Raw genomic sequence first — 80,880 nt, 5'->3', positions numbered from 1 at the left:
GGAAGGATGACGACTATCTCCGGTGCCATCACGCACTGGATTGATTGCCTTGCCCGTGCGTGATGCACGTGTCGCAGCATTTGGAGTGCAGCAGCCATGCTGCCGCGCCAGCCGTGCTCACGATGCGGCGCGTGTCTGACGTTGACCCTGCTGGTAACGGAGATGCTGAGTGTGATCGTCTCGATTATGGGGTCTGACAGTAGTTTATGAGATAACTTCGACATACACCCGACATCGAGCACGGTGAGTGCGGGAATGTGGCTTGCGCACGCCAAACCACGAAACGTACACGATGTGTCATCCAGCGCGTGATTACGCTGCGAATGAGCGACAGCGTTTATCTCTTCCTTTCCTGCAAGCAGGTAGGTTGTAAACGTTCATCAGCTTGTGCCACCGTCACAGTAGCACAGCTTTACGTTCAGCCCCTGGCGAGGAGTGCGCGACGCCTGTGTTATAATCAGCCGGCGGCATTTCAAACGGCGCATGGAGTTCAACTATATGGACAAACGACCCAGTATCAGCGTCTTTTTTCCCGCCTGCAATGATGCCGGCACAATTGGCAGTATGGTGGTTGCGGCTATCGAGACGCTGGAAGACATTACCGATGATTACGAGGTGATTGTTGTCGAGAATGGAAGCACTGACTACACGGTTGACGTTCTCGAATCACTGGCAAAGCGCTATGATCGGCTGCGCGTGTACACACATCGCCAGGCGTTAGGGTACGGTGGAGCGTTACGGGTTGGCTTTGCCAAAGCAACGAAAGACCTGATCTTCTATACCGACGGCGATGCGCAGTACGATCCACGCGAACTCAAGCTCCTCTTACCGGCACTGCGTGACGATATCGATATTGTGAATGGCTGGAAGATAGATCGCGGTGACCCGTTGCATCGCATTATCATCGGTCGTATCTACCACCACACAGTGAAATTTCTCTTCGGCTTTAAATTGCGCGATGTTGACTGCGATTTTCGGCTTATTCGCCGGCATGTATTCGACGATATTGAGCTGGAATCAGACAGCGGGACGATCTGTCTGGAGCTGGTGAAGAAGCTACAAGATGCCGGCTATCGCTTCGCCGAAGTACCGGTTCATCACTACCACCGCACCTACGGCAAGAGTCAGTTCTTCAACTTCCCACGGCTCTGGCGCACCTTTGTTCAGCTTATTGGCCTGTGGTGGAAGCTGGTGGTACGTCGTGAGCACATGCGCAAGCGCAAAAAGCACCTGGCACCTGAAGAGATCACTCGCTAACTCTGGGCCAGCTCGCGTAGCCGGGATGGGTTCAACAGGGTAATGCCGGAACTATCCACGTCGAGCAGACGGGCATCGCGGAACTGATTAATGACCTTAGTCACGGTTTCGCGATACGCATTGATCATATCAGCAAGCTGTTGATGGGTGCGCCGGGGCAAGCGATTCGGTTGCGGGGCAGCCACCTGTTGCGTCTCCGACATTTCGAGGAGGACTGAAGCTAACCGGGCCGGAACTGACTTAAAGGCCACCTCCTCAATTCGTCGGCTCACGATCATGCGTTGTTGACCGAGAAGTTCGAGCATTGCCATGGCCAGCGTTCCGTCTTTCGCCATTGCTTGCAGTATCTCACTCCGGGGAACAGCCATCACCCGTACCGGTGTCAATGCCTCGGCAAACGTATCATAGGTTGCGTCACTCTCAAAGACGCTCAAACCAAACACCTGCCGCTCTTCAACGACACGCACCGTGAGTAGCCGTCCTTCGCGTGACGCAAGATGTAACCCAACCTGACCACTCATTAGCAGGTAAAGGGTTTGTGCCGGTTGGGTCGGAGTGTAGATTGTGTTGTGCCGGCGAAAGGATTGCGCCTGTCCAAAAGGGCTTAAACGATCCCAGACGATCACTTCCGCTTCTTGCAGCCGTGAGGTCATTGTGATTCCCTTTCCGTGCCCCGGTGTTCGGTCGGAATTGTGTTTCTGCATTGCTTTTGTATTGTACCATAAGGTTTCGGTAGGTGCTGCCCAATAAAATAAGCGTTGGTATAATATTTCTATGCATAATGATTACAGGCTTTGCCACAACCGATTGCCATTCATCTTGATTATGTTGAGCGTCCTTCTGGCTGCATGTGCCACGCTCTCCCCACCGACGCCAACGGCGACGATGCTGCCTACAGCCACGCTCCCACCAACGGCAACCCCACTTCCCCGTGGTGGTACACTGAGCATACGAATTGCTGCTCCTGTTACCGATCTGCGTCCCTGGCAGCCACGTTCTCGTGGTGAAGAACATCTGATCAGTCTGCTCTACAGTGGTTTGATGCGTCTTGATGCCGATCTGTGGCCAACCCCCGATCTGGCCGAGCGGCTTGACATTGATGTCGATGGACGACGATTGACGTTTACGCTCCGCCAGAACGTGTACTGGCACGACGGTGAACCACTGACGGCTGCCGATGTGCTCTTCACGCTGGCAGCGCTGCGCAGTCTGCCCGAAACCAGTACTGCCCTCCTGGTCGACCTGCGCTACATTGCTGCGGCGTCTGCCCCTGATGAACGCACGGTCGTGATTGAGTTGCGCAGCCGCTATGCGCCGATGCTGAGCCTGCTGGCCGTTCCTATCTTACCCCGTCACCTGTTTGCCGGGCGTGATGTGAGTCAGATCAATTTTCTTGATCAGCCAATTGGAAGCGGCCCTTTTCGTCTGCGGGAACGGCAGGCCGATGGTAGTTTGGTGCTGGAACGACACGATCAGTATCACCACGGTTCGCCGCTCCTCGATCAGGTGGAGCTGACAGTCACGCCGGAAACAGCGATAGCTCAGCAAGCCCTTCGTGATGGGCAATTGCTGGTGGCCGAACTGCCCTGGGGTGCGCAGGATGCGCTCGGAGAGGTCACAACCTTGCGTAGTGGCAGTATTCCTGAAAATGGAGTCTACTTTCTGGCCTTCAATTTGCGTCCCGGTCGTCCGTTTGCCGATGTGCGCCTGCGGCAGGCGCTGGCAACGGCTATCGATTTGCCTCGCCTGGTGGAGACGGCAACCAAGGGTGTGGGTGTGCCGGTCGGCAATGGCGCCTTGCCGGGTAGCTGGGCCGATCTGACGCCGCCACTGCCGGCCGGCGACCTTCCGGCTGCACGCGAGATACTTGATGCCGCCGGTTGGGTATTGCCTCCCGGTGCGACAATCCGCCAACGGGAGGGAGTACCGCTGATCGCCCGCCTCTACGTTCGGAACGATGATGAACGGCGATTGGTGGCTGCCCGTCGCATCGCCGAGATTGCTGCCAGCATCGGTATCCAGATTGTCGTGGAACCGGCTGATTTCGCAACCGTCATTCTGGCGCGCTATGTGGCGCCATACGATTTCGACCTCTTGTTGGGAAGCTGGTTGAACGGCGCCGGTGATCCGAACTTTGCCGATACGATGTTCTACGACCCCGATGATTTTGCACTCTTCCATTCCAGTCAGCTTGAACAGGGGCCGGATGATACCCGATCCACCCGCAATTTTGTTGGCTTTAACGATCCGGTGTACGACGAGCAGGCACTGATTGCCCGTCAGCTCTACGGTCGTGAGGAACGGCGCAGTGCAATTGCCCAGGCCCAGGCTCGTCTGGCCGAGGAATTGCCTTATCTCTACCTATGGGTTGATCGCACCGCAGTCGTGATCAACACACGGGTACAAACGCTTGACGGGCCGGTTGATCTGACGACACCGCGCTACTTGTGGAATATTGAACGCTGGTACCTTCAGTAACCCGGTAAACAGGTTAGCGGTGGAGGTCGCATGAAAAATCCCTTCGCTGAGCGCGGACGGATTACCGATCCGAGCAAATTTGTTGGTCGCTGGCGCGAGCTGGGAGCGGCATGTGAACAACTCGAACGCCGTCGCCCACTCTTGCTGTACGGGCCGAGCGGGAGTGGTCGATCATCGCTGTTGACGCACCTGGCACAGGCCGCTGGAGCAGTGCTGGAAATCCCCAATCTGAACGCCTTCTACCTTGATCTTTCCCTGTTGCCTGATGCGGCGACAACGTATGGTCTGATTGTTCGTGCTCTGGGAGGGAGTGAACCAACGATTGCGGCTCTGGAACAGCGTCTGGCGGCTGGTGGCAGGCCCGTCTTGATCTGTCTCGATGGCATCGAGGCTGCGATTACCGCCGGCTGGGGGGAAGACCTGCTCGAACGATTGGGCCGCCTGGCCCGGCGAAGTGCGCCCGGCTACCACGGAGTAGCCGGGCCGACCGGGCAAACGCTGGCTTACGATCTGATGGTTGTCGGAGCCATCCGTGGCACACCACCCCTGCTGAGTGAACCGTTCGCCACGGTGCGGCTGGGGCCATTGAGCTTCGCCGAAGCGCGCCTTTTGCTCGATAGCTACCTCGAAGAAGGTGAGCGTCTGTTTAGTGCTGATGAAGTACGCGAGTTGATGACGCTGAGTGCCGGTCAGCCGGCCTTCTTGCAGCGTGCGGCTTACCATCTCTACGAGACGCGCCGGCGGCCAACATACCGCTGGCGGAAAGCGTACCGGGCCGAGCTACGCGAACATCCACCGCTCGATAACCCCTTACCACCTGCTATTTTCGAGACGGACGAAGACGATGACGACGAAACTGATGATACGCTACCCGAACAGCAAGAGAGTGCAACGCCGGTGCGCCGTCGTTTGCGGGCCAGTCATCCGCCCGGTGACGATTTGCGTCCGCTGCTGGCAGCCGTTGGGCCGTTGCTGGCCGGTCTGATCAGTTTTCAGGCCAGTAGTTCCTGGCCGGTAGGTATCGCAATTGGTGCCGCAGGTTATCTGGCCGTGATCGCCTGGAACTGGCGCCGGAGCGGGTAGACGCATCTATTCGTTGACAGGCCGTGTACCGGCACACATTCTAATCACTGGCAAGCTTGTGTGGAGTGAACACGCCAGCCGGAAAACTACAGGCAATCAGCTCTTCAACCAGCCCGCGACGTGAGCCGTTGCAATTAATTTTACGACTGGCCAGCACAACATCGACCCGGCAGGCGTTGGCGTACAACTGATGTGCCAGGGTTGTTGATGAATTCGAGAGCATCACGAAACAATTCCGCGCTGCCAGTTGATGAAAGACCAGGGCAAGCCGACGCTGTTCGCTTTCGTCGAAGCCGCGTCGTGTGTAACTGGTGAAGGATGCGGTGCTACTCACCGGCACATACGGCGGATCAAAGTAGACAAAATCACCTGCCTGTGCCTCATTAAGGACAGTGACGAAATCGGCTACCCGAAGATCAACATTACGTAAGGCCCGACTCACTTCACGGAGATTATCGCTGTCAACGATCTGCGGGTTCTTGTAATAGCCGAAGGGGGCGTTGAACTGCCCCTTATTGTTCAGGCGATAGAGGCCATTGTAGCAGGTACGATTGAGAAAAATTGTGCGGGCTGCGCGTTCCACCCGTGAGCGACGGGCGAAATCTGGTTGGCGATCCCAACTGCGAATATCGTAGAAGAAATCACGGTCGGTCGCATACGGGCGCAGACGATGCAGCAGTTCAATCAGATCCTCAACCTCATCACGAACAGCAATGTAACAGTCGATCAGTTCCGCGTTGAGGTCGCTCAGCATGGCCCCGTGTCGCAACAGACCATTGTTCCAGAGGTAAAAGAAGAGTGCGCCACCACCGACAAACGGCTCGTGATAGCGGCCAAAACGCTCTGGAATGCGCCGCGAAAGCTCTGGCAAGAGCTGACTTTTCCCACCAGCCCACTTGAGGAATGGACGCGCAGGCACACAAGGCTCCTCGCCAAACCTGCCTGGTCTGGCAGGTTCGACTCCCATATGCGGTTATTGAGAATTGGATTATAACATATCGCATAGAAGAGCTATGTGCAAAACGGCCACGGCCTGATCTGGCGTCGGGTTGGTGTGTGGCGACACCACCGGCACCAGCACCACATGATTTTCGGCACGGGCTGAAGCCTGGGCCACAGGGAAGCACACGTTTTGAGCTGTTGGATAACAGACTTCAGGACGCAACCTCGTATAATAGGAGCTACACAGTAGAAACACCAGATGAAGAGCTGCGATTGATTGACGGGCACGCCAGTGTATTACTTTTATAACCTGTCTATATGAGAGGATGCCATGCAGATTGATATCCGACCGGTGACAACGTATGCCGAATATCGGGCGTGCGAACAGCTTCAGCAACTGGTATGGGGTGACGAGTTTGTGGTGCCGCTCAACTTACTGACCACCGTGCAGCGCAACGGTGGGTTGGTGTTAGGGGCATTCAAAGGTGACGAACTGGTCGGCTTTGTCTTTGGTTTTCTGGCGCGCACTGCCGACGGACGGTTAAAACATGCTTCACATATGGCAGCAGTCCACCCCGATCTGCGCGATGCCCGGATTGGCGAACAACTCAAACGGGCGCAACGCGAGTTGGTGTTGGCCCAAGACCTGGAACTGATGACATGGACGTTTGATCCGCTGCTAGCCCGAAATGCCCATCTCAATCTGCACAAACTCGGCACCATCAGCCGTACCTACCTGCGGAATGTGTATGGGCCTGAGCCAGAACTCGTTGATGGCATCCTGCCCAGCGACCGTTTTCAGGTCGAGTGGTGGCTGGTACACTCGCCATTTGCCCGCCCATCAGCCGATCAGGTTGCCAGATCACCATTGCTCAACCCAACACTAGATACGCCGGTGCAGATCACCCATGAACCGGTCGTGCGGCTGGCTATTCCTGCCGATTTTGCTGCTCTTCAGCAGCACGATCCAGCAATTGCCCAGGCCTGGCGTTATCATTTTCGGGCCTGGGCTGAAGCTGCCTTTGCCGCCGGGTATGTCGTTGTCGATTTTGTGCGTGCAGAGAACTACTATGTGCTGGTTTCGGCAGATGCTTAGACGACCAACACAAGTTACCAATCAGTACCGCATGCAACTAGTTTGACACATCCCGCCGGGGAACGTACAATCAAAAGGGCAGGCATACTGAACATTGTCATAGATCACGGACATGCCCGGCATGCGGCTTGCCGGCCCATACGGTTTGTCGTATATCATTTGCTGGCGCTTCATCACAGATTATCAATACCCCAGCATACGACGTACCGACCTATACGGTTTGTCGTCTATCGCAAGTGCACAAAACGCACATTGCTTGCTGTCAGATTGAGGAGGTCTAATGACCGTCAAGGAGTCACGCACTCGTACTCGCCGCACGGCGGCAAAAGCGAAACTCGATCTATCAGTGATCGGTGAAGGACGGCGACGGGTCATTATTGAAGCGGTTGAGCCAATCATTGATGGTGGTCGTTATCCGGTGAAGCGAATCATCGGTGATACGCTGGTGGTCAGTTGCGATCTGTTTGCCGATGGTCATGATGAACTGGCAGCGGTAGTACGCCATCGACCGGTAGGCGCCAAGACATGGCATGAAGCACCAATGCGCTTACTGGTCAATGATCGTTGGGAAGGTCAGTTTACCCTGAATAGCATCGGTCGGCATGAGTTTCAGGTTGTGGCCTGGATCGACCGTTTCGCGACCTGGGTGCATCAACTTGAGAAGCGGTTGGCTGCCGGGCAAGATGTGCGGGTCGATTTGCAGATCGGTGCCGCGCTGGTTGGTGAGGCTGCGCACAATGCCAGTGGCGCTGATGCTGCGGTGCTACATATCGCCGAAGCGGCCCTGATTGCCGGTGACGTTGATACAGCCTTTGCTGCTGAAATCCACTCCTTGATGGCTGTCCATTTGCCACGCCGATTTGCTACCGAGTCTGAGATTTACCCGATAACAGTCGAACGCGAACGGGCACGCTTTTCCGCCTGGTACGAGCTGTTTCCCCGCTCGGCGGCTGACGAGCCGGGTCGCCACGGCACGTTCCGCGATGTGATCAAGCGGCTGCCGTACATTGCCGAACTCGGTTTTGATGTGCTGTACCTGCCACCGATCCATCCGATTGGGTACACCTTCCGCAAAGGTAAAAATAACAGCCTGAATGCCGGCCCCAACGATCCGGGCAGCCCATGGGCGATTGGGAATGCCGATGGTGGGCATATGAGCATTCATCCCGAATTGGGCACCCTGGATGATTTTCGGGCGATAGTGCGCGAAGCGCAGAAATACGGTATCGAAGTAGCACTTGACATCGCGTTCCAATGCTCACCCGATCATCCGTATGTGCGTGAGCATCCAGAGTGGTTCCGCGCTCGCCCAGACGGAACCATCCAGTATGCTGAGAATCCACCGAAAAAATATCAGGATATCTACCCGTTCGATTTTGAATCGGAAGACTGGCAGGGATTGTGGCAAGAACTGCGCCGGGTCTTCGAGTTCTGGATCGAGCAGGGTGTGCGTATCTTTCGGGTGGATAACCCGCATACCAAGAGCTTTCGCTTCTGGGATTGGTGTCTGAACTCGCTGAAGAGTGCGCATCCCGACCTGATCTTTCTCTCGGAAGCGTTCACCCGGCCAAAAGTGATGTACCATCTGGCCAAGATTGGCTTTACGCAGAGCTATACCTATTACACCTGGCGCACTACCAAACACGAGTTGACCAGCTATCTGCAGGAATTGAATACCCGTCCGGTTAGTGATTTCTTCATTCCCAATTTCTGGCCGAATACGCCTGACATTCTGACCCCACAATTTTACGCTGGTCAGCGCTCGGTGTTTATGACCCGCGCTGCGATGGCGGCGACGTTGACGGCCAGTTGGGGTATGTATGGCCCGGTGTATGAATTGATGGAGCACACGCCGGTAGCCGGACGCGAAGAGTACATTAACAATGAGAAGTACGAAATCCGGCACTGGAATCTCGATGCACCGCACAGCCTGCGCGGCTATATCGGCCAGCTCAATCGGATTCGGCGTGAACATCCGGCCCTTCACCGGAATGACACCCTGCGATTCCACCGCGTAGACATCGATTTTCACGAGCACGAGTGGTTGCTCGCGTATAGCAAGACCTCACCGGACGGTAGCGACATCATTCTAGTGGTGGTCAATCTTGACCCTGAACGTACCCATAGTGGTTGGGTGCAGGTGCCGCTGAACGACTGGAACGTGAACGGCGTGTTCCAGGCCCACGATCTGTTGACGGACGCACGTTACACCTGGTCGGGAGAGTTTAACTACGTGCAGCTCAGCCCGATGGCTCCCGTCCATATCTTTTGTATTCGCCGGCTCCGCCGTGACGAGCGCGGCTTTGAGTATTTCGCCTGATAGTTGTACGATGAGGGAGTGGCATGAACCGTGTACGCCCGGCCAAGACGCCGACTCTGTTAGCCGATGATCCGCTCTGGTACAAAGATGCGGTCATCTACGAATTGCACGTGCGCGCTTTTTGCGATAGCAATGGCGATGGCATTGGAGATTTTCCCGGCCTGACCAGTAAGCTCGATTATCTCCAAGATTTGGGCGTAACGGCAATCTGGCTGCTCCCCTTCTATCCCTCACCGCTGCGCGATGATGGCTACGATATAGCCGATTACACGAACATTCATCCCAATTACGGCACACTGGCTGATTTCAAGGTGTTTATTCGCGAAGCCCATCGGCGTGGGTTGCGCGTTATTACCGAGCTTGTCTGTAACCACACCTCTGACCAGCACCCCTGGTTTCAACGTGCCCGGCGGGCCAAGCCCGGTACTTCAGCCCGCAATTTTTATGTCTGGTCGGACACACCCGACCGCTACAAGGATGCCCGGATCATCTTCAAAGATTTTGAGACCAGTAACTGGACGTGGGATCCGGTAGCGCAAGCGTACTACTGGCACCGCTTCTACAGTCATCAACCCGATCTCAACTTTGAAAATCCGGCTGTCCAGCGGGCTGTCTTCAAGGCGATGGAGTTCTGGCTTGATCTGGGCGTCGATGGCATGCGTCTCGATGCCATCCCCTACCTCTACGAAGCAGAGGGAACCAATTGCGAGAACCTGCCGGAAACCCACGCCTTTCTCAAACGCTTACGTAAGCATATGGACGAAAAGTACCAGGGGCGTATGTTTCTCGCCGAGGCCAATCAATGGCCGGAAGACGCGGTTACCTATTTCGGGGATGGCGATGAGTGCCATATGGCCTTTCACTTCCCGGTAATGCCCCGGCTCTTTATGTCGGTTCACCTTGAGAATCGCTATCCGATCATTGATATTATGCGGCAAACGCCGCCAATACCCGACAATTGCCAGTGGGCAATCTTTTTGCGCAATCACGATGAGCTGACCCTCGAAATGGTCACCGACGAAGAGCGTGACTATATGTACCGGGTCTATGCTCGTGATCCCCAGGCCCGAATTAATCTCGGTATTCGCCGGCGACTGGCACCATTGCTCGGCAACCATCGCCGCAAGATCGAGTTAATGAACGGATTGCTCTTCTCGCTGCCCGGCACACCGGTGATCTATTACGGTGATGAGATCGGGATGGGCGATAACATCTACCTCGGCGACCGCAACGGTGTGCGCACGCCGATGCAGTGGAGCGGTGATCGGAATGCCGGTTTTTCGCGGGCCAATCCTCAGCAACTCTATCTGCCGATAATTACCGATCCGGAGTATCACTACGAGACGGTCAACGTCGAGACGCAAAGCGCCAATCAGCATTCATTGTTGTGGTGGACGAAACGCCTGATTGCACTACGGAAGCGTTACGCTGCATTTGGCCGGGGCACGCTCGAATTTCTCTACCCCGAAAATCGTAAGGTGCTCTGTTTCCTGCGCAAAACCGAGGATCAGATTCTCCTGGCCGTTTTCAATCTGTCGCGGTTTGTTCAGGGTGTCGAACTCGATCTCTCGCCGTACCGTGGCCTGATGCCGGTTGAGCTGTTCGGTCAGGTGGAATTTCCACCGATTGGCGATCAGCCCTATTTCCTGACCCTTGGCCCACACAGCTTCTACTGGTTTACGCTGACACCGCAACGGATTGAAGGAGTACGTTTGCCCATACCCCAACCTGAAACCGAACTGGTTGAGATTCCGGTTGATGCGATTGAGTGGGATGCGATCTTCTACGATGGCCGGCAGGCGCGGCTTGAGCGAGTCTTACCCGATTACCTGCGTTATCGGCGCTGGTTTGGGGCCAAAACACGCAAGATCAAACAGGTGCAGGTGAGCGAGTTTGCCCGTCTCGATTATGCCGGTGGCCCGGCCTACCTGACCCTGTTGCAGGTCAACTATGTTGAAGGCGCCCCAGAAACCTACTTGTTGCCGATGGCATATGCCGAAGGCGAGCGCACCGACCAGATACTGGCCGATCAACGCCACATGGTGATCGCCCGCCTACGGGTTGGCCGCCGACCTGAAGCCGGTATCCTGTACGACCCACTCGGTGAGCGTCGCTTTGCGTCGGCGCTCCTGGAACTGATAATCGGACGACGCCGTCTACGGGGTGAAGCCGGTGGCGAGCTGGTGGGTGGCACGACCCGTGCGCTCCGCAAGCTCCTCAGCGGTAGTGATGGCCTGGAACCGAGTTTGATGCGTGGCGAGCAGAGCAATTCATCGATCAATTTTGGTGGCCGGCTCATTATGAAGCTCTTCCGTAAGATCGAATTGGGCCGCAATCCCGATCTGGAACTGGGACGTTTCCTGACCGAAGAGGTTGGGTTCCCCCATACACCACCGGTAGCCGGCTACATTGAATATCTGCGCGGCAAAGATGAACCGTTGACGCTGGCAATCGTTCAGGGCTATGTGCAGAACGAAGGTGATGCCTTCGATTACGCGCTCGATGTCGTGCGCCGCTACTATGATACGGTGCTCACCTGTACCGATGTCGTGCCACCAGTTGTGAGGGCAAGCGTTGCCGGCATGCTCGCGGCTGCGCATCAGCCACCGCCTGCTCTGGTCGAGGAATTGATCGGTGGTTACCTCGAGTCGGCACGCCTGCTCGGCCAGCGAACTGCGGAGATGCACCAGGCGTTGGCCAAAGGGAGTGGGCCGACGATGGCACCTGAACCCTTCTCGACCCTCTACCAGCGCTCGATCTACCAGAGCATTCGGAGTTTGATCGGACGCACCCTGCAGGATTTGCGGAAACTGCTGCCTTCGTTGCCAGCAACCGTTCGTCCGGCGGCAGAGCGTGTTACCCAGAGTGAAGAGGCGCTCCTGGCGCGATTGCAACGGATTACCGGTGACAAGATCGAGACGGTGCGTATTCGCATTCACGGTGACTACCATCTCGAACAGGTGCTCTTCACCGGCAAAGATTACATGATTATCGACTTCGAGGGTGAACCACTGCGCCCAATCAGCGAGCGGCGGATCAAACGCTCACCGTTGCGTGATGTGGCCGGCATGTTGCGCTCATACCAGTATGTCGCCTATGCCGCTCTGTATGCCCACGATGGCTCAACCAGAAGCGCTGAAGAGATCGAGCGACTTCAGCGCTGGGCTGATATGTGGAGTTTCTGGGTCTGTGTAGCCTTTCTTAATGGCTATCTGACTACAGCCGGCCATGAAGCATTCGTCCCCCAGGATCAGGCCGATCTCGAAGCCCTGCTCGAAACGTTTGTCGTCGAAAAAGCCGTTTACGAATTGGGTTACGAGATGAACAATCGCCCTGACTGGCTGCCGATCCCGATCAACGGCATCTTACGCCAGATTGAAGAATGATCACTGCCGCCGATGTTCCTGCACTACCATCGGCTTGAGGCACTATAAAGGAGGCTGCAATGAGTGATACCGAAAAACCTCGCCGCACCCGCCGTAAACAGGTGGCGAATACTAATGATCCTTCCACGACACTGACGGCCTCGACCACGGATGCACCCACCGCAACCCATAAGGAACCTTCGGCAGCTGCTCGTGCCATGATGACTAGTATCCTCAGTGAGGATGATATTTATCTGTTCAACCAGGGCACCCATTACCGCTTGTACGACAAATTTGGGGCTCAGCCGGTTACCCTGGAAGACGTGCCGGGCACCTATTTTGCGGTTTGGGCACCCAATGCCGAGTATGTGGCCGTGATCGGCGACTGGAATAACTGGGATGCCGGTGCCAACCCGCTCCGGCAGCGCGGCTTTTCGGGTGTGTGGGAGGGATTTATCCCCCACGTCGGCAAAGGCATGCGCTACAAGTTCCACATCGCTTCGCGCTACTACGGCTATCGTGAAGACAAGACGGATCCCTTCGGCACCTACTTCGAGGTCGCACCGCAAACGGCTGCCATTATCTGGGATCGCGATTACACCTGGTCGGATCAGCAGTGGATGAGCGAACGGGGGCAGCGGCAGCGCCTCGATGCGCCGATCTCCATCTACGAAGTGCATCTGGGATCGTGGCGGCGCAAACCGGAAGAGGATAACCGTCCGCTCAATTACCGTGAACTGGCCCACGAGCTGGTCGAGCACGTGAAAGATTGTGGCTTTACCCACGTTGAGCTGTTACCGGTCACTGAGCATCCCTTCTACGGCTCCTGGGGGTATCAATCGACGGGTATGTTCGCGCCGACCAGCCGGTACGGGACGCCGCAAGACTTCATGTATTTCGTGGATTATCTGCATCAACACGGGATTGGGGTGATTCTCGATTGGGTGCCCAGCCATTTCCCAACCGATGGCCATGGGCTGGCCTACTTCGATGGTACCCATCTCTACGAACACGCCGATCCGCGTAAAGGCTACCACCCAGACTGGGGAAGCTATATTTACAACTACGGTCGGAACGAGGTACGGAGCTTCCTGATCAGCTCGGCGCTCTGCTGGCTGGATAAGTTTCATATCGACGGGATACGGGTTGATGCAGTAGCAAGCATGCTCTACCTCGACTATTCGCGCCGAGCCGGCGAGTGGATTCCCAACGAATACGGTGGGAATGAAAATCTGGAGGCGATTAGCTTCCTGCGCGAATTGAACACCCAGATTTACAAGTACTACCCCGATGTGCAGACCATTGCCGAGGAGAGCACGGCCTGGCCGATGGTATCGCGACCGGTCTACGTTGGTGGATTGGGCTTCGGCTTCAAGTGGGACATGGGCTGGATGCACGATACCCTGCAGTATTTCCGGCGCGATCCGATCTACCGGCGCTTCCATCACAACGAGTTGACCTTCCGTGGCCTCTACATGTTCAGCGAGAACTACGTGCTACCGCTCTCGCACGATGAGGTCGTTCACGGCAAAGGGTCACTGCTCGACAAGATGGCCGGCGATGTCTGGCAAAAGTTTGCCAACCTGCGCCTGCTCTACAGCTATATGTTTGCTCAACCCGGTAAAAAACTGCTCTTCATGGGTGGTGAATTCGGACAGTGGCGCGAATGGTCACACGACACCAGCCTGGACTGGCACTTACTGATGTTTCCCTCCCATCAGAGCATACAACGATTGATCGGCGATCTTAACTGTCTCTACCGTACCGAGCCGGCCTTGCACGAACTTGACTGCGATCCGCGCGGGTTTGAGTGGATCGATGCCAACGATGCCGATGCCAGCGTCTACAGCTTTCTGCGCAAGAGCCGCAACGGCGAGCAAATCCTGATCGTGATCAATGCCACGCCGGTCGTGCGTGAGGATTACCGAATTGGGGTACCGGTGGGTGGCTGGTGGCGTGAATTGTTCAATAGCGACTCGGAGTACTATTGGGGAAGTGGGCAAGGCAACGCCGGCGGTGTGATGGCCGAAGCCATTCCAACCCATGGCCGGGAGTTTTCATTGCGACTGCGCCTGCCGCCCCTGGGTGCGCTCTTCCTGAAATCTGCCGGCTAAGTGCTACCACTGCAAGACGCACGTTTAGCGTGCTTCCATTTCGTACCTGCTGATTGTTCGTGCTACACTTGACCGGGAGTGACTTGCCGACGTGAGTTACTCCCGGCTAACGCAGCGACCCCGTTGCTGCGTTCGTCGCAACAGCATTGCTTCCTGCCATCCCTGGTTGACCGTACATCCCGTTCTCAACGAAACTGCACTTCGTACCAGGACAGCATGGTATACGACACAAACAGGTTTTCTGCCTATATATCAAGAGGTCTAGCGATGTTTGATCTTCCTCTCCCTGGCGCAATCTATCGCGCCGATGGTACAACTGCCTTCACCTTATGGGCACCGACTGCAAACCGGGTCGAACTGATGTTACTCGACCCCACACCGCAGACGATAGCGATGCAACCGATTGGCTATGGCTGCTGGCATGTGGTTACCACGGCAGCACCGGGCAGTCGCTACCGCTATCGCTTTGACGGCAACCGCGAGCGACCCGATCCGGCTTCACGTTGCCAGCCTGAAGGAGTGCATGGCCCGTCCGCTGTTGTCGATCACGCTTTTGCCTGGACTGACACGGCATGGCGGGGTGTACCGCTCTCCGACCTGGTCATTTACGAACTCCACGTTGGCACATTTACCCCGGAGGGAACGTTTGAGGCGATTATTCCTCACTTACCGCTTTTGCATGATTTGGGGATCACGGCCATTGAGCTAATGCCAGTGGCACATTTTCCCGGTGTCCGCAACTGGGGGTACGACGGCGTGTACCTCTACGCACCCCACACCGCCTACGGTGGAGTGACCGGTTTGAAACGGCTGGTCGACGCCGCTCACGCGCATGGCATGGCCGTCCTGCTCGATGTGGTCTACAACCACTTTGGCCCGGAAGGTAATTATTTGTGGGATATTGCCCCTCCGGCCTTCACCAATCGCTATCAGACGCCGTGGGGTGCTGCAATCAACTACGATGGCCCGGAGAGTGATCTGGTGCGCTGGCTGATCATCGAAAATGCGCTAGAGTGGCTCCGCGAATATCATATCGACGGCCTGCGCCTTGATGCGACGCACGCGATCTTTGATGTATCGCCCTACCACGTCCTCGAAGAGCTGGCGGATCGGGTGCAGGCTCAGGCCATCCGTCTGGGACGACCGGCGTATCTCTTCGCCGAACATCCACTCAACGATCCGCGTTTTGCCCGCCCCAAGGTATTGGGAGGTTATGGGTTAAGCGGTGTCTGGTCGGATGATTTTCACCATGCGTTGCATACATTGTTAACGGGAGAGCGGCGCGGGTATTACGAAGGCTTCGGCAGCATCGAACAGATGGCGACTGCGCTCGAACGGAGTTTTGTCTTCGCCGGGGAATACTCACCACATGCCCGCCGCCGTTTTGGGCGTGATCCGTCTGATCTGGCAGTCGAGCAGTTCGTGGTCTTTGCCCAAAACCACGATCAGGTCGGCAATCGCGCATTGGGTGACCGGCTGGGAGCAACGCTGAGTGAAGCGCAGATGCGACTGGTCGCAGCAACTGTGCTACTCAGCCCGTATACACCATTGATCTTCATGGGTGAAGAGTACAACGAACCGGCACCGTTCCAGTATTTTACCGACCACAGCGATCCGGCACTCATCGAGGGGGTACGCGAGGGGCGCAAGCGCGAATTTGCATATTTTCTCAGTCCAGGGCAGGAGGTACCCGATCCCCAAGACCCGACCACCTTCACCCGCTCGAAACTCAACCATGCGCTGCGCACCGTTGGTCGCCACGCCGCGCATCAGGCATTCTACCGGGAACTATTGTCACTCCGCCGCGTCCTACCCGGCCTGCGCCAACGACCGCGAACCCGCATCGTTGATCGGGTAATTGTTGTAGAATGGCCTACAATCAGGTTACTGCTCAATTTTGGGGCCGAACCGGCCCGGATTAAATTGACTCCTGACACCTGGCGCATCCGCATGGACAGTGCTGATCCGCCATCGGCAACCTTCAACAATGGTTGGGTAACATGTGTCGGCCATAGTGCTGTCTTACTGACAGCAGAAGCGTCATAACCGTTTACGAGTATTCTGGGAGCGTGCATCATGGCCGAGCGGCTGATTTGTATTCATGGCCACTTTTATCAACCACCACGCGAAAACCCGTGGCTTGAAACAATTGAACAGCAAGACTCGGCGTATCCATACCACGACTGGAATGAGCGGATTACTGCCGAGTGCTATGAACAAAACGCCGCTTCACGTATTCTGGATAGTCAAAACCAAATTGTTCAGATTGTCAATAACTACAGCCGGATCAGCTTCAACTTTGGGCCAACGCTGTTGACCTGGCTGGCCGATCATGCACCGCAGGTGTATCAGGCTATCCTGGATGCCGATCAAGAGAGCCAGCGCTATTTCGGGGCCGGTTCAGCAATGGCCCAGTGCTACAACCACCTGATTATGCCACTGGCGGCCCGCCGTGATAAGGTGACGCAGGTCATCTGGGGGATTCAGGATTTCAAGTACCGGTTTGGTCGCGACCCAGAAGGGATGTGGCTACCGGAAACCGCCGTTGATCTTGAAACCCTCGATGTTATGGCTATGCACGGAATTCGCTTTACCATTCTGGCCCCAACGCAGGCCAGTCATGTGCGCCACATCGGCGAACTGATTTGGCACGATGTCAGCGGTGGCCGGATCGACCCCACCCAGCCGTATTTGGTCAAATTACCGGAAGGACGGTCGATCACGGTCTTCTTCTACGATGGCCCGGTGGCCCGTGCCGTTGCCTTCGAGCGCCTGCTGAGTAGCGGTGTGGGTTTCGCCAACCGTCTGGCCAGTATCTTCAACGACCAGCGTCCGTGGCCGCAATTAGCCCATATCGCTACCGACGGCGAAACGTATGGGCATCATCACCGCCATGGTGACATGGCGCTTGCCTATGCGTTGCACTACATCGAACAAACCGGGCTGGCGCAGTTGACGAATTACGCCGCCTACTTGCAGCGCTATCGGCCAACCCACGAAGTGCAGATCATCGAGCGAACGTCGTGGAGCTGTGCGCATGGGGTCGGGCGCTGGATGAGTGATTGTGGTTGTAATACCGGTGGCAATCCGGGCTGGAATCAGGCCTGGCGTGCTCCCTTACGCGCTGCCCTCGATTGGCTCCGCGACACGATTGCCCCCCGCTTCGAGGGATACGCCCGTCGCTTACTCGTCGAGCCATGGGCTGCCCGCGATGACTACATCAGCGTCATTTTGAATCGTTCACCGGAGAACATCGCCGCCTTCATTGGCCGTCACGGTCGTGGCCGGCTCGATGAGGGTCAGCGGATCGCGGTGCTGAAGCTGATGGAATTGCAGCGCCACTTGATGCTCATGTATACCTCGTGTGGCTGGTTCTTCGACGATCTGAGCGGGATTGAGACCATTCAGGTCATGATGTACGCCGGACGGGCACTGCAACTGGCGCACGATCTGTTTGGCGAGGATTTCGAGGCAGAATTTCTTGATCGTCTGGCACAGGCGCGGAGCAATCTACCGGCCCGTGGCAATGGTCGCGATCTCTACGAACGCCATGTACGCCCGGCAATGGTCGACCTGCGTAAAGTGGGTGCTCACTACGCCATGAAGACCCTCTTCAACGGTGTAGGTGAGCGTGAACAAATCTACGCCTACACGGTTGACCGTGAAGATTACCATCTGTTGCTGGCCGGTAAATCGCGTCTGGCCATGGGACGGATTCACATTCAGTCGACGATCACCGGTGAATCGACCCGCCTGAGCTTTGGCGTGCTGCATCTCGGCGATCACAACATTTCGGGTGGCGTCCGGGCGTACCAGGGCGAACAGTCATACCGGCAACTGATTGAAGAGTTAAGCGAACTCTTCCTGCGGGCGGATATTCCGGGTGTGATCCGCATGGTTGATCGGAATTTTGGTCAGGAACAGTATTCGCTCAAGCTACTCTTCGGCGATGAGCAGCGCCAGATTCTGCATCGCATCCTCACCTCAAGTCTGGCCGAGGCGGAAGCCGCGTATCGTCAAATCTACGAAAACCATGCCCCACTCATGCGGTTTCTCGCCAGTATAGGTATGCCGGTGCCGCGTGAATTTCAGATCGCCGCCGAATTTGCCATCAATACCGAACTACGCCGCCTGTTCGAGGCTGAACCACTGGATTTTGATCGGATCAATAGCCTGTTACGAGAAGCCCAACGGTCGGGCGTTACCCTCGATAGCGACGGACTGAGTTACGCGCTATCGCGGACAATCCGCTCAATCAGCGAGCAATTCCAGTTAACGCCAGAAGACCGTGGATTGTTGACGCAGCTCGATGCCGCCGTTGGCCTGGCCCGCAACCTGCCTTTCGAGGTTGATGTCTGGTATACGCAAAATGTCTACTACGAGTTGTTGCAAACTGTGTATCCGCAAATGAACATTGAAGCAGGTGAAGGCTATGCTGATGCCCATGCGTGGTTACGTCTCTTTCGATCATTGGGTGTCAAGTTACGCTTTCGCCTACCACCAGGAGAGCCATGATTGATGTAGAACTGCATGTTCCGCGTGCAACCTATCGCCTACAGTTGAATGCCGACCTGACCTTTGCCGACGTTGCTCGCTACGTCCCCTACTTCGTTGAGCTTGGGATTAGTGATCTCTACTTCTCCCCCATTCTAACCCCTCGCGCCGGTAGTCGTCATGGCTACGATATTACCGATCACACCCATCTCAACCCCGAACTAGGAGGTGAAGAGGGGTTTGCCCATCTCGCAACCGTATTACGCGAACACCACCTGGGGCTGATTCTCGATGTCGTCCCCAACCATATGGGAATTGGCGATCCGCGCAACACCTGGTGGCGCGATGTGCTCGAAAACGGGCCAAGTTCGATCTACGCACCGTACTTCGATATCGACTGGGACCCGGTACCACCCGAATTGCAGGGGAAAGTGTTATTGCCGGTGCTGGGTGACCAGTACGGCGTCATCCTGGAGCGGGGCGAGCTACGGTTGTCCTACGACAATGACGGCGGTTTCAGCCTCAACTACTGGGAGCATCGCTTCCCCCTCAATCCGCGGAGCTATGCCGACATTCTCACCCACCGCCTCGATGAGCTGCTGAATGAATTGGGCGCAGATCATCCCGACGCCATCGAATTGCAGAGCATTATCACTGCTATCGGTTATTTACCGTCTCGCCACGAAACCACGCCTGATCGGGTGATCGAGCGCAACCGCGAGAAAGAAGTAATTAAGCGTCGAATCGCAACGTTGATCGAAGCCAGTGAACCCGTTCGTCAGATGGTTGAACGGGCATTAGCTGACTACAATGGCATACCCGGTGATCCACACAGTTTTAACTTACTTGATGCCTTGATCGCCCGCCAATCGTACCGCCTTGCATTCTGGCGGGTCGCCACCGAGGAGATCAACTATCGTCGCTTCTTCGACATCAATGACCTGGCAGCGATTCGGGTTGAACTACCTGAAGTATTGCAGGCCACGCATGATCTGGTGTTGCGCTTGTTGGCTGAAGGAATTGCTACCGGCGTTCGGATTGATCACCCCGATGGACTGTGGCAGCCAGCAGCCTACTTTCGCCAATTGCAAGAGAGTTATCTGCGCTACCGGGCCGCATTCCACTTCGGTGGGAGTGCTCCCCCTGATCTCGACGACCAAATCCGTCAGCGCCTGACCCAGGCCGAACGTGGCGAGCGCTCCTGGCCCCTCTACATTGTTGCCGAGAAGATTCTTAGCCACGGCGAACCATTACCTGCCGATTGGGCCGTGGCCGGTACAACCGGCTACGACTTTCTCAACCAGATCGGTGGCGTATTGATTGACCGCAGCAGTCAACGGGTGTTCAACCGTCTGTACACCCAGTTCACCGGCCCCCAACCCACCTTCGCCAACCTGGTCAACAGCAAAAAGAAGGAGATCATGCTGGTCTCACTGGCCAGTGAGGTCAATACCCTGAGCCATCTCCTCGACCGGTTGAGCGAGCATACCCGCCGCTATCGCGATTTTACCCTCAACAGCCTGACCTTTGCGATTCGCGAGGTGATTGCGGCGATGCCCGTCTACCGCACGTATATCAGCCTGGATGGCGTTGTCAGCGAGCGTGACGAACAGGCGATTCGCTACGCAGTGCGTGAAGCCAAACGACGCAATCCGCGCACGGCTGCCCAGATTTTCGACTTTCTGGAAGAGACGTTGCTCTTGCGCAATCTCCACCATTTTGCCCCCGAAGCGCATGCCGAGGTCCTGCGTTTCGTGATGAAGTTTCAGCAGTTAAGCGGGCCGGTGATGGCGAAAGGGGTTGAAGACACCGCATTCTACGTCTACAACCGGCTGGTAGCCCTGAATGAAGTTGGTGGGCATCCTGAACTCTTTGGATGTGAAGTTACCGACCTGCATCAGGCAGCTCAGGAACGGCAACAACAGTGGCCGCACAGTATGGTGACGACATCAACCCACGACACCAAACGCAGCGAAGATGTGCGCACCCGCCTCAGTGTCCTCAGCGAGGTACCTGATGAGTGGCGACGGCACGTGGCACGCTGGAGTCGCTTTAATGCCGCGAAGCGCAGCACCATTGAGGGTAGTACGGCACCAACCCGGAACGACGAATACTTGCTCTACCAGACCCTGGTTGGCACCTGGGAGGGGATGGAACATCTGGACAGTTTCACCGCACGGATGGTTGCCTATATGGAAAAGGCAACCCGTGAAGCGAAGGTCAACACGAGCTGGATTAATCCGAACCCAGAGTATGATGCAGCCGTACAACGGTTTGTGACCGGTATCCTCGATCCGCGTCGCTCGCGGCGGTTTCTGGAGAGTCTCGACAGCTTTGCCCGGCGCATCGCCTTTTTCGGTCGTTTCAACAGTCTGACCCAAACCCTCGTGCGCCTGACAACCGCCGGTATTCCTGATCTGTATCAGGGTTGCGAACTGTGGGATTTCAGCCTGGTTGATCCCGACAATCGACGACCGGTCGACTTTGCCCGGCGGGCTGCGCTGCTGGCCGCCATCCGTCGGCAACGCGCACAGAACGGTACAGCGGCGCTGGCTGCCGATTTGCTGGCCACAGCCGCTGATGGACGGATCAAGCTCTACACAATTGCCACTGTGTTAGAGCTACGCCGCGACCGCCCCGAACTCTTTGCCTATGGCGAGTATGTACCCCTGTACGCCGAAGGGCCGGCAGCCGGACATGTCATCGCCTTTGCCCGTCGCCATTCAACTGCCGGCGAAGCGGTGACTGTCGCACCTCGTCTCACCGCTCGCCTGAGTGGTGGACAGGAAGTGCCACCGCTTGGCGACCTCTGGGGAGAGACATGGCTCCCGTTACCCGACACCCTACCGGGTATACGTTACCGCAACCTGTTCACCGACGAATGCCTGACCGTCGTCGAACACCATGCTGGTGCCGGCCTGGCAATGGCCGAGGTACTTGGTCACTGGCCGATAGCGCTACTGGTGCGCGAGTAAGGGTGGTTCGCCAGACGTTCAGACTGCCAGGAAAGTGCCGGGATGGCGGATAACACCCCTATCCACCATCCCGTTTCCCGCCAGCACCATGTCTGCTCCAGAAGGCACCGCTACGGGAGCAGCCATATCCCATCCGGTATCAACAAAAGCACGGTACGCTACCAGATATCACCCTGACAATGCACCAGAGCGCGGATGCGTTAAACCGATGCGTTTATACCGGCAACGATCCATCAGCGGCTTGCCGGTGTATCTGCCACGAGCATGCCCTGAGCGATAGATGTCTTTGTGCGAGAGGTGGTATAGAATGCTCTCCGCCACAAACCCTATTCCGGAGACCTCGTTACCGCGTGCAATCGCGATTCTACGATTTCGCTCAATTGTTGTGGAGTAACGCGGGGAAAATAGTCGTATTCCAGCATCACCGCCGGCACATCATCGCATGCGGCCATGCAATCAAGTTCAACAATGCATAGCGCACCGGGATACGCTGTACGCAATCGTGACAGTGTCTGCCAGATGTCGGGGCGGCTACGGGAGCAAAGCCGGCAAATCGTCAGTTCAATGACGGCCATTCCCTGCCTGCCTTTCTGCTATGACTGTTCATTTCGAGGATACAGATGTAATGGCATCTCATCGTGCTATTGTCGCTGTGTCATCTGAGCGTCTCTACACCGGCATTGACTCTTAAACAGATCTATTCGGCACCTTTCTACAGTGTACACTCTTTGTCAATAGATTGCAAATACAAAATCGTGCATGTACCTACAACAAACTCTTCCACTGCCACGCCATCGATCATCGTGACAGTGGAATTATATTGCACTATCGCTACGTCCAGTTACCAACTGTCGCCTCATCACGTAGTTGGGCAAGCTTGACTGCCAGACCGATATACGCCGCAGGTGCGAGCGCCTGCAACTCGGCCCGCACCGCATCACTGACCGGTAAACTGTCGATGAAGCGGGCAATATCTTCGGCAGTCAGCGCACGACCACGCGAAAAAGACTTCAACAACTCGTAGGGTTCAGCAAAACCCTCACGGCGGAGGATTGTCTGAATAGCCTCGGCCAGGACTTCGGGATGCGCTTCGAGATCGCGACGCAAGCGGGCGCGATCAACAGCCACTTTTTGCAGTCCGCGCAGCAGGCGCTGGTAAGCGAGGAGACAATAGCCGAAGGCCAGGCCCAGATTACGCAAGACCGTGCTGTCGGAGAGATCGCGTTGGAGGCGCGAAACCGGTAGCTTACGACTGAACAATTCAAGTAACGCACCGGCCAGCGCCAGATTGCCTTCGGCGTTTTCAAAGTCGATAGGATTCACCTTATGCGGCATAGTTGAAGAGCCAACCTCACCGGCCCGGGCCGCCTGTACCAGATAACCATCGCTAATGTAGCGCCAGCAATCCTGGCTAAGGTCGGTCAGAATTGCGCCAATCCGTTTGAGCGTATCGCAGAGCGCTGCCAGTGTGTCGTGCGGTTCAATCTGGGTCGTGAGCAAGATCGGTTCCAGATCGAGCGAACGCACAAAGGCACGCGAGAATTTTAGCCAGTCGATCTGGGGCAGGGCAACGTGGTGGGCGGCAAAAACACCACTTGCGCCGTTGAGCTTACCGGTGATCTTGATCGCCATCATGTCGTTGATCGCCCGTCGTAACCGCATAAAGAAGACATTCATCTCTTTGCCGAACGTCGTTGGCGTCGCGGGTTGCCCGTGCGTGCGGGCCAGCATCGGTGTCGCTGCTTCCTCGTCGGCCAACTGCCGAATGCGTTCGAGCAAGGACTCAAGTGCCGGCAGCAAGACCATTTCACGTGCCTCTTTGACCATCAGCGCATACGCCAGATTGTTCACATCTTCAGAGGTTAGCGCGAAATGCACCGCTTCCAGATGACCGGTTAAACCGAGTGTTGTTAACCGTTCGCGTAACCAGTACTCAACCGCTTTCACATCGTGATTGACACGCCGATCCCATGCCGCAATCGCCAGCGCATTATCATCACCAAACTGGCGGTAGAGGGCACGGAGCGCAGCCTGTTGCGGCGGGGTCAGCGGCGGGACAAAATGGATGCCACGGGCACGTGAGAGAAAGATAAGATATTCCACCTCTACCCGCACACGATAGCGAAAGAGAGCAGCTTCACTGAAAAAGCTAGCCAGACTTGCCACATCAGCACGGTAACGGCCATCGAGTGGTCCCAATGCCGCCAGCCGCGTCATATCGTCTGTTGTCATACTTGCCTCCTGTTCCACGAATTGTTGCCGTTACGAAGGGTACCATAGAAATCGCAAGTGGTGAGTAACGAGCGATTACTGACGCCGTTGGCGTTGAATGTCTGAAGCAAAGACATGATATTAGCTGTGCAAGACATTGACATTCGTAAAACAATAGGGTACGATGGTTATCAGAGGTTCAAATATTTGTCTTCAGAATTATTCTCTCCTCAGCATATTTGCCTGCGAGGAAATGCATGAACGAACAAGAGGCTCGTGCTCATCACACGCATGTCATTGATGACATCGTCCGCCAGATCACCTGGCAGAGCCAGAAGCAGTTATTGCAAACGTTGAGTCGACCCGAGATTGGGTTGACATTACCGCAAATGGTGACGCTCTTTGCCATCCGTGAGGCGGGCCTGTGTCGGATGAGTGATCTGGCCGACATTACGCAGCAATCCGCGGGCACGTTGACCGGTATTGTTGACCGTTTGATTGAAGAGAATCTGGTTGGACGGGTACGCGACGCCGAAGATCGCCGGGTCGTGCAAGTGATGCTTACCCGTCAGGGAGAGCAGCGGCTGGCGTTAGTCGAGGAAGCCCGGCGCGCCGATATGGATCGTATCTTGTCTCGCTTCAGCCTGGAACAATTGCAAGAACTCACACAGTTGCTCCAATTGTTGCTCGATGGGATCAATGAGTTGATTGGCTGTCGCGATCTTGAACGTAACGCGAATATGGTCGAGTAAACCACCCTTGGTGTCACAATTGACGACGGGTGATGTTGCCCTTGCCCTTCTCCGGTCTTTTCGAGATATTACCATCTTTGAACGCTGCGTTGGATCATACTCGTTTCGTACCCACCGATGCCTGTATCGGGTCGTCTGGAGTGCAAACGTCTGGCTTCCACACCTGCCGCGATCCGGATCGGGTGAGGGTGGTGCAAGCCAGCCCGAACGTGTGTCCGTCAGGTGGGTTATATCAAAGTCGCCCACACCGCCAACATGTCAGTATGCAAACGCTGTTCTGATACCGGTATGGCAGACTGCTGACGTGCTGTGTTACCAAAACGCTCCCAATTCTTTGACTGTGCCATCGATTATGCAAGTCACTTCCCGTAGCGCAACATCCTAACCTTGCATACCGTCAAATGTACCGTTTACCGGTAGTAACTCGTAGTATGATGATACTGATGTGTATAATTGTGCGTACGCAGTATTGAGGCTTTCGTATGAGTCAATCATCACGCCCTCACCGTCGTCAAAATCGTCTTGGATGGGGAATCGGCATTCTCATTATTACTGGTGTTCTTGTAGCTGGTTTCTTTATTTTTAACCGTGACCAACCTTCCGGTGTCAGGCTCAACTATGCCCTCGCTCGCCCACAACGCAGCCCAATCAGTGCAACAGTGAATGCCAGTGGTTCTATTCAACCTCAGCAGGTGATCGATCTCACTTTCGCCAGCAGTGGTCTGATCAGTGAGGTCCTGGTACAGGTTGGCGATCAGGTAGCAGCCGGTCAGGTGCTGGCCCGACTTGACACTCGCGATCTGGAATTGCGGGTCGATCAGGCTGCGGCCCAACTGGCGCAGGCGCAGGCCAGCCTTGATCGGTTGCGGGCCGGACCGAGTGCTGCCGAGGTCGCTGCGGCAGAGGCCCAACTGGCGCAGGCGCAGGCGCAGTTACGCCAGACAACCGGTAATGTTACCGAGCAGGATTTGGCGGCAGCGCGGGCCCAGGTTGAACAGGCACGGGCGAGTCTTGAACGGCTATTGGGTGGACCAAAGGCCAGTGAGGTAGCGCAGGCGCAGGCGCAGGTGGATCAGGCAGCCGCAGCATTACAGGCACAACGTGATTCACTTTCGGCGGCAAAGACGCGGGCTGAATCGCAATTGTTGCAAGCCGCCAATACATTACGCGACCGCCAAGCCGAGTATAGCCGTATTTACAACGAAAATCGAGAGCGCGAGCAGCAACTGGCGCGCTTCGGGCAGTCGTTACCACAATCAGCGCTCGATGCTGAAGCAGCAGCACTGCGAGCGGTAGAGAATGCCGAAGAGCAGATGCGGCAGGCTCAGGTAGCCTATGAGCAGGCCAGGCAGGCCGAGATTACCGGCATTACCCAGGCCGAAGCTCAACTACGCAATGCCCAGGCCAACCTCGATCGCATATTAGCCGGCGCCGATTCAGATCAGGTAGCCGCAGCCCGTGCTCAGTTAGCCCAGGCTGAAGCCAATCTGAATAAGCTGCTCGGCGATCAGCGAGCCGGCAGTCTGGCTGCGGCCAATGCGGCGGTTGCCAGTGCGCAGGCAAATCTGCAACGGATCACCGCTCCTCCGAGCGAGGCTGATCTGGCCAGCGCTGAAGCGCAGGTCGCCAGTGCCCGGGCCAGCCTGTCGCAGGCGCAGCTTGCCCTGGAACGGGCAACTCTGACCGCACCTATTGCCGGAGTGGTAGCCGAGGTGAATCTGGAAGTTGGTGAGTTCTATAACGCTGCACAACCGGCCGTGGTATTGGCTGATCTGAGTGGTTATTACGTTGATGTGACCGTTGATGAAATCGATGTCGCCCAGATTGCGGTTGGTCAACCCGCTATTCTCGTCCTCGATGCGCTGCCTAACCTCGATCTGCGTGGAACGGTTGCCCGCATCAATCCGCTCTCCATTGTGCAATCCGGGGTTACTGCCTATACCGTGCGGATTGTGACTGATGATCCACCCGCCTCAGTGCGCCCGGGTATGTCGGCAAGCGCCGATATTATCGTGGCCGAGAAGAGTGAAGCGCTGGTCGTACCTCGCCGGGCAATCCGTGCTGAAAGTGGGCAGTTTTTTGTTGATGTGACGACCGATCCGGCGCTGTGTTCACTCGACATTGCGCAACGTCCGGTGCAGCCATCGCTACAGGCGGTTGCGGTGCAAACCGGCCTGAGCAACGAACAGATCATCGAAATCAGTTCAGGGAATATCGATGAAAACAGTTGTGTCTATGTCCCTGGCGTCGATGCCCGTATCGATCTCTTTAGTGGCCCACCTCCCGGTGTACGCGGACGCTAAGCTAAACGGAGCAGGTAACGATGAAGCTGATTGAAGCGTTGCGGATCGCTTTCGCCAGTTTACTGGCCAATAAACTGCGCACCATTCTGACTATGCTCGGGATCATTATCGGGGTAGGCGCTGTCATCGCTCTGTTGGCGCTAGGTGGTGCTATTCAAACGCTGGTAACCAGTGAGTTGCAGGGATTAGGGAGTAATCTGGTGTTTCTCTTCGCGGGAACGAATGACCCAGAGACGAATCGCCGGGTACCGCCTCGCCTGACCAATGAAGATATTGCGGCTATTGCTGATCCGCTGAATGTACCGGCAGTGGCAGCGGTTTGTGCCGAGTTCAGTCGGCGGGCACTTACCACGTATAGCGGTGTTAGTTATGATGCGTTGATTGCCGGTGTGAGTGCCAATTATCCGCAGGTACGCAATGCCCGGGTGGCAAAAGGCACGTTCTTTGACGAACGTGCACTTGAACTGCGCTCACGTGAGGCAGTGTTGGGGTATCGTGTTGCCCAACGTCTCTTTCCGAACGATGCCGATCCGGTGGGCCAGCGGATTCGGATCAACGGTATCGGGTTTCAGGTGATTGGCGTCATGGCCGAGCGCGGTGGTAGTTTCGCCTCAAATGAAGATGATCAGATCTTTGTTCCTCTGACCACAGCCCAAGACCGTCTCTTTCCACCTGCCCAAAATGTGACCCGGCGCGTGGAGGTGAGCGTCGTTTACATTCAGGCTCGGGATGAAGATAGCATCGATGAGTTGATCAATCAGGTTACCGTATTGCTCCGGCAACGCAATGGGCTGACCTATCAGGACAACAATTTTACCATCGTCACTCAGCAAGACCTGGTAAGCTCATTTGCGACGATTACCGGTGCAATTACCATCTTCCTCGGTGCCATTGCCGCTATCTCGCTGGTGGTTGGCGGGATCGGGATTATGAATATTATGCTGGTCAGTGTGACGGAGCGCACACGCGAAATCGGTTTGCGCAAAGCGGTTGGCGCCCGGCGCAATGACATCCGGCTTCAGTTTCTGGTTGAAGCGACCGTGCTCAGTTTAATGGGTGGTATCCTCGGCATTGGCCTGGGGTATGGATTAGCAGCGATTGGGACAGCTTTACTGGCCAATTTCTCGCCGAACGCTCGCGCTGAAGTAAGCCTTGATGCAATTCTGCTCGCAACCCTTACCTCTATCGCAGTTGGAATATTTTTTGGCCTGTACCCGGCTGATCGCGCTGCCCGCCTCGATCCGATTGCAGCACTGCGCTATGAGTAGGAGAGCAGAGGAGACATGCTCTGATATGCTCTCTTACCTGCCTTACGATACTCGTGCCAGATCATTTGGTGTGTAGAAACATAGCTTATTCCATACACTTCGGTTTTTTGTGGGAGTACGTATCACGCAGTTGATCACACTGAGTTTTACATCGTGTGCTATCTCTCAAATAATTTCAATGAAGTACCTGATTGACTACCCGCCTGCTTTCCAGTATAATCTTTTGCACAGGTGTTCTACTTCGATCTCAGCAAACTTGTGAGGTAAGCAGTGAGAACTAATTTACTGGAACAGACTAGCACACAATCTCTCAAAGATTTGTCCCTATTTGCTGCCATTAGTGCCAATTCTTTTATAACAGAACAAACCTTTTCTGTAGTTTCTCTATTTTCAGGCTGTGGAGGAATGGACCTGGGATTCAAGGGAGGTTTTGAAGTATTCGGGAGATATTACCCTAGATTACCATTTGAGATTGTCTGGGCAAATGATATAAACGAGGCAGCATGTAGAACATATAGAAGAAATATCAACGAAAACATAGTTTGTGGAGATATTTGGGATGTCATGGATAGCATGCCCAAAAATGTTGATGTTGTGATTGGTGGATTTCCTTGTCAAGACATCTCTATCAATAATATCAGAGGTTCAGGTGCTATTGGAAAACGTAGTAGCCTTTACAAAGCCATGGTAGAAACAATTAGAATAACTAAACCCAAAATATTCATTGCAGAAAATGTCAAAGGCTTGCTAATGCGTCATAATAAATCGTCATTACATCAAATATTAGAGGATTTCAAATCTTTAGGTTATGAAATATCATATAAATTATATAATGCAGCAGATTATGGTGTTCCACAAATCAGAGAGCGTGTATTCATTGTTGGAACTCAGCAAGGAAGGGCAAAGTTTGTTCCACCAGAGCCTGAAAGGAGTGGAAAGGATTGGATGACTGCTCGTGAAGCTATTAGCGATCTTGAATGTCTCGAAGCTAATCCTGAAATAAATCACATATGGAGCTTAGCCAATCGAAGCCCTGAACAGGGTAATAGACAACTTGACCCAAACAAACCTGGTTACACAATCCGTGCAGAATGTCACGGAAACATTCAATTCCACTATTCTCTTCCGAGACGTATCTCGATGCGTGAAGCAGCTCGCATTCAGTCGTTCCCTGACAATTTTATTTTCGAGTCTAAATTAAGGGAAACAGAGCGACAGGTAGGTAATGCTGTTCCCCCTGTATTGGCATGGCACATTGCGAATGCAGTTCTCAATTACCTTAGAGACTGGTGTCAGGTATGACTGTAGAAGAATTTGAGAAGATATTAGACGACGTAGTACGGATGCTCAATCAAGACCTAGAAAGGGGGCAAGCATTTAAATCTGCCAAAGACTTTGAAAGACCGTCGGGGTTGTGCAACGATATCTCAGCCCTTGAGGGGCAAGCATTTAAATCTGCCAAAGACTTTGAAAGTCGAGTACGCGAAGTACTTGATGAGTTTATGCAGGATAAAGGTCTAGTTGTTGATTTTAACCCCCATCCTCATGCTTTTCCAGACATCACTTTGGGGGAATTTGGCATAGAGGTGAAGTTTACCTTACATGATACATGAAGAAGTGTTGCAAATAGTATTGTGGAGTCAACTAGAAAATCAGGTATTCTTTACATATACATAGTTTTTGGCAAAATGGGAGGTAAGTCAGAGGTTAAATGGGCGAGATACGACGACTGTGTTATACATGTGAGGACTACACACGTGCCACGATTCGAGGTAGAAATCAACTCCAAAAGGAGATCACTATTTGAGCAAATGGGTATTACCTATAACGAATTCAATACTTATTCGATAGAGCAAAAGATGCACTATATTCGCGAATATGCGAGAAAAAGGTTAAAACCTGGTGAGCGTCTTTGGTGGCTAGAAGAAAAAGCAGAGCTAGAGCATTCGCTTCCTATTAAAGTTCGCTTGTATACCAGTCTGCCTGACGAAGAAAAGAGGATGTTAAGAGCTGAAGCTGCTTTACTATGCCCACAAATCGTTAGTCCTTCTGGGCTTAGACATAAATATGATGATGTAGTACTTTACCTGCTTACATATCACGGCGTAGTATGTCACCAGGTGCGAGATTTATTCTCTGCGGGTAGCGTAGGCCTACCTCGCAACACAAAGCGTGGAGGTATATACATACAGAGGGCACTCCAGGATATAGAGGCCGAAATGTTTGAAGCAGCTATGCGACTGGATATTGAACTCTTTGAGGAATATTGGGGAGAGCGGGTAGAACCACAAGATCGAATTGCCAAATGGTTAGATAAAGCAGATAAGTATGCTCGAGATTGGGTGCCTTCCAAAGTATTATTTACAAGTAAAAGAGATGCACTGTAATAAAGCAGTAATGTTTTACATATTAATCAAAATGATTCCAAAGAACGATCAACATGCTACGATAAAAAATACACTTGAAAAACCAGTCGTTCATACCGTAAACTACTCGTCGGTAAAAATCCTCTCGAACAAAGCGCTGCATCTCATCCCAGTACAACTGATAATCCAATTATATCTATCCTGGGCATTGTTGTCTGAAATGAATAAATGTACAGTGTAAGCAAAACGAGATTATGGATATGCCAACCTGACAACATAATGTGCTGCCATTAGTACTGCTGCGATTAAACTTCCCTGAGATATTTTGGCCTCACCACTAAACTTTTGGTACAGCGATATAACATCATTTCCATCGCTCATGTAACCGGCTGCATGGCATGATATACTACTCACGAATACCATACGATATGATCAGCCTGGACACTATCTTCCACTCACTGATAGCGTTTGGGTTGTATAACCATCATTGTATCGGTAGCAGTAATGGCATCCTGATAGTTTGGCGAGACGGTTCTATCAATGCGCATCCTGATCACCGGTTCTTCAGGCATGATTGGTACCAACCTCGGTCTACGGCTTATCGAGGCTGGTCACCAGGTATTTGGCGTTGATCGTCGGATCAACCCGTGGACAGATCGCATTCCAACCCTGTTACAAGACCTCGCTATACCCCAACGCGATTTTCGCGCCGGTATTGGTGGTGCTCCCTACCCACCCTGTGATCTGGTTGTGCATCTGGCAGCCAATGCCAAAGTTTACGAGCTGGTAACCGAGCCGCATCGTGCTCTGGAAAATATCAACATTACCTACAATGTACTCGAATATTGCCGGCATCATGAAATCCCGATCATCTTTGCTTCCTCACGGGAAGTCTACGGTGACATTCACCGCTACATAACAGAGGAGACGAGCGCCGATTTCAGCTTTACCGAGAGTCCCTACTCAGCTTCCAAAATTGCCGGTGAAGCCATGGTCTATGCCTATGCACGCTGTTATGGTCTGCGCTACATCGTCTTTCGCTTTTCCAATGTCTACGGCCGCTTCGATAACGATCTGGTGCGCATGGAACGCGTGATTCCGCTGTTCATTCATCGGATCAGTCGTAGGGAACCAGTGATGGTATACGGTGCGGATAAGGTGCTTGATTTTACTTACATTGACGATTGTGTTGATGGAATTATGTGCGGTATCAACCGTTTATTCCGAGGGGAGGTATACAACCGCACAATTAATCTGGCCTACGGCGAGGGAAATACGTTGATTCGGGTCGCAGAATTGATCGGTCAGGCCTTTGGTCGGCAGCCGGAGATTATTGTCCAGCCGGCAAAGCGGGTCGGTGAAGTAACGTACTACGTTGCCGATATCCGGCAGGCCCGTGAATTGTTGGGGTTTAACCCGCAAGTACCGTTAACAGAAGGTATCAACCGCGCCGTGGCCTGGTCGCACGGAGAGTTGCTACGATGACTGAACACCAGCCAGAGCTTAGCACATCTGATCAGATGATTGAGCGCACAGTTTCAAGTGAGGGTATCCAGCGCTGGCTCAAGATCAGTGCGGCCTGGCTGGCCTTGCAAGAACCAGAACACCTCTTTCCAACGCTGGTCGCCAGTTTTGCCGAACATTTACCGCCTGTACGCGCCGTCATGCTCTGGCTCGTTACCACGGGCGGTTTGCAACCGGTAGCTCACGCCGGGTTCACGATACCGTCTGCAATCAGTGAACACTGGTTACGTGTCAGATTGCAACCCGGAGAAGGAGCCGCCGGGCTGGCCTGGCAGCGTGAGACGGTGATCCAACAACACGGCGAACACGGCTATCGTGAATTGCAGGGCATTGCCTCCCCTCAGACACAGACAGTCTTTCAGGCAATCGGCGATCTCTTACCGCGCAGCCTGATGGTAACCGCTGTCCCACTACGTGCAGGGCATACACTGGTAGGGGTACTGGAGCTGGTCAGCAATGCCAGTGAACCTCTTGGTATAGAGATGACCGATTTCGAGGTTATCGCCGGTATCGTTGCCGCAGCCATTCGCAACGCCCAATTGTACGATGAACTCCGGCGCAGCCACCAACGGCTGAAAGCGTTTGATGCAGTTGTAACGTCGATCAGCACTGCTGCCGATCTGCCCGATCTGGTGCAGAGTGTTTTGACCGTTGTCCTCGAATTGACCCCTGCCCAGAGTGGCGCGCTTCTGATCTTCGATCCAGCCCAGGAACGTCTGCAGGTCAGTGCCTGGTGTAACATTGAACTGACCACTCTTTCCTGTTTCGACCAGGTGTCGGTTGATGCGTCACCCTGTGCAGAAGTTGTCCGTTACGGCCAGCCGGCATTTCGGCCACTGCTCGACGAGCATGGCGAATCGGCGCTGATCGAAGCCGGTATGGCGGCTGCGGCCTATCTACCGCTGCTAGCCGGCGGTACTGTGACCGGTGTGCTAGCGCTGTTCGGTGATATCGACCTCACCAAGGCAATTGACAAGGACATGCTGATGCCGATTTGTAATCAAGTCGGTTTCGCGATTGCTAACGTGCGGTTGTATGAAGATAGTCAACACGAGCGTAGAAAATTCCATACGGTGATCGAGTCGATTGCCGAAGGGGTATTACTGTGTGATCGTTATGGTCGTTTAACCCTAGCCAATCAGGCCGCCCACGATCTGCTCTCTTGCGCAACGCTGAGCTTCGAGACACCCCTGGCAACCGTTCCCGATCTGTACGATCTGCGCGATCTCGATGGGAACGCACTGACGCCTGATGATTTACCGTTTACCCGTGCCTTGCGTGGCGAAACGTTTTACGATTATCGGGTGATGCGATGCCTACCTGATAACAGTGAGCGCTTTTTCAGCTTCAGCGGCGCCCCGGCGGTTAACGAACAGGGTGAAGTTGAAGGTGCAGTGATTACGTTCCGCGATATTACCTCAACCCAAAAGGTGCAGCGGGCAAAGGATGAATTTTTGGCCGTAGCAGCCCATGAATTACGCAGCCCGCTGGCAGCAGTACGCAGCTATGCCGATCTTTTGTTGCGACGAGAACAGCAACGTGAAGGCGATCATCGTGATCTGCATGGCTTGACGATCCTCTCACAACAGGTGGCGCATATGCTCCGCCTGGTGGATAATCTCCTTGATGTTTCGCGCCTTGATGCCGGCCAGTTTGACTTACAACATCAACAGGTCAATCTCGTCGGGCTAGCTCAGCAGGTGATCGATCAACAACGACCAAGCGCCGGTCAGCGTGAGTTACTCCTTGAGACCGAGTCTACGGAATTGATAGTAACCTGCGATGCAATGCGTATCCGGCAGGTACTGACAAACCTGATCAGTAATGCTATCAAGTACAGTCCACCCGACAGTGTGATCGGTGTTCGTCTCCGCAGTGCGACTCTGTTACACAATAATACACCTGCAGTGCTGATCAGTGTCAGTGATCAGGGGCCGGGCATTCCGCCCGAAGAGCAGGAGCGCGTGTTTCAGCGTTACTATCGTGCACCGGGCCGTCGGGCGGAGGGGCTGGGGTTGGGGTTGTATCTGAGCCGTGAGATTGTTCAGTTGCATGGTGGTCAGATCTGGATTGAGAGTCGCGAAGGTCAGGGTAGCACGTTTATGGTGCTGTTACCGGTTGAACAAATGCAGCGTTCACGTACTGAGCGGATGAATCGCTCTGTTGAACTGTCAGCGGAGATTTGATGTGCCGATCCGTAAGAAAGCGTTTCTTCAGGCTTTATCACCAGCGCCACCACCTCGCCAATCATCGACCGGTGTCGTTGTTGCCCGTCTGTCCGCCAATGAAAATCCCCTTGGCCCATCACCACGTGCTGTGGCTGCTGTGCAAGAGGCGCTGAGTACGATCCACCGTTATCCCGATGCAAGCGGCGTAGCCTTGAAGGAGGCATTGGCCGCTCGCGTTAATCTGCATACCGACCAGGTGATGCTGGGCAATGGCTCAGATGAGCTGATTATGCTCGTCTGCCACGCTATGCTCGGCGAGGGTGATGAAGCAGTCCTGGCGCAGGGATCGTTTATCAGCTATGCCCGCCGGATTCAGGCTCAAGGCGCGATTACCCGTCAGGTTCCTCTGCGCGAGATGGTACACGATCTCCCAGCCATGGCTGCCGCGATCACGCCGCAGACCCGCCTCATCTTTGTCTGTAATCCTAACAATCCGACCGGCACTACAGTCGGCGCCGCTGAATTGATGGCATTTCTCGATCAGGTACCGCCTGATGTGCTGGTCGTTGTTGATGAAGCCTATCTGGAATTTGTGACGCGACCGGATTTTCCCGATCTGCTGCCGTTGTTGCGCGACGGACGCGATAACCTGCTGATTGTACGTACCTTCGCCAAGATTCACGGGTTGGCCGGTTTACGGCTGGGCTACGCTTTCGGCAACGCCGATCTGATAGCGTACCTGGAACGGGCGCGTCCGGTCTTCAACGTGAACGTTCTGGCCCAGATTGCCGGCCTGGCCGCCCTTGACGACGTTGACCATCTCGAACGCTCTCTGGCCCATGCCGTTGCCAGCCGGGTATTCCTCACCGACCATCTACGGGCTATGGGGATGACGGTGATCCCCGGTGAAACCAATTTTGTCGTCGCCGCAATTGCCGATGATACTGCGGTGGCAGCAGAGCTTGCTCGCCACGGGGTGTTGGTCACACCGCTGAGTGGGTGGGGCTTACCGGGCTGGATGCGGATTTCGTTTGGCACTGCGGAAGAGAACCGTGTGTTTATTGAGGTACTACGCAATTTGATGTCAAAAGGAACCGTGGCAACAGCAACAATCTCGTAGTACCCAAGGAGTAGATATGGGCGACTCACCGAACCCAACCCTTTGTGCGAACTGTGGACATAAGCTCACACCGGAAGATCGTTTTTGTCCAGAGTGTGGTGCGCGAGCACCTGAACGACCGTCGGCACCGGCTGCAGGAGCACCACCCACGGTGGTAATTCACCCTGGACAAGCCGGAGCGGAAACCTCACCTGAAGCAACGGCGGCCCTAATATTTTGCATGAACTGTGGACGGAAGCTCACCCCAGAAGATCGTTTCTGCCCAGAGTGTGGTACGCGAGCACCTGAGCAACCTTCACCGTCAGCCACAGGGGCACCACCCACCGTTGTCATCCCACCGCAGCAACCGACCTCAGGGGCACCACCCACCGTTGTCATCCCACCGCAGCAACCGACGCCAGGGGTGCCACCCACAGTCATTATTCCACCTGAACAGCCACCGATGGGAGCTGCTCCAACTGTTGTGATCTCCTCTGAGCAACCGCCAGCAGGAGTGCCACCAATTGAATCTCCTTCCCAACCGACGGTGGGAAGAACACCCTCTTCTTATCCACCACCGGTCATACCCCCTGCCCAGAGTGTAGGAACGCCACCCGATCCATTCATGCCACCACCGGTAACCCATGCCTCGTATGGCCCACCGCCTGCCGGCACCGACCCATTCCAGGTACCCTCAACCACAAGCCCGATGCAAACCGCCGGGACAAACAAGTGGTTAATCTGGGGACTGGTAGGCGGAAGCGGGTGCTTACTCCTGATCTTGATCGGCATATGTGTATTTATTGCCGTATCAATCTTCGTGGTTGTCGACTCCGTACCAACCAGCAGTTCGACTGAGGCAACGGCAACTACCGGGGACGGAGGTTCGCTGGCATCAGGGAGCAGCGGTAGGGTCTTGTTCAGTGATGATTTCGAGAATCCACAGGCCAGTGAACTGGGAGAGAGTGAAGATAGCAGTTCACGGTATGTCTACGAAGCAGGCCGGTATGTCATCGAAGTCAAAGAGCCAGAACTATTGGTCTGGGCGTTGGTGAATGGATCTTACCGCGATGTCATTATTGAAACCAGCTATTCTACTGTTCGTGGGGGGCCAGTCGGCGCTGCGGGTATCATCTTCAATTATCAGAACGAGGATAACTTTTATCTGTTCAGTGTGTCGAATGATGGGTATTACGCACTTGAGCTGTTGGAGAACAATCAGTGGATAACCCTGATCGATTGGACGCAGCACGAAGCGATTGACACCGAAAATAATCGGCTCCGGGTTGAACTCAACGGTGATGAGATCACGCTATTTGTAAATGAGCGTCAGCTTGAACAGACCCGCGATCCAACATTTACGCACGGTGACATTGGGCTGGCGGTCACCAGTTTTGATCAGAGTGGGATTACGGTGAGTTACGAGGAGATCACTATTCGCAGCCGGTAATATCAAATCTTGACCGACACTGTGCATCGGTCAGGGTGTACTCCTCATGCTGGAGAGTTGCCAGGCATGCCTCTTGTGCCACCCCCTCGTATGGCAATGTGAACAGGCGCATGCGTAAGGGCGGGTTTAGAACCCGCCCTTACGGAATCCACCTATCTGTATCAACGAATCGCCACGGAGAAGACGGATAGCCATGAATTCCCCGTGTACCCGGTTCCAGGCAGTGATGCACCGTATCACTCAAGATTGGATATGCTACCCCGCCGGAAGCAGCTATGCATTACCCACATGTCACGCTGCGTTAGGCCAGGCTGCAAGGACTCTCCGTGGCGCGGGCTTCCAGCCCGCGTGCCGGCATCATCTCCACCGTCGTCAGGTGATGGCCGTGGCCGTTGGTGCACAGGCACGAACCAAGTGCAACAATACCTCTACGCCCAGGTATCGCATGTATGCCCGACTGACTCGATGATTGTCACGAGCACATCTAGTACCGCCGTAACCAGGATGGGTAACGGTGTAACACGCGCCGGATCGTGAGCACGGCTGGTGCGGCAGCATGGCTGCCGCACGACAAACCCTGCGACACGCACATGATGCGTGCGTAAGGCAACCCATCCGGCACGTGATAGCACGGCTGGAGCTGCGCACTATCACCGGGCCAGTCGCCCACAACAGCATCTATAGCGATCATCCCCGCTGATACGCACGTGGTTGACACCAGGTATGGGTAATGCGTAGCCGAAAGCAGGGGCGGTGGGCTATTGCAGATGGCGAGCACACCAGAGGCGCACGCTCCCAGGGTATGCAGGCACACCCCACCCTGCCCACCCCCGCTGGGAGCGGGAAGTACTGGTGCCGGATGGTTCGCTGGCGCAGGCTATTGCAGGTGGCGAGTGCGCCGGAGGCACGCGCTCCCAGGGTATAATGGCGTGCACGGGGCATCAGGTACGGTACCAGAGTGGTGAATGAGCCTGATATGACATGTCGCGCAGGGATTACCGATGTTTAGGTAAGACGTTTCAGATAGGTTTTTATGTCAAAAAATACCTGAATCGCCGCAGCGTGCTATGCCCGTTTCGTGACAGTGGCAACGCACCTGAAACCGCTGATCGGAATTCATAATTGCCCCGCTTCCCAGCTCTCTCACCAACTGCCAGACTGGCTAGTAACAAGGCCAGGTTGAGCGCCGGAATGACCGACCCGGTAACCATTACCGTCTAAACCCACCAACAAACGTCTGCTGCGAGTGGTGGCTGAACAATACTAGCGAATAATCACCGGGTGGTAAGTCTGTCAGTGCCAGGGAGCCACTTACGCGGCCATCGCCATCGGCGCGCACGGTGGTCACGGTGACCGGCGGCGCACCGGCGGGTGGGTTATACCAGATACCAACTGGTTCGCCGGGGGCAAAGCCGGCAGCCGTGTAGGACAGCATCTGTCCGGTAATGGTAAGAGTCGGTGTCCGCCAAAACGTGCGTTCCGGACTGTCGCCAATCACTATTGCGGGCAGATTGCTTTGGCCGCGGCCAAATTCGCTGACCGCATCGCGGAAACTGAGTCGGGCAACGCGACCAATGGTAGTTCCCAACGGGGCGTCTTCACGCACCCGGAAACGGATTGTTATTGTAACCAGATCACTCCCGGCAACCAGCACCCCGGTGCGTATTGTGATGCGTCCCGGTTGCACATCACTCACCCATACATCGGGACGACTCGTTTTGGCGTCAAGCAGGATCAATGCATCATCAGCAAACGGCAACTCAATCATGGTCGCAAAGGCCGGCCCCCGACCGTAATTTTCCAGCACCATATCCAGGCTAAACATCTCGCCTGGCTTCACCACATCATCAGCCCGCTGGGCCAACACCAGACGGGCTGGTCGCGCCCCCAAGGCAGGATTGATCACATACTCAATATCGTCAATCAACCAGGTATCGCGTACCCCATTCAGTTCGATGGAGCTAATCACCTGCCCTGGGGGTGCGGTTAGTGTAGCTCGATCAAGGCGACCGGTCAGGATATTTGCCGGCACCCTGGTTGTTGCCAGGACAGACCGATCGGCAGCAAAGGCTGTAATATCAAGCGTTTCGGAAGTAGCAACCCCAACACTGAACGAGATCACATTGGCCGGCAAGCTAATCCTGCCGCTACCACTGCCGCTGACGCGCCCGAAACCGTTACCGTTCAGCCAGAAAGCGCAAGTGCCGCCAAAGTCAGGGCAGAGTTCAGGAAACGGGGCATTGTAGCGTCCGCTACGCACATCGCCGAAGCGCCAGCCGGCGCCAAACTGTAGCCCACCATAGCCGGTAATATCCAGATTATCGGCAACTCCCTCAAAATCGAGCGTGACCGTGAGCAACGGCTGCGCAGCCACCGCCGAAGTGGAGAAGAGTGTCCAGATGGCAAACCAGAGGATTAAACGGCGCCACATATACCCCTCCTTGCGAACGACGGTGGTAATCGTTATTATACTGGAGAAATTGAGAGAAGAGAATGGCAAATTTGTCAGGTTGGCAACATCAATAACGATTTTGTGATATTTATAATGACGATTCGTATTGCCCCTCGCCCAACACCATTACACATCCCCTGAAACTTCTCCACCCATAGCACGTACATGCATCTGAGACTACTCCTGCACGCCACACAGTCTAGAGTCGTTGTCCATCGCGCTGTTATTTGATAAGGAGGTCGTATGTCCTACACACTCTGGTATTGGTTCATTTCGCTCATCGGCCTGTTACTCTTCGCCCTTACCGCATGTGGTGGCGGAGGGAGCGCCGCTCCTACTGCAACTCCAACACAGGCGGCTGCTGCGCCCACGCGCACGCCACGTCCCACCTTACCCCCAGCCCAACCGACGGCCACCCCACGCCCCTCACCAACAGCCGCCAGCCAGAGTGGTCAGTTGGCGCTGGTTGATATTGGCCCGCTTGAGACCTATCGGCACGCGAGTGGTGTCTTTCAGATCGATATTCCCAACAATTGGACACTAGAGGATAACAGCTCCCTAACCGAGCTGTTACTGATCTGGACAGACCCGACCGGCAATGGGGCGATCTGGGTGAATATTGTTGAAGATAGCCAGAGCTATACCGATCAGCAACTGGTCAATGCGCTCACCTCGTTTCTCGAAGAGCGCTTCGGTCAACAGCCAGATTTTGTCTACGAAGAGGCCCGCCCGCAAAGCGATGGCAGCCAGTTAGTGGTCTGGTCGTACACAGCCACGGCCGACAACAATGTTCAGTCAACCTTGCTAGGGAACAGCTTTATTGAGCAACGAGGTGATAAGATCTCGATCCTAACCACCATGGTGCCTGAAGTGCAGTTTGAGACGCTGGTGAGTAAAACCAACGAAATTATCAACACCTACCGCATTGACCCCTCTGCTTCCATCGGCGGCAGCTCGACAACCGGTAGTGGCACTACCAGCGGTGGTGCGCTGGCTCCGGTTGAAATTGGTCAATTGCAGACCTACAACCATCCCTCTGGCGTGTTCAGGATCGACTTGCCGGAAAACTGGAGCCTGACCGATAACAGTCGCCCCGGCGAACTGATCCTGTTCTGGTCTGATCCATCAAACAATGCGGCAATCATTGTTGATGTGCTGGAAGACAGCACTACCTACAGCGATGATGAGCTGGTTGACAAGCTGGTGAGCTTCTTGCAATCGACATTTGGCAATCAACCCGACTTTTTCTACGAAGAGCCGCGACCGCAAAGTGATGGCAGTATCCTGATCGTGTGGGGGTATACCGCAACGGCTTCCAACAATGTGCAGGCACCGATGTTGGGGAACAGTTTTATTGAGCAGCGTGGCAATAAGCTCTCGGTGTTGACAACCCTGGTGCCTGAAGATCAATTCGATACGCTGGTCAGCCGCACCGACGAGATTATCAACACCTATCGTCTCGACCCGAACGCCAGTGTGCCATAAGCCGGGGGGGAAATACGAGTTTCTACCAAAGAGAGGGGCCACTGTTTGTTGTGGCCCCTCTCAGCGTGTCTATTTAACTTTTCGCCGCTGCGTAGTGCCCGGCCACGTTCGCGGAGCACTACGCGGCTGAGACTCCCGTCCCGACCAACATTAACCTTTCGCCGCTGCGTAGTGCTCGGCAACTTTGGCCCAACTCACCACGTTCCACCAGGCATCAACGTAGGCGGCCCGCTTGTACTGGTACTTGAGGTAATAGGCGTGCTCCCATACATCTAGCCCAAGGATGGCCGTCTTCCCCTCCATCAGCGGGTTATCCTGGTTGGGGGTGCTCATAATGCTGAGACTGCCATCCTTTGCCGCTACTAGCCACGCCCATCCCGAACCGAACCGGCCCAGAGCCGCCGCCTTGAATTTCTCTTTGAAAGCGTCGAAGCTGCCGAAGGCCGCATCAATTGCCGCCGCCAGATCACCAGTAGGTTCACCACCGGCATTGGGAGCCATAATCTCCCAGAAGAAGGTGTGGTTCCAGTGCCCACCACCATTGTTGCGCACCGCTGTCCGAATCGCCTCTGGGATGGCGTCAAGATTACCCAGCAGCTCTTCAATCGTCTTGCTCTGCAACTCCGGGTAATTCGCCAGCGCATTATTCAGATTAGTAACATACGTCTGATGGTGGTTGTCGTGATGATAGTGCATCGTGGCTTCATCAATATACGGTTCAAGGGCATTGTAGTCGTAAGGCAACGGCGGAACTTCAAAAGCCATGTGAAACCTCCGTAGCAATTGCAAACAACGACGGCCACCGCTGGCCGTCATCTGTGGCGTACCTGTATTGTACCGCGAATGCGACTATGAGTGCTAGACCGGAATTCGATACCGGCAACAGTGACCACCTTCGGCAATCGTGGTATCACGCTCGATGGTAGCTTCTAGCAGGTCTTCGTAAAGACGTAACTCTTGGGCACAGATTTGCGGATAGCGCCGGGCAACACAATCAAACGGACAGTTATACTGCGTCAGGAAGAGATCACCCTTCTCGCCCTGTTCACACTCACACATATACCCCTGTTCGGCCAGTGCTTCGGCGAGTATCGCAACCTGTGTCGCCCGTGGCTTGTCCGCCAGTTGCGGAGCTAAGCGGGCGAAGAGCATCTTGCGCCGCTGTTCCAGCATCTCCCTGACTGCCGGCTCGCCACCGACTGCCGCAACACTGTCGATCAGTTCACACACGAGCCGCTCATAATGCTTGGGAAAGAACGCCTCGGCCCGTTCGGTGAGCGCATACAGATGTGCCGGACGCCCGACATTCCGGCGCAGACCGCAGACATACACCAGCCCCTCTTGCTCCAGAGCGGTGAGGTGCTGGCGAATACCAACCGCGCCAATTGCCAGTGCATCGCTTAACTCAATGGCGCTCATCTGACCGTGGCGGCGTAACAACTGGAGAATGCCGCGCCGGGTTGCGCCCTGTGCTCTGCGCTCAACTTTCATTGGCGATATACCACTTTACGAGTATGCTACTATCGAATAGTCTTAATGCGAGTATAGCAACCGTACTCCGTACTGTCAAGCAAGATAATGACACCTGCTTCGCCTAGATATATGCCGGAAACCATCATCCATCGCGCCGACATCCCGCACCGTCTATGACTTTAGTAACATCTTACTTTCTTAATTCTCTGGTATAATGTAACAAGATGCGCATAACTGAGGATGGAGTAGATACATGGGTCGCTTAACAAATCATCAATCGGCGACGGTGAGCGAAGATCAGATTCTCGCCGCGCTGCGACAGGTGCAAGAGCCAGAGCTGGGTGGCGACCTGGTTTCTCGGCAGATGGTCAAGCACATTGCCATCTGTGACGGTATTGTCCGTTGTACGATTGAGTTGACAACCCCGGCGTGTCCGTTGAAAGATCAGATCCGCAGTGAGGCTGAGGCAGCAGTGCTGGCGGTGCCAGGGGTGAGAGAGGTTCACATCGAGTTTACCGCCAATGTCCGTCGGCCTGCCGGTATTCCCGAACAATCGGCCATTCCCGGCGTTGCCAATGTGATTGCGGTGGCTGCCGGTAAAGGCGGTGTCGGCAAGAGTACGGTAGCGGCCAACCTGGCGGTTGCCCTGGCCCAGATGGGGGCACAGGTCGGTCTGCTCGACGCTGATGTGTTTGGGCCGAGCCTGCCACTCATGCTGGGGGTGCGCGGGCAGCCAATGGCCGTTAGCGATGCCAATGGTCAGCCGATGATGTTGCCACTGAGCAACCACGGGATCAAGGTGATGTCGGTCGGGTTTCTGATTGACGAGTCACAGCCGGTGATCTGGCGTGGGCCGATGGTCAGTCAGTTACTGCGGCAATTTCTCTATCAGGTTGCCTGGGCACCACTCGACTATCTGATTATCGATATGCCGCCCGGTACCGGCGATGTTGCCCTTACCCTGGCCCAGAGCCTGCCTCTCACTGGTGCCCTTATCGTGACCACGCCGCAGCAGGTGGCAACCATCGACGTAATCAAGGCGATGGAGATGTTCCGCAAAGTGAACGTGCCGCTGTTAGGAATCGTCGAGAACATGGCCTACTTCATCGCCCCCGATACCGGCAAGCGCTACGACATTTTCGGTAGCGGTGGCGCCGAACGGCTGGCGCAGCAGTTGGGTGTACCGGTTCTCGGCCAGATTCCCCTTGGCATGAGCGTGCGCGAGGGTGGTGACAATGGTCAGCCGGCTGTGATCAGTGATGCCCCTGATGCGTATGCCGATATTTTCCGTGAGCTGGCTCGCCAGGTCGCCGCACGCATCTCGGTGTTGCAGTACGCAATGGTGTAGCCGATTCGGCACCGGTGGACCAATTCAGCCCACCGGTACGTGTTTCACATCGGTTGTTCGTTCACCGTCTGTTTATCACAATGAGGTGAGGCTATGACCGCCAACCAGCTCTCTGGCACGACCCCGATCATCTTCTACGACCCCGCCCGCCATCCCCGCTATGCCACCGATACGCCGGCTCTTGATCAGTATGGCCGCCGTATCGACTATCTGCGCGTCTCGCTGACCGACCGCTGCAATATGCGTTGTGTCTACTGCATGCCTGCCGTTGGTGTGCAGTTCGCTCCTCGTCCTGAACTGCTGACCAATGAAGAGCTGCTGCTGGTGATCACTGCCGCTGCCCGTGCCGGCTTCCGCAAGTTGCGCCTGACCGGCGGCGAACCAACGCTGCGCCATGATCTGGTTAATCTGGTGCGTGAACTGAAACGCATTCCCGGCATCGAACATATTGCGATGACAACCAACGCGCTTCGTTTGCGCAAACTGGCCCAACCGCTGCGTGAAGCCGGTCTGGATCGGGTCAATATCAGTATCGACACCCTCGATCCACTGAAGTTTCGGATGATTACCCGTGGCGGTAATCTCGAAGAGGTTTGGGCCGGTATTGAAGCTGCTGACGCGGCTGGCCTGCATCCCATCAAACTGAACGCGGTGGTCGTGCGCGGGATGAATGATGATGAAGTGGTGCGGCTGGCAGGACTGACGCTGGAGCGACCCTGGGAATTCCGCTTCATCGAGGTAATGCCCCTCACCGGGGTGGCCGGCCTCGCTGAAGAGGGTATCGTGGCCAGCGCCGAGCTGATTGCGCACCTCGAACAACACTACGGCCCGCTTGAGGAGATTGGTCACGCGCCGAGTGATCCGGCGCGCACGTATCGCCTACCCGGTGCGAAGGGGGTGATCGGATTTATTTCCAGCGTCAGCGACCCCTTCTGCGCCACCTGTAACCGGATGCGGCTCACCGCTGATGGTCGCCTGCACCTCTGTCTGCTCCGTGATGACGAAGTTGATCTGCGGGCTGCAGTCCGGGGCGGGGCCAGTATCGCCGATCTTGAACAGATCATTCGCCACGCCGTCTATATCAAACCATGGGGGCATGGCCTCCCTGCCGGCGTGAAGCCAACTCTGCGCGGGATGTCAGAGTTAGGCGGCTGATCCGCAGGGTCATTTTCCAACAACTCTCTAACGATCAACTGCCGGCTGAGTGATTACAATGCATGGTAATGCATGAGGTAGTGTCTCAGTCCGCCGCTACGTCAGGCAGATTGATGACGATGCATTGTTCAATTGTGACGAGGGGGAAGTATGACCACGGAACCGTTGACTGAAACTGGCCGGCAGTCTCATACGTTTAAAGCCGAAGTACAACAAGTACTCTACATTCTCGCTCATTCACTCTACACCGACCGCGAGATTTTCCTGCGCGAACTGATCTCGAACGCTTCTGATGCGATCAATCGCATGCAGTTCGAGATGCTGACGAATCGCGACGTGCGCGATCCCGACCTCGAACCACAAATCACCATCGAAGTCAACAAAGAAGCGCGCACCCTCTCGATCAGTGATACCGGTATCGGCATGACCGCCGATGAAATGGTGGAGCATCTCGGTACGATTGCGCAATCGGCGGCGCGCGCCTTTGTCAAGCAGGCCGGTGAGGGCGCCAAACAGACTGCAAGTGAGATCATTGGTCAGTTTGGAGTCGGCTTTTACTCGGTATTTATGGTTGCCGACAAGGTAACGGTTGTTTCACAATCGTACCGCCCCAACGTACCGGCGGTGATGTGGGAGTCGAGCGGGGGCGATAGCTTCACGGTTGGCCCCGCTACCCGCGAGCGTCGTGGTACCACCATTACACTGCACCTGAAAGAAGACGCGGCTGAATTCGCCGATCCATGGCGGATCGAGCAAATTGTGCGCCGGCATTCCAATTACGTCGCCTTCCCGATCATGCTCGATGGTCGCCAGATCAATGCGCGCACAGCGATCTGGCGCAAAGCCCCGCGTGATGTCACGAACGACGAATACAACGACTATTACCGCCAGCTCACGCTCGACAGCCAGCCACCACTCAGCTTCATCCACATTTCAACTGACGCACCGGTTGATCTGCACGCCATTCTCTACATTCCATCGCGGCGCGAGCGCGGCATCCTCGAACGCCGCATTGAAGGTCAGATCAAGCTCTATTCACGTAAAGTGCTGATCCTTGAAGAAGCCAAAGATTTGCTGCCCGCCTATTTCCGCTTCGTTGAAGGTGTGGTGGATAGCGAAGACCTGCCGCTGAATGTCTCGCGGGAAAGCGTTCAGAGTGGTACCGCCGGTGGATCGCCGGTCATGCAACGCCTGCGCAAAACGCTCACCGGTCGTCTCCACAAGGAGTTGAATGATCTGGCCGAGCGCGATCCGGAGAAGTATCGCACCTTCTGGAAGGAATTCGGCCCGTTCATCAAAGAGGGTATTGCTACCGATTACGAGCATCGCAATGATCTGCTCAAGTTACTGCGGGTGCAGACAACGAAGAGCGGTGACGAATGGATCACGCTGGCGACCTACAAAGAGCGCATGATCCCCGGTCAGAAGGAGATTTATTACCTGATGGCGGCCAGCCGCGATGCAGCGTTGAGCAGTCCACACCTCGATCCGCTGCGGGCACGTGACATCGAAGTCATTCTCTTCACCGACCTGATGGATGGCTTTATGCTGTCAGGTCTACGCGAATACGATGGGTTGCGCTTGCGCAATATCGATGAGGGTGATCTTGAACTGCCGGGTGAGGTTGAACGACCAACGCCGGTCATTAATGATGAACAGTTCACTGCATTGGCGGAACGCATTGCTGCAATTCTTGGCGACCGTCTGAAAGAGGTGCGCACATCGCGTGTGTTGCGTGATAGCCCGGCCCGGCTGGTGGCCGATGAAGCAGTCTTTGGCCGCGAGATGCAGCGGATTCAGCAGGTACTCGGTCAGGAAGTGCAGATGGGGCCGCGCATTTTGGAACTCAATCCAGCTCACCCGCTGATTGCAGCGCTAGCTCAACGTGCTGCCTCCAACCCGAACGATCCACTCCTCAAACTGGCCGCCGAACAACTCTACGATAACGCACTGCTGATCGAAGGGTTACACCGCGATCCGGCGGCAATGGCCCCCCGAATTTTGCAGTTGCTTGAACTGGCTGCCGGTGTAAACAAGCCCCAGGCTTGATCGTTACTGTCAGTGAGCCTGCTGAACTCACTTTCAGCAGGCTCAGATTTGTATGTCAGATCATTATCGCTACAGTGCATCCTGACCCACGATTCCTTTGATCCGCTCCACCACCCACCTGTCTCGTCCAATTCACGGCCAGTCCTGTTATACTCAACGTAACCACTCGTCTTGTCATCACCGGCAAGAGCACCGCTGCAGCACGTACCTGCATGTGGGCACGGCCGGTACGAAAGCATGACTTCCGCACGCTAAACCATGCATCACGAACACCCAAGTAGGATTTACGCCGGCGTGTGATCCTACAGCGTGCATCAAGGAAACGCCGGTGCGGTAATCTGAACTCAGGAGTGGTTTCAACGTGATAGGTGGATAGCGTGCGATGACCACGATAATGCCAGCTTTGATATGTGGCTACCATAGTTCGATGAACGATGGTGGTACAGACTGCTGACTGTGCGAGATACATCCTCAACAGCACACAACACCATCTGGTCAGTATTGCCTAGCGATTGCCGGCCAGCACGCGCCAAAACGCACCAACCATTGCAATGCGCCCAATCATCGTGATCAGAAACAATACCGCGAGGCCGTGAACCGTTAATGGCCCCAGCATCAGCGTAGTCCCGGTTAGTACCTGCCCTAACGCACCACCGATCAACGACGCAATCAGCGTGCCCAAGCCGGTATGCAGGCTAAACATTGCCACTGCAACCCCACGTTGGGCGACAGGAGCGCGTTCCATCAGCAGATTTCCAAGCCCTTGATTCACGCCCGGCCAGAAGACGCCAGAAAAGATTGACGTTAGCCAGAGCGGTAGAATGTTGTCAGGTGTTGAGAGTACCCAACCTAGTGGTAGTGGAACCGTCCCCATCACACACGTCGTCACAACTACACGATAGCCGTAGCGATCCATCAACCACCCCACGAGCGGCGAGAAAAAGAGCGTTACGACACTGGTCACAATGCCGGTCAGTGCCAACAGCGAGAAATCGAGTTGCAGCGTGGTTAGGCCATACGCATTAAAAAAGGGAGCGGCGATACCAGTAACCAGCGCCCAGCCTGTCGCGAGCACGGTAAAACGGCGAAAAGCCGTATCACGGAGCGGGTCAAACAGAAATGAACCAATCCCCTGCCACGGTTGTGGCTTCAATGGTGGCTCTGGCTGACGGGCAATCAGCACGGCTGCACCGAAGGCAGCCAGCACCGCCATCCCAAAGATCAGGGCGTATCCGTGCGCTTCAGCACCCTGCGTCCGAAAATGGTCGAGGGTCAACCCGGCGAGATAGACACTCACCATCGCACTGATACCGGCCACCATATTCCGCACGCCAAAATAGCTGCCACGCCGATTAGACGGAACCAGATCGCTCATCCAGCTCATCCAAGCATTGCCTGCCATGCCATTCAGACCATACGAGAAACCCAGAGCCACGAAAAACACGGTAAGCTGCCAGTTCACCGGCCAACCGGTGAACGGCAGGCAGAGTAACAGCATCCAAACCAGACGCCCCGCCAGGGCCGAAAAGAGCACAATGGCTCGTCGATTTGCAAACCGGGCTTCCAGGTAGGCACTCAGGAACTGAAACATCTGGCCGATGAATGGCAACGCACCAAGCAAGCCGAGTTGAAAATTGTTGGCACCGAGCAACAGCGCAAATCCACTGAGAAAGATGCTCCCACCGATGGCACCTGTAATACTGATATGTATATTGGCAATCGCACCTTCCCAGATAGAGATGAGTAAACCGCGTCGTACTTCCGAAGGAACGAGTGATAATGTATTGCCCGGCAACGATGAGCCAGACTGCTCTGTAGGTTGCACAGATATGGCCTGAACGGTTGTCGAGTTGGTAGAGGTCATAGGGCGATCCTTGTTATAGACTGGCGTAAAGATTGAGGATGGTCAGCAATAGTATCACCTAAACCGTGTATCATCACACGGAGTGGCTTCGTGCGGTATGCTATAATCGCTGTGCAGATTGTATATCTTGGGTAAACCGGAATTTGCGCCGGGAGAAATTACTATGAACGTTATCGATCTTCTCTTCGTCGTGCTCTTCTTCGGCGCGCTGGCCGTCGGCTTTTTTCAGGGCACGATTCGGCTGGTCCTCGTCATTCTCTCGTTCTACTTCAGCACCGTGCTGGCCAGTCTTTACTACCAAAGTCTGGCCGATGTCTTTGTGCGCGAGTTGGGTGGGCAACGTTTCGTTAGCCAGTATGTTGCTTTTGCGTTGATCCATTTGTTTTGCTTTATCGTATTAACCTGGGTCGGAATCTACAGTTTTCGCTACGTGCAAACACCACACCATCTTGAGATGGTAGATCGGATCGTTGGTACCGCACTGGGTGTGATCATCGGTGGTTTGGCTCTCGGCTTGACGGCGATTCTGCTTTGGAATCTGTTTATCGTGCGCGGTTTTGCCAACATCGATTATCCGATCACACGCTGGTTGGGTGGGCAAATCGGAACTTCGTTGATGCTCCGCTTCTTCGCTAATGCGATTTTGCCTAGTTTGTACGAACTTATCGATCCGATTTTGCCTGATGCCGCCCAAATTATCTTTCAGGTCCAATAATCAACCCCTGGGCCGATGGCATGATTGACGGTTAGTGATAACCTGAACGCAAGAAATCTTGCGTTAATGAGTGCTGGTATGTCGATCCCGGAATCTTCGCTGATTACACTTGAATTCGACGTCATTCGTGACCGTCTGGCTCAATATACTGCTTTTTCAGCCTCGCGTGAACTAGCCTTAAGTCTGACTCCGGCCACCGATCTGGCTGAAGTCCGGCGACGGCAGGCTTTAACTGCCGAAGCCCGGCTGCTGCTGGAAGAATGGCCGGAGGTGAGTATCGGTGGGGCGCGTGATGTGCGTCGCGCCGTGCAGCACGCTGCCCGTGGCGGTATTCTTGATGGCACAACCCTGCGCGAGATTGCGGCCACCTTGCAGAGTGCGGCGCTACTCCGTCAGCGACTGAGCCGCCTCGACGAACGTTTTCCGTTGCTGATCGACCTGGCCAATACGCTACCCGTCATTCCATCGTTAAGCGAGGCAATTGATCGGGCAATCGGTAATGATGGTCAGGTGTTGGATAGCGCCAGCCCTACACTTGCCCGCTTACGTCACGAAGTGCGAGTGGCATTTAACCGTCTGCAAGAGCGCCTCCAGAGCATGATCCATTCCAGCGCACTGGCCGGTGCGCTTCAGGAGCCGATTATCACTGTGCGGAATGGCCGGTATGTCATTCCGGTGAAGGCCAGCCACCGCCGGGAAGTTCGCGGTCTGGTACATGATCAGTCGGGATCGGGAGCCACTCTCTACATTGAGCCAATGGCAATTGTCGAGTTGAACAACCGCTGGCGCGAGCTGCAATCTGCCGAGGCGGAAGAAGTACAGCGCATTCTCAGCACGTTATCCGGCCAGGTCAGTGCAGTAGCCAATCTAATCACCAGTACCGTTAATACGCTGGCTACCCTCGACCTGGCATTTGCGCTGGCCCGCTACGCCATTGCTACCCGCAGCACAGCACCGGAGATTGTCGATTGGCGACCCGACGATCCGCCGTCGCCTGAACCACCGCTACGACTGACACGGGCACGCCATCCGCTGCTCCCTACTGAGACCGTAGTCCCGATTGATCTCTGGCTTGGCGGCGAGTTTTCGCTGTTGTTGATCACCGGCCCCAATACCGGTGGCAAGACGGTAGCCCTCAAAACCACCGGCTTGCTGGCCCTGATGGCGCAGGCCGGCATGCAAATTCCAGCCGATCAACCGTCGCGCTTACCGGTGTTTCAGTACATCTTTGCCGACATCGGTGATGAGCAGAGCATCGAACAGAGCCTCAGTACCTTCTCATCGCATATGGCAAATATTATCCGTGTGTTACAAACATTGGCGGCTGCACAGCAAATACCACCGGAGAGCGACGCATACGCCCTGTTCGATGACCGCCGACCGGCAGCGCTGGTTCTGTTCGACGAATTAGGTGCCGGTACCGATCCGGTAGAAGGCGCAGCCCTGGCCCGAGCGATTATTGGCCGCCTGCTTGAGCTGGGTGTACTGGGTATTGCTACCACCCATTATGCCGAGCTGAAGGCATTTGCGTACACGACTCCAGGGGTGCAGAATGCCTCGGTTGAGTTTGATATCGAGACCCTGGCGCCAACCTACCGGTTAAGTATCGGTATCCCCGGTCGTTCAAATGCCCTGGCGATTGCCGCCCGTCTAGGCTTAGACCCGACACTGATCGAGCAAGCGCGCTCTTTTATCGACCGCAAAGAGGCGCAGGTTGAAGACTTGCTGGCCGGCATTCAGCGTGAACGTGATGCCGCTGCCGCCGCATTACAGCGTGCCGAGGAATTGCGGCTTGACGCCGAACGCTACCGTGACCGGCTGGTGGCTGAACAACAGGCCTTTGCTGCCGAACGGGCCGCAGCGCTTGAAGCCGCCCGTGCCGAGATCGAAGCAGAACTGCGGGAAGTCCGTCAACAACTACGCCGGTTACGTGAAGAGTTTCGCACCGTCAATATATCACGCCAGTGGCTAGAAGAAGCCGACAAACGCCTGGCGACGACTGCCGAGCGGTCACAACAGGCCGTTGCCCGTCTAAACATGCAGCCCCAACCTGCACCACCACCCCCAGCCGAAAAGCCGTTACAGGTTGGCGATCAGGTACAGGTTACTTCCATCGGCCTGAACGGCGAAATTGTCGCCATTGATGAAGAGGATCAAACCGCCACGGTACAGGTTGGCGGCTTCCGCATGACAGTCAGCTTCAACGACCTGAAGCGGGCAAAGGGCAAAAGTGATGACGGCCAGCGCTTTACCCCTCCGGCACGAACCGTTCATCTTCCCCCAACACCCGATGTCTCGATGACCTTCGACATGCGGGGCTGGCGAGCGGCTGAGGTGAGTGATCGTCTGGATCGCTATCTGAACGATGCGTATCTCGCCGGCCTGCACCAGGTACGTCTGATCCACGGCAAAGGCACCGGTGCGCTGCGCCAGGTGGTACGAGAACTTCTGGCCGGTCACCCCCTGGTAGCCTCGTTCAGCAGTGGTGGCCGCGATGGTGGTGATGGTGTTACGATTGCGACGCTCGTCGACCGGTGATGACATCTTGCCTGCTCGCGGGATTCATGTTTGTATGACAAACGATGCAACCGCCTCGGTTCCCGCACCTTACCCCCTAACCCTCGCTCCGCTTCCATATGGGGGAATGGGGAATAGAGAGAAGGGATGGACGTGCTCCATATAGCTCCCGTTCACTTTGCCCCCGCCTCCAGCGGGCTATGCATTACCCACATGTCACGCTGTGTGAGGGCGGACTGCAAGCGCTCCTCGTGGCGCGGGCTTCCAATCCGCGTGAAGGTATCATCGCCACCGCCGGCAGGTGCTGGCCATGACCGCTGGTGCGCAGGCATGAACCTATTGCAACATAACCGTCTACACGCAGGGATCGCATGCATGCCTGACCGCCTCGATGCTCGAACGAGCACATCCAGTATCCCCGAGACCAGGATGAGGAACAATGGACCACGCGCCGGATCGCGTGTACGCCTGCTGCGGCAGCGTGGCTGCCGCACGCCACACATTGCGACACGGGTAACACCACCGGAAACCCGTATCCACCCCGGCGTGTGCAGCGGAAATGACGTTTGCTGTTTCTGTGATCACTCCTGGCGAGATCAGGTGATGTCCCTCATTCACCGCATCCCTTGGATGGTAAGGTGAACGGCGCAGGCACCGTCCGTAGGGGCGGGTTTAGAACCCGCCCCTACAGCCATTTCCATCATCAGGGTCGCGTAGGCAACAGGCGCACGGTATCACAGCGTGATAACATCAACTCAAGCACCCTGCCTCACGGTTCGGCACGACGTCTCCCACTGCAATCATGCCGCGTTCTGTCCCTGATGCGCACCGCTCACGGTACGACTGCTCCCTGGCATGTTGCTCACGATAGCATATGGTTGACACCATGCGTATAGTTGTGGGTAATGCATAGCCCAGCAGGGACGGGCCAGGGGGTATGCTTCCGCACCTCACCCTCTGGCCCTTGCACTTCACCTACCAGAAGTGTGGGGTGACGGGCACGGCATGAGTGCCGGTGAACAGAGAAGAGATCATCTGCCGGGAGCGCAAGCCTCCGGATCACTCCCCACCTGACACAGACCCCTGTGCCTGCTTCCCGCGGGATCAAAATGCAATATTACCCCCACTTCATCCGTGGACAACCAGAGGGTTCTTCCTGGAATATTGCAGCCGAAGCGAGTGGTGTAGCTTTGCAGGGAATCAAAAAACACCGGCTCGTGCCGGTGCTGTAGTGGTGGGCCCCGTGGGACTCGAACCCACAACCGATTGATTAAGAGTCAACTGCTCTGCCAATTGAGCTAGAGGCCCGCTGAGAATATACAACAAGTGTCGCTGTTTGTCAACCTCATTGCGGGTGTTCATAGGGCTAACGCTCGTACTGACAACATCCGGGTTCTACCAGAGATTTGGTTACGAAACAGGTGATACGCTACACTCCCCGACAGCCTTACCAGAAGTTCATTGCATTGAGGCAGGGTTGTAGCATCAAATCTGATACAGTTCAATGCATGGCGTGCGATCCAGGACATCACCCCTTTCGCGACCCCTTCATCTCCAATGTAAACGAGCACATGCACCATCTGTAGGGGCGGGTTCAGAACCCGCCCCCCGCCCCTACGGAACCCGTTATTTAACAGTTGGTAGTGAATTCTTTCCGCTAAAACAGTTGCAGTCTGGATAGGATCAAGGTAGTGCCCGTGCATCAGTTTGGGAGAAGTGCGATGACGACACCTGCGACCGATACCACTGCTGACCGGAATCCTCGTCCTGTTGGTGATAATCGCCAAAAGATACTGGAAGCGACGATGAAACGGTTTCAGTATCAGGGCGATGCGCTGATCGAAGTGTTGCACAAAGCGCAAGAACTGTACGGCTTTCTCTCGCCAGAGCTGCTCGGTGAGGTTGCCCATCGCCTCAAATTGCCTCCCAGCCGGGTGTATGGGGTTGCTACCTTTTACCACTTCTTCTCACTGGCCCCCCAGGGCGAACACAGTTGTACGGTCTGTCTGGGCACTGCGTGCTACGTGCGCGGTGCAGCAATCTTGCTGCACGAACTAGAAGCATTGAGTGGCGTCCATGCCGGGCGGACAAGCGAAGATGGTCGGTTTTCGCTATTGACTGCTCGCTGTCTTGGTGCTTGTGGCATTGCACCTGCCGTCGTACTTGATGGGGAAGTAGTTGGTCATGCTGATCACTCCGACCTGAAAGCGCGCATTCAGGCGTTGCTGAAACGCGAGGAGTAATGTATGGATCTTCACGAACTTGAAGCGATTGCTGAACGAGAACAGGCACAACGTGCGCGTTTCCGCATCCTCTGCTGTGCTGCTGCCGGTTGCCAGGCTTCCGGTAGCCTGGAGATTAAGCGTCGCTTAGAACTGGTGCTCTCCGCTGCCGGCAAACAGGCTGATGTCGACGTGGTTCCGGTTGGGTGCATGGGATTGTGTGGTCATGGCCCGTTAGTTCGTCTGGAGCCGACCGGAGAGGTGTTTGAGCACGTTACGCCGGCGGATGCCGAAGAACTGGTCGCTGCGCTCGATCAGGGTTCGTGCAACGTGCCGCAATGTAACCTGAACCATCCCTTCTTCACTCGCCAGTATCCGATAGTGTTGCGTCACAGTGGTCGCATTAATCCCGAACGCATCGAAGACTATATCGCCGCGGGTGGCTACCGTATGCTCTATCACGTCATTCACGATCTGACACCGGCTGAGGTGATTCAGATGATTACGCGCAGTGGTCTGCGTGGACGTGGTGGGGCCGGCTATCCAACCGGGCTTAAGTGGGCAACGGTTGCCAAAAGCCTCGGTGAGCGGAAGTTTGTGATTTGTAATGCCGATGAAGGTGATCCCGGTGCCTTTATGGATCGCAGTGTGCTTGAGAGCGATCCGCATCTGGTGCTGGAAGGGATGGCAATTGCGGCCTATGCAGTCGGTGCCGAGCAAGGCTTTATTTATGTGCGCGGTGAGTATCCGCTGGCAATCGAACGCCTGCAAAAAGCAATAGTACAGGCGCGCCGAATGGGATTACTCGGTGCCCAGATCTTTGAGAGTGGTTTCAACTTCCGGGTTGACATTCGGGTTGGTGCCGGAGCATTCGTCTGTGGTGAAGAGACCGCCCTGATTGCCTCGATTGAAGGTCGGCGCGGCCAACCCCGGCCACGTCCGCCGTATCCGGCAGAGAGTGGTCTGTGGGGCATGCCAACTCTGATCAACAACGTTGAGACCTTTGCCAACATTTCGGCCATTATCGAGCACGGTCCGGAATGGTTCCGCCAGATTGGCACTGAACAAAGCAAAGGGACGAAGGTCTTTGCATTAACCGGTAAGATTCGCAACACCGGTTTAATCGAGGTACCGATGGGAATCACGCTCCGCGAGATTGTTGAAGACATTGGCGATGGCACCCCTGATGGAACCCCGGTCAAGGCAGTACAAACCGGTGGCCCGTCAGGTGGCTGCATTCCGGCCAGCCTGTTTGATACGCCGGTTGATTATGAATCGCTGGCAGCAGTCGGCTCGATTATGGGGTCGGGTGGGATGGTCGTGATGGACGAGCACACGAACATGGTCGATGTTGCTCGTTTCTATATGGAGTTTTGCAAAGATGAGTCGTGCGGTAAGTGCATCCCATGTCGGGTAGGTACTGTCCAGCTCTTCAATCTCCTCACCAAATTGCGCAATGGACAGGCCGGCAAGAGTGATTTGCAAACGATTGAAGCATTATGCGAACTGATGCGTGAAACAAGCCTCTGTGGCCTGGGCCAATCAGCGCCGAACCCGGTACTCAGCACTCTGCACTACTTCCGACACGAATATGAACAACTCATCGGCGCGGAGGTTGATCATGGCGGCTAAAACGCTCACAATTGATGGTCATCTCGTCTCGGCCCGCCCCGGTGCAACGCTATTGGAAGCTATCCGCGACGCCGGTATTCCCATTCCAACCCTTTGCCATCTCGACGGACTATCGGATGTCGGCGCCTGTCGGCTCTGTCTGGTTGAGATCGAAGGTCAACGTCGTCTGCAACCGGCCTGTATGACGATGGTTAGCGAAGGGATGGTCGTCCACACCGCGACACCAAGACTCCAGAATTATCGGCGTCAAATTATCGAGCTGTTGTTCGCCGAACGCAATCACGTGTGCGCTGTATGCGTAGCCAGTGGCAACTGCGAACTGCAACGGTTAGCGGCGATGATGGGGATGGATCACGTTCGCTACGAATATCTCTCTCCTGCCTGTCCCGTTGACATCTCGCACCCACGGTTCGGCATCGACCACAATCGTTGCGTGCTCTGTACACGCTGCGTGCGCACCTGTGACGAAATTGAAGGTGTTCACACCTGGGATGTGGCCGGACGCGGGGTTGCTGCAAGAGTCATCACCGATATGAACCAGCCCTGGGGAACTTCCACCACCTGTACCAGTTGTGGGAAATGCCAGTTGGCCTGCCCAACCGGTGCCATTTTCCCGCGTGGTGTGACCGTTGGCGAACGTCCACACGACAGTGAACGCATCGCTCTGATTGTCGAAGCGCGGAAGCAACGCTGGTAGGTGCTGCGATAGAACGAACTCGCAGGTGAGAGGGAGATGTCTATGAACCGATTGCGGATTGCTACCATCTGGTTGGGTGGCTGTTCGGGCTGCCATATGTCACTGCTCGATCTCGACGAATGGTTGATCGATCTGGCCGCACGTGCCGATCTGGTCTACAGCCCGATTGCCGATGCCAAACAATTTCCGCCAGATGTTGATCTTACGTTGATCGAGGGGGCAATTGCCAGTGACGAACATCGTGAACTGGCAAAAACAGCACGTCGGCATAGCAGATTGATTATCGCATTTGGCGACTGTGCAGTAACCGGGAACGTTACGGCACTACGCAACCCGCTTGGCCCGGCACGTACTGTGCTGCAACAGGTCTACATCGAACATGGCGATCCGCACGGTGTGATCCCACACGAACCGGGAATTGTGCCGGTATTACTCGACAAAGTCGTACCGGTTCATCAGATCATTCCGGTCGATTATTACCTGTCGGGATGCCCTCCTTCAGCGCCGCGGATTCGGGCGTTGCTTGAAGCCCTGATTGAGGGTCGTGAACCACCAGCCGATATTCGCTACGGATGAAGGGCGACGATATTCTGAGCAAGGAGGACACGATGGGTCAACGTATCATCATCGATCCGGTGACACGCATCGAGGGGCATGCCAAAATCAGCATTCATCTCGATGACCATGGCGACGTTGCCGAAACCAGATTTCACGTCACCGAATTTCGTGGCTTCGAGCGCTTTTGCATCGGACGACCCTTCTGGGAAATGCCGGGCATTACTGCGCGTATTTGCGGTATCTGCCCGGTGAGCCACTTGCTTGCCTCGGCCCGTGCCGGTGACGGTATCCTTGCCGTGTTGATCCCACCAGCGGCGGAAAAATTGCGTCGGTTGATGAACCTTGCCCAGATCATTCAGTCGCACGCACTCAGTTTCTTTCACCTGAGTGGACCTGATCTGATGCTCGGTTTTGACAGTGAGCCGGCGCAGCGTAACATCTTTGGGCTGATCGCTGCCGACCCGGAAGTGGCACGGAATGGGATTCGTCTACGCCAGTTTGGGCAAGAGGTGATTGAGCTGTTGGGTGGGCGTAAAATCCATCCGGCCTGGGCTGTACCAGGCGGCGTGCGGAGTGGGTTAAGTGTAAGCAGTCGTGATCATATTCGGGCCAGACTACCGGAAATGTTAACCATCGCTTGTGATGCTCTTGGGCGGTTGAAACAACTCAGTGCGAAGTATCGGCGTGAAATTGAAACGTTTGGTGTGTTTCCCAGCCTCTACATGGGTATGGTAGGGCCGGGTGGACGATGGATGCACTACGGTGGCAAGCTGCACGTTATCGATCACAGCGGTAACATCTTGATCGATGAACTCGATCCCATCGACTACCGTGATGTGATCGGCGAAGCAGTTGAACCGTGGAGCTACCTGAAGTTTCCGTACATTCGAGCGTTGGGCTATCCGCAGGGTATGTATCGGGTAGGGCCACTGGCGAGGATCAACATCTGTACAACTATGGGTGCTGAACGGGCTGATGCTGAGTTGCGCGAGCTGCGTCAGGCCGTTGGACCGGTCATTCAGGGTAGCTTCTACTACCACCACGCCCGTCTGATCGAGATTATCGCCGCGCTGGAGCGGATGGAAGTGCTAGTTGAAGACGACGATCTGCTCGCTACCGAACTCCGTGCCGATGCCGGCGTTAATCGCCACGAATCGGTTGGTGTCAGCGAAGCGCCACGAGGAACGCTCTTCCACCATTATCGCGTCGATGAGAAAGGTCTGATTACCGATGTCAATCTGATCATTGCGACCGGTCAGAATAACCTGGCCATCAATCGCACCGTTGGTCAGATTGCCCAGAGCTATATTCGGCATGGTCAATTTGATGAAGGAATCCTCAATCGGATCGAAGCAGGTGTGCGCGCCTACGATCCGTGTCTGAGCTGTTCAACCCATGCGGTCGGTCAGATGGCGATGGAGGTGGAGTTGTACAATGCCCAGGGCGAATTGATCAATCGCCTCTCCCGCTAAGGCAGCAGCATCGGAAAATAGCGTCAGGAACATCACAGCACCGACCGCACGCACCCGGTGGCCCGATGGGGTAGTTCCTCGTGGTTTGCTGACTCAAAGCCTGCACGGTGCTGTGGCGGTATTTCCTGGTAGTTACGCAACAAATTACCTGCCAGATGGAAACCACTGATCGGTAGACAGGCGATAGGCTTGTACTCTTTTGCGGTATAATTGTACCATCGATACCAGACAACAGTGCAGAAAGGTTTGGCTATGAGAAGCATCTGCCAGCGTCGATGTCCGGTGGTCGGATCAGCAGGACTGGTCATCGGCTACGGCAGCCCGCTGCGTGGTGACGATTATGCCGGACAGGCTGCGGCTGCACGTTTGCGACAGTGGCGTATGGTTGGAGTGCAGGTAATTGCCAGAGCACAGCTTACCCCAGAACTGGCAGCGGTCATTGCGCAGGCCCGGCGCGTCGTGTTTCTCGATGCTGCGGTTGATCGCACTAATGTTGATGTTCGCGTCATCGAACCGGCACTCACGCTGAATGGTAGTCATCAGAGTGATCCACCTGCATTGCTGGCTCTGGCTCGCGTGCTGTATGGTCGTGTACCACGAGCGGTGCTGATCACTATCCCGGCCTACGATACAACCCTCCATCTATCACTCAGCCCGGCTACCGAGCGGGCAGTAGCACATGCAGCCCGTCTCGCCCGCGCGTTCCTGGGACGCCGTTACCGGTCTTTGCAGGAACGTGCAGTAGGACTGTCGTGATAGCACGCCAGACTGTTTGCAGGCAATCTACACCTTACCCAACCGGTACGGGCGACTCATTTGTCGCCCTTCCCGATGCCATACGCTGTCCCAGCACGGTACAGCTACCACGGCATACATCGGATGGAATCGCCGGTGCAGGCGTGACAGCAAATCTGAAAGACCCAATGTATGGCACGCACCTCAAGACGCACTCTTCCGCTCTTCCTCGCCCTTCGCATCCCTCGTATAGCAATGAATAGGCGCATGCACCTGCCTGTAGGCGGGTGCAGAACCCGCCTCTACGGAACCGGCTTGTCCGTACTACGAAGGAGATCACCACGGATCGTTGCGGCGGAAATGGATCGTCACATTTCACCGCATATCCGGTGACAGGCAACGATGCCCCGTATTATTCAAGATGTGATATGAACGGTAGTGCTGGTGGTGCGAAGAGCAGCACACAGTGGAAGCATCCTCTCCGCCGGAAAACAGCAGGATGCAAGGCGATGCTTCGTATCCAGGAGTGAGGCCACATTGCGACCTCATCACAGCAGGCGAAACCAAATGGACGTGCGCTACCTGGCTCGCAACCAGTCCTGCATTCGCTTAAATATGTCATCACAGCAGGCGAAACCAAATGGACGTGCGCTACCCTCTACGTATCGCCAGATCGCATAATGCGCAAAAAGCGCCATCCGTACTGTACAAACGAGAGGCTAAAGGGGATCAAGGCGATGTAGAGAGCCGGCTTGCCCCAGCGGGGGCCACCGGCCAGGTACAGCAAAGCCACAATCGTCATTGCCAGGGTGGTCAATTTTCCGCTACTGGCCGCCGTCGTGATATGCGCTTTACGGCGCAGAACAATTAGTCCGGCCAGTAAAATCCCAACATCCCGGAAGATGAGTAAGCCGGTTGCCCACCACGGAAATCCCCGTGTGCGCGAGAGCATCACCGCTGCTGAGTCAATCAGCACCTTATCGGCAATGGGATCGAGAATCTGGCCGAGCTTCGATACCTCTCTCCGTCGGCGGGCCAGTGGCCCGTCGAGAGCGTCGGTGAGCATTGTAATCGCCAGTAAGACCAACGCCCGCTGACGCCGATCACTGCGCTGCATGTAGTAAATGGTCGCCGGCAATAGCAGGATGCGGCTGATCGTCAACAGGTTCGATGGGTAGAGTAGCTCTCGCGGCTGAATAAGATCACGGAGCTTCATTGAGTTCTCCTCTTACGATGACAGTGTCGGCGAAGCAGGAGAGGACGTTACTTGCTGAACCGTTTGTCCCAAGAGATGGCCGAATACAAAGGTTGCGTATGGAATGCTAACTACCAAACCAACTAACAACGCAAATGTGCCAAAACTGGCGACAGTACTACACAATAGCGAGAGCAGCCACAGTACCAGCCATTCTGCCGGATTGCGTTGCAGCAGTGCCCACACACCGCCGGGCTGGAAAGCGGCGCTGACCGAGCCGGTCTGCACGTAGCGACCTATACCGACGATCAACAGTATTTGAATGATCAGAGACAGCGGCACAATAAAAACACTGGAACAGAGCATTAAACTGATCAAGATGATGAACGTTGATTCACTATTGCCGGCAAAGGTAATGGTGGCGCCAAGCAGGCAGCTAAACAGGCACGAGATCAGGAAGATGGGTAAGTAGTAGACAATGTAAATGGTAGCGCTGTACACTCCTGCAGAGAACAGAGCGCCAAGCTGATTCAATTGCGGCAAGGGACGCTCTTGCCTGTTAGCGACTGCCCGCGCGATTGCGACGATGCAGCCTAACCCGACGATCTGCCCAATCACGGGAATGAACTGTAACAGACCGATCACCAGCGTTATTTTCCACCAGTCTGGATCATTGAAGACAAAGCTGAAAGCACGAGTTACGTTCATAAGATTTCCTGGATGTAGCCCTTCACGAATATCTTACAGGATACCACGTAACCGTTGTTATATCTGCAACCCGGCAGAGTTGACTCCTGTTCGATCTGTACGAATGATGGCAGGGTATGTCACATCTTGACTGACACTGCGGACTCGTTTAGGTTGCCAGGCTCGTGCCAGCACGCTGGCAGCGTGCTCTCAGCAAGTTACTGGTGATTCACCAGCGGCGCACGAACTGATTCACGCACCATCCGCCCAGGCACGTACCAGCGTGATGAATGGCGAGCGTGTCAAGGTGGTGCTGCGTCCAATGGTAGTATGATGCGACCCGCCCCACCCTATCCCGCCCCCGCTGGGCTGTGCATTACCCACATGTCACGCAGCAGCCGGTATGCCCCCTCATAGCACAGCGTGAGGCACGCACACCAGGTGGTCATGCGTGCCGCAGCGTCCTGTCCCCACCACCGGGCCAGCCCTGCGGTCGTGCGGGCTAACGTCCTCCCTCACAACGTCGAAGCCTCGCTGGGGTTTTCCATGCGTACGCCTGGCACCTGCTCCCCGCCGTCAGGCCAGCCCTGATGGCCTTCCACGCATTGAGGCAGGGTTTTAACCCGCCGACTCGCCTGCGATCACATCCTCTCCCGCTTGTGCGCTATGCAGTATCCAGGTTATGGGTAATGCATAGCTGCGATAGCGGGAGTGTAACAGGTGGCTACCGGGCCGCACATCAGGGGAGGTTGTCACAGCTTCCCTGCTACCGCTGCGCACAATGACACGCTGCGCGGCGCCCATTCAATACGGTGTGAAAGCGGAAAGGTGCTGTTTGGGAGACAACCACACCTCACTCAGGCGTGGATTGCCCGCTGCGCCTGTTGTTCGGCAGCTACGTAGAGCTGCGCACCCACCAGTTGGGCAAAGACACCTGCACTGCATCCCAGCCAGGCCGACAGGAGAATAATGAACCAGGGAGCGTTGACAACGATAAGACCAGCCGTAAGTGCGACCATAATCGCGGCAGGCAGATACGCGGCCAGGCTGGCCAGTCGCGCTCGCCAAAAGTAGGGGCGGTATGGCGGAGTAAAGGCGCGGCGGAGCGGTTCCCGACTCAACGCCTGTTCGATTCGTCCCTCTTCAGCAAAAATCAGACGACCAATAGGCGCCACCCCGATCAGGAACAGGATCAGCCAGACCAACCCCGTCAGCACCAGAATGCCCTGCATTACCGGTTCGAGCAGTTCGGTTTGGGCGGCTAACACGAGGGCCAGACCACTACAGGTAAGCAATAGTCCTCCCACCATCAGTGGCAAGACGAAGAAGGCCAGATCGATCAAGAGGGCCAAAATGCCGGTCAACGCACGCAACGTCCAGTCACGCCAGGGTGGTAGCGGAAAGGGAAAGCCGCGCCGGCTATTGTCGTAGCTTTCCATGATGAAACCAACGGCCAGCGGCAGGCCGATGATGGTCATCGCCAGCGCACCATGCAGCAGGCATTTGCGCCACCAGGTTGGATCGCGACAGACGAGGGCAATTGCAGCACGTAACGTAGCAGGCGATGAAGAGGTGTACACTACTCCGACTCTCCGTTCAGATAGCGGCGCAGCAGGTCGAGAGCTGCTGTGCCGATAAACTCAAATCCATCAGCCGAACGCAGATCAAAGGGGCGGGTCAGGCGTCGTTCACCATCGGGGGTTACCAGCGCGAGCGACACGGCGGTAAATCCCTGATCGTTTGGCCCACTCGCCGACTGCACCCCCAGCCCAATCGTGCTCTGCCAGCGCTCGGCAACATTCGCCGCGCCGGCATAGGCCAGATCGGAGGATGCCTGCCCATCAGCCGGGCTATCAAGTGGATGTATCTCGGCACCACGTAGTACCTGTTCGACATTGGGCAACGACAAGAGCGCCTTAAACACGGGCGCCTGGGCAATCCCTTCGTACAGAGCAATGGTCTGTTGCCGTTCACGCAGCAGCCGGGCCACAGTCGCCGGCAAATCTTCCTCACCCAACAGATATGGCCCCAACCGCTCGCGGATGATGGCTTCGGTTTGGGCAATCATCGCTTCCGCTTCCGCCTGGCTTTCCGCACGGGCCCCAATCCGTAGCTCGTAGCGCGCACGCTTGGCCGAAATGCCAACGGTTGGGTTAGCCTGCTGCATCAGATCGGCGATCCGTTCACCGATCACACTTTCACCAAGCCCCACCGCGTGCAAAGTACGGACGAGGATCACGGTTGTGATCCCACGTTCATCGCGCAGGTACGGCACTACACCCGTCTCAAACAGGTACCGCATCTCGCCCGGCACACCGGGCAGCACGATCACTGTCCCCCGCTCGTCTTCGACCAGAAAAGCGGGCGCAGTACCACGGGGATTGGGAATGATCCGGGCGCCTGCCGGTACATACGCCTGCCGCCGATTGCTCTCGCTCATCGGTCGGTTCATGGCCGCAAAGCGGGCCGCAATCTGGTCGAGCAGTTCGGGATGAAATTCCAGGGGACGATCAAGCGCTGCTGCAACCGCTTCACGGGTCACATCGTCGAGGGTTGGGCCAAGACCACCGGTACAGATCACCAGATCGGCCCGCTCAAGCGCCTCACGCACCGCCATGGTAATCCGCTGTTCATTATCGCCAACCACCGTTTTGCGGTAGACATTAACACCAGCGGCAGCCAACTGGCGGGCAAGATAGGCGCTATTAGTGTCGATGGTGACACCTAACAGTAACTCCGAACCGATAGCGATAATCTCGGCATCCATGCTTCCCTCACGATGATACAACCTGCACGAGGTTACGAGCGTTGCAGCTACCCAGACCGCTCAGGTTTTCTCTGTGCAGTAGGTATGCTACTGCGTGATTTGTTTACCCGCCATCCACGTATTTGCATTGTATGGTGGGCAGCCAGGCTTCGACACCACTATGCTCCATCCCAAACGCATGTGGTCTACACCAACCTGACAGTTGTTCTCGCCAGCGTGTCGTCCTATGCGGTTCCCACAGTGAATGGAGGGTACGTCTCCACCAGAAGGTCAGGCGATCTGTTGATTAACACCTGTGCCCCAGTGAGCACAGGCTCAAGCCCGTGCTCCATTGGGACGATCACCACAGCTTTGCAGCGCTGAATGAGCTGACGGACTGGTTATGCTGCCGAATCAGGTGGTGGTTCGCTCAAGCGCTTGCGATACTCGCGCCACAACTCCTGTTCACGCTCGGCGGCAGCGCGCTGGCCGGCGGCAATCGCTGCACGTAACCTTTCGGCAAACGACTGGCGCACGCTGCTGGCGCGTACTGCAAGGCGTTGGCGGGTCTCGTTCCCCGAACGCGGATTGAACAGGGCAACCGCAGCGAAGCCCAACGCTGCACCGAACAACAAGCCGGTGACGAAAGCACCAGTCGCCGATGCGCTTTGCCGTTCGTGTTCACGACGCAATGCGGCTAACAGACGTTGAGCAGCTTCACGTTCAGCCGCCAATGCTTCAAGGGTTGCCGTACGTTCAGCGTGGATCGACTCGGCAAAGCGGCGAGCCACTTCGGCGATAGCATCATTCTCAACCGTCATTGGAACACTCCTCAACTGCGGGTGCGAATCTCTTCCAGAGCACGGGCCAGAAATGCATCGACCGGCATTGCACCAAGGTCTTCACCTGCGCGGGTTCGTACTGCGACAGAGTCAGCAGCTTCCTCCCTAGCGCCGATTATAAGCATATACGGAATCTTCTGCAACTGAGCACGGCGAATCTTGCCCTGCATACGATCGCGGTTGTCGTCGAGTTCAACCCGCAACCCCGCCATGAACAGACGCTGGCGCACCTGGCGGGCAAACTCCATCTGTTTGTCGGTAATCGGGATGACGACCGCCTGCACCGGCGCCAGCCAGAGCGGAAACGCACCGCCGTAGTGCTCGATCAAGATACCCATAAACCGCTCGGTCGTGCCAGTAACGGCACGGTGCAAGACCACTGGTGTGTGAGGTTTGTCGTCTTCACCGATATATTCACACCCCAAACGGGCTGGCTGGATAAAATCGACCTGAATGGTGCTCAGTTGCCATTCACGCCCCAGCACATCGCGGGCGAGGAAGTCGGCTTTCGGGCCATAGAATGCTGCTTCACCTTCGACTTCAAAGTACTCGACACCGTTGGCTGCCAATGCGCTACGCAATGCAGCAGTTGCCAGCTCCCATTTCTCATCGTCCTGGACGTATTTGCCTTCACTGCCACGCAACGATAGCCGCACTTTATAATCGGTAAACTGATAGGTGCCCAGCACTTCGCGAATGACCTGGAGCGCCAGACTGAACTCTTCTTGTATCTGATCGGGCCGACAGAAGATGTGACAGTCGTCTTGGGTTAAGGCACGCACGCGCGTTAAGCCACTCAATGCCCCACTATCTTCATACCGGTAGAGAGTCGCAAATTCGGCAAACCTTAGCGGGAGGTCGCGGTAACTGATCACCCCAAGCTGGTTGTAGAGCGTCATATGGCTGGGGCAATTCATCGGCTTCAGCCGGAAGATGAGGTCTTCACTCTCAACCATCGGCGGGAACATGCTGTCACGGTAGTTGTCGTAGTGTCCCGACTTGCGGTAAAGCTGTTCCTTCACCACATTGCCTGTCCAGACATGTTGATACCCGTAGCGCGTCTGGACTTCGCGGACAAACTTCTCCATCTCATGGCGAATGATTTCCCCTTTAGGGGTGAAGATCGGCAAACCGGGACCAATATCATCTGAAAAGAAGAAGAGGCCCAGCTCTTTGCCCAGACGGCGGTGATCGCGTTTACGCGCCTCTTCCAGCCGGTGCAGATAGGCTTCCAGCTCCTCTTTCGTGTTCCAACCGGTGCCGTAAATACGCTGCAACTGCCGATTCTTCTCATCACCCCGCCAGTAGGCGCCGGCGATACTCATCAGTTTGAAGGCTTCGGGATTGATCTCGCCGGTATGGTTGAGATGCGGACCGCGGCAGAGGTCCTCGAATGTATCCTGGCGGTAGGTGGAGATGACCGTATCGCCATGGTGCGTCTCACCATATTCATCAAGCCCTTTGGCCAGACCTTCGATCAATTCCAGCTTGTACGGTTGATTGACAAAGATTTGCCGAGCCTCTTCAGCAGTCACCTCACGATAGATGAAGGGGTGATTGCCGGCAATAATCCGCTTCATCCGCCACTCGATCTCGCTCAAGTCTTCGGGCGTGAGCGGACGCGGCAAATCAAAGTCGTAGTAAAAGCCGTTCTCAATCGGTGGCCCAATCGCAATTTTGGCATCGGGAAAGATTTCGAGCACAGCCTGGGCCATCACGTGGGCCAGTGAATGCCGCAGGCGGTAATAGGGATCGCTGTTGGGATCGACTGGCATACTGGGTTCTCCTTCTTGTTATCTACTGGTTGTGACAATGCTCAGGTAGCCGTCGGTGATACGTGCATCAACAATCTGGCGATTTTGGCGGTTCAGTTCAGCATTGAGCCGTTCGTGGAGCACCGTTGAAAGGTTGGAGGCCGAGATCAACATCGCTAACGGACCCTCAACCTGAGGGTCAAGCGGAATCAGTTTACCATCCCGCACCATCACGCCACTGCTCACCACACTGGTCACTCCGTAAGCCTGGATAGTCACGATAGCACGGCCATCGCGCAAGCGCACATTGATAGCATCTACCGGTAAAGTGGTTTGCACGTCAGTGAGATAGCCATTAATCTCGGCTTCACTCACCGTCACCTGACCGGCGGGCAGGGCGGCAAGCAGCGCAGGTAACGGCGCCTGATCAGCCACCTCAACCGGAGTCGAGACAGGCGCGATCAGATCGGCAAGGGTACGACCAAGCGCAGAACTGATCTGCGGGCGGATCAAGAGCAGGTAGAGGATGCCGATCAGCAGTATCCCCAGCCCAAGCCGAACCAATTGCCCAACACAGCCGGTTGTTTCACGCCGCCGGTACGGTATCCGGCGGGCAAATGGACGCATACGTCCTCCTTGCAACAGCTATGATCTAACAGGAACAGCTCTCCGTCCGCACGGGGACGAAGAGCTGCTTCGTGGTTCCACCCTGTGTTCACCCAACGCCAATAAGCCGGCATTGAGCCTCATTATTCGCGGTAACGGGCGAATCCCGTCATCCCATACTGGCAATGCGCGTTCCGGGATGCACTCAGAGGGGGTTTTCCCCCGACCCATCGCCAAGCGTGCTCTCAGTCGCGGCCCGCTCTCCCTGTGGCCGGAATCGGGCTACTCGTCCTCGTCAGCGCTTTGTGATTGACGCTGACTGACATGGTAGCGCGAAGGGCCTTAGGAGTCAAGATTGGGCACTTAAGACCTGCTGCGACGCCGTCTCCTGGCGGGCAGCGCGACGGTCAGCGCTCACGCGATAAGCCCGGCGGGGTACGCCGGCGGTCAGCGGTAGTGCGGGCACGGCAAGCAACAGAATCGCCGCCCCAACTCGTAGATCAAAACCGGGTTCGCTAATGACCGGGAAAGGATAGTAGACCAGGATCGTCGGATCGATCAGGCGGATCGTCGCGACAACGGTGATGGCAGCCGCCGCAGCAATCCAGGTGAGCGTGTCAAGCCGATGCCAGCGTTCGCGCCGATAGGTCGTGCGTGGCACACAACGACTCAGATCGTAAGCTGCCCAGGCGGTAAGGATGAGGCCAGCGCCACCGACCGGCAGCGCGAGCAGCCAGCTTCCCGGCCCTACCCATAGCCAGCCGATTAGAGCGGTTGTCATACTCAACAGACCGGCAATCAGCGCAAAAACACGGGTTGGGTTGTGGGCCGCTGACAGCGTGCGCCCGTAGCCCCGCGCCTCCAGCGCTTCCGCCAGTTGCAGCGACCGTTCCAGGCTACCGGCCAGGAGCGGGCCAATCAGTGCCCACCAGCTTCTGACACTACCGAAGCGATGACCACGCGCACGCTGCGCAGCCGTGATGTCCTGAATAGCGCGTACCAGCGAGGGGGCAAAGGAAAGCGCAATCGTCACCGCCAGCCCAGCGTGAAACAGCGAACGCGGCGTCAGGCGGAGTAGCCGATGATGATCGACCAGCGCATTGAACGCACCAAAGATGATCAAGAGCGTCCACAGACTCAACCCACGAGTCGCGCCCCAGGCCAGCGCTTCAGCAGTGATCGGGCCACCCAACACAATCCCACCGAGCCAGACCGGCAGGTGAATGGCAGGAAGATGGAGCAGCACCGTCGCCCCGCGAACACCTCCAACCGTCACGACGGCGAAGACGACGTAGCCAAGCCAGATCAAAGCACCGACACGGGCAAACAGGCTAAAACTACGGGCCAGTGGCCGATCATCACGATGCCTGACAAAAACCTGCGTCACGACGAGCATGAGCAGGATGTGGTAGAGGGGGTGCGGGGCCAGGGTTGCGATGACAGTGGCGACAATCAGCCAGCAGAGCCAGGTGCGTGTGTGCATCACATTCCCCCCCACCGCACGGTCAGCGCGGCGAGCGCAACTACCTCACCAATCTCGCAGAGGGCACCGTAGGTATCGCCGGTCAATCCACCCAGATCGCGCACCCACCAGTGCGCCAGCACGTGCGATACGCCCAACACTAATCCAATCGTGATCAGGCCAGCAAGGCCGGCGATAATCCAGACACTGGCGACCATCAACAAGGATGCTAGCCAGAGATCGTATTGGCGTACCTGCGCATTAAATGTACGCCCCAACCCACCTTCCCGCGCTGGTGGAAAACGATAGATACCGTAGCAATCTGCCCAACGGCCCAGCATCGGCGCCAGGAGAAGAGCCGGCCAGGCCGGCGCCGCACCGGCCACAAACGCCACTTTCAACAGCAGCACAGTAATCAGGGCCAGGGCACCCATAGCCCCAATCCGACTATCTTTCATAATCTCTAGCTTACGCTCACGTGACCGCCAGCTCATCACCGCATCAAAGGTGTCGCTCAGCCCATCGAGATGCAGGCCGCCGGTAATGATCCCCCACCCAACGACCACCAGCACGGCAGCGGTCAGATCGCCCCACAACGGACGCGCCAGCGCATCAACTGCCACCAAGACCCCGCCAATCACTAGCCCCACTGCCGGAAACCACGGGATTGCCCGCACCACACTCTGTTCGCTCATCGGTGACAGACCGGGGAGCGGAATGATGGTCAGAAAGCGGATCGCTTCAATCAAACCAGGTGTGGGCCGTGTCGATGTGTCGCTCATACGCTCTCTCCTGCACCCACCAACCGCGGAACCGCGTTAACGGTGCGGACAATGATCGTCGTACCGTAAGTATCGAGGGCCGTTATGCTCCCCAAATCAACCCGCCAGCGCCAGTGTTCGGCTATCGGCTGCCGGCAGCACCAGCAGATCACCAGTTGGATAGAGGTAGCGTGGGTTACGATCAGAATTCGCTCACCGGGATAGTGGGTCAGCACCTCGTCCCAGGCCGGAGCCAGCCGGTTGGCAACATCGGCCAGACTCTCACCCTCAGCAGGCCGCCCGTCAATCCCGGCGGCCCAGCGCGCCTGGGCTTCAGCCGGGAATCGCTGCATCACTTCCCGGTAGGTTAAGCCTTCCCAACGCCCATGGTCAATCTCGCGCCAGCGCGGGTCTTCGAGTACCGGAATGGGTGATCGACCATCGAGAATCGCAGCCGCCAGCGCGCGAGTGCGTTCCGTAGGGCTAACAATAACGCGGGTGAAGGGCAGTGCCCGCAACCGCCGGGCCAGGGTAGCGTGCTGACGCCGACCATAATCAGTCAACGGGCTGTCACCGCGACCGAGATACCGCCGGTGGCGGTTTGCCTCCGTCTGCCCATGACGAACAAGCCAGATACTGGTATGGCGCGAACGAGCGGTCAACCGGTTCCTCCTTCCCTACCTCACTTCAGCCGCTCCGCTGCCGGCTAAGCGTTGCCACAATCCCGCCGATCAGCACTGCCGCAATCAGCAGAAAGCCGAGCCACTGCCCGCCACTGCTCGCCGGTGCTGAACCTGCCGGCGGAGGGGTCATAACTGGCGTCACCGCCGGCGATGGCGACGAGATGTTGATCGTATCCGCCTGCCGGATGGCAGTAGGTGATGGTAATGCCGTTGGTATGGCCGTAGCCAGTTGGGCCGTCGGGGTTGAGCTTGCCGTCGCTATAGGCACCACCGTCGGTAGCACGGTGGCCGTCGGAGGGCGAGAGCTGGCAGGCGTGATCGTTGCTGCAGGAACGGTGGTGGGGGCTGGTTCCGCTAACGGTTTACACACATCGGTTAGCTCCAGATCGGGGGGCACCGCGCCGCTACTGGCATCACCCGGCCCCCATGCCCAACCGTGCAGATCGCCATCGCTCACCACCACATTGCTCGCCCCTAGACTGGAGTAGCGCCAGGCACCGGCTTCACGGCGGTAAAACGCCCAATAGACAGCCCGCCCCTGATCGCGTGCACAGAAACAACCGGTAGCCGGATAATCACACCCTTCCCGCCCAATCTTACACACCGCCGCACCGATACTGCTCTGCTGACTGATGACCGGCAACCCACTCCGTTCGAGCAAATCGAGACCACTGATGGTGGGTTCAGAAAACTCGACACACGCCGTCACCACCTCACCATCGCCAAAGCGCACGACAACCCCGGCGCGATTGAGCGGCGACTGTGCTGAGACCACGCCGGCAAGCAGGATCATAGCCAGCAAGAGCAGCAGCGTGCGTGCGGATCGCATCACGACAGCCCTATAGCGCCTGGCGACGACGGAGCCAGACACCCAATGCGAGCAGTGTGACGCCCATCAACACCACAGGCCAGACCAGCACCTCTTCACCACCGGTCGTCGGGAGACCGGAGGCCGGTGCGATAAGCGACTGGGCCGCCGGAATCGTCGTGCTGACCACCGGCAAGGTCTTCCCGGCAATTGCGGGTATGGCCTGGTAGGTAGCCAATGCGTTATCGTCAGGCATCGCGTCTTGATAGCGGAACGCCCCACTCTGATTCTGGAACGCAACCAGCGCCTTCAGCGACGTGGCATCACCCTGCTGCCAGGGTGCAGCGTTGGGGTCTTCGCCAAGAGCCAGAATCGCCTGGACGACGGCTGCGGTTGAGTTGGCATCACTGGCATTGCCAAAGGCCGATGTTTGCGAGTAGGGAAAGCCGCCATCGGGGTTCTGCTGGCCGCGCAGATAGGTGCGGGCTGCGCTCAAAGCATCGGCAGCACGGGCATGACCGGCCAGCGCCATAACGGCCAGACTGGTGGTATTGGTATCACTGCCGGTTGCGGCAGCACCATCGAAGCTCCAGCCGCCATCGCGCAACTGCAAAGCGATCAGGCGGTCAATGGCTGCGGCCGGCGGTTGCACACCCATGGCCTTGATCGCCAGCAGTGCCAGCGCGTGACCGTACACATCGGCGCCGTACTGACCGGTCGCCGGATCGTAGGTTGTCCCCAACTGACGGGCCAGATTGACCCCACCAAGATTGAGCGGATCGCGTCCGGCGGCAACTGCGGCCAGTATCAATTTCGCTGTCGCCCCTGCTGAAGAGGTACCGTAGGAAGCGGCCTGACCGGCCAGATACGTCACGGCATTGGCCGGTGGTTGTTCACCGCCAGCAACCAGCGCCACAATCGCATCAGCCGTATCACCGGGACCAAAACCGGCAAAGCTACCATCAGCCTGCTGCTGTGCCCGTACCCATCGCAACGCTGCCGCCACCACATCGGCCTGGGCAGCTACCGGCTGCCACAACAGTATACTCACAAAGAGTGCAAGAACAAATGAGATAGCCCGACGCATGGTACAGATTCCTTTCTTCCCATTCAGCGAACACCCACCGGGCAACAAAAATCCCTCCACCAATAGTGGAGGGGTGAACAGACGAAGGCAAGAATGCATGCCAATCTTGCGAACGCCTCACCCCCTTTCCAACGAAGGTGTGAAAGCGAACATGTAGGGACGGGCATTCTGGCTCGTCGCTCATCGCGACCTACAGTAGCGTGGACTGCGCCGGCCTTTGACCGGACTTCCCCCAATTAAGCCTTTCGCTTCCTCTAGGCTCCCTACTGACGGGGTACAACCCCGTGTTGCTTATATTCAATTTAATCGTAACGATGGTAACACAGACCGGTGTGATCGTCAACGCAACTGAGCGAGTACCCCGGCCAGCACGGCAATTGCCCGTTCATACTCGGCCAGTTCAAGATGCTCATCGGGCGTATGATCGAGCCGCGAGTCGCCCGGCCCGTAAGCGACAATCGGACACTGCCACACCGGCCCGACCACATTCATATCGGCTGTACCGGTCTTGTGGAGGAACGCCGGTTGGCCGCCGTGCTGCCGAATAGCGCGTACAAACGCACTCGCCAGTGGTGTCGTGCGTGGACTTTGAAAAGCGGGGCAGGCACCGGTAAAGGACACTTCGGCCGTACCGGCCAGCATGTGCAGAGTATCTGCCAGGGCCGCGGGATCGATACCAGGGGGCAGCCGCAAACCAATGGTTGCTTCCGCCCATTCGGTAATACCATCGCTATCACTGTACACACGCCGCAACGACGGGATCAATTGCTCGAACAGCCGGGTACGACCGGCATTGATGCTCTGACAGTACTGTTCAACGGCACGCCAGAAATCAACCATCACCTCCGGCGCTGCGCACTGCTCACCGGCACTGTGCGCAACCGGTTGCCGGTAATGATAACTGACCAGGAGCCGACCCTTGTAGCCGAGCGTAATCCGATCCCAACCACTCGGTTCACCAATCACACAGAAATCGGGGCGGTAGCGGTCACGAGCCGCATGGGCACCGCGTGAACTGGCAGCCTCTTCTTCGGTGGCCCCGATAATCACCAACCGACACCCTAACGTTCCCGACAGCTCAGCCTGACGGGCGGCCCAGACAAACGTTGCCAGTGGCCCTTTGGCATCAACCGCCCCACGTCCGTAGAGCCTGCCGTCCTCGATCCGTACCGGCACCTCGCCGGGTACCGTATCGATATGACCAAGCAGCACAACCAGTGGCCCTTCGCTACCGATCTGACCAACAGCGCTCCCCGCTTCGTCAACGAAGGCCTCCCAACCGAAGGACCGCATCTGGTCAACCATCACCGCAACCGCTGCCGCTTCCTGACCGGAAAGCGATGGCGTGCGTAGCAAACGAACAAGAAATTCAACCGCATCATGCTTCATAAGGCAGACTCCTGATTAGAAACATTATGTCGTCAGGTATCGAACCTTTGGAATTAAATAACAATGTGATAGATAAAGAGCAGGGTATTTGACAAATAAGTTTTTTGTCATTTTTCGACACCATCAATACATATCAACTACTTTCCGTCGCGAATAAAATAATACACCACAACCCGTAATCGTATGGTATCATACTGCTGTTCGTATCGGCTTTCCTAATTCCAAGAGAGATAGTATGCCCGCATCGCTTCGCTTTGACGCCGATCTACGCAGCCTGAAACACATCCGGCGGGCAATGATTGATGCGGCAACACAGATAGGTGCTCGTCGTGACAGTATTGATGATGTAGTATACGCTGCCAATGAGCTAATCTCGAATACCATTACGTATGGTTACGGCAATCAGGCTGGCCCGATCTGGATCGACATCTGGCAAGAAGGAGATACCCTGTACGTATCGATTCGCGATACCGCGCCCGTATTTGATTCACTCAGCGTACCGTTACCGCGCAACCTCGTCAAGCGTGGTCAACAGCGTACCGGTGGACTTGGGTTGTTCCTGACCCGCCATTTACTGGACGATCTCCAGCACCGGCCTTTACCAGGCGGTGGAAATGAGTTACGCTTGATCAAGCGACGTGCATTTTAGTGGTACCCGGCTATGATTATCGAGAGCACAATCAGTCAGAAAGAATTTGTTCAGCACGCTTTAAGTCGCTACTTCCGTCGTCCGATTTTCTACGTCTTTGCCTTTGTTGCCGCCGTCCTAACCGCATTTGTAATCTACGACCCAACCACACCCCAGGCTCCGGCGCTGCTCGGCGGCTGGATTCCGTTCCTAGTTTATGCCATTGTGGGCTGGATCACGATTCGCCGTCAGAGCCGCAATCGCGATCTACCAATCTATCAGCCGACCCGCTACGAACTGGGCCGCGATACACTGATCGTCAGTGCCCGCAGTGGACGCAGCACCATTCCTTGGTCGCAGGTACGCAACTGGCGCAAATTAGCCGGGGTGTACGAATTGCAACTGGTGAACGGCCAGGTGTTGCTAATTTCTGCCCGTGCCATCAGCTCCCGGCAAGTTGGTACGTTCGAGCGCATGCTGCGCAATCGGATCGAGCCAAAACCCGAACCGGGTGTCTTTGATGAACCCACGACGTGAACCCCGTATGGATAAACTGCTTCGCCCCATCGCCCTCGATCCGGCGCAATCCCAGGCGATTGCGCCCACCGACCTCGCGCAGTATCTGCGTCTCGATCAGTGTCAGCGCTATCTGCGTCTCCGTCTCCACGAGCGGCGCAAAGAGCTAAACTGGCTACCAAAATATCGCCTGTCATTGCAGTCCATTCCACCAATGCTCACCATTGCCGGACGGCTGTTTGAGCAGGAGATTGAAGATCAGATACAGCAACACTTCCCGCTCACCATCCACTGCGCCCGGCGCCGTCAGCAGGGTGATCCTGATTTTACTAAACCTGACCACAATCACATTGTGCTGAATGCACTTCAGCAATGCAGCGCCGACACTGCGCACGTACTCTTTCAACCGCGGCTGGCCGCGCAACTCGCCAACTGGTCGATCAGCGGTGATGCTGATATTCTGGTAGTACGACGTGACGCTAACGGGGTGTTACGTATCCTAATCGTCGATGCCAAAAGCTCGGCAACGGCGAAGATCGAGCATCGTCTGCAACTGGCGTGTTATCAGCGTCTGATCGAGGAGATTGTACAGCGAGCAGGTCTTGCGGAAGTTGTTATTGAACTCGGTGTGCTCTATCGCGGCGAACTCGTGAACACGATGCAGTCACCGGCAGAGCAGCGTCGCATCGAACTTGAACGTCAACAGGCAGCACAATTACTCGGCGTGCAGACCGCATGTCTGGAACTGGTTGATCCAGCTCCCTACCTGGCCGAGATCGAAACGCTGCTGTATGGCCCGAATGCGATTCTCGATACGATTGCGACTGTTCCCTTCGCCGCCGTGCCCTTCCACCTGACCACCAAATGCGATGGCTGCCTCTACAATGAAATCTGTATGCGGTGGGCAGCAACCCACGATGACCTTTCACTCATTCCAACCCTAACCGCAGCCGAAAAATCGGCGCTCCAGGCCAACCAGATCAACACCGTACCGCAACTCGCTCTGCTGAAAGAGGTGGCTGACGATGGTGAAACGCTGTACATACCGCCCTCCCATCAGGCAAAGGTGCGTGATCTGGTACGATACCCTGTGCTGGCTCCCCGTCTGAACGAGCTGATCTATCGCGCCCGTGCTTTTCGCCGCTGGAAAGGTGATCAGATCAAAGCCCCTACCCGGCTACCGTACCGCGGATACGGATCATTGCCCGCCGTTAGCCCTGATCTGCACGCCAACCTGGTCGCGATTTATCTTGACACCCTGTACGACCACACGCAAGGCATGATCGTCATGCTCGCTGCGCTGGTCGTCGGCCACCGTAACGGCGAACGCTACCAGAGTCGCTACATCATCAATCTGCCCGCGCAACGGCCACAAACCCTGGCCGATGAGGAGCGCTTACTGACCGAATGGATCAATGAGCTATTACAGGCAATTGTTGCTGTCGCTGATCCTGATACGGAAGTGCCCATTCATCTGATTGTGCCCGATACTTTCAGCCTGCAAACCCTGCTCGATGGGCTGGCCCGCCATCCAGATGTCATCGGCGCCACCGCACTTTACGATCTGATGGCGCAGAGTGCCGGCTTTGAAGCCCCAATGGTGACGGTGCTGGTGAATGAGCGCCGTCGCTTCCTCAACGACCCGCTGGCTTACGACTCTTTAGCCCGCCTGGCCCGCATCGAAGGGTTTGATTGGGGTGAATGCCGACGCAAATTTTACCGGCGCGTCTTTGATGATCTGAGTAACGACAAAGAGATTGGCTGGTATACGCGACGGATTCGTTTCAACAATCAGATTCCGCTAGAGTACGCCTACGCAGCCTGGCAGGCATTACCACCACCACCGGATCGGGGCGAAGATGATCTGGTCGACTATCGTGACGTCAAGTACGAACAACTGCTTGCATTCATCAACAAGCGGCTTGAAGCCTTCGCACACCTGGCTGCCCGCTTACCGGCCAATCACCGCACGACCAAACCGCCATTTGACTTGACCTGTATCACGCAGTACACCCGCCGCTCACCATCGCTGGCCGATGCCCTGGCCGAGTTTCTGTTGATCGAGCGTTACGTCGCTCTGGTCACGTGGGGACAACAACACCTGCCGCCGCCAGAGCAACGGGTGTTGGCCGGCGTCAGCCTGCTTGTACGCTATGAAGCGGAAGACCAGGACCCGGCTCTGCTGGCAGTACTGGCCGAAAACGAACGTCGCCAGGTCCTGAAGGCAGAGCTAACCGGCCAGCGTAAACGGGTACGGCCCAACGACGAACAGCGGCAGGCGGTTGAGCCATTACCGATCCCGGATATGCCATTGCGGTTACGCATTGTCCTCGATGACGTTGAGTGCGACCTGGAGACAGCGCTGCGTTTGACCAGCTTATCACCGGGCGACAAAGTGATTCTGGCTCCACGCTGGAGGGTTGATGAACGCCTGCCCGTCGATCAGCAGCAACCATTCACGACCACCGCCCGTCAACTCTTGTACCAGTCGCGAGCAACCCTGATCGAACTCGATCCGAATGGATTCGTCTTGCTCCAACCCAACCGGCGCTACAGCAACGGCGATCGTCGCTTCACCTTCCCTGCAAAATGGGAATGGCCCACAACCGGCACACTCTACACCATTGAAAGTGATCCCAACGACATATACGGTCAACGTTGTATGGAGATCGTCAACGAGCTGCGGGGCGGCGCAAGCAACGCACTGTACCAGCGCCTTGCCGCTCCAGCCTCGGTGACGTGTCAGATACCACCGGCAGCGCTAGCAGGTCACGCCCGCTTTGTCGCAGGGCTTCAGGCCCTGGCCGATGCCCACGAACTCCACCCCTTCGACACGTACCAGATGAGCTACATTGCCTGCTATGGCGATGCGCCTACCCTGGTTGTGCAGGGGCCACCCGGCACCGGTAAAAGCTACACCTCAGCATTTGCGCTACTGGCACGCATGCAGGGTTTACTGGCTGCCGACCTGCCCTGTCGTGTCCTGCTCAGTTGCAAAACCCACGCCGCCACCGATGTCTTGTTGCGCAAGATTGCCGACGTTCAGGCCATGCTGGCCGGTATCCAGCAACGGCAACCGGCCCTGTTTGCCGCCTATTTCGACGAGCGCATTCTCAAGGCACCACTCTTCCGGGTACGTCCCAAAACCGACAGCGATCTGCCGGAAACAGTGCAGATCGTCGACGAGGCAGACATCATCGCCAGCACGCCATTCTGCTTCGTAGCAGCGACACCCTTCGCAATCAGCTCATTGCTGAAACAGCAGCAACGCTACCATACCGCTTCCTTTGCCGACATCCTGGTCCTCGATGAAGCCTCGCAGACGAACCTGGCCGAAGCCTGCATGGCGGCAATCGCCCTCCATCAACACGGTCGCCTGATCGTGGTCGGCGATCATCGCCAGATGCCACCGATTGTTCAGCACGAATGGCGCAGCGAGCGCCGCCGCACCTTCCAGGCCTACCGAGTCTACAGCTCACTCTTCGAGACCCTCTTGCTGCTCGATCCATTACCGCCCATAGTACGGCTGGCCGAGAGCTTCCGCGTCCATCAGGATATTGCCGAATTCCTCCGGCGTGCCATCTACGAACAAGACGGCATCCAATACTTCTCACAGCGAACCTCACGGCTCAGCGAGGTCGCCATCGCCGACGACTTTCTGGCCGCCGTACTCAATCCCGCTCACCCGCTGACCGTCGTTGTTCACGATGAAGCGCAAAGCCAGGACATCAATCCCTTCGAGGCCGACCTCATTTGTCCGCTTATCGAAACCCTGGTCGGACAATTGAAGCTAGACGCAACGAATGGTATTGGGGTTGTGGTTCCTCACCGGGCGCAACGACTGACCTTACGTGAACGTCTGTCCACGCTGATGAGCGATCTTTTCGTTGAACACGAGGGGGCAACAGTTGATACCGTTGAGCGTTTTCAGGGCGATGAACGCGATGTGATTATCGTATCGGCTACCGAGAGTGATCCAGACTATCTACGCACAACCAGCGGCTTTCTCCTCGATCCGCGGCGGCTCAATGTTGCGCTCAGCCGCGCCCGCAAAAAACTGATCCTGATCGCGGCCCGCACCGTCTTCCAGCTCTTTGCCACCGATGAAGAGGTCTTCCAGCACGCGCAACTCTGGAAGCGCCTCCTCCGCGACACCTGTCGCGTCCCGTTATGGCAGGGGGATCGGCACGGGGTCAGGGTAGAAGTATGGGGGAATCATTCATCTGCACCCTTATGACAATCACCACTGCATACATGCACGTCCGGTTCGCGACGCCTGAGTGGCAGTTTGACCTCAATCCGGGTGCCCTGATCAGGCGGTGAGTCGATGTGAAAACTGGCCCCAATTGCGTGCGCACGCTGGGCCATACTCAAGAGGCCAATCCCGCCCCCGCGCAGATTGGCACCACCACGACCGTTATCGGCTATCATCAATAGCACATGATCATCTGCATACGTCAAACGAATGGTGACTCGTGATGCCTGGGCATGACGGTTGCAATTCGACAGTGCTTCCTGCACAATGCGGTACAGAGCAACTACCTGGGCCGTTTCAAACACGGGCAAATTGGGATCAAACACATACTCCACTGGAATCTTGGTCGCCGCTGACCAGCGCTCTCCCAAATTGACCAACACCGTCGGCACATCGGCTTCACCAACTTGGGGAGGGTACAGGTCCCGAACAATATGGGACAGCTCTTGATCGATAGCATCAAGAGCGGCTTGACTTCGCCCAAGATGCTGCTGTGCTGCAGAGATATCTCCTTGCATGCAAGCTACACGTAGTGCTTCAAGGTGCAACTGCATGCCTAACAGCGCTGAGCGTACACCATCATGTAAATCACTGGCAATTCTGGCCCGCTCAGCTTCACTAGTGGCCAAAGCGAGAGATACACCCGACGTGAAGGAATGTGCATCGGTGAATGGCGGACGAACAACCTGCATGTGCGCAGGATCACGGTAACGCCAATGCTGTACTAAAGCTAGGGCAGCCAATTCAGCATATGCGTATACCAGCCCGAGTATACTCGTTTGATCTACGGCCACGTTTGGATTGTAAGACAGTTGCACAACGGCAATATTCTGACCTTCCCACTGTAAAGGAACACTTAACGTAAGCCAGCAATCACCACCCGCACAGTAATGGAATCGTGCTTCACTGTCATGCGCACAATCAACCAGTTGAGGCAGAAAATCGTGTAGCGTATGCCAAGATAAGCGAGCTTCATCGAGTGCATCGGTATCCTGGTCATCAGGGTCAGGTACAACATCAGGGTACTGGGCGTTCAGTACTACCTTCTGGTTTTGGTCGAGTAAGTACAAAGCACCTCGATCTGCACTGAGCACCTCACAACCGAGTTGCACGACAGCATGGGGTAACCGCGGATTGCCGAGATAGCTCAGGAGGCGGTGTACCATTGTCATGAACGTCAGTCGCTCTGAGATGGCAAGATCGGCAACCAGCCGAATCTTGTCTTCGGTTTTTCCCAGTGTTCTCTGTTTATCTACCCTCTCTGCCATAGTAGGCCCTCCGTTCCGATAGGGTGTGTACCAACTCACGTAGCACGAAGGCCAACGTGCTCTTCTACTGACGGTTATTCACCCATTGAGCATCACAGGCAGACGATTGAAATCTAAAGCATGCCAAATCCCGCGTAATATACAATTCAACAATGATGCAAATTCTACAGCAAATATAGAAAAACATGCTTTCTTACCGATATTGTTGTTACACAAACATAAGCCGATCGATCATCTAGAAACTCTTCACCCCAGAAGAAACTTTAGGCTTCTATATTCTTTACTTCAATCGTATGTGTACTTGATATATATCGTACTCCTTTCTCGGTCAATCGTCAATGTTGTGAAAGTCTTTTCAATTTCAGCAGACCATCACAACACCAGGTAACAGGCGAACTCCTAAAAACAAAAGGAGTAGAAGGAGGGGACTCCTTCTACTCATATTGCCGTTCACATTTGAGGAAAATATATTGAGGCTAGTATACTGCCCCCCTGGACAGTCAGACCACCAAGATGACATACTGAGCAGTAGTCAGATGACGAGGTGGAGCTGA

55 protein-coding genes, 1 tRNA gene, 1 pseudogene and 1 riboswitch are annotated in these 80,880 nt (G+C 55.9%); of the genes and pseudogenes, 34 read left to right on the top strand and 23 right to left on the bottom strand.

Going from position 1 to position 80,880, the window contains the following annotated elements; translation table 11 throughout:
- Positions 1–498: 498 nt before the first annotated feature.
- A complete protein-coding gene (locus tag VAE55_RS02990) occupies positions 499–1,257 on the top strand; it encodes a glycosyltransferase family 2 protein (protein WP_322814334.1) in 759 nt (252 codons plus the stop codon).
- Here the strand turns inward: VAE55_RS02990 and VAE55_RS02985 are convergent.
- A complete protein-coding gene (locus VAE55_RS02985; protein WP_322814333.1) occupies positions 1,254–1,910 on the bottom strand; it encodes a Crp/Fnr family transcriptional regulator in 657 nt (218 codons plus the stop codon). The two genes, VAE55_RS02990 and VAE55_RS02985, sit on opposite strands and share 4 nt — an antisense overlap.
- A 172-nt stretch (positions 1,911–2,082) precedes the next feature.
- Between VAE55_RS02985 and VAE55_RS02980 the strand changes: the two genes are divergently transcribed.
- Complete coding sequence (locus VAE55_RS02980; protein WP_322814332.1) at positions 2,083–3,735, top strand: peptide ABC transporter substrate-binding protein; 1,653 nt, start codon at positions 2,083–2,085, stop codon at positions 3,733–3,735.
- Positions 3,736–3,765: 30 nt separating this feature from the next.
- Positions 3,766–4,818, top strand: coding sequence for an AAA family ATPase (locus VAE55_RS02975; RefSeq protein ID WP_322814331.1), 1,053 nt, complete (start codon positions 3,766–3,768; stop codon positions 4,816–4,818).
- A gap of 40 nt (positions 4,819–4,858) precedes the next feature.
- Here the strand turns inward: VAE55_RS02975 and VAE55_RS02970 are convergent, their stop codons facing one another.
- On the bottom strand, positions 4,859–5,737 hold the full coding sequence (locus tag VAE55_RS02970; RefSeq protein ID WP_322814330.1) for a DNA adenine methylase: 879 nt from the start codon (positions 5,735–5,737) through the stop codon (positions 4,859–4,861).
- A 354-nt stretch (positions 5,738–6,091) separates the two neighbouring features.
- Here VAE55_RS02970 and VAE55_RS02965 point away from each other — a divergent pair, with 354 nt between their 5' ends.
- The 7 genes from VAE55_RS02965 to VAE55_RS02935 all read left to right on the top strand — a co-directional run bounded on the left by VAE55_RS02965 (position 6,092) and on the right by VAE55_RS02935 (position 22,124).
- Complete coding sequence (locus VAE55_RS02965) at positions 6,092–6,856, top strand: hypothetical protein (RefSeq protein WP_322814329.1); 765 nt, start codon at positions 6,092–6,094, stop codon at positions 6,854–6,856.
- Positions 6,857–7,136: 280 nt separating this feature from the next.
- Entirely contained in the window at positions 7,137–9,176 is a 2,040-nt protein-coding gene (locus tag VAE55_RS02960) for an alpha-1,4-glucan--maltose-1-phosphate maltosyltransferase (protein ID WP_322814328.1), read from the top strand.
- 23 nt (positions 9,177–9,199) lie between these two features.
- Positions 9,200–12,562 carry a maltose alpha-D-glucosyltransferase gene (gene treS / locus VAE55_RS02955; RefSeq protein ID WP_322814327.1) on the top strand — a complete coding sequence of 1,121 codons (3,363 nt, stop codon included), beginning with the start codon at positions 9,200–9,202 and terminating at the stop codon, positions 12,560–12,562.
- A gap of 59 nt (positions 12,563–12,621) precedes the next feature.
- Positions 12,622–14,655, top strand: coding sequence for a 1,4-alpha-glucan branching protein GlgB (gene glgB / locus VAE55_RS02950; RefSeq protein ID WP_322814326.1), 2,034 nt, complete (start codon positions 12,622–12,624; stop codon positions 14,653–14,655).
- A gap of 267 nt (positions 14,656–14,922) precedes the next feature.
- On the top strand, positions 14,923–16,701 hold the full coding sequence (gene treZ / locus VAE55_RS02945; RefSeq protein ID WP_322814325.1) for a malto-oligosyltrehalose trehalohydrolase: 1,779 nt from the start codon (positions 14,923–14,925) through the stop codon (positions 16,699–16,701).
- A 30-nt stretch (positions 16,702–16,731) separates the two neighbouring features.
- The gene (locus VAE55_RS02940) at positions 16,732–19,170 is read left to right on the top strand and encodes a DUF3536 domain-containing protein (RefSeq protein ID WP_322814324.1); all 2,439 of its coding nucleotides are present in this window, start codon (positions 16,732–16,734) and stop codon (positions 19,168–19,170) included.
- Complete coding sequence (locus tag VAE55_RS02935) at positions 19,167–22,124, top strand: malto-oligosyltrehalose synthase (protein WP_322814323.1); 2,958 nt, start codon at positions 19,167–19,169, stop codon at positions 22,122–22,124. Before VAE55_RS02940 ends, VAE55_RS02935 begins: the two co-directional genes overlap by 4 nt.
- Before the next feature lie 326 nt (positions 22,125–22,450).
- On the opposite strand, the gene VAE55_RS02930 is transcribed toward VAE55_RS02935, so the two are convergent.
- Together VAE55_RS02930 and purB are read right to left on the bottom strand one after the other, a co-directional pair.
- Positions 22,451–22,699 carry an NAD(P)H-dependent oxidoreductase subunit E gene (locus VAE55_RS02930; protein ID WP_322814322.1) on the bottom strand — a complete coding sequence of 83 codons (249 nt, stop codon included), beginning with the start codon at positions 22,697–22,699 and terminating at the stop codon, positions 22,451–22,453.
- Between the two features lie 256 nt (positions 22,700–22,955).
- Positions 22,956–24,356, bottom strand: a complete 1,401-nt coding sequence (gene purB / locus VAE55_RS02925; RefSeq protein WP_322814321.1) for an adenylosuccinate lyase — start codon at positions 24,354–24,356, stop codon at positions 22,956–22,958.
- Positions 24,357–24,592: 236 nt separating this feature from the next.
- Here purB and VAE55_RS02920 point away from each other — a divergent pair, with 236 nt between their 5' ends.
- The 9 genes and pseudogenes from VAE55_RS02920 (at position 24,593) to VAE55_RS02875 (ending at position 37,265) form a co-directional block, all read left to right on the top strand.
- On the top strand, positions 24,593–25,087 hold the full coding sequence (locus VAE55_RS02920; RefSeq protein WP_322814320.1) for a MarR family winged helix-turn-helix transcriptional regulator: 495 nt from the start codon (positions 24,593–24,595) through the stop codon (positions 25,085–25,087).
- Positions 25,088–25,569: 482 nt separating this feature from the next.
- Complete coding sequence (locus tag VAE55_RS02915; RefSeq protein WP_322814319.1) at positions 25,570–27,390, top strand: efflux RND transporter periplasmic adaptor subunit; 1,821 nt, start codon at positions 25,570–25,572, stop codon at positions 27,388–27,390.
- Positions 27,391–27,410: 20 nt separating this feature from the next.
- Positions 27,411–28,658 (top strand): ABC transporter permease, encoded by a 1,248-nt coding sequence (locus VAE55_RS02910; RefSeq protein WP_322814318.1) that lies wholly within the window; start codon positions 27,411–27,413, stop codon positions 28,656–28,658.
- Between the two features lie 318 nt (positions 28,659–28,976).
- Positions 28,977–29,960 carry a DNA cytosine methyltransferase gene (locus VAE55_RS02905; RefSeq protein WP_416181163.1) on the top strand — a complete coding sequence of 328 codons (984 nt, stop codon included), beginning with the start codon at positions 28,977–28,979 and terminating at the stop codon, positions 29,958–29,960.
- Positions 29,957–31,045: pseudogene (locus tag VAE55_RS19090) on the top strand (restriction endonuclease). Before VAE55_RS02905 ends, VAE55_RS19090 begins: the two are co-directional and overlap by 4 nt.
- 519 nt (positions 31,046–31,564) lie before the next feature.
- Positions 31,565–32,509 carry an NAD-dependent epimerase/dehydratase family protein gene (locus VAE55_RS02890; protein ID WP_322814314.1) on the top strand — a complete coding sequence of 315 codons (945 nt, stop codon included), beginning with the start codon at positions 31,565–31,567 and terminating at the stop codon, positions 32,507–32,509.
- Positions 32,506–34,734 (top strand): ATP-binding protein, encoded by a 2,229-nt coding sequence (locus VAE55_RS02885; protein WP_322814313.1) that lies wholly within the window; start codon positions 32,506–32,508, stop codon positions 34,732–34,734. The genes VAE55_RS02890 and VAE55_RS02885 overlap by 4 nt, the downstream gene beginning before the upstream one ends.
- Before the next feature lies 1 nt (position 34,735).
- Positions 34,736–35,836, top strand: coding sequence for a histidinol-phosphate transaminase (hisC, locus tag VAE55_RS02880; protein ID WP_322814312.1), 1,101 nt, complete (start codon positions 34,736–34,738; stop codon positions 35,834–35,836).
- A 16-nt stretch (positions 35,837–35,852) separates the two neighbouring features.
- Positions 35,853–37,265 carry a zinc ribbon domain-containing protein gene (locus VAE55_RS02875; RefSeq protein WP_322814311.1) on the top strand — a complete coding sequence of 471 codons (1,413 nt, stop codon included), beginning with the start codon at positions 35,853–35,855 and terminating at the stop codon, positions 37,263–37,265.
- Positions 37,266–38,475: 1,210 nt separating this feature from the next.
- Here VAE55_RS02875 and VAE55_RS02870 read toward each other — a convergent pair.
- The gene (locus VAE55_RS02870; RefSeq protein ID WP_322814310.1) at positions 38,476–39,696 is read right to left on the bottom strand and encodes a hypothetical protein; all 1,221 of its coding nucleotides are present in this window, start codon (positions 39,694–39,696) and stop codon (positions 38,476–38,478) included.
- A 264-nt stretch (positions 39,697–39,960) separates the two neighbouring features.
- On the opposite strand from VAE55_RS02870, the gene VAE55_RS02865 reads away from it, so the two are divergent.
- A complete protein-coding gene (locus VAE55_RS02865) occupies positions 39,961–41,202 on the top strand; it encodes a hypothetical protein (protein ID WP_322814309.1) in 1,242 nt (413 codons plus the stop codon).
- A 150-nt stretch (positions 41,203–41,352) separates the two neighbouring features.
- Here VAE55_RS02865 and VAE55_RS02860 read toward each other — a convergent pair whose 3' ends face one another.
- Entirely contained in the window at positions 41,353–41,967 is a 615-nt protein-coding gene (locus tag VAE55_RS02860) for a superoxide dismutase (RefSeq protein ID WP_322814308.1), read from the bottom strand.
- A gap of 93 nt (positions 41,968–42,060) precedes the next feature.
- On the bottom strand, positions 42,061–42,693 hold the full coding sequence (locus tag VAE55_RS02855) for a helix-turn-helix transcriptional regulator (RefSeq protein ID WP_322814307.1): 633 nt from the start codon (positions 42,691–42,693) through the stop codon (positions 42,061–42,063).
- A gap of 235 nt (positions 42,694–42,928) precedes the next feature.
- On the opposite strand from VAE55_RS02855, the gene apbC reads away from it, so the two are divergent.
- The 3 genes from apbC to htpG all read left to right on the top strand — a co-directional run bounded on the left by apbC (position 42,929) and on the right by htpG (position 47,227).
- Positions 42,929–44,023 carry an iron-sulfur cluster carrier protein ApbC gene (gene apbC, locus VAE55_RS02850; protein WP_012257064.1) on the top strand — a complete coding sequence of 365 codons (1,095 nt, stop codon included), beginning with the start codon at positions 42,929–42,931 and terminating at the stop codon, positions 44,021–44,023.
- Between the two features lie 93 nt (positions 44,024–44,116).
- Positions 44,117–45,178, top strand: coding sequence for a GTP 3',8-cyclase MoaA (moaA, locus tag VAE55_RS02845; RefSeq protein WP_322814306.1), 1,062 nt, complete (start codon positions 44,117–44,119; stop codon positions 45,176–45,178).
- Between the two features lie 150 nt (positions 45,179–45,328).
- Positions 45,329–47,227, top strand: a complete 1,899-nt coding sequence (gene htpG / locus VAE55_RS02840) for a molecular chaperone HtpG (protein ID WP_322814305.1) — start codon at positions 45,329–45,331, stop codon at positions 47,225–47,227.
- 505 nt (positions 47,228–47,732) lie between these two features.
- Here the strand turns inward: htpG and VAE55_RS02835 are convergent.
- Positions 47,733–49,091 (bottom strand): MFS transporter, encoded by a 1,359-nt coding sequence (locus VAE55_RS02835; RefSeq protein ID WP_322814304.1) that lies wholly within the window; start codon positions 49,089–49,091, stop codon positions 47,733–47,735.
- A 163-nt stretch (positions 49,092–49,254) separates the two neighbouring features.
- Between VAE55_RS02835 and VAE55_RS02830 the strand changes: the two genes are divergently transcribed.
- A complete protein-coding gene (locus VAE55_RS02830) occupies positions 49,255–49,806 on the top strand; it encodes a CvpA family protein (protein ID WP_322814303.1) in 552 nt (183 codons plus the stop codon).
- A 78-nt stretch (positions 49,807–49,884) separates the two neighbouring features.
- Entirely contained in the window at positions 49,885–52,344 is a 2,460-nt protein-coding gene (locus tag VAE55_RS02825; protein ID WP_322814302.1) for an endonuclease MutS2, read from the top strand.
- Positions 52,345–53,555: 1,211 nt separating this feature from the next.
- Here the strand turns inward: VAE55_RS02825 and VAE55_RS02820 are convergent.
- Positions 53,556–53,631 (bottom strand) — tRNA-Lys (locus VAE55_RS02820).
- 413 nt (positions 53,632–54,044) lie between these two features.
- Between VAE55_RS02820 and hoxE the strand changes: the two genes are divergently transcribed.
- The 6 genes from hoxE to VAE55_RS02790 all read left to right on the top strand — a co-directional run bounded on the left by hoxE (position 54,045) and on the right by VAE55_RS02790 (position 59,660).
- Positions 54,045–54,566, top strand: a complete 522-nt coding sequence (gene hoxE, locus VAE55_RS02815) for a bidirectional hydrogenase complex protein HoxE (RefSeq protein WP_322814301.1) — start codon at positions 54,045–54,047, stop codon at positions 54,564–54,566.
- 3 nt (positions 54,567–54,569) lie between these two features.
- Positions 54,570–56,177 (top strand): NuoF family protein, encoded by a 1,608-nt coding sequence (locus VAE55_RS02810; RefSeq protein ID WP_322814300.1) that lies wholly within the window; start codon positions 54,570–54,572, stop codon positions 56,175–56,177.
- On the top strand, positions 56,167–56,874 hold the full coding sequence (gene hoxU / locus VAE55_RS02805; RefSeq protein WP_322814299.1) for a bidirectional hydrogenase complex protein HoxU: 708 nt from the start codon (positions 56,167–56,169) through the stop codon (positions 56,872–56,874). The genes VAE55_RS02810 and hoxU overlap by 11 nt, the downstream gene beginning before the upstream one ends.
- A gap of 42 nt (positions 56,875–56,916) precedes the next feature.
- Positions 56,917–57,450: an oxidoreductase gene (locus VAE55_RS02800; protein ID WP_322814298.1), complete on the top strand. Its 534-nt coding sequence runs from the start codon at positions 56,917–56,919 to the stop codon at positions 57,448–57,450.
- A 32-nt stretch (positions 57,451–57,482) separates the two neighbouring features.
- Positions 57,483–58,904: a Ni/Fe hydrogenase subunit alpha gene (locus VAE55_RS02795; RefSeq protein ID WP_322814297.1), complete on the top strand. Its 1,422-nt coding sequence runs from the start codon at positions 57,483–57,485 to the stop codon at positions 58,902–58,904.
- A gap of 252 nt (positions 58,905–59,156) precedes the next feature.
- Positions 59,157–59,660 carry a hydrogenase maturation protease gene (locus tag VAE55_RS02790; RefSeq protein WP_322814296.1) on the top strand — a complete coding sequence of 168 codons (504 nt, stop codon included), beginning with the start codon at positions 59,157–59,159 and terminating at the stop codon, positions 59,658–59,660.
- A gap of 637 nt (positions 59,661–60,297) precedes the next feature.
- Here VAE55_RS02790 and VAE55_RS02785 read toward each other — a convergent pair.
- The 13 genes from VAE55_RS02785 to VAE55_RS02725 form a co-directional block, all read right to left on the bottom strand.
- Positions 60,298–60,855, bottom strand: coding sequence for a CDP-alcohol phosphatidyltransferase family protein (locus VAE55_RS02785; RefSeq protein ID WP_322814295.1), 558 nt, complete (start codon positions 60,853–60,855; stop codon positions 60,298–60,300).
- A gap of 12 nt (positions 60,856–60,867) precedes the next feature.
- On the bottom strand, positions 60,868–61,542 hold the full coding sequence (locus VAE55_RS02780) for a DUF4013 domain-containing protein (RefSeq protein WP_322814294.1): 675 nt from the start codon (positions 61,540–61,542) through the stop codon (positions 60,868–60,870).
- An 836-nt stretch (positions 61,543–62,378) separates the two neighbouring features.
- On the bottom strand, positions 62,379–63,101 hold the full coding sequence (locus tag VAE55_RS02775) for a DUF4013 domain-containing protein (protein ID WP_322814293.1): 723 nt from the start codon (positions 63,099–63,101) through the stop codon (positions 62,379–62,381).
- Complete coding sequence (locus VAE55_RS02770) at positions 63,101–64,288, bottom strand: CinA family nicotinamide mononucleotide deamidase-related protein (protein ID WP_322814292.1); 1,188 nt, start codon at positions 64,286–64,288, stop codon at positions 63,101–63,103. The genes VAE55_RS02775 and VAE55_RS02770 overlap by 1 nt, the downstream gene beginning before the upstream one ends.
- A 380-nt stretch (positions 64,289–64,668) precedes the next feature.
- Complete coding sequence (locus tag VAE55_RS02765; protein ID WP_322814291.1) at positions 64,669–65,088, bottom strand: YtxH domain-containing protein; 420 nt, start codon at positions 65,086–65,088, stop codon at positions 64,669–64,671.
- A gap of 11 nt (positions 65,089–65,099) precedes the next feature.
- On the bottom strand, positions 65,100–66,884 hold the full coding sequence (gene thrS, locus VAE55_RS02760) for a threonine--tRNA ligase (protein WP_322814290.1): 1,785 nt from the start codon (positions 66,882–66,884) through the stop codon (positions 65,100–65,102).
- 18 nt (positions 66,885–66,902) lie between these two features.
- The gene (locus VAE55_RS02755) at positions 66,903–67,490 is read right to left on the bottom strand and encodes a hypothetical protein (protein WP_322814289.1); all 588 of its coding nucleotides are present in this window, start codon (positions 67,488–67,490) and stop codon (positions 66,903–66,905) included.
- A gap of 328 nt (positions 67,491–67,818) precedes the next feature.
- Positions 67,819–68,952, bottom strand: a complete 1,134-nt coding sequence (locus VAE55_RS02750; protein ID WP_322814288.1) for an energy-coupling factor transporter transmembrane component T — start codon at positions 68,950–68,952, stop codon at positions 67,819–67,821.
- Positions 68,952–69,713 (bottom strand): adenosylcobinamide-GDP ribazoletransferase, encoded by a 762-nt coding sequence (cobS, locus tag VAE55_RS02745; RefSeq protein WP_322814287.1) that lies wholly within the window; start codon positions 69,711–69,713, stop codon positions 68,952–68,954. Before cobS ends, VAE55_RS02750 begins: the two co-directional genes overlap by 1 nt.
- Positions 69,710–70,354 carry a histidine phosphatase family protein gene (locus VAE55_RS02740; protein WP_322814286.1) on the bottom strand — a complete coding sequence of 215 codons (645 nt, stop codon included), beginning with the start codon at positions 70,352–70,354 and terminating at the stop codon, positions 69,710–69,712. The genes cobS and VAE55_RS02740 overlap by 4 nt, the downstream gene beginning before the upstream one ends.
- 25 nt (positions 70,355–70,379) lie before the next feature.
- Complete coding sequence (locus VAE55_RS02735) at positions 70,380–71,204, bottom strand: hypothetical protein (RefSeq protein WP_322814285.1); 825 nt, start codon at positions 71,202–71,204, stop codon at positions 70,380–70,382.
- Positions 71,205–71,214: 10 nt separating this feature from the next.
- A complete protein-coding gene (locus VAE55_RS02730; RefSeq protein ID WP_322814284.1) occupies positions 71,215–72,270 on the bottom strand; it encodes a prenyltransferase/squalene oxidase repeat-containing protein in 1,056 nt (351 codons plus the stop codon).
- A 139-nt stretch (positions 72,271–72,409) separates the two neighbouring features.
- Positions 72,410–72,551, bottom strand: a riboswitch (cobalamin riboswitch).
- 58 nt (positions 72,552–72,609) lie between these two features.
- Positions 72,610–73,659: a [LysW]-lysine hydrolase gene (locus VAE55_RS02725; protein WP_322814283.1), complete on the bottom strand. Its 1,050-nt coding sequence runs from the start codon at positions 73,657–73,659 to the stop codon at positions 72,610–72,612.
- A 235-nt stretch (positions 73,660–73,894) separates the two neighbouring features.
- Here VAE55_RS02725 and VAE55_RS02720 point away from each other — a divergent pair, with 235 nt between their 5' ends.
- From VAE55_RS02720 to VAE55_RS02710, 3 genes are read left to right on the top strand one after another with little or no spacing between them, the layout of a single operon-like run.
- The gene (locus VAE55_RS02720) at positions 73,895–74,308 is read left to right on the top strand and encodes an ATP-binding protein (protein WP_322814282.1); all 414 of its coding nucleotides are present in this window, start codon (positions 73,895–73,897) and stop codon (positions 74,306–74,308) included.
- A 12-nt stretch (positions 74,309–74,320) separates the two neighbouring features.
- A complete protein-coding gene (locus tag VAE55_RS02715) occupies positions 74,321–74,824 on the top strand; it encodes a YcxB family protein (RefSeq protein ID WP_322814281.1) in 504 nt (167 codons plus the stop codon).
- A 7-nt stretch (positions 74,825–74,831) separates the two neighbouring features.
- The gene (locus VAE55_RS02710; protein WP_322814280.1) at positions 74,832–79,040 is read left to right on the top strand and encodes an ATP-binding protein; all 4,209 of its coding nucleotides are present in this window, start codon (positions 74,832–74,834) and stop codon (positions 79,038–79,040) included.
- Here the strand turns inward: VAE55_RS02710 and VAE55_RS02705 are convergent.
- Positions 79,019–80,326, bottom strand: coding sequence for a sensor histidine kinase (locus VAE55_RS02705; RefSeq protein WP_322814279.1), 1,308 nt, complete (start codon positions 80,324–80,326; stop codon positions 79,019–79,021). The genes VAE55_RS02710 and VAE55_RS02705 overlap by 22 nt on opposite strands.
- Positions 80,327–80,880 lie beyond the last annotated feature (554 nt).

Origin of the sequence: Chloroflexus sp. (assembly GCF_034432675.1) — a bacterium.
Lineage (GTDB): Bacteria > Chloroflexota > Chloroflexia > Chloroflexales > Chloroflexaceae > Chloroflexus.
Note: the sequence above shows the minus strand (reverse complement) of the source record. Positions and strands in the feature narration are given on the sequence as shown.

Coding starts and splice junctions, on each gene's coding strand:
- VAE55_RS02990 (WP_322814334.1), top strand. CDS start 499: ATGGACAAACGACCCAGTATCAGCGTCTTTTTTCCCGCCTGCAATGAT.
- VAE55_RS02985 (WP_322814333.1), bottom strand. CDS start 1,910: ATGACCTCACGGCTGCAAGAAGCGGAAGTGATCGTCTGGGATCGTTTA.
- VAE55_RS02980 (WP_322814332.1), top strand. CDS start 2,083: ATGTTGAGCGTCCTTCTGGCTGCATGTGCCACGCTCTCCCCACCGACG.
- VAE55_RS02975 (WP_322814331.1), top strand. CDS start 3,766: ATGAAAAATCCCTTCGCTGAGCGCGGACGGATTACCGATCCGAGCAAA.
- VAE55_RS02965 (WP_322814329.1), top strand. CDS start 6,092: ATGCAGATTGATATCCGACCGGTGACAACGTATGCCGAATATCGGGCG.
- VAE55_RS02960 (WP_322814328.1), top strand. CDS start 7,137: ATGACCGTCAAGGAGTCACGCACTCGTACTCGCCGCACGGCGGCAAAA.
- treS (WP_322814327.1), top strand. CDS start 9,200: ATGAACCGTGTACGCCCGGCCAAGACGCCGACTCTGTTAGCCGATGAT.
- glgB (WP_322814326.1), top strand. CDS start 12,622: ATGAGTGATACCGAAAAACCTCGCCGCACCCGCCGTAAACAGGTGGCG.
- treZ (WP_322814325.1), top strand. CDS start 14,923: ATGTTTGATCTTCCTCTCCCTGGCGCAATCTATCGCGCCGATGGTACA.
- VAE55_RS02940 (WP_322814324.1), top strand. CDS start 16,732: ATGGCCGAGCGGCTGATTTGTATTCATGGCCACTTTTATCAACCACCA.
- VAE55_RS02935 (WP_322814323.1), top strand. CDS start 19,167: ATGATTGATGTAGAACTGCATGTTCCGCGTGCAACCTATCGCCTACAG.
- VAE55_RS02930 (WP_322814322.1), bottom strand. CDS start 22,699: ATGGCCGTCATTGAACTGACGATTTGCCGGCTTTGCTCCCGTAGCCGC.
- purB (WP_322814321.1), bottom strand. CDS start 24,356: ATGACAACAGACGATATGACGCGGCTGGCGGCATTGGGACCACTCGAT.
- VAE55_RS02920 (WP_322814320.1), top strand. CDS start 24,593: ATGAACGAACAAGAGGCTCGTGCTCATCACACGCATGTCATTGATGAC.
- VAE55_RS02915 (WP_322814319.1), top strand. CDS start 25,570: ATGAGTCAATCATCACGCCCTCACCGTCGTCAAAATCGTCTTGGATGG.
- VAE55_RS02910 (WP_322814318.1), top strand. CDS start 27,411: ATGAAGCTGATTGAAGCGTTGCGGATCGCTTTCGCCAGTTTACTGGCC.
- VAE55_RS02890 (WP_322814314.1), top strand. CDS start 31,565: ATGCGCATCCTGATCACCGGTTCTTCAGGCATGATTGGTACCAACCTC.
- VAE55_RS02885 (WP_322814313.1), top strand. CDS start 32,506: ATGACTGAACACCAGCCAGAGCTTAGCACATCTGATCAGATGATTGAG.
- VAE55_RS02875 (WP_322814311.1), top strand. CDS start 35,853: ATGGGCGACTCACCGAACCCAACCCTTTGTGCGAACTGTGGACATAAG.
- VAE55_RS02870 (WP_322814310.1), bottom strand. CDS start 39,696: ATGTGGCGCCGTTTAATCCTCTGGTTTGCCATCTGGACACTCTTCTCC.
- VAE55_RS02865 (WP_322814309.1), top strand. CDS start 39,961: ATGTCCTACACACTCTGGTATTGGTTCATTTCGCTCATCGGCCTGTTA.
- VAE55_RS02860 (WP_322814308.1), bottom strand. CDS start 41,967: ATGGCTTTTGAAGTTCCGCCGTTGCCTTACGACTACAATGCCCTTGAA.
- VAE55_RS02855 (WP_322814307.1), bottom strand. CDS start 42,693: ATGAAAGTTGAGCGCAGAGCACAGGGCGCAACCCGGCGCGGCATTCTC.
- apbC (WP_012257064.1), top strand. CDS start 42,929: ATGGGTCGCTTAACAAATCATCAATCGGCGACGGTGAGCGAAGATCAG.
- moaA (WP_322814306.1), top strand. CDS start 44,117: ATGACCGCCAACCAGCTCTCTGGCACGACCCCGATCATCTTCTACGAC.
- htpG (WP_322814305.1), top strand. CDS start 45,329: ATGACCACGGAACCGTTGACTGAAACTGGCCGGCAGTCTCATACGTTT.
- VAE55_RS02835 (WP_322814304.1), bottom strand. CDS start 49,091: ATGACCTCTACCAACTCGACAACCGTTCAGGCCATATCTGTGCAACCT.
- VAE55_RS02830 (WP_322814303.1), top strand. CDS start 49,255: ATGAACGTTATCGATCTTCTCTTCGTCGTGCTCTTCTTCGGCGCGCTG.
- VAE55_RS02825 (WP_322814302.1), top strand. CDS start 49,885: ATGTCGATCCCGGAATCTTCGCTGATTACACTTGAATTCGACGTCATT.
- hoxE (WP_322814301.1), top strand. CDS start 54,045: ATGACGACACCTGCGACCGATACCACTGCTGACCGGAATCCTCGTCCT.
- VAE55_RS02810 (WP_322814300.1), top strand. CDS start 54,570: ATGGATCTTCACGAACTTGAAGCGATTGCTGAACGAGAACAGGCACAA.
- hoxU (WP_322814299.1), top strand. CDS start 56,167: ATGGCGGCTAAAACGCTCACAATTGATGGTCATCTCGTCTCGGCCCGC.
- VAE55_RS02800 (WP_322814298.1), top strand. CDS start 56,917: ATGAACCGATTGCGGATTGCTACCATCTGGTTGGGTGGCTGTTCGGGC.
- VAE55_RS02795 (WP_322814297.1), top strand. CDS start 57,483: ATGGGTCAACGTATCATCATCGATCCGGTGACACGCATCGAGGGGCAT.
- VAE55_RS02790 (WP_322814296.1), top strand. CDS start 59,157: ATGAGAAGCATCTGCCAGCGTCGATGTCCGGTGGTCGGATCAGCAGGA.
- VAE55_RS02785 (WP_322814295.1), bottom strand. CDS start 60,855: ATGAAGCTCCGTGATCTTATTCAGCCGCGAGAGCTACTCTACCCATCG.
- VAE55_RS02780 (WP_322814294.1), bottom strand. CDS start 61,542: ATGAACGTAACTCGTGCTTTCAGCTTTGTCTTCAATGATCCAGACTGG.
- VAE55_RS02770 (WP_322814292.1), bottom strand. CDS start 64,288: ATGGATGCCGAGATTATCGCTATCGGTTCGGAGTTACTGTTAGGTGTC.
- VAE55_RS02765 (WP_322814291.1), bottom strand. CDS start 65,088: ATGACGGTTGAGAATGATGCTATCGCCGAAGTGGCTCGCCGCTTTGCC.
- thrS (WP_322814290.1), bottom strand. CDS start 66,884: ATGCCAGTCGATCCCAACAGCGATCCCTATTACCGCCTGCGGCATTCA.
- VAE55_RS02755 (WP_322814289.1), bottom strand. CDS start 67,490: ATGCGTCCATTTGCCCGCCGGATACCGTACCGGCGGCGTGAAACAACC.
- VAE55_RS02750 (WP_322814288.1), bottom strand. CDS start 68,952: ATGCACACACGCACCTGGCTCTGCTGGCTGATTGTCGCCACTGTCATC.
- cobS (WP_322814287.1), bottom strand. CDS start 69,713: ATGAGCGACACATCGACACGGCCCACACCTGGTTTGATTGAAGCGATC.
- VAE55_RS02735 (WP_322814285.1), bottom strand. CDS start 71,204: ATGCGATCCGCACGCACGCTGCTGCTCTTGCTGGCTATGATCCTGCTT.
- VAE55_RS02730 (WP_322814284.1), bottom strand. CDS start 72,270: ATGCGTCGGGCTATCTCATTTGTTCTTGCACTCTTTGTGAGTATACTG.
- VAE55_RS02725 (WP_322814283.1), bottom strand. CDS start 73,659: ATGAAGCATGATGCGGTTGAATTTCTTGTTCGTTTGCTACGCACGCCA.
- VAE55_RS02720 (WP_322814282.1), top strand. CDS start 73,895: ATGCCCGCATCGCTTCGCTTTGACGCCGATCTACGCAGCCTGAAACAC.
- VAE55_RS02715 (WP_322814281.1), top strand. CDS start 74,321: ATGATTATCGAGAGCACAATCAGTCAGAAAGAATTTGTTCAGCACGCT.
- VAE55_RS02710 (WP_322814280.1), top strand. CDS start 74,832: ATGGATAAACTGCTTCGCCCCATCGCCCTCGATCCGGCGCAATCCCAG.
- VAE55_RS02705 (WP_322814279.1), bottom strand. CDS start 80,326: ATGGCAGAGAGGGTAGATAAACAGAGAACACTGGGAAAAACCGAAGAC.